This is a genomic window from Paenibacillus rhizophilus (assembly GCF_003854965.1).
GTDB lineage: Bacteria > Bacillota > Bacilli > Paenibacillales > Paenibacillaceae > Paenibacillus_AQ > Paenibacillus_AQ rhizophilus.
On record NZ_RQPI01000002.1, the window covers coordinates 172,772 to 288,114 of the forward strand.

Genomic DNA, 115,343 nt, shown 5'->3' on the forward strand with positions numbered 1-115,343 from the left:
CTTGATCGGCAGGAGACACTTCTTCGATTTTGACCGGAACATTATATTTTTGGGTAAATTCCTTGGCGATTTGCTCGGTGAACGCCCTTTCTTCTTTACTTTCCCACACCGTCAAAGAAGCTCCGTCTTCGGGAGTGATCTGAGAAGACGACGTTCCCGTGTTCGTCCCTCCAGAATTGGTTGCGCTTTCTGTAGGCGCACTCGTTTGAGCGGAGTTCGCTCCGTTATTTCCGGACCCGCAGGCCGTAATGGAAACAGCCATTGTGAAAGCGGCGGCGAGAGCGATAAACTTTTTCATCTTCAATTTCATTAACCCCTTCCGTGTTCAATTCCCTTAATTTTTGAGTTGAAGCGATTAAGTTCGGCAGTTTGCGCAAACGATTTCAAAAAAGCTGCCATAGGATCGTAATTCTTATCTTTTTCCGTCGAATTCGACAATCCCAAAACTTGGAAGCGCTTCATTTCGAACCAATCATACAATAGCGCATCATGTTTGTAAAAACGCTTTCACATAGGATTTTACGTCAGTTAGTCTAATTCAACCGGGTAAATCACCTATTCTCTTGTCAAATCAAACGATATCTGCAATATTCATTCATATTCAAGAAAAAAAGGAAAATCATACTATGCAGAGCAAGGCTGCAAAAAAATCTCTATTCTTCCCTGAGCCAGTTCAAAGCGAAAACAAATTTGTGCAAAGGTTTGAATTAACCATTGCCTGAAAACTTGGCCTCATGCTATACTCCTAATCATTCCGGAAGTAATCGCTTTCCCGGATACCAATTTAAAGGCAATGCTACTTGTTACAGGTACATCCTCGGTCGTTTCCCGGCTCTGGATGTGCCTTTTTTGCTTTGGTTTCCAACCCCTAATCTCCTGTTGTCGAGACCGGGATGGCTTAAATAACGAGGCGTCCTGAGCAAGAGAGTCCCGTTAATAAAAATATTTGGGAGGTTTTGTTCATGTTACTGGAAGCTGTCTATCATCGTCCTCGGGTCAACTGGTCCTATGCTTACGATGAAAACACGATTCATCTGCGGCTGCGCGCCAAAAAAGGCGATTTAACCGAAGTGTTCGCCTGGGTAGGGGATAAATATGCCTGGGATCAAACCAAGGAACTGATTCCAATGACTGTTTTTACCTCTGATGACATGTTCGACTATTGGGAATGCGAGTCCGTTCCGCCTTTCCGCCGGCTGAAATACGGCTTTCTGCTGCAAAAGGGCAAAGAGCGGATCTGGATGACGGAAAGCGAATTTCAAGCCGAACGCCCCTTGAGTCCATATCGGCTGTTTGAATTCCCTTATATCAACCGCGGCGACGTCTTCGCACCTCCGGCCTGGGTCAAGGATTCGGTCTTTTATCAGATTTTCCCCGAGCGTTTTGCGAGTGGCGACCCTAGTCTTAGTCCGGAAAACGTTGAGCCTTGGGGCGGCGTTCCGAAACAGGACAACTTTTTCGGCGGCGACCTGCAGGGTGTGATCGATCATCTGGACCACCTGACCGAACTCGGCATTACCGGTATTTACTTTACACCTGTCTTCGCCGCTGCCTCGAATCATAAATACGACACGGAAGACTACATGAGAATCGATCCGCATTTCGGCGACACCGAGACGTTAAAACGGCTTGTTGACGCCTGTCACGAAAGAGGCATTCGCGTGCTGCTCGACGCCGTGTTCAATCATTCAGGCAGTACCTTTGCCCCGTTTGTCGACATCGTCCAGAACGGGAAGAACTCTGTTTATAAGGACTGGTTTCACATCCGCAAATTTCCGGTTCACTCGGAGAATGGAGTTCCTACGTATGATGCCTTTGGCTTTGTTAGAGAAATGCCGAAGCTGAATACCGAACATCCGGACGTCAAGCGTTATCTGTTGGGTGTTGCCGAATACTGGATCAAGGAAGTAGGCATCGATGGCTGGCGCCTGGACGTGGCTAACGAGGTGGATCACGGTTTCTGGCGCGAATTCCGGAAGGTCGTCAAGCAGGCCAATCCCGAAGCGTATATTTTGGGCGAAATCTGGCATGAATCCTCCCCGTGGCTGGAGGGAGACAAATTTGACGCCGTCATGAACTATCCATTTACCGAGGCGGTACTCGATTTCTTCGTACGCGGCTCTTTGGATTCGGAAGGCTTTGCCCATGCGATCGGCAGACAGCTATCCCGTTACCCGCTTCAAGCCAGCGAAGTCGCCTTCAATCTTCTGGACAGCCACGATACCGCCCGTCTGCTGACGCTCGCCGGAGGCGACAAGCGTAAAATGAAACTGGCCGCGCTGTTCCAATTCACATTCATGGGCGCTCCCTGCATCTATTACGGCGATGAAATCGGCCTTGAAGGCGGTGAAGAGCCGGGCTGCCGGAAATGTATGGAGTGGGACAAGGCCAAGCAGGACCGCGAGCTGTTCGGCTTTTACCGCAAGCTGATCGAGATTCGGAAGAGTCATCCTTCGCTCCGCACCGGCACAATGGCTTTTCTTGAGGCCCAACGTCACGGCAGCAAGCTGGCCTACGAACGCCGGCTGGGAGACGAGTCGGTGATTGTGCTTCTTAATAATGAAGATACGGCGCAATCGTTCCGTCTTGAGTGTGAGAAAGAGCGCTGGAAAGACCTGTTCACCGGGGAAACGCTTCGCATAAGCCAGGGCGTACTGACTCTCAAGCTGCCTGCCTACGGCTTTGCGGTCCTGGGCGCAGCAGAGTTATAACAATTCTTCAGCCTTTATGGTACTCGGCTTGCAAGTTAAACTATTTACAACTGGTTTCACATCGATTAAGATATGCTTAAGCAAACGTTTCCATAAGGAGGCTTCTATGACGGTTACCATCAAGGATGTGGCCAGGAGAGCGGGCGTATCCCCTTCCACGGTCTCCCGGGTTTTGTCGGGCCATCCGAGAATCAGCGCGGAAACCTCCCGCAAGGTCAAGAGCATTATGGAAGAAATGGGCTATCATCCGAACATCATGGCCAAGAGTCTCGTATCGAAGACGACGAACAGTATTTGCATCATCCTGCCGAAGCCGGCTGAAGAATTGTTCTCTAATCTGTTCTTTATGGAATTGATTCGCGGCATTGTCACACAGGCAAGCCGTTCGGGCTACGATGTCCTGATCAGCTCCGGCGCGACGGAAAAGGAAGAACTGGAAGCGGTCTCACGGCTTCTGAAAGGCCGGCGCGTCGACGGCGCGATCCTGCTCTACTCGCGCAAAGACGACGCCGTGATCGATTTTTTGAAAGACAACGGTTACCCCTTCGTCCTGGTGGGACGCAGCGACAAGTATGACGACATATTGTCGGTAGATACCGACAATATGCTGGCGGCTTATGATGCCACGAGTCACCTTATCTCCATGGGACATGAGCGGATCGGCTTCGTCAGCGGACCTCCGAATCTGATCGTTTCCCGGGACCGGCTGGAGGGCTACCGGAAAGCTATGGAGCATAACGGTCTGGAACTGAAATCCGAATGGATTGTGGAAGGTGAGTTTCTGCAGGACAGCGGCTACCGCGCCATGTCATTCTTCATGAATCTTCCGAGCCGTCCGACGGCGCTTGTTGTTGTGGACGATATCGTTTCCTTCGGTGTTCTCCGCGGACTGAACGAATTGAATTACACTGTTCCCGCAGATCTGGCGCTGGTCAGCTTTAACAATATTCCGCTGTCCGAGCTGTCGACTCCGCCGATCAGCAGCATCGATATCGGAATTTACCATCTGGGCTACACCGCTTCCCAAATATTGATTCAAACGATTCAGAAGCAGGCTAACGAGCCGGGCTGCACGAACAGGTTTATCATTCCCCATCGTTTGATAGTCCGCGAGTCCTCTATGTATTCACCCGGCAAGAAGTAAGGCCGGGAACACGTAAATAAATGAAGCACTGAATGCTTCATTTGTTTTTTGAAAATTGTACAAACGTTTGCACTAAACCGCCAATAACTGACGATACTAATTTTGAGGAGGATTAAAATGAATGAAATCAAAGCTTGTCTCTTCGATCTCGACGGTGTGCTGGTCGACACTGCCAAGTACCATTACATCGCCTGGAAGGAGCTTGCGGATCAGCTCGGTTTCGAGTTCACAGAGAAGGATAACGAGCGGCTTAAAGGCGTGAGCCGCACTGCTTCGCTGAACATCCTGCTGGAGATAGGCGGACTGACTCTGGACGAGGCCGAAAAAGCCAAGCTGGCCGAGAGCAAAAATAACCGCTACGTCGAGTATATTTCGAAGATGGACAGCTCGGAGATTCTTCCCGGGGCGCTGGACTTCCTGAAGGAGTGCCGAAGCCAGGGAATACAAATCGCGCTCGGCTCCGCAAGCAAGAACGCGATGACGATTCTGAACAATACCGGACTCACTCCTTATTTTGACGCGATTATCGACGGAACCAAAACGTCCGCCGCAAAGCCTGATCCGGAGGTGTTCCTGCTGGGAGCCGAAGCACTCGGGGTTTCTCCCGCGGAATGCGTCGTCTTTGAAGACGCCGAGGCCGGGATTGAGGCGGCGCTCCGCGGGGGCATGGCCAGCGTAGGCATCGGTTCGCCGGAAACGCTCGGCGCCGCGAACATTGTCGTCCCTTCCCTGCAGGAGATGAGCGTCGCCCGGCTTAAGGAAGCTTTTGCCTCCGTTTAATTTCAAGCATAATAACGAAATCATTTTTAGATTAATCGTTAATAAAAGGAGACGATCCGCAATGAAACAGTACTTAAAAATCGATGAATGGTCCATTATTGAAGAATCGTTCGATCCCAAAACCCAAGAGATCTCTGAAAGCGTATTCAGCTTGGGCAACGGTTATATGGGCGGACGCGCCAATTTTGAAGAGCGGTACAGCGGGCCCAGCCTTCAAGGCAGCTACATGGCCGGCGTGTACTATCCCGACAAGACCCGGGTCGGCTGGTGGAAGAACGGCTATCCCGAGTATTTTGCCAAAGTATTGAACAGCACCAACTGGATCGGCATCGACATCGATATTGACGGCACTCCGCTGGATCTGGCCACTTCAACCGTATCGGAATTCCGGCGGGTGCTGAACATGAAGGAAGGCACGCTGTCCCGCAGCTTCACCGCCGCCCTAGAGGGCGGGAAGGAAGTCAAAGTGGAAAGCATCCGCATCGTCAGCATGGCTCGGCGGGAGATTGGAGCGATCCGCTATTCCGTTACACCGCTCAATTTTGCCGGAACGATCACCGTAACCCCTTATCTTGACGGGGACATCAAGAATAAGGATTCCAACTATGACGAGAAGTTCTGGAATGAGGTCGAGAAGAGCAGCTTCCCTGGCGGCGGCTATCTGACCCTGAAGACAAAAAAGCTCGATTTTCACGTGACCACCGCCATGGCGTATGATATTGTCGTTGCCGGAGTGAAGCTGGAAGCCGACGCCGAACCGGTTCAGCGGGACAAATATGTGGCCAACATCGTCCAGGTTCCGGTGCATCAGGGCGAGCAGGTCGTCATCTACAAATACGCCGCAAGTGTGACTTCCCGCAATTATGGTCTGGGACAGCTCGTAGAGGCGGCGCAAAGCGCTCTCCAGTCGGCAAGAGAAGCCGGTTTTGTGGCCCTGCTGACCGAGCATGCGGATGCCTGGAAGGGCAAATGGAAAGAAAGCGATATCATTATTGAAGGCGACCCTTCCGCCCAGCAGGCGATCCGCTTTAATATTTTTCAGCTGAACCAGACCTATACCGGCGAGGACGACCGGCTGAATATCGGACCCAAGGGCTTCACCGGTGAAAAATACGGCGGCAGCACCTACTGGGACACGGAAGCCTACTGCGTTCCATTTTATCTCAGCACCGCGGATTCCTCGATTGCCCGCAACCTGCTGATTTACCGCTACAAGCATCTGGAGAAGGCCAAGGAGAATGCCCGTAAGCTCGGCTTTGCCAAAGGCGCGCTGTATCCGATGGTGACGATGAACGGCGAGGAATGCCATAACGAATGGGAAATCACTTTTGAGGAAATTCACCGCAATGGGGCTATCGCCTACGCGATCTACAACTATGTGAACTATACCGGCGACTTGTCATATCTCGGGCAATACGGACTTGAGGTGTTGGCGGAAATCTCCCGTTTCTGGGAAGAGCGCGTGCACTACGTACATCATAAAGACAAATACGTCATGCTCGGCGTTACCGGACCGAACGAGTACGAGAACAATGTCAATAACAACTGGTACACGAACCGGATCGCCGCCTGGACGATGGAGTATACGCTGGAAGCGCTCGCCTATTTGCAGCAGAACGAAGAAACGCGCTATGCCGAACTGGTCGACAAGCTTGGCCTTCTGGAAAGCGAGACGGATAAATGGCGGGAGATTATCGACAAAATGCACTATCCGGCCGACGAGGAAAAAGGCATCTTCCTGCAGCAGGACGGCTTCCTCGATAAAGTGATTCTCCCGGTAAAGGAGCTGGCGCCCGAGCATCTGCCGCTGAACCAGAAATGGTCATGGGACCGCATTCTGCGCTCTTGCTATATCAAGCAGGCCGACGTGCTTCAAGGGCTGTATTTCCTGAACGACCGCTACGACCTGGAGACGAAAAAACGGAACTACGACTTCTACGAGCCGATCACCGTTCACGAGTCCTCCCTCTCTCCATGCATCCATTCGATTCTCGCCTGCGAGCTGGGATACAAGGAGAAGGCATACGAGATGTACTTGCGCACTTCCAGACTCGATCTGGACAATTACAACAACGACACCGAGGACGGCTGCCATACGACCAGCATGGCCGGCACCTGGATGTCCATTGTCCACGGCTTCGGCGGATTGCGTGTTCAAGGCGACCGTCTGATCCTGAAACCGTTCAACCCGGGCCATTGGAAATCGTATTCGTTCAAAATCATGTTCCGCGGTTCCCGGCTCAAGGTAGCCGTTACCGACCAAGGCGTTACGGTTTCCAACGAAACCGAAACTCCGGCTTCCATCATGATTTACGACAAGGAGTACACGGTGAACGGCCTTGGCGAAGTAACTGCGCACGGCGTACCCGTAATCATTTAATACACACCCCCCGCCCGGCTTTATGGCCTGGCGGGGTTTTTGCGATGCCGCAAGCAGGCAATTAACACTCACAGCTTCCGCATGTACGTTATACTGGTGTGGATGAAGTGACGGATTCTGTCCTAAGGGAGCACGGAAGAACAGGATTTGGGAAGAGCCTCGTGATAGGATAAATGCAAAGGAGATGGCAAGCGATGGAATGGCTGAACCGCATGAAGGACGCTTTGGATTATATGGAACGCCATATGACGGAACCGGTGAATATGGATGAGATCGCCAAAACGGCCTGCTCTTCGCCATTCCACTTTCAGCGGATGTTCAATATGCTGACCGGAGTAACCATCGCCGAGTACATCCGCAAGCGCCGGCTGACGCTGGCCGCGCAGGAGCTGGCGATGACGCCGGTCCGGGTGCTGGACGTTGCGCTCAAATACGGCTATGACTCGCCGGAGGCATTCGCCAAGGCATTCCGCAAGGCGCACGGGATCACGCCCTCCGCAGCGCGCGAGCCCGGGAACAGCCTGAAGGCGTTCCCCCGCCTCTCCTTCCACTTGTCCTTGAAGGGAGACAAAGAGATGGAATATCGAATCGTACAACAAGAAGGGTTTAGCGTAGTGGGCAAAAAAATGGAGACTTCCTGCCGCGAAGGAGAGAATTTGCGGCAAATCCCGCTATTTTGGAAAAAATGCAACGAGGACGGCACCTATGACAAACTTGTCGAGGTGGGCGGCGGCAAAGATATGTTGGGCATATGCGCCGAAGTGAATCACGAGCAGGAGACGCTCTCTTACTGGATCGCCGTGAAGAGCGAGGCTCCCGCCCCGGAAGGCTTCTCCTCCACCGTTATTCCGGCCGCGACCTGGGCCGTCTTCTCTTCCATCGGTCCCATGCCAAATGCGATCCAGAGTGTATGGGCGCGGATATTTCAGGAATGGTTCCCGGGAACCGGCTACGAGCATGCGGGCGGACCCGAATTCGAGCTGTACCCTCCCGGCGACCCATCGGGCGATGATTACCGCTGCGAGGTATGGATTCCGGTCATGAAGAAGTCATAACCTGATCTAGCGTATCGAGCATAAGAAGAAGGGGCCGGACACATGCAATTTGTGTGTTCGGCCGCTTTTGTTGAAATAGGGCAGCCCTGAGATTCATCAAGAACCGGGCAAAATGCATCCGGAACAGGGCTGGAATGGACCATCGCCAGCAGGAGCATAGAGATGTTATAATAAACAGATACGTGATACATGCTCAGACTCAAGGTGACCGATCATCGGTGAAGGAGAATTTCATGCCTAACGTCAAAATTTTTACCGACAGCACGTCCGATATGCCGCAAGGCTGGAAAGAAACCTATGATATCGGCGTTATCCCGCTGTATGTTGTGTTTGAGGACGCCACATACAGAGACGGCGTGGATATTACACCGGACCAGGTGTACCGGAAGGTGAGCGCAACCTCCGCGCTGCCCAAGACGGCAGCCCCTTCGCCTGCCGATTTTATGAATGCCTTTGCACCTGTGATTGAGAACGGCGATGACATTGTCTATCTCAGCCTCTCCGCCTCCCTGTCTTCCACCTATCAGAACGCGCGGCTTGCCGCAGAGGAATTTCCTTCCGGACGCGTGAAGGTAGTGGATTCAGGCACATTGTGCGGTGGAATCGCCCTGCTGGCCGTAAAGGCGGCCCGGGCCGCGCTCCATGGCAGCAGCTCCGCCGAGATTGTCTCGCTGCTGGAGCAGGAACGCAGCCGGCTCAGCACGGAATTCGTCATTGACACGCTTGATTATTTACATATGGGCGGCCGCTGTTCCGGCATGCAGAATTTTATCGGCAGCCTGCTCAAGATTCGGCCGGTGCTCCGAATGGTTGACGGAAGCATCGTTCCCGTAAGCAAAGTCCGCGGGAAGAAGGAAAAAGCGGTGGAACAGATGCTCTCTCACGCGCTTTCAGACATCGACCGGATGGACAGGGAACTGCTGATCGTCGCACATACGCAGGCCGAGGAAGACGCCAAGTATTTGCGTGACGCCTTGGAAGCTGCAGGCGTGCGGGAGATTGTCGTTATGGAAGCGGGCTGCGTTATCGGCAGCCACTGCGGACCGCAGACTGTGGGGCTGATGTACCTTAAGAACGAAGATCACGATCGGCACTGATTTCGCAGCGGTTTGATCCCTTCCTTATAGCACTCATGGCGAGAAGAAACGGCTATACCGTCCTCTATTAGGGGGTGTCCGTTTCCCGTATTCAAACGAAAAACCTCCTAAGCCTTCAACGAAAGGCTTAGGAGGTTTTTCGTTTATACTTGAACTTCCGCCTCTTCTTTGACAAAGGGCAGCATGAACCTGAAGATGGAACCGCGCCCTTCCTCGCTCTCCACAAAGATCGTTCCGCCCATGAGCTCGACCAGCTGCTTGCAGATCGCCAGCCCCAGCCCGGTACCGCCGTATTTGCGGTTAATCATCGGATGAAGCTGGGAGAACGACTGGAACAGCAGGCCCAGCTTGTCTTCGGCAATGCCGACCCCGGTATCCCTGACCGAGAATTCCAGCAGATAGTTCGGAGATTCCGGCAGCAGAATGTTCTTGACGGACAGCGTCACGCTTCCCTTCTCGGTGAATTTCAGCGCATTGCCGACCAGGTTGACGATGATCTGCCGAAGTCGGCTCGGGTCGGCCTTGATGGTCTCGGGCACGCTCGTATCCGCCCACCAGCGAAGAGCCAATCCCTTCTCCTCCGCCTTCGGAGTGAACAGGTCGATGATGACGCTAAGCATTTCTCTCAGACCGAACCGTTCGGGCTCCAGCGGCATTTTGCCGGCTTCAATTTTGCTGAAATCGAGAATGTCGTTCAAAATATTAAGCAGACTGTAACTGCTGCTGCGCAGGATCTCCGCATATGTCCGCTGCTCTTCCCCCAGCTCGCTGTCCAGCAGCAGATCGGCCATTCCGATCATGCCGTTCATCGGCGTCCGGATCTCGTGGCTGATCATGGCCAGAAACTCCGACTTTGCCCGCGAAGCCTGTTCCGCAGACTCCTTAGCCCTTCTTATTTCCCGCTCGTTCGTAATGTCGCTGAAGGCAACGACCGCTCCTTCGATATGACCGCGTTCCATGATGGGAGACACTCTGTAGTTTACCCAAAAGCTGGTGCCGTCCTTACGCCAGAAAATCTCCTCTTCCATGCTCCGGGAAGCCCCGTCCCCGACCGTCATAAGAATCGGGCACTCCTTCGGGCAGTAGCGTGAGCCGTCAGGCCGGGTATGATGAATATGCGAGAGACTGTGGACGCCGATAATCTCCTCGCTGGAGTACCCCAGCATGAACATCGCGGTTTTGTTGATGAAGATGATTTTTCCTTCCCTGTCGAGTCCGAAGATGCCTTCCGTTACCGAATCCAGGATTAGGCTCTGCGGATCTTTAAGCCCGTAGTCCAGTTCCGGATAGACGTTCACCGGCGCAGCCCCGCCGTTCTCCGCCACAATCTCGGCTGTGATATTCCGGACAATAGCGAATACGCCAACCACTTCTTCCATCTTTATAATCGGAACAAAAGTCACCTCGGCGGACGCGACGATGCCGGATCTTTGAATGAACTTTAAATGAAACGAAGTCGTATTGCCCGCGCAGGCCAGCACAAAATGACGCCCGGCTTCGGTCCGGCTTCCGAACAAAAGCGCCTTGCTCCAGATACCCCTTATTTCTTCGGGTGCAGCCAGCTGTTCAGCGGAGCGGTTCGCACCGATGGAGCGTCCTCCAAGATCCAGAACGTAGACGCAGTCCGGATGGTGCTCATACAGTGCCTTGTATATGCCGTCTTCGGCAATTAACCGCTTTAAAATGGCTATTTTATCCCTATGCACAGTCTACTTCCTCTCTAAAACTAAATGAATGCCTTCCTGCAAAGGCATTGCGACGGGCACTTTGCCATGAAACCGCTTTGCATTATTGAGATTGTAATTAATTAAAAAAGCACCGCCGGCCGATCCGGTAGGCGAAAATAGTCTATAGGTGTAGATTCGAGTAGAAGTTAAGATTATTATAGCAAAAATTTTGAAAGGTTTAACGTGATATTTTGTTAACTTTCGTGGTAAGGGAAACTCATAATTAAAGGCTTCTCTCCATATGCGCTTCTCCCAGTCGAACCGGAATATGGTGGAAAGCATGTCGGCCACGGCGGCCGGATCGGCGAGTATGCGATCAAGTACGGGACGGACACGGTTGAGAGCTTCATTGACGCCGTTCTGGCCATTCAGGAGCATATCCGACCCGAGTCTGATCCGCCAGGACCAGCCGGGCAACAGCCGTTTTGTCGAGGGGCGGCTGAAGGAGCGTCGGGAATCGGCGCAGGCTATCCTGGATGCCAGCCCTTACGAGGAACTTTGGCGGCTCGATAAGGACGCCGAAGCCTCCGCTCAGAATCCGGCGGCCGGATATAAACCCTTCCCTGCGGAGCCTGAGAAGGATGTCGACTGGTTCATTCAGCAGTACTCCGCCAGCCTGGAGGACTGGCAGCGCGATATTATGACCATGCTGCATGATGAGATGCTCTACTTCTGGCCGCAGATGGAGACGAAGATCATGAACGAAGGCTGGGCTTCGTATCTCCAAGGTGCTTACGCAAATAAGCTCTCCACGAACGATATGCATCGTTATGGAGAGCTTTTAATTGCTCATTATCTGATACAATAAAAGGATAAACCGAACTGGAGGTGCCAGCCGTGCAATGGGAAGAAGTTCGTAAGATATATCCCGATCAATACGTCAAGCTGCAAATCCTTGCATCCCATATTGAAGGAAACACCAAGTTTGTAGATGAAGTCGCACTGATTCGTGCCATTCAGGACCCGAAGGAAGCAACCAAAGAACTGCTTAAATCGAAGGACGGCGTGATCGTGTCCCACACTGCAAATGATGAACTGAAGGTCGAGATCCGTACGCTTCGAGGCTTGCGGGGTGTTGTGCAACATGAAAATTGAATACGTGATGGTTTGCTGCAAACGTCCCCTACCTTGAATTACAAAGGACAAGCTCTGACTATAGACAAACTAGTTATTGATACAGGGGCTTCTCATACCTTGCTATCTACTGATGCTGTAGCAAACATTGGCGTTTACTTTGAGACTGGAGATGAGATCGTTACTGCATTCGGCATTGGTGGTGAAGAAAGTTGCTTTCGCAAAACTATTGATTCGATCCAATTAGGCAGTTTCCAAATCTACGATTACAAGTTGGATATTGGATCGCTTCACGAGAAACTTCAGATCAATGGGCTACTTGGATTGGATGTGTTGATGGGGGCTAATATTGTGCTCGATTTGGCAGAGCTTGTTATGTATTCGACGACAAAATAAAAAGATTAGGTTTGGAGATACCTAATCTTCAGGCTGTCGAGAAAGTCTCGACACTGCTCAAGTTGAGCCCCCTTAATTTGTCTCATCAATCCGTCTAAGCCATGCATCGAAATAACTTCTGCTAAGCTCCTCCACCCAATGATTGCATAACAAATAATCTGTTCCGTTAATCTTATATGGATCGGCGTAGAATCTGGGACGACCGTTCACATTCCTCTGTTCCGTCATGGATATAGTAGAATCGACCTTTTTTAAAACAGGGTAAGTGATATTAAATGTTCTCTTGGCGTAGTCCAGCCGCTGCAACCGCTCAATCTCTTGCTCAGTTAATACATCATTTGAAATCAGACGCTCAAAACTAGATCTAACCAAAGCGCCAATCTTTATGACCTCAGACCCGTTAAAATCAGCAGGTAATTTCTTCGCCCTAATTGTGGTTTTCGGCAAGCCCATAGTCTGCTTATCATCCACGAAGAGATTGTACATTTGTATGCTTCGCATAAACAATTCCGAAGTGTCGGACACAGAATTGGATAAGGCTGTAACAACATTGAAAATCTTATCCTTGAAATCTTCATTGCACAGAAGCTCAAAACGAAATTTCAACCCTTTTTGGTGAAACAGCTCTTGTAGTTCAGTTATGTAGAGTTGCAGCGGTTCACGTATTGCAGCATATATTTTTGGAGCAGCAAATATGATATTTCCAGCATTGAGATTGAAATAGCCATGCATTGCCATTGCTGTACGGATCATTTTTTTCAATACTCTGGAAATCGTCTCTTCCTTCGAACCATAATTCAGGCCATTTTCATGGAAGGCCACATCAATGCCATATATGCTTTGAACCCCGTTCGCTCCTCCCACTTCCATACCCAATGCATCTATCTCAGCTTGTTGTAGCAGCTGCGAGTAAGAACTATTTTGCTTAAACAAGTCAAGGTTGTATTTCCCTTTAAAGTATTGGTCTGAATCTTTCATCATTCTTTCGACAATAGCCTCATTATGAATATCCCATGCCTTCACCGATGGCTTCCAGTTCAACTGGACAAGTTGGCAATTCTTTGCATGTCTCAGCCATGAGAGCATCAAGGATTCTCCGATTTCAATTTTCAACAGAGCTACACCTCGCTTATTTTTCTAAATACTATCTCTACTCCAAGCGTAACCGAATCCACTTCCCAACCTGCGAGAAGCCACGACTTGGCTTGTGAATTCGTCAGCGTATTAGCCCACCACGGACGATATTTATTTGCAGAAGGAGGCAGGGCGAAACCTAGTACCGTTTCAATTTGACCAATAGTCATGACCACTTGCTCTCCTTCGGTATGCAGTAAAGACTGATGAAGTGAAATATACTTTCCAACGTTATTCTCCGTACCATTCTTTGACTGAACTTCATGTTTTTTTAAAGGATGCTGTGTAATAACTTTAGACGGTGATTCCAAAGATTCTCCCGTTATCGTGTCCTGTTTTTCCAGCGCTCGGGTCAGCTTTTGCAGCATGTAGCCGATACCCGTACAATCACTCAGAGGAAATAACAACTCCTGTCCCTGAGTAAACACAGCTTTAGCTCGCTCTGTATAATGCTTGCCGCCCAGCACCGTAATTTCCTTATAAGCGGACACCCCCTTGCTCTCAGCTTGTTCTTTTAATTGATCGATATGAATGGTCTCATTGGAAGGTTTAATGAAAGACACGTTATAGTCCTCTGGAATTATATCCTCAGGAAATAGAAAACCATATTTCGCGGACAGAATTACCCAATGATCGAAGAAAGTCTGGGCATACTTTTGACAGGCCACCGCAAAGCACAACAAATGAAAAATGCTCTCGAATGTAATCACTTACCCTGCTCTCGATATTTGACTGATAAGCTTGATCTATTAAATGACCATTATAGAGTTTGGCTGCCCGCGTTGTAAAATCAAGCTCCCATACACTGGCATATAGATCTTTGTCTCGCTTCAGAAGGCACCTGCCTATGTTTTTGCGAAAAATGCTGCGATCCTTGTTCTCCTGTACAAAATGCTGCTTCAAGCGTGACCATAGTTGGTTAGGACCTGTATGAGTCCCTACCCGAACGATTCGATCTGCATCATGTCCGTACTCACCTGTTTCAAAGAGAAGATAGATTCCGTTTCTAGGGATTAAGTCATAACTTAACGATGCTTAAGTGTTAATTAGTGTAATCTTAACATAAGAAAACCATCTCGCTTATGTTATAGTGACAAAAAGGCAGGTGATCCGAATGTCCATTTCCAAAGAACAATTGGAGCACAGCTTTGATAAACAGCCTACATTTACAGAGGAACAAAAGAAAAGAATGACTTCAGTCATTTTTAAAGATGACGGCGTTCTATCCCAACTTCAGCAAGCTCAGAAGGATCGTAAGAATGGCATCTCCACATACAGTGACAGCGAAGAAGAGTTTGCAAAATTAGTGGATGAGGCCGGGTATGTAAATTGATCGTTACAAGGTTCTCTGGACCACCTATGCGCGGGTAGCTCTTGCACGAACGAAGGAATTTAAAGTAGACCCGATGAATGTCTTCAGGCGTTCTAAATCTGTTTTAGCTGATGAGCCGAAATACAAAGCTGATGGAGTTTCTGACTTTCCTGGCTTTGAATTTAACGGATATTACTGGACTATGATTGGCAATGTGGTCATTATTTATAGAATTGACGAAGATCTTCATGAGGTGTATGTCGATGCGTGGTACTTTGCAAATACAGGGTTGTCGCATTATCTTTTCTGGGGAATAGATCCTGACGAAGAATAACCTAACGATAAATGTGTGTTTTATCGTTAGGTTATTTTATTGCTTTGCTTTAATGTATTTTTTTCAATTCCAACAGCCTTTAACAGATCCTCATCTGCTCTTAGGGGGCATAACCCCCTTCCTCCAGCCATATACATCTTGTGAACGGCTCTGCCGCTGACAGGATTCACAGGTGGAAAGGAGATGGGTACATGCCCAGCGACGAGATACAGGCACTTGAGAAGGCTATAGCGGAGATAACGGAGATCGCCTCCGGCTTCGGCCTGGATTTCTATCCCATGCGCTACGAGATTTGCCCTGCCGATATTATCTATACATTCGGAGCTTACGGAATGCCGACGCGTTTCGGCCACTGGAGCTTCGGCAAGACGTTTCACAAGATGAAGTCTCAATATGATTTCGGTCTGAGCAAAATATACGAATTGGTCATCAATTCCAATCCGTGCTACGCCTTTCTTCTCGACGGCAACTCGCTGGTCCAGAACAAGCTGATCGTCGCCCACGTGCTCGCGCACTGCGACTTCTTCAAGAACAATATGCGCTTCTCCCAGTCGAACCGGAACATGGTGGAAAGCATGTCGGCCACGGCGGACCGGATCGGCGAGTATGCGATCAAGTACGGGACGGACACGGTTGAGAGCTTCATCGACGCCGTTCTGGCCATTCAGGAGCATATCGACCCGAGTCTGATCCGCCAGGACCAGCCGGGCAACAGCCGTTTGGTTGAGGGGCGGCTGAAGGAGCGCCGGGAATCGGCGCAGGATATCCTGGATGCCAGCCCTTACGAGGAACTTTGGCGGCTCGATAAGGACGCCGAAGCCTCCGCACAGAATCCGGCGGCCGGATATAAACCCTTCCCTGCGGAGCCTGAGAAGGATGTCGTCTGGTTCATTCAGCAGTACTCCGCCAGCCTGGAGGACTGGCAGCGCGATATTATGACCATGCTGCATGACGAAATGCTCTACTTCTGGCCGCAGATGGAGACGAAGATCATGAACGAAGGCTGGGCTTCGTACTGGCATCAGCGCATCATGCGGGAGCTGGACCTGACGCCGGAGGAGACGGTCGAGTACGCCAAGCTGAATTCTTCGGTCGTGCAGCCCTCCCGCCAGAGCCTGAATCCGTATTATTTGGGCCTGAAGATACTCGAAGATATTGAGCGCCGCTGGGACCGGGACAAAATCTTCGAGGTGCGCGAGCTCGACTCCGATATCTCCTTCATCCGCAGCTATCTGACCAAAGAATTGGTCGAGGATCTCGATCTGTACGTCTTCGAGAAGAAAGGGCCGGAATGGAAGATCACCGACAAGGCCTGGGAAAATGTCAGGGATCAGCTGGTGCAGGCCCGCATTAACGGTGGTTCGCCTTATCTGGTCGTGCAGGACGGCAACTTTGAGCGAAACGGCGAACTGTACATCGTCCACCGCTATGAGGGCATCGAGCTGGATCTGAAGTATCTGGAACGCACGCTGCCTCATATATACACTCTTTGGGGAAAGACCGTCCATCTGGAGACCGTCATCGAAGACAAGAAAGCGTGCTTCTCCTATGACGGCAAAAAGGTGCTGCGGAAGTTCGTCTGAGCCGATAGCGAAGGTGCCGTTGATATGCAGAGACGGCAGGATGCGCCGTCAAACCGAAAAGCCCGGGGACAATCGTCCGCGGGCTTTGCCTTTTTGAAGCATTTCTTTCGCCTACTCATTCCCTGCATCCATGTCGACGACCTCCACATGCTCCGGCCCGGAGCTGGCAGACGGCGTCGGACCTGCCGACATTCCGGCGCTTGCCGCCGGCGAAGGGCTGGCCGCCGAAACGGTCTTTGAAAATTCAACGGTAATCCTGTTGATTCGGATTGCCTTATCGGCGCCCGAATAATCATTGGAATGGAGGGCGGTCTTCAGATTGAAGGCGTACCCGTAGCCCACCTTTTCATTGTAGAACCGGAACGTTATTTTGCCGCTCCTGTTCTGCTTGTCGATCATTCGTACGCTTTTGTGGCCGCTGTAATCCTCAAACTTCAGAACGAGCCAATCTGCGGCGGCCATCGAGGAAGCATCATAGTCCACCTGGATGTCGACATACGATTCCGCAGGGAGCGTGATGAACTGTCCGTCGGTAACGACGGCTTCCCCTCCGTCCGTAAGAGGGATTTCCTTGTCTTTGGTGATGACGATTTTCTGATCCCCCGCCGAGGACTTGTCGATGTAATTTTTGTAAGTCAATATTTTCTTTTTCAGCGTGCTGTCCGACAGGGAAGTTCTCCCGTACTTGCTGCTGAACAGCTCCCCGTTCTCGGAAGTCAGGCTGTACAGCTGGCCGCTGTTATCCACCTGATACACGGTCCCCTTCTCAGTCGAGTAAAAAATATCGCCATTATAGTGGGAAGCGAACAGGATTGGCGAATCTTCGGTATATTTTCGGAACACGCTTCGGCCTGTGGTGTAAGCATCCAGATCGGGGTCAGCATAATCCAGGAGCGAAAGGAGAATATCCTTCTGTCCGTAAACGCCGTCGTTAATAATCTGGCCGTCAATATCGGGTGAATACGCCGCAAAAACCCCCCAGTTCGAGCCGTAAGGCTGGTCATTGACCCCATGCGATTCGTCGGACACGAACAGCACCAGAGTGTCTTTGGCAAAGCTTGAATGATCAATATAATCGATGAACCCGGACAGCGCCTCATTCAGATAAGCCACAGCCGCCGCCTTGCGGCTCGGATACTGCTTCGCGTAATCGTCCGTCACCGCGTAGGGATGATGCGTTCCGACCGTCAGCATGGCGGCAAACCACGGCTTGCCCTTGCCGTTCAGTTCGTCGATATATTTTTGCGATTGCTCGAAAAAAGCTTTGTCATCGGGTCCCCATCCGAAGGGAACGTAAGGATTCCTGAAGCTCTCCCCGCCGATTACTGTATCGAAGCCCGCCGCCGTCATGAAATCGCCCTTGGACATATACTCCAGCTCCGCCGCCTGGATAAACGCCGTATTATAGCCCCGGTTCTTCAGCAGCTTCGGCAGAAGCTCTTCGCGGTAGCTGGGGTCTTTTTGCAAATATTCGTACGCCTTCGGCGTGGACGCGTCCATCTTGGGATAGTCTCCGCTGACAAGCGAGTACATCCCTCTTATCGTCTGATTGTTATGGGTAATGTAGTTGGGAAGTATGAGGCTGTGATCCTTGATTTTATCCAGGCTGCTCATCTTGATATCGTTCGGTATATTCAGAAACTCCTGGTTGGCGGGCGAATAAGCGCCGGGAATGCCTTCCATGACGACCATCAGAATATTTTTCTTGCCCGTATGATTGTTAAGCAAATATTCGCCGTCTTTGAGCTGCTGCGAAGTGTTGATCTGCCGCTCGATATCCGGAGGGTAGTCCGTTAGCGCTTCCTCATTGAAAGTCAGCAGTGCGACGGAATTGCGGATCGAAGCCGAGACGAAATTGCCGTTCTTCCAATCCCCGCTAGATTGAACGGCGATGACCAGATAGAGAATCAGCAGCCCGGCGAATGCGAGCAGATTATACCGTTTGGTCTTTAGCTTGAACAACGGCAGCTTGCGCAGAAAAAAGATCGACGCCATAAGAGACGCCATCAGCAGGATGGAATAGACCGGGAAGCTGACGTGAAACAACGTGCCCGCAATAAATTCCTTGTCCGACGCCATGGTGATATCTTTCAGATTAACCACATGGTCCAGTGCGTAAATATATTCGACATTCGCCAAATGGAAAACGCCCAGTACCAGCGCCAGAACATACGAAGCGATAAGATTTGCCTTGGAAAGCGCATAACAAACGAGCAAAATCAAAATGCCGATTCCGATATCCTTTAAGGTTGGAGCATAGAGTGCGGTAAATCCCACATGGATATCCTTCTGCAGATATAAGAGGATACGCCCATAAGAAAAGAAGAACAAAAAAAGAATGGAGGGTAAAATGTAACATCGTTTTTTCATGTTCTCGCCCCTGTCAATAGTACATTGAAATCTATTATATATGATATTGCGCCCCCCGAGTCTGAATTTTTTCTGAGAAAAAAAGAGTAACCGAGTATGGAGCGACGCGGCCGCTCCTTGGCTGCTGATCACTATTGATGATTCTTCATATAGTGAAATGATTATATAATAGATGAAAAAAAGGACCGCTGCCGCCAGCGGTCCTTCTTATAGATTTGTCGCGTACTTGCCGTATGTGTTCTATACAATGCTTACCGGTTCAGCAGGCTCCCCACATACCGCAGCAGTTCGTTGGCGCAGATCGGGCAGTAGTTATGCTCATCGATCAGCCGGCGGGAAACCTCGTTGATCCGCTTCAGCTGGCTTTCATCCGGGGTTTTGGACGAAGTCGTGATCTTGACGATATCCTTGAGGTCCGTGAACAGCTTCTTCTCGATCGCTTCACGGAGACGGTCGTGGTTGCTGTACTCGAACTTTTTGCCCTTGCGGGAATACGCGGAAATCCGGATCAGAATCTCTTCGCGGAAAGCCTTCTTGGCATTCTCCGAGATGCCGATCTGTTCCTCGATGGAACGCATCAGCCGCTCATCCGGCTCCATCTCCTCGTCGGTCAGCGGATCGCGGATTTTGGTCCAGTTGCAGAACGCCTCGATATTATCGAGATAGTTCTCGAACAGCGTCTTGGCCGACTCCTCGAAAGAGTAGACGAACGCCTTCTGCACTTCGTTCTTGGCCAGCGTGTCGTATTCTTTCCGGGCGATGGAAATGAAGTTCAAATACCGCTCCCGCTCCTCCTTCGTAATCGAAGGATGCTGGTCCAGGCCGTCCTTAATCGCCCGCAGCACATCAAGCGCGTTCATGCATTCCAGATCGCCCTTGATCAGCGCGCTGGAGATGCGGTTGATAACATAACGGGGATCGATCCCGGACATGCCTTCGTCCAGATATTCGTTCTGCATCTCCTTCAGGTCGGCTTCCTTGTAGCCTTCGACCTCTTCGCCGTCGTACATCCGCAGCTTTTTGATGAGGTCCATGCCCTGCTTCTTGCTCTCCCTAAGCCTTGTCAAGACGGAGAAAATCGCGGCAGCACGCAGCGCGTGAGGCGCTATATGCACATGCTTCATGTCGCTCTGGGCGATCAGCTTGGCGTAAATCTTTTCCTCTTCCGAGACCTTCAGATTGTAAGGAACCGGCATAACGATCATCCGCGACTGAAGCGCCTCGTTCTTCTTATTCGAAATAAACGCCTTGTACTCCGTTTCGTTCGTGTGGGCGACAATAAGCTCGTCGGCGCTGATCAGCGCAAACCGTCCGGCCTTGAAATTGCCCTCCTGCGTCAGCGACAGCAGGTTCCACAGGAACTTCTCGTCGCATTTCAGCATTTCCTGGAACTCCATCAGTCCGCGGTTGGCCTTGTTCAGCTCGCCGTCGAAGCGGTAAGCCCGGGGATCGGATTCCGAACCGAATTCGGTTATAGTCGAAAAGTCGATGCTGCCTGTCAAGTCGGCGATATCCTGCGATTTCGGGTCGGACGGGCTGAATGTTCCGATGCCGATACGCTCTTCTTCCGACAGAAGCACCCGCACTACCTTCATTTTCTCAATGTCGCCGCTGAACTCATTTTTCAGCCGCATCTGGCAGGAAGGGCACAGGTTACCCTCGATGCGCACCCCCAGCTCCTTCTCAATCTCCGGACGCAGTTCACCCGGTATCAAATGCAGCGGCTCCTCGTGCATCGGGCATCCTTCGATCGCATATACCGCCCCCTGCATCGTGCGGGAGTACTGCTCCAGCCCGCGCTTCAGCAGCGTAACCAGCGTCGATTTGCCGCCGCTCACCGGACCCATCAGCAGCAGTATCCGTTTGCGCACATCCAGCCGCCGCGCGGCCGAATGGAAGTACTCCTCCACCAGCTTCTCGACGGCGCGGTCCAGTCCAAAAATTTCCTGCTCGAAAAATTTATAGCGTTTGCGGCCGTTGATTTCCTCCACACCATGCGATTTGATCATGTCATACACACGGGCATGGGCTGTTTTGGCGGGAGTGGGATCTTTTCTTAGCAGTTCTATATATTCCTTGAAGGTTCCGCTCCATGCCATACGTTCGTTCTCTGCCCGGTACGATGCTATACGTTCAAAAATATCCATTGCTCGCTGCCTCCTCACCTTGCGCTCTTGTGACCCTCGCGTGATGTCCATCGGGCTTCGCCCGGTTGCCCTCGCCAAATATCCGCCTGCCTGCCGCCGTCCCTTCCGACGCTTCCGCCGCCCAGCGGGTCTGCATTCGAAAAGTGTAATACATACCTATGCGGAAAACCCGAAATATTGACCTCTTTTTTGATGTGCTATAATAGAGAATCGGCTGTAAATGTGACAAAGGAGACAAACTATGGCGGTGAAGCGCGAGACAGAGCTGTATGCTCCTTTAAAAAAATTTTTTGAACGACAAGGCTATGTGATCAAGGGCGAGGTACGCTCCTGCGACTTGGTCGGCGTCCGGGAAGACGGAGAACCGCCGCTGATTGTTGAGATGAAGAAGACCTTCAATCTCTCCCTGCTGCTGCAAGGGATCGAGCGGCTGAAGCTGAGTCCGGTCGTCTATTTGGCGGTCGAGAGGTGCCGGGAGAAAAAAGGGGCCGCGAGCCAGCGCTGGGGCGAACTCAGCAGCCTGTGCCGCCGCCTGGGACTCGGGCTTGTCACGGTCGTCTTCTACAAGACGAAGGCCCCGCTGGTGGAGGTGCTGGCGGAGCCCGAAGCGCCTGCCGGCCCGGCCCGGGGCGGCGGACGGCGGCGGGAGCGGCTGCTCTGCGAGTTCCGGGAGCGCAGCGGTGACTACAACACGGGCGGCAGCGCGCGCGTGAAGCTCGTCACCGCCTACCGCGAGAAGGCACTGCGCGTAGCCGCCGCGCTGGAAGCGGCGGAGCGCGAGGCCGCCCTGGCTGCCGCCGTGGGCGAGCCGCGCTCTGCCGCGGGGGCCGGCGGCGGCACGGCTGCGGCGAAGGCCGTCGCTGTGCCCTGCAGCGCGGCGACGGGGAGCGCGCCGCCGAGGGGCGTGACACCGGCGGAGCTGCGTCGGCGCAGCGGGGTGCCCGCGGCGGCGGCTATCCTGCAGAACAACTACTACGGCTGGTTCAAGCGGGTCGTCCGCGGCCGGTATACGCTTGAGGCGGCGGGAAGCGCGGCGCTGCTGGAATATGCGGCCGTGTCGGTCTCCCAGTCGCTGGCGGACCGTATAAACGCCGGGGAAGATTAACATCAACTTCCTTGCGCAGCCGCGCGGAAAAAGAGCCCATTCTCCAGGACGGTCTGGAGAATGGGCTCTTTGGTTATGCCTGCGGAAGCAACTCCGCCGCGTATATTCTCATTAACTGCGGGCCGTAAATTCCGTTACGGCTTCGCTCATCAAATTCATCCCAAGCAGCAGCTCGTCGCGGCCGGGATGGCTAAAATTAAGACGGATATAACGGCTACCGCTGTCGTCGGCCGTACAGAGCGGCCCCGGCAGGAAGACGACGCCCTTGCGGAGGGCGTTTTTCAGCAAAATTCCGGCATCCAGTCCTTCCGGCAGCGAAACCCACAGGAACATTCCGCCGGAAGGAAGATCGTAAGTGCTGTCCTTCCAGGCGGCGCGCTTGAGCAGCTCTGCCATCAGCTTCAGCCTTGTGCCGTATTCGCGGTTCAGCAGCGCAATATGATCGCGCAGATCGAACGCGGACACATGCAGCAGATGGTACAGTAAACGCTGGTTCAGCGAACTGGACTGCCAATCCGCCATTCCCTTTGCGGCCGCCATTACATTGATCAGCTCACGGCTGCCCGCCGCCCAGCCCGTCCGAAGCGCTGGCGCCACCGTCTTGCTGAAAGAACCGATGTACAGCACATGTCCGCTCTCACTCGCGTCTTCCAGCGCATATAGAGAAGGATATTTACGACCGCTCCGATCCTGGCTCTTGAAATGCAGATCTCCATAAGAATCATCTTCCAAAATGAGCACATTATGAGAAATGCACAGCTCCAGCACTTCTTTACGGCGCTTCAGACTCCAGAGGATGCCGCTCGGATTCGTAAAACTCGGTGCGGCAAACAGCAATTTGGGATGGTTCCTAATAATCTTCTCCCGCAAATCCTCCGGCAGCAGTCCCTCGCGGTCGCCATTGACCGGAATAATGACCGCTCCCTGCATCCGCAGCGCCTGCAGGAAACCGGGAGAAGTGGGATTTTCCACAAGCACGCAGTCGCCCGGATCAATGTATACCCGGGACAGAAGATCTACCGCCTGCTGGCTGCCCGTTGTCAGCAGAACGCCGTCCCGGGAAATATGTACTCCTTTGCTCTTCAGCCAATCCTCTGCCAGCCATTCTCTCAGCGGCCCGTATCCTTCGGGATCTCCGTATTGAAGCGCCTGCGCATCGGCCGAAATAACGGTAGACGCCGCTTCGGCCAGCAATGGCAGCGGGAACAGTTCTTCCGCCGGCAGCTCTTCGGCCAGAGAAATCACGGAACCTCTGCGGGTCTGTGTCCGGATGCTCAGCAGCGGCGAAGACATCAGCGTATGCGCCCGGGCGGAAAAATCATATTTCATGCGGCGTCCCTCCCTTCATGCTCTCATGAATGAATATTCCGGAGGAAGCCGCGTTATGACGCCCCGCCGGATGCTATGCGTACACGTGTCGGACCTGACGCGAATACAGCGCATACTTCTCAATTGCCTGTGCCCGTGTGGAAACTTCGAGTTTAACATAAATCTTGCGCAGATAATTGTCAATGGATCGGCGGCTCACTTCAACCTCCGTCGCAATTTTATCGTAGGTGATTCCCTGGACGATCCGCTCCATAATAAATCTCTCGGTCGGGGTAAGCTTCAGCAGGACATCTCCTTCTTCGGACGTACTGATTGGCCAGATCCCCATCTCCAGCCAGTCGAGCGGCATAGACAGAAAGCCTTCCCTGAGTCCTTCGATCATCTGCAGCAGTTGGCTCGGCGACGCTCCTTTGGAAATAATGCCGCTCGCTCCCAATTTTAACAGCGGCAGAAGCAGTTCCCTGCCTTCTCTATCGGTCATAACGACAAAATGGGACGCCGAAGCCTCTTTTTTCATTCCGGGCAGTATCGTCTCGATCATGTCATCCGGCATACAATAGTCCAGAAGCACCAGCTCCGGCTGCTCCTCCCGGACCATGACGGCTCCTTCCTCCCAATCGGAATAGGTTCCGAGTACAATCAGATTTCCCGCCTCTTCCAGTATCAATTTCGTTCCCAGCATACTCGTGGGATGACAGCCCATAATCACTACCTGCCAAACCTTCCTCATTAAAGCCCAAACCTCCTGCTACTATGTAATTTACCCGACAAAGGCATGCATTTCGCGTTTCCCGGATGATGCGAATAAGAAGAAACGGCTGAGGGCCCCTCTGAAAGAGGAGGCATCCGTTTCTCGTAAAAAGATCAGAACAAGAATAAAAGCACAGGTCATGCGTTCTGATCTTTTAAGATTGATGCAATGATATTCCGCCTTTTTTCCTATGCCTTGGATACATTTATGCATTGAATAATCTAGTGAAATTGTAACGCACTGCTTTGAAAGGATGCAATTACTTTTTTCCTGAATCTTCCTCTAATCTTTTTGCGAAACTGGCGCAATTCTGGTAGAATAGGGTCTCACAAATAGGTTCGAGGTGATTAATTTATGCAGCCGTCAATGAAATCGCCGGACGCGTATCCTTCACGCGCCGCGACGAGAAACGGCTCCTCCGTCAAATGGTTCCTGCTGTTCTGGTTAATCGTGATCGCCGCAGGCGGCTATGCCGTGTACGGCTATACAAATCATTTGAAGGATCAGATGCTTAAGCAGCTTGCCGCGCAGAGCCAGCAGCAGTTGGCCGGGGTGCAAGCGGATTACGAGGAGAAACTGTCGGTTCTTTCACAAGAAGTAAGCGAATTGCAGGATAAAGTGCAGTCGTTCAATGAGCTTCTTACTTTTACCAAAGATAATGCAAGTACAAAGACGGACAACAGCAACAAGCTGTACACCCAGTTAAGCGAAGTCCGCAAGCAGCTGGACGCGTTGCAGAAAGAGATGGATCTGCTGAAATGATAACGCCGGTCAAAAGAGTAAACCGTTTCTTTATGCTCGTTACCGCCCCGTTCATCGGCCTGCTGCTGTGCCTGACGTTGTATCGGCCGTCACTTACGCTGAAGCTGGAAACGCAGCGGTTTGCGCCTTCTGCGGGTCCTGTGCAGCTGACGTCCGGAATCAAGGATCAGCTGGACAACGCCCAGGACACTGCCACCTACACTATCCACGCCGTAAGCTCCAGCGCGAAGCGGTACACGGAAACGACCGCCGCCATGAATGCGATTGTGGATAAGGCCAAGACACAGGCGGGCCGCCCGGAGTCGATATACAACCGGCGCATTACGGCCAAGCTCGGCTTTCCGTACGATACCATTAACAGCAGCCGGATTACGATAGAGTTATACCGGGTCAATCCCGGTAGTTATACAGGCTACGCGATGAAGATCAAGCTCAAGGATAAGACGGCGATGACCATGAGTCTCGGAGAGGGAGGTCCCGGCAACTCGGAAACAACGCTCCAGGCAGCCAACCGGTACGGGGCCGTCGCCGGCATTAACGCCGGAGGCTTTGCCGATCAGAACGGCAAAAGATACCCGCTCAGCACCACGATCGTGGGCGGTCAATATTTAACGGGCTTTGAACCCAGCTACAAGGATTTAAGCTTCGTTGGGCTGAACAAGAACGGGCGGCTGATCGGCGGGAAGTTTCACAGCCGAGAGCAGCTCGACGAGTTGAAGCCGGCGTTTGGAGCTTCCTTTGTGCCGGTGCTGCTGCAGAGCGGTTACAAAACGGAGATACCCGCGAAATGGGAGATGTCCCCGAGACGGGCGCCGCGCACCGCAATCGGCAAATACAAAGACGATCAGCTGCTAATTATCGTAGCCGAGGGCTACAATGAGAACGGCAGCTCGGGAGCTACGCTGGAGGAACTTCAGGACAAGCTGTACCGGATGGGCGTAAGCGATGCCTTTAATCTGGATGGCGGGGGTTCCACCTCGCTCGTATTTAACGGACGAGTCGTTAACAGGCCGTCGGACGGCGCTCTGCGGCCGGTGCCGACAAGCTTTTTATTTTTCAAATAAAAGTAGCGACAATAATGTCTATGCGGCATATCACAATAACATTTGTTTTTATTTACAGCCCGGTTATAATAATAGTGATGACAACATTTCCTTTCGGAGGTGCATTGAATGTCGTTCTCATTGACCTTTTGGATTGTCTTCCTTGTATTCCTGCTGTTTTTAGCCGGAATTCTTACCGCCTCTTATAATGATGATAAGACCAAGGGCCTATAAAGGCTGCGCTTCCTCCGGAATCAAGGAGGAGGCTTTTTTAGTTCAGGGAATTATAGAGAAAGAAAGGAAGGAGATTCTTATTGGGGCGGGAGATTCGCATCCGCTAAAAGAGAAAGCGCCGCATTCATGCGGCGCTCGGCTTCCGGCGAATACGCTTACGGCTTGAAGCGCTTCGGGAAGATTCTATTTTGCTTAAGCGTGTCTTTGCAGTTGGGTCATTTCACTCAGGCATTGGCCGCAAATGTAACGTTCCTTATATTCGCTAACCTCTTCCATCGAACCGCAAAATACGCATTTGGGACGATAACGTTCCAAAATGATATGGTCCCCCTGAACCAAAATTTCAACAGGGTCCCCCTCATTCATTTGATACCTTTTACGCAGGGATTTGGGCAGAACAATTCTGCCGAGCTGATCCACCTTGCGCACTACACCAGCAGGCTTCATCTAACGCACACCTTTCCTATTCAACTGATTAATAAATATGATTAAATTTCCATTACGTTGAATAATTCGATGCCGAAATGTCGAATCCTGCTGATAAAAAATAAATTTCTGTAACTTCTTTAGGTCAACCCCGGAAAGTTCAGCTGCCGGAGTGCCTCGTATACGATAATTGCCGCCGAATTGGACAAATTGAGCGATCTTACATCTCCGGTCATCGGCATACGCATCGTTGTTTCCCGTCCTGCATTCAGGATGCTCTCCGGTAATCCTTTCGTTTCTTTGCCGAATACAAAAAAGTCGCCGTCCCGAAAAGAATAATCGGTGTACCGCTTGTCAGCCTTGGTCGTTGCATAAAAGAAACGTCCTTCCGGATACATCTCCAGGACTTCTCCGAAAGAATCGTGATATTCAATGTGAACAGCGTGCCAATAATCCAGTCCGGCCCGCTTCAGGGTAGCATCGTCGGTACGGAAGCCGAGGGGACGCACCAAATGCAGATGGGTGCCGGTTGCCGCGCAGGTGCGGGAAATGTTCCCCGTGTTGGCCGGAATCTCCGGCTCTACCAGTACAATGTGAAGTGCCATGCAAGTCTCTCCTAACGGTTCCAAGATTTCCAGCGCAGGTAAATAACCTCTCAAAGCGGAGCTTGCGATCGAAGCCATGCCTCCGTTACTTTGCGGGGATTTTGAAAAAAGTATCCATTCGTTTAGAAGACCTTCCGCCAGCGGCGGAAGGTCTTCTGATTTCTCCTGAATGGTTGATTAGCCTTGAGTCTTCTGGAAGTGACTCATGAAATCGGTCAGCGCCTTGATGCTCTCATAAGGAACGGCGTTATAAATGGAAGCGCGAAGTCCTCCTACACTGCGGTGTCCTTTAAGACCGACGAAGCCTTCCTGCTCCGACGCCTTGATAAATTTCTTCTCCAGCTCTTCGGACTGCATCCGGAACGTAACGTTCATGATGGAGCGGCTTCCCAGCTCCGCTACGCCACGGTAGAACCCGCCGCTGCCGTCGATGGTGTTATACAGCAATCCGGCCTTATCGCGGTTCTTCGCTTCGACGCCGGCCAGGCCACCCTGCTCTTCGATCCATTTCAGGACTTGGTTAACCATGTAGATCGAATAGGATGGCGGCGTATTGTAGAGAGAGTTATTTTTGTAATGGGTGCTGTACCGCAAGATTGTCGGAATGTTGGAAGGAGATTCAGCAATGAGCTCTTCTTTCGCGATCACAACGGTTACACCCGAAGGTCCGAGATTTTTTTGCGCGCCGGCATAAATCAGTCCGAACTTGTTAACGTCAAACGCGCGGCTCAAGATATCGCTCGACATATCCGCAATCAGCGGAAGAGATCCGGTATCCGGGAACTCGCTATACTGGGTGCCTTCAATCGTTTCGTTGGAAGTAATGTGCAGGTAGGCTGCGTTGTCCGCAGGCTTGATCGAACCGAGATCCGGGATGGCAAGGAATTTCTTGTCTTCGGATGTAGCCGCAACATGAGCTCCACCCGCGATTTTGGCTTCCTTGAACGCTTTATCGGCCCAGCTTCCCGTCATTACGTAGCTGCCCACTTGGCCTTCGGAGAGGAAATTCATCGGAATCATGGCGAACTGCGTCGTGGCGCCGCCTTGAATGAATAATACTTTATAGCCCTGCGGATTGCCCAAAAGCGAAAGCAGACGTTCCTGCGCTTCGTTGTGAACGGATTCGTATACGGCTCCGCGGTGCGACATTTCCATAATCGACATTCCAGTCTCCCGGAAATCGACGAATTCCGCCTGCGCGCGCTCTAGTACCTCAAGAGGTAAAGCCGCCGGACCGGCGTTGAAATTATAAGCTCTCTTGCTCAAAATATTCCCACCCTTTCTCTTCTTTCAATATCGTAATGATAGCAATAATCTAACATGGCAGCAAGTATAATTATTCACATGAAAAATTGGAAAAAGGAAATATATGTATGGTTTTGGAGGTTTGCGCCGGCATTTGCGCAAAAGTACTGAATACTCTTAATGCATAAGCCGACTGTTTATACATTTTTTTCTCCTACCCATAGTTTGATAATCCGGCGTCGTTGCCAAGAAGGCCGGACAGGGGAATAAGTAAATCCCCCGCCCGACCTAAAAAATCAGCTGAATGGAATGACGACTTTCGACTGGTTGCCTTCGGCGGAAGCTGCATCTGTCTGGATAGCGGCTGTGTTGTTGCCAAGCGCATTCCAAACTTCAATTTTCACTTTTCCGTTGTTGAGGTTGGCAAAGCTTCCGGCAGCCGATTTCAGGCCTGCCGTTTGATTGTAGAGCTCGAAGCCTGCAACCGGATCGGTGGCGAAGTAGTTATACATTTCTACACGGTCGTACGTGCCGTCGCCCGTGAAGTCGTAAGAAACGCATACCTGGATTGCGTTGCCGACAGACGTGCCTGAATCTGCATAAACATTGAATGCGGTTGATTTGGTGCTGTCATATGTTCCGGTCAGCCCGGAGATTACATAGGTATTCGGCGTGTGAACCGTACCATCCCAGTTGCCGCCTGCGGAAGCGGTCGTATCCGTAGATGCCGCTGCTCCCGCTGCCGTGGAAAGCGTGCCCTCTACGGTTGAGGATGCGCCGTCGCGGACAAACAGCGTATTGGAGAACATACTCGCACTCGTCGTTACCGTTACAGCATTGCTTGCGGCGGACAGATTGCCTGCCTCATCTTTTGCTTTCACCGTAAAGGTATACTCCGTATTGGCCGAAAGCCCCGTCACCGTGAAGGTCGTGCCTGTCGGAGACCCGATCGGCGTCGCTCCCTTGTAAACTTCATACCCTGTTACGCCTATGTTATCCGTTGATGCCGTCCAGCTCAAGGATACAGAAGTCGACGTTTTGGACGGTGAAGTCAAGAATGTCGGCGCAGTCGGAGCTTGCGTATCGGCAGCGCCGATATGTGAATACGTAAAGTGCGTCGAATCTTTCGCAGGCTGGCCGGTTAAATTGTAGGTGTAGAAATAAGTGACATTCACACCGTTGCTTAGACCGCTGCCCGTATATTCATAGTTGCTACCGTTCTGAGTCATTGTGACGTTCTGCTGGGTTCCTCCACCCGGCGTATAGTGCAAAATAACCGAACTAGCCGATGGATTCGGCGTGAATACCCATTTAGCTGAAGTCGCGGATACGGACGTAACGCTGTCGGTAAAGTCTCCCGCCGCTGCCGGACTTGTAGTAACGCTAAACGCGGAACTCGCAGCCGATATATTGCCCGCCGCGTCCTTCGCCTTGACCGTGAAGCTGTAGGCAGTGTTCGCCGTCAAGCCGGCATCCGTGTAGGTCGTTGCGCCGGTTGTCGATCCAACCACAGCCCCGTCCCTGTAAATATCGTACCCCGTTACGCCTACGTTATCCGTAGACGCCGTCCAGCTTAAGGACACCGAGGTTGACGTTTTGGACGGAGCCGCAAGGCCTGTCGGCGTACTCGGCGCTTGCGTATCGGTTGCCGGACTTGTAGTAACGCTCAGCGCGGAGCTCGCAGCCGATACATTGCCCGCCGCATCCTTCGCCTTGACGGTGAAGCTGTAGGCAGTGTTCGCCGTCAGGCCCGTTTCCGTGTAGGTCATTGCGCCGGTTGTCGATCCAACCACAGCCCCGTCCCTGTAAATATCGTACCCCGTTACCCCCACGTTATCCGTCGATGCCATCCAGCTCAAGGACACCGAGGTTGACGTTTTGGACGGAGCGGCAAGACCCGTCGGCGCACTCGGTGCCTGCGTGTCAGCCGGAGGAGTGGAACCGCCCATTTTGTAGCTTAACCACTGGGAATCCTTGCCGACACCGCTTGTGATATACGTATAGAAATAATCGATCGTCGCTCCAGCCGGAACCGTCATCGTATATTCCCATGTCGAACCGCCGGTATTCACCAGATTGAATCCCTGTTGTCCCTGTCCGTTCACCTTCGCGTTCAGAATAGCCTGTGATGGATTACCCGAAAAAGTGACCGAGAACTTAGCCTGGGTTGCAGAAGGCTCCGTAATGTTTTGGTTGAAGTCGCCCGTCTGTATGAAATCCGATCTGGCTTGCAGCGGACTGCTCGCAGCGGATTTATTCCCGGCGGCGTCGACCGCCTTGACGGTGTACGTATAGGTTGTGACCGGTTGCAGCCCTTGATCCGTGAACGTCGTATCCTGTACCGTGGCTGCGAGCGAGCCGTTTCGGTAAACCTCGTAATCTGTCGTCAAAATGTTGTCGGCGGCCGTATTCCACGTAAGCGATATCGATGAAGAGGTTGCGCCCGTTTGACGAACATTGTCCGGTGCGGACGGCGCCGTCGTATCTACAGCCGTTGTGGTCACACTCAAGGCAGAGCTTGCGGCGGACAGCAGACCGTCCGAATCTTTCGCTTTCACCATATAGCTGTAAGCCGTGGAAGCCGACAAGCCGGCATCGTGGAACGCTGTCGCTGCCGATGTTCCCACTTTGGCGCCGTTCCTGTAAATTTCATAACCGGCGACTTGGCGGTTGTCCGTAGAAGCGCTCCAGGTCAAGTCAACATAATTGGAAGACTTCTTTGCAACCGCTAAGCTGGCTGGCGTGGACGGAGGAATGGTGTCTGTCAGATGCACGCCATTGCTTGTATTAAAGCTGTTCGGTTCAGCCGTTACGCGTTGGCCATCGGAGAAATCGACGGTCAGAGTCGTTGTGCCCGAGTTGTAAATGACGTACGTTTTGACTCCGTTCTTGTCGAAAACCGCATAATACGGGTAGTTGGCCGTAATCGTCGGATCAGGGCTTCCCATAGCATTCAGATTATGAATCCAATAGTACGTATTGGACCGGGAGTTGCCTTTTTCCGTGATGAAATTCGTGCCCAGTGAATCGATTTTGGCGGCTGCGGCCGCAGGATCATAGAGCGCGTAGTACATTTGGCTTAAATCGTCCCATTTTTCGTCCGCGTCAAATTGGGCCTGACCATACTTCTGGATATACTGAGGAACGCTTACATTTTTCAATTCATCATAATGCTTTTTCACATAGTCCGGATTGTAGCCCAGATAGAGCGATGCGGATGTAAAGGGCATCCAAAGAATTGGGTATTTCAAGTTGGGATTATCCGTCCACCAGGTGCCGTTGACCGTTTTGCCGCCGAATACCATCCATGCTGCCGTGTAATCGTAGTTCGGATCAAAGTTTTCATTGTAAATGTCGAACCAGTATTCGTTTCCGGCTGTTATCTCCGTTGTGTAAAGGTAAATGCCGAGCTGCAGCAGCTGTTGATCATTTGTCGCCTGCGCCCATTCAATGATGCCCGACCAGGCGTTTAGCGCCTCGGATACGGACTCCTGGTCGTTGCCGTCTCCTGTATGGCCCCGGCCGTTGGCCCAAGAATGGCCTTCGTAAGGATCAAAATTGCGAAGGAATGGAAACTTCGAATCGGTCCGGCTTGGATCAGCGATTTCATTGATAAGCATCTTGACCATGCCGCCCCACTGCGAGTCGCTGGCCCATGCTTTGTCTACCCGGGCGATATCGGCAGCCGCTTTGATGAAATAGCCGTAATGAAAATGATGGTCATTCAACGAAGGACCGCTGTAGAACCCTTCTTTGTAACCGATCAGCGAGCCCCAGTTGTTGTCATGATAGAAAAAGGCGCGATTGTCCTGGGTGCCGCCCTGTTTGCTGGCCTTAAGGTAATTTTCAAGCGTTGCCTTTACTTTGCCCCGGGCTACCGCCGCCGTTGCCGGGTCTACTTGATCTGCAATGGAAGCAATGGTGGACCAGCGTCCCAGTTCTTTGCCCGCCCAGTAGGTATCCGTGCTGGTGATGTCAGTATATTTGTCCTCAGCGGCGTCCTGCTCCAAATAGGTCTTCAGCTTGGAGATATCATAGGTGCCTTTGTTCGGCAGGGCGGGAAGAATGCCGCTATATTTGACGCTCGTGGTGAAGGAGTTGCCTTCGCCGACAATCATTTTGCCGCGAACGGATCGGTAGGTGTAGTTCAGCAGTGTCTTGCCGGTGTTTCGCCATTGATGCGGATAAAGCGCAAACAGAGTCCCGTTGGGGGCGCCGGATTCACGGGGAGTAATTGTATAGGAGAAGGTTGTCGTTACTGTGCTTGTCGCCTGATCGTAATTCCAGGATACCTGCGTATTCGTAACATGAGAGTAGGCGTACTGCTGGTACTTGCTGAGCGCCGCCGGCGCGGTGGCATCCGTAAGCCCGTCGGGTAGTACCGCGACGGAGAAGTGGTTTTTGCCGTTCAAATTATTGGTTAGCATTGTCGTGCCAAGACCTGACCACGTCGTTCCCGGAGCGCCGAAGAGGCCGTAATACTTGCCGTTTGTTTTGATCCCCAGCACCGGGGTGGAAGCATTTCCGGAGAACACCGTGGGCGCCCCGCTTTCAAATTTAACCGTCGGATTGCCGCCGGTGAACAGGCCATACACATACGGCGATCCGTGCCCATAGGTCAGCTTCATGGTATTGGAACCGCTTGCAAAAGAGGCCGTTACCATCCAATCGCTATATCCGTCAACGTTCGTTTCCGGATAAGTCGCCCCAGACTGGCCGATAATGAAATCCCTGGCGGGGCCGCCGTAGGGGACGGTTCCCTGCATTTCCCGGTCCCAACCGTAGGAATCGGTATATAAATTCATGTTCGGGCCCGGATAGTACACCTGCATGCCGGCGTCTTTCGGCCAGAATGCGAGCGGATGGGCGTATTCACGTTCCGAATAGGGGTCCCAAGCCAGATCAGACCACCAGTCATTGGTAGGTATTGGACCGTTCACATTGTTTGTCTTGTAGATTTTCCCTTGAGGCGTTGGATAAGCCATCTGGCCTTGGGCCAGGTTCCAGTCGGCGGGAGCCGAAGATTCCGGCGGAAGAACGGTCGTGTAACTGCCCGCGCCGACCGGCACCTCGCCGGTAAAGGCAAAAGCCGACAGCGGCAGAAGAATCATGAGCAATACCATCGCAAGACTCAGCAGCACCGTTAATTTTTTTCTCATCGTTTACCTCCGTGATTAGAGTAGAATCCAAGGTAAAACCCGATTTGCCTCATCAATTACAGAATCCTTTCGCCAATCTGCGTATCGGCGCTTATCCCCTTCGGTATGTATCCACCTCTCACCTCCTTCTCAATACAACGACATCAGGCTTTCACTGCTCCGGCCAGGGCGCCGTCCACAATATATTTTTGGATAAAGGTATAGAGCACGATCAGCGGCGTGGAGACGATCATAATGCCGCAGGCCAGCATCGGCCAGTTATTTCCGTATTGCCCGCGGAATTCCTTGAGCCCGAATGTAATCGGATAATTCGCCGGACTTGGCAGATACATAACCGGGCCGACAAAATCATTCCAAATGCCGATTGCGGTCAAAATGACGCCCGTGGCGATCACCGGCTTCATCAGCGGCAGCACGATCTGGAATAAATACCGGCTGTAGCCGCAGCCGTCCATTCCGGCAGCCTCATCCAGCTCTCGGCTGATCGATTTAATGTAGCCGGTAAACATCATGAACACGATGCCGGTGCCGCTTGTTTTCAGCAAAATATATCCCAGCCTCGTATCATAGCCCACAAAGCCGAATTCCTGTTTCATGGCGAGCATCAGCTTGAACTGGGCGACCATCGGATTGGGCAAAAACTGCGACAGCAAAAAGAAAAGATAGATCAGCCCGCTCCATCTCACATAGTTCCTGGCTACCGGAAAAGCGCCGAACAACGAGACGATCAGCGTCAATACCGTCGCCACACCCGTGTACAGCAGACTGTTCAAAAAATAATTGGAGAAATTCCCCTGCGTCCACGCGTCTTTATAGTTGTTCCACTGAATATCGGACACGAGACCGATAGGGTTAAGGAGATATTCCGTAAAGGATTTAAAAGAGACGTTAAATACAAGCAGCAGCGGCACGATATAAAGCACAAGCAGAAGAGCCACGACCGCATAAGAGAGAACTTTGGCGGATTTCGATTGCTTCATCAGTACTCCACCTCTCTCTTGCGCATTTGTTTGACGGCAACGATGACAAAGACAAGTATAATCAGAAACTGCACAACGGAAAGCGCGGAGGGCAACCCCATTTCCAAACTGCCGCGGAAGGTTTCCTTATAAACGTCGTAGGCCATCGTCCGGGTATTGAAGCGTCCGTCGGTTGTCGCCAATATAATATCGAAGGTGGACATCGCCCCGATAATCGAGAGAAGCATGTTGACCGTAAACGAGGGGGCAATCAGCGAAAACGTAATATGCCTGAAGGACTGCCATTTGGTAGTGCCGTCGATATAGCCCGCTTCATACAATTCTTTCGGCACCGATTGCAGACCGGCCAGAAAGATCAGCATCGAGTACCCCATATACATCCAGATTTGCACAAAAATAATATAGCCAAAGGCGTGCGAAAAGCTTCCAAAGAACATATCCTTGTAACCGAACAGCGCCTGATACAGCTGATTGACCGGACCGCTAAGCGGATCGAACATCATGCTCCAGACTAGAGCCACAACCGCTACCCCGAGAACAACCGGAAGAAAAAATACGGCCCGGAAAAAGTAATCTCCTTTGAGCTTCTGGTTGATGATTACGGCCACAAGCAGCGCGATGCCGTTCTGCACAACCGTTACGATGAACATGAAATAAAGCGTCCGAATGATTGAATCCACCCGCTCGCCTGAATTTCCGGAGAAAAAGACATCATGATAATTATCAAGACCTATAAATTTCATCCCGCTTCCGGGCAAATTCGTTATATTTGTAAAAGAGTAAATAACCGTCATCACCGAAGGTCCAAAATAGAACAAAACATACAGCGCCAAAGGGATTAGTAGCAGCAGAAACGGCACAAACCGCGATATGCCCTTCCCGAATGGATACATCTCTCTCACCCGCCCAATTTTTTTATAAAAGATTAGGGCCTGCTATGGGCAGACCCTAATTCCGTCCATTAGACTTTTTTATTTGGGAGCAGCGGCTTCCCATTCTTTTTGCTGAACATCAGCAAGTTCTTTTGCAGTTTTAAATTCTCCGCCAGGAGCAAGGTATTCGGTATGCACGCCTTCTGCAGCCAGATGCTCGCCGACATTATCGCGGTTAATCATCAGAATTTCATAGGCAAGCTCGAAACCGCCGGTCAGATAAGGAGAAAGTTCTTTATCGATAAATTCGCTGTTCGTTTGAATATTGTCTTGCGTCGGCAGGAAGCCTGCCGCTTGAACATACGCAGTGTAATTTTCCGGTTCGGAGAAGAATTCCAGCCACTTCATCGCTCCTTCTTTGTTCGGGCCTTTTTCAGCCGCATACCAGGTTACATCGTATTTGCCGACAAGCGACTTGTTCTTGGCCGCGTCTTCCGTAGCCGGAATCGGGAAGTAACCGAACTTCAAATCCGGATTGGCTGTTGCGATCGTCGGAGCATCCCAGGTTCCGTCTGCAATCATCGCGGCTTTGCCGGTTGCGAAGATGGAAGGCGCAGTCGCATAGTCGATACCCATAAAGCTGTCGATAATATAATTATCTTGAAGCGTTTTCATTTTGTCGAGCACTTCCACAGCTTCCTTGTCGTTGTACTTCGTTTCGCCCTTCCATACGCCCTCAATCCATTTCTCCTGGTCACCGCCGCCTAGAATTTTCGCCTGCAAGCCGAATACCGGCAGTTTCAGAGGCCATACATCTTTACCGGCCACTACAATTGGAATGATATTCTTGGCTTTTATTGTATCGAGAGCTTTGATAAATTCAGTCCATGTCGTTGGGACAGTCAGGCCGTTCTGTTCGAAAATTTCTTTGTTGTAAAAAAATCCGGACATTGCGACTTTGCCGGTCGGCAGCGCGTAAACTTTGCCGTTGTAAGTCCCTGCTTTAGAAATATCGTTCGCATTGTAATTTTTGACGAATGGCTGGTCCGAGAGATCAGCGATAAGACCGGAGTCAATCCATTGCTGCCAGTCCGGAACCTTGGCTCCCGGGGTCCAATCCTTCGGCGACAATCTCATGCCTGACAGATCGGCCAGGATATCCACATCGCCAGCGGTAATTCTTGCTCTTTGCGCTTGTTTGTACTCATCGTCTGGACCTGTTGTCGTGTATTCCACCTTATATTCGGGGTATTTCTCTTCAAATTTCTTGTTGATTTCCTCAATCGCTTTGTTGATATTTTCCTGCTTCCAATGCAAAATCTTAATCACTTTTTTCTCTCCAGATGCCGGTTTTGCGGTTGGGTCGCCGGCGGCTGCAGTGCTTGAAGCATTGGTCCCGTTCGCCGCACCGTTATTGCCGCTTCCGCATGCCGTTAGGGTGAACAGGAGCATACTGCTCAACATAACCACAGAAAGCTTCTTGAACATTTGGTTACCCCCCAAATTAAAATTAGATGAAATATAACGAAACTTTTTTCCGTTTTCGTAAATTTCATTTGCTCATGTCATCCTTGTTCGGAAAGCGGTTTCGTCGATTTCATTATTGCACTGTTGGGAAGGTTTGTAAACTGTTTTTTATTTTGATTTCGCCTCCTAAGTACTAGGGGTGTTTTTATAATAAATCGTTGATGTATCAGCATTTTTGTGTTCAATCTTCGTTTCATTATTGACTGAACGGAGCAACTTCTATAGAATTATCTACGAAACCATTTTCGTAAACTATCTTTTTTAATTTGAAAGTTTAAATAGTGTTTTCTGCGGCCTAAGTATCAGACATTTTTACAAAAGGAGACGTTACCATGTCCTTGAATATTAAAGATATTGCGAAAATTGCTGGTGTTTCTGTCTCTACAGTTTCTAAAATTATTAATAATTACAGCGAAATTTCGGAAGAAACCCGAAGCAAAGTACTGCAGATTATGCAGGAGACAGGCTATGTTCCTTCGAACTCCGCGAAAACATTGGCCACGAAAACCTCAAATCTCATTGGCGTTATTTTTGCGGGCAAGCTTAACGTCGATTTCACTCATCCTTTTTTTGTCGAGGTTCTAAATTCATTTAAGAAACAGATGGGCCTTCTCGGCTACGATCTTGTCTTCTTCTCCAATGAAAAATTTCAGAGCGGCGGCAACAACGATTATCTAGCCCGCTGCCGTCATTACCATGTAGATGGCTGTGTGCTTATCTCCGGACAGGAATTGGAACCTTCCATAAGCCAATTGGACAACAGCGACATTCCGTGTATAGGCGTGGATATGAAACTATCCGGGCGCAGCTCCGGCTACATTATGTCCGACAATTATAAAATCTCCTCCAAAGTTGTCGAGCATTTCTACCTGCTTGGATATCGGGAGTTGGGCTACATCGGCAGCACGCAGGAATCGGACATTTCTAATATGCGTGAGAGCGGCTACCGAAATACGATTGAAAGCTTCGGTCTGCCTGTGAACGAAAAGTGGTTTGTTAACGGGGGCAATTTCTATGAAGCCAGCGGCTACGAGGCCATGCGGCGTATGATCGCGTCAGGAAGCCTGCCAAGGGCCATATTCGCCGCCTCAGACCAACTGGCCATAGGAGCCATGCGGGCGCTCAAGGAATGCTCGCTGTCGGTCCCTGAGACTGTAGCCGTGATCGGGTGCGACGATATTGAGGCTTCCCGCTTCACGACACCCCAGCTAAGCACCATTCGGCAGAACAAGGAGAAAATCGGAAGGCTGGCGGCGCTTATGCTATACGATCTCATCAATAACCAGTCCGAGACGAGCGCCTTTGTGGTCGAGCCGGAACTCATCATAAGGGAGTCCTGCGGCAGCAAGCTGAAAGACCCACCCTATTATTAATTCTACCGGCGTCCCGGGTATGGAGGCATCCTTGCCCGGATTCACTCTAGGGGCTTCTTACCCACTCATATTTGCTCAAAAATAAAAGGGTGCCCCAGAAGCCATTTGCATGGCTTCTGGGGCACCCTTTCTTGAATTATTAATTCTTATACATCGAAGTACAGGGAGTATTCATGCGGATGAACACGAATGGCAACCGCTTGAGCCTCGCCGCGTTTCAGTTCGATATAGTTGTCGATGAAGTCTTTAGTGAAGACGCCGCCTTCTGTCAGGAACTCATAGTCAGCTTCCAGAGCGTCGAGCGCTTCGTTCAGGCTGCCCGGTACGCTGCGGATTTTCGCTTTTTCTTCATTTGGCAGTTCGTAAATGTTCTTGTCGAGCGGGCCATAGCCAAGCTCAACTGGGTTGATCTTCTTCTTGATGCCGTCCAGACCAGCCAGCAGCATTGCGGAGAAGGCCAGGTAAGGGTTAGCCGTGGTGTCCGGAGTACGGAACTCGATGCGGCAGCCTTTAGGTGTTACGGCAGCTACCGGGATACGAACTGCTGCGGAACGGTTACCTTTAGAGAATACCAGGTTAACCGGAGCTTCGTAGCCAGGAACCAGACGTTTGAAGGAGTTCGTGCTCGGGTTGGTCAGAGCGATCAGTGCCGGAGCATGATACAGGATACCGCCGATGTAGTTCAGAGCCATCTCGCTCAGGTTGGCATATCCGCCTTTTTCATAGAACAACGGGCTGTCGCCGTTAAAGATCGATTGGTGAACGTGCATACCGCTGCCATTGTCGCCAAAGATCGGTTTTGGCATGAAAGTTGCCACTTTGCCATATTGACGGGCAGTGTTTTGCACGATGTATTTGTAAGTCAACAGGTTGTCGGCAGTTTTCTTCAGTGTATCGAAGCGGAAGTTGATCTCAGCTTGTCCAGCTGTAGCAACTTCATGGTGATGACGCTCGATAACGAGTCCTGCTTCAGCCAGCAGTCGACACATTTCACTGCGGATGTCCTGTTGAGTATCAACCGGAGCAACCGGTACATAACCGCCTTTGATGCCTACTTTAAAGCCGAGGTTGCCGCCTTCATCCTTACGGTTCGAGTTCCAGACCGCTTCTTCGGAATCAACGAAGTAGGAAGAGCTGTTCATGCCGCTCTCGTAACGAACATCGTCAAAAATGAAGAACTCGGATTCAGGCGCGAAGAATGCCGCGGTGCCTACACCGCTCTTTTGCAGGTATTCTTCCGCTTTAACTGCGATACCGCGCGGGTCACGCTCATAACGCTCGCCGTCAGGAGTGAAAATGTCACACATAATGTTGAGCGTAGGGTGAGCAGTGAAAGGATCAACGTATGTAGTACTCGGATCCGGCATCATAACCATATCAGACTCTTCAATTCCGCGGAAACCGGCAATGGAAGAACCGTCAAAAGCTACGCCATTTACAAAGGTCTCCTCGTCAACAGCATCAGCCGGCAAAGCAATATGATGGGCCCGTCCACCCAAATCAACAAAGCGGAAATCTACCCATTCAATGTTGTTCTCTTTAATCGTTTGCAGCACTTTTTCAACCGACATGAAATTTTTTCCTCCTCAAGTTTGAACATTAAGCCGTACCCACTATGCAAATGTTCTTGTATTAATTTTAACTGTCGTCATTATAAAACTCAAACCTGACATCGTCAATGCTTATGTGAGGTATTTTTTAAGCCAATGTGAGATATTCTTACGCTTTAGTGAATTATTTATACACTGGCATTTTTACCTGGAAAAACGCGGCAAACAGCCATTTCGCTGCCTCATTTTTCTGAGGAGAAAAGGCTGTCTGCTTTTTATCATCAAAACCGGTTGTTTATCACTTATATTAAGTCCAGTTGTTCGGCCTGTACCCTGTTTCGATGAGCAACCGGGCCATATAAACCTTAAACGACCGGCACGGCCACTTGGCTGGAGAATTTCTTGCCGACCAGCGGAGCCAGCTTCTCCAGATCACGCAGCAGGTTGTCGAACTGGTCCGGGAACAGGGACTGAACGCCGTCACCCGTCATGGAGTTGTCCGGATCGGTATGCATTTCGATAATCAGACCGTTAGCGCCTGCGGCTACTGACGCTTTGGCCATAGGCTCCACCAGTTCGCGGCGTCCCGTGCCATGGCTCGGGTCGGAAATAACAGGCAGATGGCTCAGTCCTTGAAGGACAGGAATGGCCGAAAGATCCAGCGTATTGCGGGTGTAGGTCTCGAAGGTGCGGATGCCGCGTTCGCAGAGCATAACGTCACGGTTGCCGCCGGCCAAAATGTACTCGGCCGCATTCAGCAGCTCGTCGTATGTCGCGCTGAAACCGCGTTTCAGCAGCACGGGACGGCCGCAAGTGCCAAGCGCGCGCAGCAGATCAAAGTTCTGCATATTCCGCGTGCCCACTTGGAGAATATCGGCGTATTCCGCGCACACGTCAACATACTCCGGCGTCATAACCTCTGTGATGGTCAGCAGGCCGTGGCGTTCGCCAGCGTCCGCCATCATCTTCAGGCCTTCAACGCCGACTCCTTGGAAGCTGTAAGGTCCGGTGCGGGGCTTGAATGCTCCGCCGCGAAGCACCTGTGCTCCGGACGCTTTTACCAGTCTCGCGATTTCGTCGATCTGCTCGGGCGATTCCACTGCGCAAGGGCCGCCCATGATTGCCAGATGTTCTCCGCCGATCTTGACTCCCTTAACCTCGATGACCGTATCGTCCGGATGAAAGTCTCTGCTCGCCAGCTTGTAGGACTTGGAAATCTTGACGACATTCTCTACGCCCTTCATTTGGCGAAGATGCTCGGCAAGCTTCGGGCTCACACTGCCCACAAGGCCGATAACCGTACGGTCGGATCCTTTGGACAGGTGTGCCTGAAGGCCCTCCTTCTCGATCACTGCGATAATGTCGTTGACTTGTTCCTCCGGCGTTTGATTGGATGTAATAACGATCATCTGATTCCTTCCTTTCCGAACCTGTATAATTTAATGGTTGATTATTAACACTATTATGCTACGACGCTTTTAAGCTTTTATGCTTTTAATCACTAAAGTAATTTTATGATAGAATGCCAAATTCGTCAACCCTTTATTCAAAAATAATTATCCGGTGCGCTCCGGCGCCGGACAACGGCAGGCTTTCGGGGAACCGGCGCCAATTGTTTGCAGGAAAATACGGACAAAATCAAACCAAGAGGATGTGGGGCAGAACCAAGCGCCCTGTGCCTCGGCGGACACAGGGTGCTGAAACCTTCGCTATTTGAATCGATTATTAGGAGGACTGCCCGGCTTTGGCCTTGACCGACGGCAGCAGCTTTGCCATGTTGACCGTCCGTTTGAGTTCCCATGTATCGGGATCTCCCGGGTCGTACTGCTCCAGAAAGGCAATGACTTCCTTAGTGATCGGCGTCGGCGTAGACGCCCCCGAAGTGACGGCCACTTTCGATACGCCCTTCAGCCACTCAAGCTCCAGCTCCGAAACGTCGGCGATCCGGTGAGCCGGAACGCCGGCGATCTCCTCGGACACCTGGGCAAGCCGGTTGGAGTTGTTGCTGCGCGGGTCGCCCACTACGATGACGAGGTCGGCCTGTCCGGCCTGCTCCGCCACGGCTTCCTGCCGAACCTGTGTGGCCATGCAAATCTCGTTATGCACCTCGGCGCCGGGGAAGGTCTCCAGCAGCTTCTTCATAATATGCTTGATATCCCATTGGCTCATCGTCGTCTGGTTCGTAATGACAATCCGGGAGCCTGTCGGGAGGGAAAGCGAGGAAATCTCCTCTTCCTTTTCGATCAGATGCACATGTTCCGGAGCGATGCCCACGGCGCCTTCCGGCTCGGGATGGCCCTTCTTGCCGATATAGATGATTTCACAGCCTTCCGCAACCTTCTCTTGAATGAGATCATGCGTCTTCGTTACATCGGGGCAAGTTGCGTCGACTGTCGTCAAACCCTTGGCCCGCGCTTTCTTGCGAACCTCGGGCGAGACACCGTGCGCGGTGAAGATGACGGAGCCGCTGTCGATCTTGTCCAGAATGTCCAGACGATTGCTGCCGTCCAGTGTAATGATGCCCTCGTCCTCAAAAGAATGGGTAACATGACTGTTATGAACAATCATGCCGAGTATATAAATCGGCCGGGGAAGATCGAGATTTTTCGCGGCCTGACGCGCCATGACCATCGCATCGACCACTCCGTAGCAGTATCCCCGGGGAGAAATTTTGATCACTTCCATTGCTTCACCAGCTTTCTGCCGTCATTGAGTGTAATAGAATCGAGCCGGTTTCATTATACCCTATTCCAGAGGGGCGGCAAAGAGAAGGGGCAGCCAGATTACGAATGTTGTGCCTTCGCCCTGCCGGGTTACCACCTCGACCGAGCCGCCGTGCTCGTCAATGATCCATTTTGCAATGGACAGCCCGAGTCCGATGCCTTCGGTAATGCCGCGAGATTCATCCGCCCGGTAGAACCGGTCGAATATATGCGGGACCTCGTCTTTTTCCATACCGATGCCGGTATCCTTAACCCGCAAGCCGACCTGGAATTGATAAACGACTGCGTCGAAGCTCACCTCTCCGGACGGCGTATATTTGAAGGCATTGTCAATGAAAATGAACAGCATCTGCTGCAAATAATCCTTGTTGCCAAGCACATATTTGCCGTTGAGCACCGACAAATCGCCCGTCACCCACTCCGCGTCACGCGGGAGGAAAGCGGCGCGGCGGGCCACCTCATTCATCATCGGCTCCAGCGCTACCGGCTCTTTCTCGAAGGTCCGACCCGTATCTGCTCTGGCCAAAGACAGCATGTCGACGACAAGCCGGCTCATGCGCTTCGCCTCGTCCGCGATATCGCGCACCGATTCCACCGACATTTGCCGGATCGCCGCCTCATCCATCGCCGGTTTTTCTCCCGGCTCCAGCTCCCAGACCTTTTGGAGCAGCTCGATGTTCCCGCGGATCGTTGTCAGCGGGGTGCGAAGCTCATGCGAGGCGTCCGACACGAAGCGGCGCTGGGCCGCGTACGATTCCTCCAGATTCTTGTAGAACCCTTCCATCCGTCCAATCATGCTGTTCACCGTCCGGATCAGCCTTCCGATTTCGTCGGGCGGCCCGTCGTATTCGATCCGCACACTGAGGTCGTTGCCGGTCTGGATGCCCTCGGCAGCTTCGATCACCTTGCCGATCGGACTCATCGCCTTGCGGGCAAGGAACAGGCCGAAGGTAAAGGCGGCGATCAGGGTGGCGAAGGAGCCGGCGATCAGAATGGTCTTCAGCCGTTCGAGCAGCTTATCCTGTTCGCCGGTATATGCCGCCATCTGCAGAATAGCCGCCGGATTGTTATCGTAGCCTTGGACATTGACCACCTTTTGATAAATCAAAAAATGATAACCCTTGTAATAGGCATCTTTAAACCCATCACTCTTGAGGTTCTGCCGCGGAGGAATATCGAACCGCAGATCAATATTTGTCAAATTCAAGCTCTGGATAAGCTTGCCGCTGTCGTAGAAGTACATTTGCCCGTACAGATTCTGGGCATCCAGGCGGTTATCAAAGACTACGTCCAGCGATTCGCCTTTCGCCTGATCCCGGAGCCGGTCTTTTAAATCTCCGTAAGTATTAATATAAAAAAAACCGTAAATGGCGGCTGAAAAGGCCAGCAGCATGACGGCCAATATTCCCGAATACCACGCGGTCAGCCGCAGCTTGATCGACATCTTAGTTGTCACCTCTTAGGATATAGCCGGCTCCCCGGATCGTCTGAATCAGGCGTTTGCCTCCGTGTTCCTCCGTCTTCTGGCGAAGCATAGCGATATAAACCTCCAGCACGTTGGATTCCCCGCTGTAATCATAACCCCAGATTTTATCCATAATCAGATCCCGGGACAATACCCGTTTCGGATTTTGCATAAAAAGATGCAGCAGCTCAAATTCCTTCGCAGTCAGCTCCAGCCGCTTGCCCCCGCGTGTCACTTCCCGCGAGTCGACGTCCAGCATAAGATCCTCATAGACGACGGCCTGCTCGCCGCCTCCACTCTGTTCGCTCTTGCGGCGAAGCAGGGCTCTCACCCGCGCCAGCAGCTCTTCGAGCGCGAACGGCTTGACAAGATAATCATCCGCTCCAAGATCAAGCCCCTTCACCCGGTGCTCCACCTCATCCTTGGCCGTAAGCATCAATACGGGAACGGTGCTGCCACCCTCTCTGAGCCTGCGGCACACCTCAAAGCCGTCCACCTGCGGCATCATGACATCGAGAACAACGACATCCGGATCTCCGTTTAGTACGGCCCGCAGGCCGTCCGCCCCGTTAGAAGCCGTCTTGACGTCATACCCCTCGAAAGCGAGTCCTCTCCGCAGCATAGAAATGATTTTTTCATCATCGTCAATAATCAAAATATTCGGTCGCATAAGCCGCCCCTTTGTTCGATTCCTTTTTTCTCTATTGTAGCAGTGAACGCATTCGCGCGCACTTACACCGCAAAAGCGGAAGGGCTGCCCCTCCCGCTTCCTTGTTGACCCGATTACTGCTGTCCGGCCTGTGTCGTGTTAAAGTCGTTCTTGTTGCCAATCGTTACGGAGAGATCCAGATTCTTGCCGTCTCTGACGACGTTCAGCGTAATTTTATCGCCGACCTTCTTGGTCTTGATAAAGTCGATCAGTTCCTGGCTGGTCGCGTACTTCGTTCCATCAATGCCGGTAATGATATCGTACGGACGCAGGTCGGCAACGTAGGCCGGAGATTTGTAAATAATTTCTGCCACGACGGAGCCTTCCTTGATGTCAGTACCCATTTGCTTCGCCACTTCATCGGTAATCGTCATCAGCGAAGCGCCAATAAACGGAACCGGATCTTTCGGGATAGCCTGATTGGCTTCCAGCTTGTCGACGACTTCCTTGATTCTATTCACCGGAATCGCGAAGCCGATACCTTGCGAGTCCGTACTGACGGCAACGTTCATGCCGATAACCTGGCCACCGGCGTTAAGAAGCGGCCCGCCGGAATTGCCGGGGTTAATGGAAGCATCCGTTTGAAGCAGATCGGAATAATTGCGGGTGCCGCTTCCGTCCTCTTCATTAATATCGATGCTGCGGCCTTTCGCGCTGAGCACTCCTGCGGTAACCGTATGGTCGAATCCCTGCGGGTTGCCAATCGCCACAACCTCGGAGCCGACTTTGATGGTGTTCGAATCTCCAAGCGGCACGGTCGAAAAATTATTGTCGCCTTCGATCTTCAGCACCGCGAGGTCCAAATCCTTGCTGGAGCCGAGCAGCTTCGCTTCATAAGGCTTGGAGTTTCCGTCGACGGTCACCTGAATGACGTCGGCATTCTCGACAACGTGTTGATTGGTCAGAATGTAACCGGCTTTATCGTAAATAAATCCGGTGCCGATACCGTAAGGCGTCAGCTGCGAATTCGAACCGGAACCGTTGCCGCCGTTGTTTTGCTGCGAACCTCCCGAAGAATTGCCGCCGAACTGGTCTCCGAAAAAGAATTGATAGAACGGATCGTTGGCGTTCGGATTGCTCTGGCTGCCTCTGGAGCTCGTCTTGACCAGCGTCTCAATCTTGACGACTGCCGGACCCGCTTCATCGACGACACTGGACACGCCGTCCGAACCGGTCACAAGCTTTGTCGTTGTCGCCGCCGGCGCTACGGTTGCGCTCTCGTCAGCCGCCTGGCCCTGTGAGCTTAAGGCCGTTGCCGACGTTGCCTGATCCCCTGTAAACCAGTTTCCCCTATCGGCCATGAACATGGAGCCGGAGAGCACGAGCATGCCGGCAATGAAGGACAGGACTGCGGTTTTCACGGGTTTCTTCGGCTTGCGGTTATACTGCCAGCCATTTCCGCCGTCCGAACCGTTGCCGCCTCCATAGCCGCCGCCGTAACCCGAAGGGCGCGACAGCTGGTAAGGGACAGGCTTGACCGGCTGGGGAGGGGTAATTTCTACCCGTTCCGGCTCCCGCCGGTTATAATGCTCTACTCCGTCGCTGTTTCGCTCATTATGATTAAGAGATTTAAAAGGGCCGTATGAATAATAATAAGAAGAGTTCGATTCTGGAGATTGTCCGTCGCCGTTCTGTTCCTGATCCGGAGATTGTCTTTCGAAGCGGCCATCGCCTTCGCCGTTATATCTGTTTTTGTTGTCGTCCATTGTTTTACCCTCCCGCGCTCTGTCCTTCAAGGACAAGAATTCATTTTGCTTTCTTGGTTTTATTTTGTACTTTAAACCTTAAGCCGACATTAAAAACAATTTAAACGAAGATAAAACATTCGGCAGATCGCAAAAAAAGCCCTGCGCTTTTTCCGTACAGCGCCGGACTTCATTGGACAAGTTTGCTTTTTGTAAAAAACAAGATCCGAATAATAGAGTTTAAGATTGAGTCCGTTCACCCTGGAAAGCGCACCGGATGCCTAGCCCAGTGTAACCCATCCTTTGCGGTGCGCATAGATGGCGAGCTGCGTGCGGTCCTCCAATTCGCATTTCATCAGCAGATTGCTGACATGCGTCTTGACTGTCTTGATGCTGATATGCAGTTCCTCGCCGATATCCTTGTTGCTCTTGCCTTCCGCAATCAGCAGCAGAACCTCCCTCTCCCGTTCGGTCAGCCCGGATGTATCGTCCTGCACCGTGCGCTGGCGGATGCCGCGCGTCAATGCCTGGGATACGTCGCCGGTCATCACCGGCATGCCGCGGTATGCACCTTGAAGCGCATAAATCAGCTCCTCCGCAGACACCGTCTTCAGCACGTAGCTGACCGCTCCCGCCTCGATGGCGTCCACTACGAGATCATCTTCGAGGAAGCTTGTCAGTATAACAATCTTCATCCCCGGAAACTCGGACAGCACCGCCCGGGTCGTCTCCACACCATTCATCACCGGCATCATCAGATCCATCAGAACCAGATCGGGAAGCCCTTCCTCGCCGCCGGAACGCAGCAGTTCCAGCGCCTCCCGTCCGTTCGAGGCCTCGGCGACCACATCGAACATCGGCTCCAGCATCAGATATGTTTTGAGTCCCATCCGGACCATGTCATGGTCATCCACCAGCAGTATTTTGATCGCGCTCATTCGCCGCTTGCCTCCTCTTCCCCGTCTTCATTACTTGCCTTTTCGGCTCCTCCGGCAGGCATCCGGCCGCCGTTCCCCTGAACAAACTTGGGGATATGTACGCGGATCGTCGTCCCCGCTCCCTTGCGGCTGATGATTTCAACCTGCCCGCCGAGCTTCTCCGCGCGTTCCCGCATCGTTGTCAACCCGTACGATCCCTGCTTGCTGTGCGCAAGCTCAAATCCCTGCCCGTCATCGCTGATGCTGAGCGCAACCAGCCGCGGTCCCTCGCGCAGAGACAGACTGACCAGCCGCGCCCCCGAATGCTTCACGATATTGGCCATCGCTTCCTGGATAATCAGGAACAGCTGATGCTCGATCGCCTCGGACAGCTCGCCCTGAAGTTCAAGCTCCTTCATGCCCTTAAGCCCGTTCTGACGGCAGTAATCCGGAAACCATTTCTCCAGCGCCTCGAACAGGTTCCGGCCTTCAAGCTCCACTGGCCGAAGCTGGGCGATCAGCGCCCGCATTTGCTTTTGCGCCATTTGCGACATGGTAATCAGCTGGTCCATCACCGTCCGCCCCTGCGCTTCATTCCTTTCAAGCACCTTCGGAAGCGAAGAGGCGGACATGTGGATGGCGAACAGCTGCTGGCTCACCGTGTCGTGCAAATCGCGGGCCATCCGCCGCCGCTCCTCCAGCACGGCGCTCTCCGCCGCCTTTTCCTTCTCGATAACCTCCTGCTCGCCCAGACGCTGAAGCAGCTTCATTTTTTTCTCGACCGTATCCATCATTGTATTGAACTCATGATACACTCTTGCAAAAGAAGGATCGTCGCTGCCCGGCATCCTCACGGAAAGATTGCCCTTGGCGACCTGAAGCATATTCAGATCCAGGTGATCGATCCGCCGCTGTATACGCTGCACGGCCATATAGCCGATAACGGCGGTGAACAGCACAATGCTCAGGCACAGATACACCCACATCCGGTAGTCCACAACTTCAATATAGCCCAAACAGCTTCCGGCGTACATCAGCACGGCCGTTACACTTCCGCATAACAGAAAATAGAACAGCAGCACCCATTTCGTATTTTTAATAATCGTTCCCATCGGTCAACCCACCGTCTTAACCTTGATATCTCCGATAAAAGCGCTGACATTGATACGGATTTTTTTGCCGGCTTCTTTATAATAAGGCGTCTTGCACTGCACACTGCTCATAAACCCGCTTCGCGCCTGCTCCAGCACTTCCATATCGCCGATGAACGAGCTGCTGTTAACGGAAATGCCGAGATCCATATCGTCCGGAATGTAGACTTTGAGATCGCCGATAAATGCGGAAAGATTGATCTTTGTCTCGCCGTACGGAATTTGCGCGTTGGTCAGATCGAGCACCGTATCGCCGATAAACTGGGAAATATTCGTATTTTTGAGCTGAAAATGCTCGCGCCCCATATGGATATCGCCGATAAAAGTGGAACGGTTCGTCGTTTCCTTGTCGCTGCTATGGCTCCATTCATGCCCGTCATAATGTCCATGCTTGCGTTCATGCCGCTCCCAGCGCTCTTCTCTTCTGCGTTCGTGGCGTTCCTCCCGCTCCTGGCGTCTGCGCTGGTGGCCATCCCGGTTCTCCTGCCAGCCAGAAACAGTCTCGCCGGTCCGGTCCATATCTTCATCTTTGCGCAGATAACGATCCCAGTCAGTCATTCCGGCTTTGCCCGAAGAACTGCCGATGGAGCCGCTTTCCTCCTCGGTTCTGCCGAATTTCCGCTCAAATTCTTGGTCCAGTGTCGATTCCAGGGGGCGGGGAGGCGTGTCGTTCGCCGGCTTGTCCTCGGGATAGAATCTCGGCGGTGCTGGTGGAGGTATAGGCGGTCCAGAACGGTGCGGTCTGAAGATAACTATGAGCCCTCCGCCGATCAGAGCGACCGGAATGATCATAGTGAAGAAATCTCCCGCGGATAGGTCGAACCATTCCAGATTACGTCCCAGAAAAAATACGCCCATGGCAAGTATAAACAGCGCGCCGATAGAAGAAAAACCTCTGCCGCCGTTATGGCCTCCCGCCAGGAGCCGCTTACTTCCTATAATGATCAGCACAACCGGCCAGAAATTGGAGAACAGGTAACCGATATCAAATTTCGCATATCCCATCTGCCGGAGCAGAAACAGCACGCCGATTCCGATCAGAATCAGACCGCCGAATACTTGGCTGGCTATTCGTCTTCTCATCTGTCATTTCCCCTTTAGCTTAGAGTAGCTCTTTTGCCTTTTGAACTTAGTTTACAACAGGCTTTGTCTTGTTAACAGCGGCGGTGGAATGAAAACCTTCTCGGTCTTCGGACGGAGGCCATTTGCAATCGTGAAGCTTATGATGCTTATTTTTGGGCAAATAAAAATGCCCCGCCTCTTTCGAGAGCGGGACATCGTTTCGGCCAATAGCCGATAGTTATTTCTTATGGCATGGTTAGGCTTGCGGTTTTTGGACCGGTTTGGCGATGCCGCCTTGCTTCGTTGCTACGTCATTCTCGGCAGCGAACTCGCTGTTGAACTTTTCGTTCGGTGTCTTGTAGTTCTCTTGAACCTTAGGTTTTTTAGCCACGTTGGTCACCTCCCTTTGCTCCCTCACGCGATGCCGGGTTAGCGCCGCACAGAGGACGGATAGAGGCTAACTGCTGTGCCCCAGTCCGTATTATGGCTAGGCAGGGTGCCGATTATACAAGTTCATGTGAAATAAAGTTCATGGCTTGCCCTTTAAATAATTTCTTCAAGCATTTCCTGAGGCACGGTGTCGTAGGCCCGAATCGCTCTGCCGATATTTTTCAGCATGGCTTCCGTGCATTTGCCGCTGCCGCGTTTGATCAGTTGGACCTCGACCATTCTTTTGCCCCATTCTTTGTATACCTGCCTGGTAGTCGCAAAGTAAAGATCGACTTTATGCCCCTTGATCGCCGATCCGGTGTCCGCGACCACCGCATAACCATATCCCGGCACATACAATATGCTTCCCAGCGGCAGCACTTTCGGATCGGCGGCAATGGTTGAAACGGCATTCTTGTCTCTCCGCACTTTGACGCCGGAGTAGGTAATTCCGTATTCCGGATGATTCGGACGTTTGCCGGTCGATTCGAAGCCCGCGGTATAACCGGTGGCCGTCACTTTGAAGGTACGGATGATTTGTTCCGGCGCCGGAGCGGCAACGGGAATGGAAGATTTATTCCCGGGTGCCGGTATTTTGGCCCGGTATTTTAATACCTCGGAGCGTTCGGACGCAGTGTCGAACTCCGGTGATTGATGCGGAAATACCGTAGCGCGGATCAGCTTAATTCGCGGCCGGTGTCCGCCGCTGTCATAAGCCAGTGCCGCAGAAGCGGTATGCAAAATCGACGCGGCCGTAGCCTCCGGCTGAACCGCCGGAAATACCGACTCCCGGTCCGCTTCGCGACCCGCCTTCGTATATATGAAGGATAGTGCAACCAATAATGCAAAGGTAACAAGTATACACCAAGACCTCTGCCAAACACCCATTTTGTTCATCATGAAATCCTCCCCCTTATTAGCGAAGGTTTCCCGTTTCCAAAAATTTTATACATGAGGCGGATTTACCGCCTCACGGAAGTGTTGGCAGAGGTCTTAAGTCAGTAAATTAATTCTTTATTAAAAAATGGCCTTAGTCGAAACTTCGGCAGCGAGGCTCTCAATCACCTCAGCAAGGGGCTTCGCTCCGATATCGCCTTCGCCGCGTTTGCGGACGGAGACGCTGCTGCTGTTCTTCTCATTCTCGCCGACGATGAACATGTACGGCAGCTTCTCCAACTGGGCTTCGCGAATCTTGTAGCCCAGCTTCTCGTTCCGAAGATCGGCTTCGGCTCTCAGACCGTGGCAGCGAAGCTTGTCGACCACCTCGCCCGCATAGTCATCAAAAGCGCTCGATACCGGGATGACCTTCACCTGCTGCGGAGACAGCCAGAGCGGCAGCGAGCCCGCAAAGTTCTCCAGCAGGAAGGCGACGAAACGCTCCATAGTGCTCAGGACACCTCGGTGCAGCACGACTGGACGGTGTTTCTGCCCGTCGTCGCCGACATATTCCAGCTCAAAGCGTTCCGGCAGCAGGAAGTCGATCTGCACGGTTGACAGCGTCTCTTCCTTGCCAAGCGCGGTCTTAATCTGGACATCGAGCTTCGGACCGTAGAACGCGGCTTCTCCCTCCGCTTCGTAGAACGGCAGGCCCGCATCCTCGACTACCTCGCGCAACATTCGCTGAGCGGTCTCCCACATATTATCATCTTGGAAGTACTTCTCGGTATCGGCCGGGTCACGGTAGGACAGCCGGAAACGGTAATCATCAATGCCGAAGTCGCTGTACACCTGTTTCACCAGCTCCAGCACGCGGCTGAATTCGCTCTTAATCTGATCCAGACGGCAGAAGATATGCGAGTCGTTTAAAGTCATGGAACGGACGCGGTGCAGACCGGTCAGCGCGCCGGACATTTCGTAACGGTGCATGGTTCCAAGTTCGGCGATCCGGATCGGCAGATCGCGGTAGCTGTGCATGCTGCTCTTGTACACCATCATATGATGCGGACAGTTCATCGGGCGCAGCACAAATTCCTCGGTGTCGATGGTCATCTTCGGGAACATGTCTTCCTGATAATGCTCCCAGTGTCCGGAAGTCTTGTACAGATCGACGTTGCCCAGAACCGGAGTATAGACATGCTGATAGCCGAGGCTGGCTTCCAGATCGACGATATAGCGTTCCAGGATGCTGCGCAGCTTGGCGCCCTTCGGCAGCCAGATCGGCAGTCCCTGGCCGACCAGCTGACTGAATGTGAAAATTTCCAGTTCCTTGCCCAGCTTGCGGTGATCGCGCTTCTTCGCTTCCTCCAGCAGGCGGAGATGCTCGTCAAGCTGCGCTTTCTTGATCCAGGCGGTGCCGTACACACGCTGCAGCATTTTGTTCTTGGCGTCGCCGCGCCAGTACGCTCCCGCCACATTCATCAGCTTAAACACTTTGATTTTGCCGGTCGATGGGAGATGCGGTCCGCGGCACAGGTCGAAAAATTCGCCCTGCTCGTATATAGTGATTACACTGTCCTCGGGAAGCGCCTGAATAAGCTCGATTTTGTACGGATCGCCAAGCTCCCCGAATAGGTCCAGCGCCTCCTGGCGGCTCACTTCCTTGCGGACAATCGGCAGATTCTCCGACACGATGCGATCCATTTCCTTCTCAATCTTCTGCAGGTCCTCCGGATTCAGCGGATACTCCAGATCCATATCATAGTAGAACCCGTCCTCAATCGTCGGTCCGACTCCGAGCTTGACCTCTTTGGCGCCGAACAGCCGTTTGACCGCCTGGGCCATCAGATGGGCTGTGCTGTGCCGCATGACCTCCAGTCCTTCCGGGGAATCAAGCGTCACGATCTCCACCAGATCTCCATCACTAAGCTTGGCGGACAAATCGACGATTACCCCGTTCAGCTTGCCGGCGGCGGCGTTCTTGCGCAGTCCGCTGCTGATAGAAGACGCTACATCGTCGATGCTGCTTCCTTCCGCGTACTCCCGGACCGAGCCGTCCGGTAACTTGATGCTTACTGCCATTGTCATTTCCTCCTAAAAGTAGTGGTCAACTTATCGCAGCGGCCGTCAGCCGCTTAAAGGCCTTGCGGAACGGACATATCCACGCATACAAAAAACACCCGTCCCGCGCAGGGACGAGTGTTGCACCCGTGGTTCCACCCAAATTCAATTCTGCGTCATGTCCCCAGACTTCATAAAACGGTCAGACGACGGCAGAATCCTTGTTAAGCATGGGGATAACGGCCATGAACCGGCGGTTCTTACTGTTTCCGGGGCGTAATGGATCAACCGATGCGCCTGGGCGGAAAGTTCATAACCGCAGCTACAAAAGGGGTAAACCGAAAACCGGATTCCGGAGGAAATTGCAGCGCCAACGTTTCCTCTCTCTGTACGGGCCTGGAAGTCGATTCATGTCTTTGTCAATGCTGTTAGCGTGAATAATGTGTAATTATAATTCTGGCGGCAGATTTCGTCAAGCCGTGAGTTCAAAAAGAATCGACAGGTTCCGCTCAGGGCCGTTCTTCGCCTGTCTTTCGATCCGGCAAGCGGCCAGCGCGTTTCAGGCTCTCCCGCAGCAAAAACTCGATGTGTCCGTTCACACTGCGGAACTCCTCCCCCGCCCAACGCTCCAGCGCTTCGTACAGCCCGGGATCGATGCGCAGCGGAAAGTTCTTCTTGGCCGCCATGATGGACCGCCTTAATACAACGAGCCGGCGTTGATGACCGGGCTCGCTCCGCGCTCGGATACGATAGCCACCATCAGATTGTTGATCATGGCTGCCTTACGTTCTTCGTCCAGTTCCACCACGCCGCTCTCCTTAAGCTGCTTGATCGCCATATCCACCATGCCGACCGCGCCTTCCACGATGATCTGCCGCGCGGACAAAATGGCCGACGCCTGCTGGCGTTGAAGCATCGTGCTTGCGATTTCGGTGGAGTACGCCAGATGCGTCAGCCGGGCCTCCAGCACTTCAACCCCCGACAGAGACAGACGGTCCTGGAGCTCGCCTGCCAATTCCTTGGCAATTTCATCGGCGTTAGCGCGCAGGGACATGCCGGTTCCGCTGTAACCGTCATACGGGTATTTGCTGGCTACGTGCCGCAGCGCCGTCTCGCTCTGGATTTCGACAAATTCCATGTACTTGTCGACATCGAACAGCGCTTTTGCCGAGTTGATGACTTTGAACACGACGACGGCTGCGATTTCGATCGGATTGCCCTCGACATCGTTGACCTTCAGCTTGACGCTGTTGAAATTGCGGACCCGCAGGGAAACTGTCTTGCGCACACTGAACGGAATGACGGCCCACAGGCCGCTTGCCGATATGGTCCCGACGTACTGGCCGAAGAAAGTGACCACGACCGACTTGTTGGGCTGCACCACCGTAATGCTTGTCATCAGAACCGCCGCCGCCACGAACAAAATAACCGGCACGGCATCGTAGCCCTGAACCGCACCGTAAACTCCGCCGCCTGCACAAACAATGATCAAAGCAATAATCCAGAAACCGCTGACAGGCCGAAGCATTTTCTCTTTCATAAGGCACCCTCCAAAAGGATATGTATTTGATATTTTTATGATATCACTTTTGGATATTGCTGTAAATCATTGTTTTCAGGTATATTATCCTTCAGAAAAATATCACAGATGCGAAACCGGATCTTCCTATACTATGAATCTGTTAGACATGTAACTATGAACTGATAGACAAGCTTTTTATTAAGCGATTACAGACGAGGAGGTGGATGAAGCAATGAGTGTTAAGGAACAGGTATTGGAAACGATTAAATCCGCAGGCAAGCCTGTCAGCGCAGGCGAGGTGGAGAAGCTCTCCGGTCTGGACCGCAAGGAGATTGACAAGGCATTCAATGATCTTAAAAAAGAAAAAGCGATTGTCTCCCCGGTCCGCTGCAAATGGGAAGCCGCCGAATAGATTCTCGTTAAGATTCTGCCCTACAACATCGCACAGGGCAGCCTTCGCCGCTTATGGCCGAAAGCTGCCCTGTCCGAATTATCCAACCGAAGCTCCGCCTTTACCCGGCAATAGCTTCAGCGCAAACAGCCCGAAGGCCTCAGCGGCCTCGGGCTGTTTGCTTGCCCTATCAGTTCTGCATCACAAAATCGCTCTGCACTTTGGCGGAGACGTCTTCGAATACTTTCAGTATATCGTACTGTGTGTTGCGCTGCGCCGGGATTTTGCCGGCCTCGCGGATGATTTGCAGGATCGACTGGATGTTGACCTTGTACGTCGCCCCCGCCGAGGACACAACATTCTCCTCGATCATCGTGCTGCCGAAATCGTTGCAGCCGTATTGCAGCGACAGCTTGCCCACCTCCGGGCCCATTGTCACCCAGGAGGATTGGAAGTTCTTGATGTTGTCAAGCACAAGCCGGCTGACCGCAACGGTCTTGAGATATTCCTCAGGCGTCTGTCTGTCCAGCTTAAGGTTCGTATTATCCGGCTGAAATGTCCAGGAGATAAATGCCAGGAACCCTTCCGAGTTGTAGTTATGCTCAATGCACTCGTCCTGGGCTTCACGTACACGGAGAAGATGCAGCGCGCGTTCCTCCATGCTCTCGCCAAGGCCGATTACCATTGTTGCCGTCGTATTCATGCCGATCCGGTGCGCCGTCCGCATCACATCCATCCAGTCATGCCACGAGCCCTTCAGCCGGCTGATCTTGCGCCGCGTGCGGTTGTCCAGGATTTCCGCTCCGCCTCCCGGCAGCGAATCGAGACCTGCCGCATGAATCTGGCGCACCGTCTCCTCCAGGGACAGCCCCGAGATCTCCTTCATCTTCATGATCTCCGCAGGGGAGAAGGAATGCATCGTGATGCCGGGGAATCGCTCTTTGATGTTACGCAGCAGGTTCGTATAATAATCAAACGGCAAATTGGGATTCGTACCGCCCTGCATCAGGATCTCGGTTCCGTCCACGGCCACGGTTTCTCTGATTTTGTCAAAAATCGTCTCATCCGGCAGAACATAGCCTTCTTCCGAACCGGGTCTGCGGTAAAACGCGCAAAACCGGCAGTACACATCGCATATATTTGTATAATTTATGTTGCGGCCAATGACGAACGTCGTTATTGGCTCAGGATGCCATCTTTTCATAATAACATCCGCCGCAGCGCCCATTTTCTCAATTTCGTTGCTCTCAAACAGTCTGACCGTATCTTCAAGCCCAAGGCGTTCACCCTGGAGCGCTTTATTCAAAATGTGATCGATTGATCCCATTGTTCGCAGCCTCCTTATAAAACCATCCCTAATGAATCCATAAAATTTATATGACAAAGGAATATATTCGTTCATTCATCGTATCACAATCCGCCGTGCTTGAAAAACGTATTTTTATTCTCCCGTCCTTATAACTGCATATAACAGCCATAATATGTGGTATTCGTTGGTAATATTCTCTGTTATTTCGAGGAAATTCGTGAAATTGCACAAAAATTCAACATAAAAAAAGACGGCACCGCCGTCTTAAGGCGATGCCGTCTCTGTTCTTAACGCCGCTTCCGTTTCACGGATGTGCGGGTTTATGAAATGGGGCTAAAAAGTGCAGCCAGGACCGATTCCTTACAGCAAATCCGCCGCTTCCCGGACCGGCTGGCCAGCTTGGCCGTTATCCGCTTCAAGCTCGGCCTGCGCCGCCTCCAGCGCTTGATTCAAATCGGCAATCAGATCGTCGATATGCTCGATGCCGACCGAGAAACGCAGCAGCCTGTCGTCCACGCCGACCGCATCGCGGATTTCGACCGGAATATCGGCATGGGTCTGCACCGCGGGATAGGTCATCAGCGACTCGACACCGCCGAGGCTTTCCGCGAACGCAATCAGCTTGATATGGCGCAACACGGGCTCCACATATCTCGCATCCTTCACCTTAAAGGAAAAGATACCGGTGTTGCCGGTTGCCTGCCGCTGCTGAATTTCGAATCCGGGATGCTCCGGAAGACCCGGATGGAATACCTCCGCAATCGCCGGATGTCCTTTCAGAAACTGTGCAATCGCAAGCGAATTGCTCTCATGGCGTTCCATGCGCAGCGCCAGCGTCTTCATGCCTCTCATTAACTGGTAGCTGTCGCTTGGACTTAGCACGGCGCCTATCGAATTATGCAGGATGGCCATCTCATCAGACAGTTCCTTGCCCTTCGTGATAATCAGGCCTGCCAGCACGTCGTTATGCCCACCCAAATATTTGGTCGCGCTGTGGATGATAATATCCGCGCCCAGTTCGAGCGGCCGCTGGAAATACGGTGTCAGCAGCGTATTGTCCACGATCGTAAGCATTTCGTGACGGCGGGCCCAGGTACACACGGCCTGAATATCGGTGATCATCATCAGCGGATTGGTCGGTGTTTCAATGAAGACCGCCTTCGTGTTCTCTCTGCGGGCTGATTCCAGAGCGTCCATATCATTTGTATCCACATAGGAAGCGGAGACGCCAAATTTGGACATTATCCGTTCCAGCATCCGGTAAGTGCCGCCGTACAAGTCCAGCGACACGATCAGGTGATCCCCCTGCCCGAACAGGGTGAAAATCGTCTGCAGCGCGGCCATTCCGGAGCTGCAGGCAAAGCCTGCGTCACCGGATTCCAGTTCGGCTGCCGCCCGCTCCAGAACAGAGCGTGTAGGGTTTTTGGTACGAATGTAGTCGAAGCCTGTGCTCTGTCCAAGCCGGGGGTGACGGAATGCCGTCGACTGGTATATCGGATAATTCACTGCGCCCGTCGCCGGGTCCTCCTGCGAGCCGATTTGGGCCAGCCTGCTTTCAATCCTGAGTTTGTCGTCCATGATTAACCTCCAGAAAGTTAGTACGGGATTTTGCCTCCCCCGATACTCGGAGCTTAGCGATTCCCGTTGTATCTAAAAAGCTGATGCGGATAAAAGAACTTATATCTTCAACGTTAAGCTTGTCCAATCCGGAAAGCAATCATATCGTCGGTCCGATATCGTAGGGCGTTTCCTGGTAGACGTAATAGTTAAGCCAGTTGGAGAACAGCAGGTTCGCATGGGCGCGCCATACAGCCGGCGGCGTCCGGGTCGGATCGTCTTTCGGGAAGTAATGCTTCGGCAGCGCTATGTCCATTCCCTTCGCGGCATCGCGCTCATACTCCCATTTCAGGGAGAACGGATCGTACTCGGAGTGGCCCGTCACAAAAATCTGCCGGCCGTCCTCGGTGGCGACGAGATAAATGCCGGCCTCCTCCGACTCCGCCAATATTTGCAAATCCGGCGTATTCTCGATATCTTCGCGGGAGATGTCCGTATGCCGGGAATGGGGCACATAAAACAACTCGTCAAACCCCCTCAGCAGCTTCATATTCGGCGCAGCGGTGCTGTGCGGGAACACTCCAAAGCACTTCTCGGGCAGACCGACCTTACGGACCCCGTAATGATAATATAATCCCGCTTGCGCCGCCCAGCATATGTGCATCGTCGAAGTGACGTTGTCCTTGCTCCACTCAAAAATCTTTTTCATCTCATCCCAGTAATTCACATCCTCGAAATCCATCTGCTCCACCGGGGCGCCGGTCACGATAAGGCCGTCCAATCGGCGGTGGCTGATCTCGTCAAATGTCTTGTAAAAGCTCTTGAGATGCTCCGCGGACGTATTCTTCGACGTATGCGAGCTCGGATGAAGCAGCGTGACATCGACCTGCAGAGGCGAGTTGCCGATCAGACGCAGCAGCTGCGTTTCTGTAGTTTCTTTAGTCGGCATCAAGTTTAGGATGGCAATCCGCAAAGGGCGGATATCCTGGTGAAAGGCTTGGCTTTCATCCATAACGAAAATATTTTCCCCTGACAGAACCTCCTTGGCGGGCAAACTGTCGGGAATCTTGATCGGCATTGCGTACTCACTCCTTCATTAAAATGGAAACCGCTGGCTGCGGTTTAATAGAAACAAATAAAAACCTTTCCCGCAGCAAACGAGAAAGGTCATATTTATGCACATATGATACTCTCTCATCTGTCAGACAACGCGCCATAACTCATTCAAATGCGTTCGCGTCTCTGCAAGAATTAGCACCGTGCGCTTTCACGCCGGTTGCCGGGTTTCATCGGGCTAGTCCCTCCACCTGCTCTTGATAAGATTTGGTCATATTCAATTTTAAATTCTTATAGATCACTATAATCATGAACCTAACTTTCGTCAAGTCCATACACTGGTTTTAGAGTCCCGATTATGACAACAATTTAGCTTGAAAGAGCCAATACCCGGCGTTATACTAGACAAGGGTTTCAGAAGATCGTCCCACAAGCGGAGCCTTGGCTGTGAAGCCTATCGCAGGTGCTTTGAGGGGGACCCCCAATTATAAATTATTTAAATAAAGAGGTGAGAAGAAGAATGGAAGGCGACCCGAGTACGCAGTACAGTGCTGATCAGGAACAACCGTACAGGATTAACATCAGCTTGCCGGCGGCGGGAGCCCTTCTTCTTCATGCCTTCGGAATATAAAGCGGCCCATATCGTACTCAAACTCCGGCCAAGCTGATTTTTTCCCTGTGCTTTCATTAGCATATCCCCTGGGCAAGCTAGGGAGAGAAGGAGTGAATCAGATGAAAATCCGGCTGGTTAACGCAGGCATCTTTACGCCTGTCGACGATATTGAGCTGACCATTACCCCTCCGGCGGAAGGGTTCTACTGGATCGACGCCGACGTGGAGGATTTGGAGCTGCTGCAGCCTCTGTTTAACCTTCATGATTTGGCTGTGGAGGACTGTCTCAGCGACGAGGAGCAGCGTCCCAAAATTGAAATTTACGAGAGCCATTATTTTATTGTAGTTAACAGTATCCGCTTTGACGATGAGGAAATTTTCCTGCGGGCCCTTAATGTTTTTCTCGGGCGGCATTTTATTATTACCGTTACGAAGCAGAAGATTCACGAGCTGCGAGCACTGAAGCCCATTTTGTGGGAACAGGAAGTCAGCACGCCTGACCGGTTCCTTTACCTGCTGATCGACCTTGTCGTGGACAATTATTTCGCAGTCGGCGACCGGATCGAAGTAAGAATCGAGAAGCTGGAAGAAGATATTCTGATGCATACCAAGAAGTCGCATTTAAGCGAAATTATCGGTCTGCGAAGCGAAATTCTGTGGCTGAAGAAAATGCTCGGTCCGCAGAAGGAAGTCATCAACACCCTCAACAAAAGAGATCTCCGGCTGATCGACGACCAGCTGCAGAAATATTTCAGCGACATCTACGAAAACGCGGTCAAAATTTCCGAGACATTTGAGACGTACCGCGATCTGATGGGCAACTTGCGAGAAGCTTATCAATCCAGTATCGCCAACCGCGCCAATGAAATTATGCGGGTGTTTACGGCGATTACGACGATATTTATGCCGCTGACCGTGATTACAGGCATATACGGGATGAACTTTGACAATATTCCCGAAATTCATACGAAATACGGCTACTATGGCGTCATCGGCGTTATGGTAACGTTGGGATGCGGGATGTTGTATGTGTTCCGTAAAAAGGAATGGCTCTGACAGCCGGTCCCACGATTCCGTTAATCAGAAGGTCTCCTTAAGCGCTGCCCGGCGCCAGGAGACCTTCTTTTGGCTTAACCGGGCTTACACTTGCTCCTGTGGGTGAGTGGCCAATCCTTGCGCTCCCTCGCTCTCCCTGCGGAAGCGGAGCCGGATCAGCCGCAGTCGCTCGTAATGCAGATCCAGGCTTCCCGCGGACGCGATATCTTCACCGTAGACTTTGTGCAGCACCGGCTTTAAGAGCATATCCCCTATCTCTCTGTAAGCACTCCAAACCGCCTCCTGCTCCACGGAAGGCATACTTTCCAGTTCCCGATCGATCAGGGAATCGACAATATAACCATCCTTCTCCAGTTCCTCCACGGCCTCCAGGATCTCCCTGCGCGAAGAGGCGCTTCGCTCTTTAAGCTCCTCTATTCCGCAGCCATCCGCGATGCCCTGAAGAAGCAGCCGCCGCAAGCGCAAACGCTCCAGCTGCTTCTTGTATTTGATCTCCTTCTGCTTGTACAGCCAGGAGGTAAAGGACTCCTCATCGACCTCCCCGCCGACCCAGCTTAAGGGGAAGGAATGGCTGCGCTCCGCTGCGGAAGTAATGGCCAATATCTCCGGACCGTACTGCGAAGCCTTGGCTTCTCCCACACCCGGAATTTGCAAAAGTTCTTCCTCCGTATGAGGCAGGAAAGAGCTAAGCAGGCGCAGCAGGCGGTTGCTCGCCAGCAAATACGGCGCTTTGCGCTCAGATGAAGCTTTCTTCCGTCTCCATCCGCATAATTCTTCATATATGGACTCATTTACGTTCTGCTCGCTGTAATACTGGAGCTTCAACTGCTCCTGATTCCGTCCCGTCAGAGCCTCCTCTTCATGGAAGACACCGTCAATAAGCGGCCGGTAGCCCTCCCCCATTTTGACCGCCAGCTCATGCCTGTATACGCCCAACATTTCGTTCCAGGAGCTGCCCTCATACCATAAGGAATCAACGCTTTCCGGAATTTCGCCGAAATCGCGCCAGCCCAGACGCCATTCCCCCTCTTCCTCGCCAATCCACAGCTGGGCGAATCCTCCCGTGGAATCGCCTGAATTTTTGGACAACCGGTTCATAAATACGATTTGCATGTTCCTTCCCTGCCTTTGCTTTTTTAATGTTCAGTATGCGGCGGGCAAAGGACCGTTCACCATGAATCCTGCGCCCGCAGGCACGCCGTCTTTAGCTTCCAAGCTGAAGCAGCTGTTAGGTTTAACGCAAAAAAAGCGCCTCTCTCACGGCAATCGTGAAAGAGGCGCTTCCTCTGCTTAACGGCTATACTGTTAATTCATACAATACCATATATTTCCGAACAGTCAATCCCTTTTGCCCAAAAGACGTCCTAAAGACGAATAAGCCGTCTCTTACTCCTGGGCTAGGGCCATGCCGGCCAACCCGATCGCACCGGCCAGTCCGGCATTGTCCCCGAGCTGAGGCGGCACGACATAGCTGTCGATATCAGCGGTCAGCGAAGCATGCTGCACGTAGCCCTTCAGCAGCTCCTGGAGCTTGGCGCGGATCAGCGGAAAGAGATGGCTCTGCTTCATGACGCCGCCGCCCATGACAATTTTCTGCGGCGACAGAATCAGCACATAGCTCATCAGAGCGTGAGCCAGATAATGGGCCTCCATCTCCCAGGCGGGATGATCCGGGCCCAGTTCCGCACCCGGCACCTGCCAGCGTTGTCCAAGCGCGGGGCCTGCGGCCAGGCCTTCCAGGCAATCCCCATGATAAGGGCATGTGCCCGCAAAAGCGTCATCCGGATGGCGGCGGACATAAATATGCCCCATTTCCGGATGGGACAGCCCATGGATCAATCTGCCGTCCACAACGGCTCCCGCCCCGATGCCGGTTCCTACCGTAATGTAGAGGCAGCTGTCCAATCCCCGCGCCGCGCCCCATGTATATTCACCTAGCGCTGCGCCGTTGACATCGGTATCGAAGCCGATCGGCACGTCAATTTTTTCGCGGACTGCGCCGACCAGATTATATTGGCCCCAATACGGCTTCGGCGTCGTCGTAACATAGCCGTATGTCGGGCTGCCCGGAATCGGATCGATCGGCCCGAACGAGCCTATACCGATCGCTTCGACTTTTTTATCCTCGAAATATCGGTACACCTGCGCCATCGTTTCTTCCGGATGGGTTGTCGGAAAGCTTACCCGGTCGATAATGCTTCCGTCCTCATGTCCAATACCGCATACAAACTTTGTTCCTCCCGCTTCAATCGCGCCCAATACTCTCACTTGCCCGTCTCCCCTCTGTTCTTGCATACGCTTTCGCTCAGCAGCGCATATCCGTTATTTATTATACTTTGCGTACCAAAAGAATGACAAGCGCATAGCACAATCTGGATGCTTCTCGCTTCGGATGACGGTTCCTATATTACGGGGTAGACGATTCCGTCAACGGAGGGCAAATGACGACCAGTTGACCGGGCGGAATGAAGCTTTAGACGACTCGTGTATATGATCCGCCGGGCCCATACATCCGAAGAAATAACGGGAGGCCGCCGCGTTTGACCCTCATTAAAAAGACTGTTCACAGAGCGCCTGCCGCGCTATCTGGAACAGTCTTTTGCTTGCGTATACGATACCCGTTTAGGCAAACGGGTCGTTCTTTACGGAGCCGGCTCCGATTGAGCGGCTCTGCCAGTCCGGAAGCTCAATTTCAACGATTCCGTCTTCCTTCAGCTCTTCCTCCGCCGCCGCAATCAGATACATCAGGCTGCCGAATTCCAGCTCTTTAAACTTGCGTGCCGCCGATTCCCGCTGCACTTCCCACAGACACTCGGTCAGCGTGCAGACGAGCGGAACGTCGCAGCGGATCTCCGCCAGTTCCCGGGACAGATGAAGCATGTCCAGATCCGCTTCGATCTTGCTCCGCACCCCCTTGGGCAGCAGATGCAGATTTTCGATTACGCCCTCCACCGTTCGATATTCAGCCAGCAGCTTGAGCGCTGTCTTTTCGCCGATTCCCCGGACACCCGGATAATTGTCGCTCGTGTCGCCCATGAATCCCTTTAGGTCGACGACCTGGGAAGGGGACAGTCCTTTTTCTTCCAGCAGGGCCGCCGGATCATACACCTTGTAGTTGGACCGGCCCTTTTTCATAATAACGACACGGACCCGGTCATTAACCAACTGAAGCATGTCATGATCCCCGGTCAAAATGTACACCTCGGACTCGCCGCTGAAGCAGGAAGCCAGTGTGCCAATGCAGTCGTCCGCCTCAAATCCGGGGATGCCCACGTTCGGAACGCCAAGCTCGGCGACCACTTCTTTGACCAGATCAAACTGCGGAATCAGCTCCAGCGGAGGCTCCGCACGGTTCGATTTGTAGCTGCCAAATTTTTCGGTGCGGAACGTACTCTTGCCCAAATCCCAGCAGCATACGACGTGAGAGGGCTCAAAAGTTGACACGGCGTCGAAAAAATACTGCAAAAAGCCGTACACGGCATTGGTCGGCAAACCGGCGCTTGTCTTCCGTATATAGCCTCCGTAGGCGGTGGCGTAATAGGCCCGGAACAGCAGCGCCATGCCGTCCACGATCATCACGCGGCCTCTTCCTTCTCCACTCATGGCCGTTCTCCTCCTTTACTCATTTCCCCAGGCTTTGCGGTATTCCTCTTCCTTGAAACCTACCGTAACCTTGCTACCCGAGACGACAATCGGGCGTTTGATCAGCATTCCGTTCCCGGCCAGCAGCTCCAGCTGTTCGCGCTCGCCCAGGCCCGGCAGCTTCTCCTTCAGATTTTCCCGCTTGTAGACCTCGCCGCTTGTGTTGAAAATTTTTTTGAGCTCAAGGCCGCTTGCTGCGGCCAATCCGGCCAGTTCATCGACTCCCGGCGTCTGCTCTACGATATGGCGAAGCTCCAGCTCATGTCCCTGCTCTTTCAGCCATTTTACCGCCGCCCGGCAGGTGCCGCACTTCGGATAATGATATACGGTCAATTGACTCATTTGCACGATTCTCCTTACTCCAAATCAATTTCATTTACGTCTGTGTTGTCTCTTGTCCCAGTCTCAGCCGCGCTTCCAGTTCCTCCATGTCCGGAGGAAGCGGCGCTTCAAACGTCATGTCGCGGCGAAAAATCGGATGCGTGAAGGACAGCCTCGCCGCGTGCAGCGCTTGGCGGCCGATTGCAGCGTCCAGCGCCGCCACTCGGGCCAGCTCCGCAGCAAGCGCAGGCGCCGTCGAGCCGGAATCGGCCGCTTCGTATACCGGATGCCGATACATCCCGTCTCCGATCAGCGGATTGCCGATGGAGGTCATATGCACCCGGATTTGATGCGTGCGCCCGGTGAGCAGCTTCAGCTCGACCTTTGAAGCATAAGGATACCGCTCCTTCACCTCGTAGCGGGTCAACGACGGATAACCGTCCGGCGTCACAATCCGCCGATGAGGCTCGCCCGGATCGCGGTCGATCGGGCCGTCGATGTCTCCCCTCTCCGGCTCAGGCACACCGTGAACTAGCGCAATATAGCGTTTGTCCACGGTACCGGCCAGCATCTGCTCCGATATGTGCTGGTGGCTGTACGGATTCTTCGCGATGGCGAGCACCCCGGACGTCTCCTGATCCAGCCGGTGAACGGGACGAAAGCGATAGCGCTCGTTTTTTTGCGCCCAATAATGCACAACTCCATTGGCCAGCGTATCGGTATAATGGCCGTGGGTGGGATGCACAATCATCCCCGCGGGCTTGCTGACGACCAGCAGATGCTCGTCTTCGTAAAGGATAGGGAACGGGATCGGCTGCGGCAAAATATCCTCCGATATCTCCGTCTCCATCCTGATCTCCACGAGATCACCGGCGCGGACGTGCACGCTGATATAAACTCTCTCCCCGTTCAGGGTAATTCCCCGCTCGGTCAGTTTAAGACGGGACAGCAGCTTGCGCGAGACGTCCATCCGCTTTTGCAGAATGGTCTTGAGCAGTATGCCGTCCTCTTCGGCAGAAACGGTGTAGGCGATGGGCGGATAGTACGTTGTCATCTCAGTCCCGAAACACCTTGGCGCCGCGGATATATTCAACGTCCGTTACCCCGAGCCGCGTGTTGGCAGTCCGTGCAAGCGCAAAGAAATAATCCGACAGCCTGTTCAGATAAGCCACTGTCTCGCCGTTAATCTCCTTGCTGTGCCCGAGCGTAACGGTCCGGCGTTCGGCGCGGCGGCATACGGTCCGGCATACATGCAGGACAGAAGCGAGCCCGCTTCCTCCCGGCAAAATAAACCGTTCAATCGGCGGATTCTCCGCCTGAAGACGGTCGATCCACCGCTCCAGCCGCTCCGCCATGTCACGGGTTACTTTGTATTTCCCTTCGTCCAGGCTCACATACGCCAAATCAGATCCGCAGTCGAATAGCTCATGCTGAATTTCCAGCAGCTGCTGCCGAACATCGGCGAATATTTCGTCATCCATCATGCTGCGCGCCTGCCCGACAAAACCGTTCAGCTCGTCGATCGCACCATAAGCTTCGATCCGGATATCATCCTTGGAGACTCGGCCTCCAATGACCGAAGTCTCGCCCTGGTCACCCGTTCGCGTATAAATCGCCATTGTCCATCCCTCCTGCTTCATTTCATCATTCCCTAATGACAAACCGCCGTCCTCCCGGCATATAATCCGCATATTATTACTTTACCATATTAACTTCCGCTTGTGAGGCCATCTGTTCTTTCCAGCCGGTTTGTTAAAGCTGCAGCACAAACAAAAAGAGGGCCCAAGGGGACCCTCGCTGTCCATTCCCGTTATTTCTTGCGGGAACGCCTCTTCATATATTCGTTGATCTTCAAATCCAGCTTACTGCTGATTTCCACCACATTATCCGAGGTGAAAGATTTCTCCTGCAAAAATAACTGCTCCATTCGATTGCGGAGTATGCGGATCTCCTCTTCCAGGGAGTGGCTGCGCGAGGTCACATCATCCCTCGCGGAAGCTTTCCCGCTTTCCGGGAAACGGTTCCCGCCAAAGGACCGCAGGTAGTAATCGCTACAAAGCAACATCATCCCCCCTTAAAACTGTACGGAGCGTAACCCACTTATAGTATTGCTTTCTCCGAAACAAAGTTTATTTTATAAGGAGCCTTCCTCCCCAAAAACAGCAAAGCAATGTTTGAACAGGAGCTGTCCAGATTATCAATGTATAACTTCATAATAAATAATCTGTATTCAGAGTAAAATTATACCATATGACTGAGCTATTTGCTATACCTTTTTCGACATTTGCATCATTATCTGTGAATTTTATTGTTTTTTTTGCACAATTAAGCCTTATTTTCTCTCTCTTTCTTCAAAAGAGCAACAAACGCGCCAATCCGTTCCAGCGCTTCATTCAATTGGCTTACCGAAGTGGCGTAGGAGCAGCGCAAATAGCCTTCGCCGCCAAGCCCGAACACGCTGCCCGGAACGGCCGCTACCCGGAATTCGCGCAGCAGACGTTGGGCGAATTCATCCGAGGTCAGTCCGGTTCCGGCAATGCTCGGGAATGCGTAAAACGCCCCCTGGGGCTCATGGCATTCCAATCCGGCTTCGCGCAGCCCCTTGACGATCAGACGCCGACGCTGGTTGTATGAATCCACCATCCGGTCTTTCTCCTCCATGCCGTTCGTCAGCGCTTCTAGCGCCGCTACCTGGCCCATGGAAGGCGCGCACATTACGGTGTATTGGTGAATTTTGAGCATGGCCGAGATCAGATCGGGATGTCCGCAGGCATATCCCAGCCGCCAGCCCGTCATCGCGAACGCTTTGGAAAAGCCGCTGACGAGAATCGTCCGGTCCATCATTCCCGGCAGAGAGGCAAAGCTGGTATGATTGCCGCCGTAGGTAAGCTCCGCATAAATTTCGTCGGAAATGACGATCAGGTCATGCTTCTCCACCACTTTGGCGATGGGCTCCCAGTCTTCCCGGCTCATGATCGCTCCCGTCGGATTGCTGGGGTAGCATAAGATCAGAATTTTGGATCGCGGCGTAATTTTGGCTTCCAGCCCCTCGGCTGTCAGCTTGAACCGGTCCTTGCCGAATGTCTCGATGCCGACAGGAACCCCGCCGCCAATCGAGGTGATCGGTGAATAAGAAATATAGCACGGCTCCGGAATCAGAATCTCATCGCCCGGCGATATCAGCGCCCGAAGTGCCAAGTCGATCGCTTCACTGCCGCCTACGGTTGCGATAATTTGGTTCGCGGGATCGTAGTCCAGGTCAAAGCGGGTGTGCAGGTAGCTTGCAATCCCCTCGCGAAGCTCCGGCATCCCCGCATTGGAGGTATATCCGGTAAATCCCCGTTCCAGCGAATAGACGCAGGCTTCCCTGACATGCCACGGCGTCTTGAAATCCGGCTCTCCAACCCCCAGAGAGATGATGTCCTTGCTCCCGGCGGCCAGATCAAAAAATCTGCGGATGCCTGATGGCTGAATTTGCTGAACCAACGGGGCCAGATAAGATGTCATCGATTTGTTCTGTTCTCCGGCAGACTGCGTTTTATTTGTAATCATATAGGTTCATCTCTTCCTTTACGGGGAGATCATCAGACGGTTATCTTCTTCATGATCTTCAAAAATAATCCCGTCCTGCTTATATTTTTTAAGCGTGAAATTCGTTTTGGTCGACAGTACGGCATCGATGGGGGACAGCTTCTCGGAAACGAAGTTTGCGACCTCCCGCAAATTCCGGCCCTCCACTTCCACCAGCAAATCATAGGCGCCGGACATCAGATAGACCGATTTCACCTGCGGATACAGATAAATCCGTTCGGCAATGCCTTCAAATCCGCGTCCGCGCTCGGGCGTAATCTGAACCTCGATCAGCGCCGTCACACGCTCGTCGTCCACTTTATCCCAATTGACCACGGTCGCGTATTTCACGATAACGTGTTCCTGCTCCATCTGTGCGATCGCCGTCTTCACTTCTTCTTCTTCCGCTCCAAGCAGCGTTGCCATAAGCGCCGGGGTTCTTCTCGCATCTTCTTTCAGCAATTCCAGCACTTTTCTCTTCAACTCATCCATTTGTTCCATGACTTCCCTCCGGAATCTTCGCATGGGACGTATCGCCGCTGCCGGCGTCTCCCGCGAAAGAATTTGTTACATAAGAGTTTAATAATAATATGACATGAAAAGGTTGTATCTGCAAACAAAAATGGCCCGCCCAACCGGGAAATACATCATGCCTAGTCCCGAAATTGAAGCGGACCGCATGGAGAAGCGTCAGCTCCCTCATATCAGGAACGAGGAATAATCCTCTTGAAACTCCGAAAAAGCGTCCGCTCGTTCACGGATAACCGTGATGAACAGACGCTTCTTATGGTGCCGCCGGGAAGGCCAAAAAGGCCGCTGGCGCTGCTTCACCCGTACAAGACAGGGTTACATATAGTAAGGGTTATTCACGTTAGATTGATGCTGTGATACGTTCGGCGCCTGGGCATACGTTCCTTGGCCGCCGATTTTTTGCTGAACGAACTGCTGGCATTTTTGCTGAGTCTGATGTGCGCTCTGAATTTGTTTGTCCAGCTCCTGGCGCAGTGCCTTGGAAGGAGCCTGGTACATATTCAATTGCGACATCTGCGTGTATAGATCGCCCTGAATGCGGAGCGTATTCATGGTCAGATCATTAAAGGTGCGGCGAACGGACGGACAATTGGACTCGGTTGCGGCTGTCGTGTATTCGCGAACCGTCCGTTTCAAATCCGCCAAAATCGTGTTGAGCAAATCCTCGTCTTGCATAAATGCATTTCCGTTTTGTGCGTACACGTAAATTGACCTCCTAAAAGTTTTGTGGGGAACAACTTCTGCGAGAAACTTCAACAAAACTGGCTTCGGAAGCATTCACTTAAGTTTTGTGATGAACAACTTCTTGATTAGACTTCAACAAAACTGGCTTCGGAAGCACCAGCATCAACCGATCCGGGTCGGTTCTTTTATTGCGGCTGAGTCGGAGCGTACTGCTGATGCTGCTGAAGCAGTTGGATCAGCATTCCCATATGATGGTTGTGGTTTTGAATTTGCTGCTCGCAAATTTGGCGGACCGTTTGGTTTTGTGTCGTTCCTGCCGTGGCGGCATACTGCTTGATGAGCAAATCTTCGTTGGAAATGGAGTCGGAAATGTATTCCAGTTCTTTACCGCTAAGCGGCTGCATTTGGGTGGATTGCATCGTATTCATTCCTTTCTTGGGATGTTTCAACCACTCTTAGTATGCCGTTCCTTCCGCCGTTTATGTACTTAATTTCGCAAGCGGAGCGACTGTTTTATCCTTTATGCCGTACGCATAAATCGGGGCGTTCTCATTGATACTACTATATCGGATTCGAATAAAGGAGAGATTAAGATGAACCTGATCAGCGGACATACTCCATGGAAAATCACGATGCCCCACCCGCCTTCTTATCCGGTTCTTCAGCAGGATATTACCTGTGAATGCCTTATTGTCGGCGGCGGGATGAGCGGCGCGGCAGCCGCTTATCATCTCTCCACAGCTGGAGCGGAAACGGTGCTGATTGATAAAAGACCGGTTGGTTCGGGGAGCACACACGCCAATACCGGGCTGCTGCAAGTCTCCAATGATAAAACGCTGACCGCCTGCATGAATACATTCGGAGAAGCGGATGGAGTTTTGTTTTACCGGCTGTGCCGTGAAGCGTTGAACCGCATCCTCGCCCTGCCGGGAGAACTTGACATAGATCCTCAGATTTACTCCCGCGACAGCTTGTATTACGCCTCCACGGCGGAGGATACGAATGACCTTCGAATAGAATACGATAATCTGATCCGGCATGGATTCGAGTGCGAATGGTGGGAGAAAGAACGGATTGGCTCATCCTTTTCTTTTTCCAAACCGGCAGGGATTTATTCCCGGAATGACGCCGAGGCCAATCCGCTCCGTATGGTGCACAGCCTGATCGCCAAGGCCGTTTCGCGCGGAATCCGTGTCTTTGAGTGTACCGAAGCTGTGCATTACGAATTCAACCGGGACGGTGTCGTGTGCTTTACGCGAAACGGACGGATTTTTGCGAAGAACGTTATTTTTGCAATGGGCTATGAAACTCAGGAAATGAAAAAAGACCGTGCCGCCGAGCTGGTTAACACTTACGCGCTGATGACTCGCCCTCTGCCGGAGCCTCCGAAATGGCATAAACACGCCCTGCTGTGGGAGACGGCGAGGCCCTATCATTATTTCCGCCTGACTTCGGATAACCGGATTGTGGCGGGCGGCAAGGATGAACCCCTGACTGACCCCGAGCGGCGTGAAGTCCGGGTTCTCTCCCAGTGTAAAAGATTGCTGGAGGAAGTCGCAGCGCTGTTCCCTGAAACTAAGGGGATAGAGGCGGAGTTTACCTGGGGAGCCGTATTCGGCTCGACCCATGACGGGCTTCCTCTTATAGGCCCCCATCCCCGGTTCCCGCACTGCTGCTTTGTGGAAGGATACGGCGGCAACGGCACGGTCTACAGCATGATCGCGGCCGATCTGCTGGCCGACAAGCTGGCGGGGAAATCCCGTCCAGAGCTGGAGCTGTTCTCGCTGACGCGGTCGACCAAGCCATCTCCCGATAATCACAGTGACCGATAACACTTTTTTCGTGTTGCAGCATTTGTTCCTATTTGTGATAATGAATAGGGTATTAAACCGGGAAGGATGGATTTAGTATAATGTGGAAAGATTTCAAAAGCTTCGCGCTAAAAGGAAATGTGCTTGATCTCGCGTTCGCTGTCGTCATCGGGGCCGCCTTCGGCAAAATCGTATCCTCGCTGGTCGACGACATAGTCATGCCCGTGGTCGGACTGCTGATTGGCGGAATTGATCTGAAAGGTCTGCAATATACGTACGGTGACGCCGTCCTGAAATACGGTGTCTTTCTGCAGAGCGTGCTCGACTTCTTTATTATTGCCTTCTCCCTGTTTCTGCTGGTCCGGCTTGCCGGAAGGTTTAAACGGAAACGGGAGGAAGCGGCCAAAGCCGATCCCGTACCGACGCGCGAAGAAGTGCTGCTGACGGAAATCCGCGACCTGCTGAAGAACAAATAGAACTTATGTGTCCTTAACAAAGGAATGCCAAAAGCCGTCTCTCCTGCCGCATGAGCAAGGGAGACGGCTTTTTGACTGTACGTATGGGACGGCGCACCAGTTTGCCTTTATACATGTAAACGTTCCGATTACCGCTCAGGCACTATATTTTTGTGCAGCATCCGGCGCAGACAAAACCAGCTGCCCAGCGGCGCGGCTCCAAGGCCCAGCAGCAGCAGAGTAACGGTTCGCGGGGCGGCGCTGGCCGACAGGACACCGATAAAAATAAGCGTCCCCGCCAGCCGGCCGGTCATCAGGCACAGCTCGCGCAGCACGATCAACTCGACCCGCATGCCCGCGCTCTCCTTGCTCTCGCCCATCAGATCAAAGCTGCTCGAAACCATGGGCAGCATATACAGCGGAATAAATAACGATGTTCCGATACCCATAATCAGCAGGGTTCCGTAGTTAACCGTCCACAGCATGGGCACTATGACCGCTACCAGCAGCAGTGCGCCCCAGAACATCCCGGCTGACCGGTATTTGGGTTTTAACCATTTGCCGGCCGCCCAGTAACAGACAAGCGATACCGCCGAGGTAATAAGCGTAAACTGCCCCAGCTTGCTTTCCTCTTGAGCCGCTATGTATACGAGCAGGCCGATTAAGAAGGAAAATACACCTTCCCGAAGTCCTTGGAATACAAGCCCCGCTCCCATTACACGCCAATCTCTGTCTTCGGATTGAAGCTCATGCCAGGGCTCCAGCCATTGATACTCGCCGGGGGTTTTCCGCTTTTTCAGAAAGAAGCTCAGCACCGCCGCCACCCCGTAAATGCACAGAGAGATGATGAATACCACCCGGTACCCCCGGTTTCCGTGCATCGCGGATATCAGCCACCCGGACAGCCAGGGACCGACGATACCGGCCAAGGAGCCGAGGAGTCCAACCCAGCCGTTGAAAGCGTTCCGGTTGCCAGGACCCGTGGTCTCAAAAAAAACGATGTTGAAGGCGAGCCAGAATAGACCTAAAGCAACCCCCAGCAGAGCGCCGAGCGGCCAGACATAATCAACCACCCGGCTCTCCAGCCACAGCACCAATAGATAAAAAAGGCCCGAAACGGCGATGCCAAGCCGCAGGGCATTCATTTTATTGAACTCCTTCACCCATTTGCCGCCCAGCCAAAAGCTGAGACCCAGAGCGATTTGTTGAGCTACCGTAAACCAGCCGATCATAATGTAATCCTGGCGGCTCTTCCATAAGTATACATTTAAAAAGGTTCCCGCAAGCGCGCCTGACAGCACGAATAACCCGTTAACCGCCAGCAGCAGCCGCGGTTGTCCCCGCAGTGATTCATTCATGGTGCTCCCCCTTAGCCTTTGAGACATGCCTTTGATAGCATGCCCCAAAAGAAGGGATCTTAGCGGCGGGAATTTATTTCCGGAGGCCGCCGATATTCCGCACCCACTGCTCACGGTCTTCTTCGGTCAGGCTGTACTGAACCTGGAAGCATGACGGACACATATACATATTCAGTGAAAACGGCGCTTTAAGCAGCGGTGCGCCGACTGCGGCGGGCACGGCAGATTTGAAATCCTGCGCCTGAACCGTACCGGCCAGCAGCATATATTCATGACACTGCGGACATTCCGGTACTTCAGACTGTTCATCCAGAACGGCCGCCACGGCGCTGTCATAGCGTTCTAGATCGTAAGTGTCACGATAGCTGTCAAGCACGTTGAAGACAGGAACGATGCCTTCCTGTGCGTCTTCCCCCCATAAATCCTCTTCGCCATGTTCATGCTCATGCTCGTCGTCGTCTTCCTCGTCTTCCAGATCTTCATCCAGATCTTCCCTGCCGATGCTTACCGTACGGTAAGCGCTCAGATCGTTGCCGCAATGCGGGCAGGCTTCCTCCGGTCCGAGTTCTTCATCCCATACGATTTCCGTATGGCACCAAGGGCAAACGGTTGTATCCATCTCTCTAATCTCCTTTGTCAGTTCAGCATTAAATAAATAATTCCGGCCGCCAAAAACAAGACCGCCGAAACAAACAGCACGCGCACCAGAATTTTCATACCGCACTCAAATCTCCTTTTGCGCTGATCGTTCCTTACAGTATCGATGCTCCGATTACATAAGACAACGACACGGAAATCAACATCGCCGTCAAACCGACCGCCCGGTTATCCGCCGCAATCTCCTTGTCGATTGAAAAGACGGGCGTCAGAAATTCAAACATGAAGTAGGCGATCAGCAGCAGAACGAAACCGATCGCCGACCATTTCATTGTTTCGTAAATCGAGGCCTCCGCCTGGATGCTGAAGCGAAGCACGTTGCAGATGCCGAATATTTTGCCGCCCGTCGCCATCGAAGCCGCCACGTTGCCCTTTCGGATTTCTTCCCAGCAGTTGTATTTGGTCACCATTTCGAATATGGACAAAAAGACAACCAGCTCCAGAATCGCAACCGCGAAGTAGCCGAGCAAGCTTCCCAGCGGATGACTCAGCAAAGCATCGATTGTGTGTTCCATGGGTTCCTCCCTCTTTCCGCCGGAAACACCCGTTATTCCAGCTCCGCCACCGTTACGCCCGCGCCGCCTTCGTTGTAGTTGCCGAGACGGTAGCTCTTGACATGCTTGTGTTTGCGCAAGTAGTCTTGGATTCCCGAGCGCAGGACACCCGTACCTTTGCCGTGGATGATATAAATCTGACCGAGATTGCCTAGAAATGCTTCATCGATAAAACGGTCCGTCTCCATCAGCGCCTCTTCCAGATTCGCTCCCCGCAAATCCAGCTCGCTGCGGGTATTCTCGTCACGGGTCCGCTTCACGGTTGTGGCCTGGCGAATCGGCTGAGGCGCTGCCGGCTTCGCGGGCGACAGCAGCTCCAGATCGTCCAGCCGCACCTTCATTTTCATGATGCCGAGCTGTACGATGGCTTCTTTGCTTCCGCTCAGCTCGACTACATGGCCTTTCTGATTGAGGCTGTGCACAGCGACTTCATCTCCGGGGCCGATTTGGCGCGCCTGCTTGTTCTTCCCGACGCGCGCGGGCTCCTTCTTGCGGGGTGAAGGCTGCGCTTCATCGAGCCGCCGCCGGGCTTCGATCAGCTTGTGCTCCTTGACCGACGCTCCTTCTTCCAGAGCCAGACGCCGCAAATCGCCGATAATCTGTTCGGCTTCCTTGCGGGCCTTGTCGACAATCGCGGCGGCTTCCTTCTCCGCCTTGTCCAGCCACTTGTCCCGCTGGTTCTCCAGCTTCTCCAGTTCCTGGCGCTGCTTGCCGCGCAGTTCTTCCGCTTCGCGCCGCAGATTCTCCGCTCGCTCGCGTTCGTTCTCTGCGCCGAGCCGGTTCTCTTCCAGCGAAGCGATCATATGCTCGACGCGCAGGTCCTCTTCCTTGACCTCGCCCCGCGCGTGCTCGAGAATGGCAGCCGGAAGTCCCAGACGCTCGGCAATCGCGAAGGCGTTGCTTCGACCGGGAACGCCGATCAGCAGACGATACGTCGGCCGGAGGCTCTGCACATCAAATTCCATGCTGGCGTTGATGACGCCTTTGCGTTCGTAGGCGTAAGCTTTAAGCTCGCTGTAATGCGTCGTCGCCACCATCCGGCAGCCCGTCCGGTGAATATGCTCCAAAATGGCGATAGCCAGCGCCGAGCCTTCCGCCGGGTCCGTCCCCGCGCCGACTTCGTCGAGCAAAACCAGGCTTTTGGGAGTCATCCGCTTCAGGATGGATATAATATTGGTCATATGGCTGGAGAACGTACTCAGGCTCTGTTCGATGCTCTGTTCGTCTCCGATGTCGGCGTATATGGCGTCGAACACGCACATTTGGCTTCCTTCTTCAGCCGGAATAAAGAGGCCGGACATCGACATCAGGCTGAGCAGCCCGATGGTCTTCAGAGTAACGGTCTTGCCGCCCGTATTCGGGCCGGTCACGATAATGGAGCTGTACTGGTTGCCAAGCTCCGCATCCAGCGGAACAACGGACTCCGCTGAAATGAGCGGATGTCTGCCCTTGCGCAGCTTCAAGTAGCCCCGGTCATTCATTCGCGGACGCGAGGCTTTCATCTCCCTCGCCAGACGGGCTTTGGAGAATATAAAATCAAGCTGGCCGAGAATATCGACGTCATACGCCGTCTCCTCGGCAATTTCACCGACAAGTGCGGTCAGCTTCCGCAGGATGATTTCGATTTCCCGTTCTTCGCGCAGTCTCGTCTCCCGGAGCTTGTTGTTCATCGCGACAATCGATTCGGGCTCGATGAACAGCGTCGCTCCCGAACCCGACTGATCGTGAACGATGCCGCCAAAGTGGGACCGGTATTCCGCTTTTACCGGAATAACGAACCGGTCGCCGCGTATGGTAACCAGCTGATCCTGCAGCATCTTTGCCACAGAGGAAGAACGAATCATCGAATCCAGCTTCTCGCGGATTCTCGTCTCACCATTTCTCAGTTCCCTGCGGATGGTTGACAGCTCGGAGCTGGCGGAATCGAGCACCTCAGCATTCTCGTCGATGGCGGAGCGAATAGCGTCCTCCACAGGCTTCTGCTCCGAGATCAGATCACTTAGATCGAAGAGCATCTGGATTTTCTCTTCTTCGTGCATGGCTGCCAGAAAGCGCTTGACCCGGCGTCCGCCGCCGATAGTGTTTCCGACGGCCAGAAGCTCGTGCGTGCCCAGCGCTCCGCCGATGGCGGCCCGCTTCAGCGCCGGTTTAATATCGGTTATACCACCGAAGGATGGTATTCCCTTCAAGCGGTCGACCGTCGCTCCTTCGTCCGTCGCCTGCAGCAGCAGCTTAACGGCTTCAAAATCGCCGGACGGCTTGAGGGCTTCTGCCATCGCTTCTCCCATCGGGGTCTGCGTATATTGCACCAATTTATTTAAAATCTTTCGATATTCAAGCGTATGCAAAATCTTGTCGTCCAATTACGGTCACAGCTCCCTTCATATAGAAATCATTATACCGAATATGGAGCATTTCCGCTATTTGGGTGCTGTCTTCCAAACATAACGGAGAATGATTCTGTGTACAATAACCCTTGCACGTATCCTTAAGCTTGAAGCAAAGGAGGCTTGTACAGTGAGATTTTTAGGTCATGTTGTCCGCTTCATCGTGTCCGCGCTGGTTCTTCTCGTCGTTGGCTGGATTGTACCGAATTTCAGCGTCGGCGGATTCTGGAGCGCCCTTATGCTGGCTCTGGTAATCGCTTTGCTCGGGTGGATCGCCGAAGGCATTTTCGGCCGCAAAACAACGCCGTTCGGGCGCGGTATTGTAGGATTTCTGGTGAGCGCACTGGTTATCTGGCTGGCGCAGTTCATTGTCGCGGGAGTCAGCGTATCCATAATCGGCGCGATCCTCGCGGCTCTGGTCATCGGGATTATAGACCTGTTCCTGCCTGTCTCGACGCCGTTCGAAGCAGGCAAATAACAAAGGCCCGCGCAGCTCAAAAAGAAGCCGTCCCCGACACAATAAGTGAAGGGACGGCTTTCTTTTTATGGATCAGACGAGCACAAGCTGATTTTCACCGGCAGTGGTGACCCGGTTTTTGCCGCTGCGTTTGGCCTGGTAGAGAGCTTCGTCCGTTCGGCGGAACAGCAGTTCCTTGCCGTCCCCTGCACGGTAAGGGCACAGGCCGATGCTGACGGTAATCGGCTTGCCTCCCGCGTAAGGATGCACCATTCCAGCTATGCCGGACCGAAGCACTTCTGCTAGCGCATAAGCGTCCTCCAGGCTTTTATCCGTAAATATGATTGCGAACTCCTCGCCCCCGTACCTGGCGGCAAAATCGTTGAGGCTGATCGTGCCGCCAATCTTCGCCGCGACTTCCTTCAACACAATGTCTCCGATCCAATGCCCATAGGTATCGTTTACCTGCTTGAAATTGTCTATATCGAACAGTGCAAGCTGCAGCTGCAGCCCGTTCTTCTCGCCTTGCTCCAGCAGCGAATCCAGGTATTCGTGGAAGGTCTTGTGATTGTAAAGCCCCGTAAGCGCATCGATCTTCAGCAGCTTGTCGGAAACGGCCCGTTCGACCAAAAGTCCCTGCTCCGATTGGGTCAGCTGTTCCAAATATTCGTTCGTTTCGTACGCCCGACCGATAACTCCCCGCGCCATCACCACAAACACAATAAAAATGCATTCCACCATTAAAAATTCAGGCAGCGGTTTCTCCAGCAGTCTTCGCTCCAGCCCGAAATAAATGCCTGCATACAGAAAGAGGTTGAGCACCCCAAGCCCGTACAGCATCCTGAGGTCAAAATAAACAAGCGAAGCCATTACCGGTATCATCAGCGCCATCTGGGCGCCATCGACATACGGTTCAGCTAAAAAGTACAGCAGATAAGACACCAAAAATCCGCAGCCGATCACAACTTGCTTCTGAAATCTGAAATCTGCGCGGAGCCACACTTCCGCCACGATCATAATCAGCAGCAAAAACAAACTGCAAGGGAATATAAGATAACCCATCTGCTCCGGAACGGTGAAAGCGGGTGCTGGTTTCAAGCCGACGAGCACATAGATAACCTGCCCTATTAAAGTAATCGCTATCAGCGTCCAGTATAAATTCAATATTCTTCGGTGCCAGACTTCCGTATTCAGTAAAACAGCAGCTCCACTAATTAGAATCCCCTACTTTTAAGCTTTGTATTATAATATATACGTATAATGATTTTCATTATAATAAATTTGAATCGCTTTTGCATCCGTTTTTACAATTCCGGGTTGAGCTTTCGATTCCAGTTTTGCTGTAGTCTTGCCAGGAAGTTGATCATCGCAAAACTTTTAGGAGGTCAACATGAAAAAAACAGCTTTGTTTCTGTTATCCATCGCCCTTGTGCTCATTCTTTCCGCCTGCGGCGGGAAATCGAACGGCGGCGGGAACACTGCGGACAGCGCGACCGGAAGTACAGTCAGTCCGGCGGCGGCGCAGGAGGAAATCGTCATCAAGGCAACCAACTACAGCTTTGACCAAAAGGAGTACCATCTGAAAAAGGGGGTTCCCGTCAAAATCACATTTGAGAACCAGAGCGGCAATCACGGCATTCTTGTACCCGAGCTCAATCTTCAATTAGACGGCAAACAAAACTCACAGGTGATCGTTCCCGAACAAGCGGGCACGTTCAAGATGACCTGCTCGGTATTTTGCGGCTCCGGCCACAGCCAAATGAGCGCCGATATCATCGTGGAGTAATTCCGCATAATCAACCGTTTAAAAGGGCAGCCCCCGCTGAAATCTCCGGGGGCTGCCCTTTGTCTAATTGTTGCAATTTATTCTGCGAGAAACGTACCCGCAATCTGGATGGACGGTGTCAGGCGTTTCTTCTTGTGCGCCGTTATTCAGCTATCCTGTTCGATGAGTTGAATCCATTCATTATATTCAATTTGCAGCTTCGCATATTCGGCCTGTAGCTTCTGATGCTCCTGCGTAACGCGGTCCAGTTCGCTTTGCCGCATGTTGAATTCGGCTTGAAGCAGCCGAAGCTGTCCCTGGACAAGCTCGTAATTTCCACCGATCTCTTCAAGCTTCCGGAGTGCGTCGCTGCGCTCATGGCTCAGCGAATCGCGCACCCGTTCGCCCTCCAGGGCCTCCTGCTGCCAGACATCGATTTCCTCGCGCAGCTTCGACTCCGTCTCGGCCCACACCTGCTGCGCCTGCTTCAGCTCTTCGTAATTCGCTCTCCACGATTCGCCGTAGCTCTGCGATTCACTCAGCTGTTCGCGCTGCAGCTCGGCGGCAGCCGCGGCCTCTCTGCCCGCTTCGGACAATTCTTCCAGCCGAAGCGATGCTTCCTCGGCTTCCTCTTCAAGCAGGCGGCAGCGCTCCTGCAGCCGTTCTCCGTTCTGCAGCACTTCATCGTACTGCACGATCAGTTCCTCATGGCGCTCACGGAGGCCGGCCAGAGTGCTCTCCGTTTCCGCGCTGCGGACACGCAGCGTGTCTCGGGCGCTTTCGGCTTCCTTCCGGAGAGCCGCTTCCCGCTCCAGCGACTTCGACAGCTCCTCGGCCTCGCTCCGAAGTCTATAAAGCTCTCCCTGCACGGCTCCGAGCTTCTCCTCGGCCTCAAGCAGGCTGACCTCCAGCTCGCCGATCTCCTCCTGCCGCTTGCCTGCCGTCGCCTTCCACTCGCCGAGTTCGGCCGTTATCCGCGCAATCTCTTCCTCAGCGCGGAGAAGCCGTTCGGACGTCTCGCCCAGCGACTTCCGCAGCTCTTCCGCCTGGCTCTTCGACAGCTCATAGGCCTGCCGAAGCTCCACAAGCTCTTGCTGCAGCAACTCTCCGAGGCCGCTGGCTGCTTGCAGCTCATCACTGAGCTGCCGTTCGCGCAAAAGAGCCTCGTTATGCTGATTTTGCAGCGCGGACCGGGCTTCGCGTTCTGCCTTCAGGCCAGCCTCCTCGGCGCGCAGCTTCGACTGAAGTTGGCTTATCGTGCCGCGCAGCTCGCCGATCTGCTTCTCCATCTCCTGCGCGCTCTGCTTGTGCCGGTGCTCCTGGTTGCCCAAGGACTGCCGAAGCTCCTTGTTCTTCGCAAGCTCGCGCTGCAAAGATTCCTGCTCCCGGCTCAATTCCTTGCCCAGCGCCGATGTCGCCTCTTCCATTTCGCGGGTCATGGCGCTCTTCGTTTCCTCAAGCTCCCTGCCGAGAGCGGCCTTCGTCTCCGCAAGCTCCCGCTCCAGGCGTTCCTTGATCTCCGTCAGCTCCGACAATTGCGAAGCCCGAAGTTCCTCCAGCTCCGCCCGGTGCCCGGCGCTCAGCGCTTCCACTTGCTTCAGGCGCAGCGCCTCGGCCTGCTCAAGCTCCAGACGGTAGCTCTCACTGCTCTCTTCCCGTTCGCGTTGATGCGCTTCGCGCTGCTCCTGCTGCTCCAGGTCCCGCTGCTTGAGCTCTTCCTCAAGTCCCTGCCGAACCGCCGCAGCTGTCTCCTCCGCCTTCCGCAGAAGCTCAGCATGCGTTTTGCGCTCCTGCTCTCCGGCCTCCAGATGCCGCTTGAGTTCCTCCTGGGCCTCGGCAATCAGCCGACGCTTCTCCTGCTCAGCGGCTGCGGCCAGCCGTTCCTGCTCCTCCTGCTGTTCACCCTGGGCCTCCAGCAGACGGGCGACCTCGGCGCGCAGCAAGCTGCGCTCTCCGGTCAGCATATTCAATTCATTCTTGAGATCCTGCGCTTGTATCGCCTGTTCCGCCATGTGCACGGCGGCAAGAACCGCTATGCGCGGAGTATCCAGCCGACTATGAGATTTGGAAATCGCTCGCATATGCTCGTCTACATAATGGGCGATCTGTTTCATATATTCAGTACTGCTTCCAACTAGTTTATAGGAAGTACCGTAAATTTCCACGGCGACACGAGTCCGGTCCATTGCCACAGTTGTGCCCTCCTTTATGTGTATGCGGATTCTAAGCTGGTTTATCGTCTCTATTGTACTATTGTAACTTTATCCACAAGCATTTGGCAAAAAAGCTCTATTTCCTTTTTCCGCCACGAAATCCACCGCCATTAAAAGAGAAAAGCCGCAGCGAATCCGGGGTTCTAATTGGATTCGCTGCGGCTTTGCACAATTCCTGCTACTTTCTTAAGTTTGCGCCAAAACTTTGCTGAAGCGCGTCAAGCACCTTGGAGTGAACCTCCGAGACTTCCTCGTCGGTCAACGTATGCTCCGTATGGCGGTACAGCAGGGAAACGGCGATGCTCTTCTTGCCGCTTTCCATCTTTCCGCCCGTGTAGACGTCAAATACCTGCGCCGATTGCAGCAGGCTGCCTCCCTGTTCGCGGATGACATCCAGCAGCCGGCTCGCCGGAACTTCCGAATCAACGACGACCGCAATATCACGTTCCATGCCGGGGAACCGCGGAAGCTCCGTGTACTGCAGCGTTGTCCGGGCCGCTTCATAGAGCGGCGCAAGCAAAATCTCGGCCGTATACGTATCCTCCAGATCCTGCTTGCGCTGCAGATCGGGATGGATCTGTCCCATGGTGCCGAGCTTCACCCGTTCGCCCTTTACGTTCAGGTAGAGCGAAGCGGAGCGGCCGGGATGATAACCCTGCGGTGAATCGCCTTCGAAAACAACGGCGTTATCCAAACCAAGGTATGCGAACACCGATTCCAGCGCCCCCTTCAGATCGAAGAAGTCGACGGACTCGGGGGCCACATTCCATTGCTTCGCAGCCCGGCTTCCTGTCAGGAGCAGAGCCAGCGTCTGAAACTCCCGAGGCTGCCGGGTCAGCTGTTCCTCATCGGTAATAAAGACGCTGCCGATTTCGAACAGCGCCAGATCGCTCTGGCGGCGGTTCACGTTGTACTGCGCGATATCAAGCAGCTGCGGCAAAAGACTGGTCCGCAGCACGCTGCGGTCCTCGCTCATCGGCATGGCCAGCTTGACCGCCAGCCCCCCCTCGGTCAGTGCAGGGAACAGCGCGGTCCGCTCGGGCTGAATGAAGGAGTAACCGAGCACCTCCTGATAGCCGCCGTCCGCCAGCAGTCTTCGCAATGTGCGGCGCAGCGCCTGCGGTCCGGTCAATCCTCCCGGTGTAGTCGGCCCTTCAATAAGCGTAGTCGGAATGTTGTCATAACCGTACAGACGGGCAATCTCCTCGAAGAGATCCACATCCAGGCTGATATCGCCGCGTCTTGTGGGCACGCTGACTTCAATCGTACCCTCTTCCGCATCTCCGAATGAAAAATGCAGCCGTGCAAACAGTGTCTTCACTTCCAGCAGCGAAAGGTCCATGCCGAGACGGCGGTTTACCTTATCAAGCGACAGCTTGATTACTCTCTCCTCAACTTCGTCGGTTCCGGCCTGAACGATCCCTCCGTGTACGGAGCCGCCGGCGTAGCGGCTAAGCAGCGAAGCCGCTCGGTTCAGCGCAGGGATAACGGAGCGCGGGTCAACTTCCTTCTCGAACCGCAAGGAAGCCTCCGAGCGGAGACCGAGCTGGCGGGATGTCTTGCGGACCGTTCCGCCATCGAATCTGGCCGATTCCAGCACGATATTTACCGTCTGATCGGTTACTTCCGAATTCAGGCCGCCCATCACTCCTGCCAGCGCCACCGCTTTTGCGGCATCCGCGATCACCAGCATATGCGGCTCCAGCTTGCGCTCCTGTCCGTCCAGCGTGGTCAGGATCTCGCCTTCACGGGCAAGACGGACGCCAAGCGCGCCGCCCTCAAGCCGGTCGGCATCGAAAGCATGCAGCGGCTGTCCGTATTCCAGCATGACGTAATTCGTGATGTCTACAATATTGTTGATCGGACGGACACCCGCCGCCATCAGACGGTTCTGCATCCACAGCGGCGAGGGAGCGGGCTTCACGCCGGAGATATAACGGACCGCATAATGCTTGCAATGCTCCTCGTTCTCAACAGTAACGGCTATTTTGTCAGACGCGGGCGAGATGATCTCAATGACATCCCGGCCGGGATCCGGCAGAGACAGCTCGCGTCCGAGGATGGCGCTGGTTTCATAAGCCGCGCCAATCATGCTGAGACAATCCGACCGGTTCGGAGTCAGATCGAATTCAAGAATCTCGTCGTTCAGGCCGAGCACTGTCATAATGTCTTGTCCGATTTCCGTGTCTTCAGGCAGTACAAGAATACCTTCCTGAAGCTCTTTCGGCAGCAGCTTGTCATTCATGCCCAGTTCTTTGGCGGAACAAATCATGCCCTGGGATACGACGCCGCGAAGCTTGGCCTTTTTGATCTCAAGACCCGGAAGCTTCGCGCCGACCAGCGCCACGGGAACCTTTTGGCCCGCCGCCACGTTCTTCGCCCCGCAGACGATCTGCAGGTCCTCGTCCTGACCGGTGTCGACAATGCATACATTCAGCTTGTCGGCGTCGGGATGCTTTTCCTTGGATTTAACAAATCCGGTGACAATCCCGGACAGTCCTTTATTGCGGCGCTCCACGCTGTCGATTTCAATGCCCGCGTCCGTAATTTTATCTGCCAGTTCCTCGGCAGTTACGCCATCCAGCGATATATAATCAGCCAGCCAGCCGGTTGATACTTTCATGTCCGCTCACTTCCTTATATTATGTTGATTATCATACTTGCGGGGTATTTTCACACGCCCCTGAACTGTTTGACAAAGCCTATATCGTTGAAATAGAAATTGCGAATGTCGTCAATGCCGTATTTCAGCATCGCGATCCGCTCCGCGCCCATGCCAAAGGCGAATCCGCTGTATTTTTCAGGGTCGTAACCGCCCATTTCCAGCACCTTCGGATGCACCATGCCGGCGCCCAGGATTTCCAGCCAGCCCGTTTGCTTGCACAATCTGCAGCCATGTCCGCCGCATTTAAAGCAGCTTACGTCGACTTCCACGCTCGGTTCGGTGAAAGGGAAGAAGCTCGGACGAAGGCGAATACCCGTGTTCGGTCCGAACATTTCTTTAACGAACTGCTGAAGCGTCCCTTTCAGGTCGCTCATGCGGATATTCGGCCCGATGACCAGCCCTTCAATTTGATGGAACTGGAAAGAGTGGGTCGCATCGTCGTCGTCGCGCCGGAACACTTTGCCCGGGCAGATGATTTTAACCGGAACTTCGCCTTGCATCGCCTGCATGGTGCGAACCTGCACCGGAGACGTCTGGGTGCGCATGAGCAATTCCTCCGTCAAATAAAAGGAGTCCTGCATGTCGCGGGCCGGATGGTTCTTGGGCAGGTTCAGCGCCTCGAAATTGTAATAATCCGTCTCCACCTCGGGACCCTCAGCCACACGGTAGCCCATGCCAATGAAGATATCCTCAATTTCCTGAATCACCCGGTTCAGCGGATGAATACCTCCCTGGGGCAGACGGCGTCCCGGCAGCGTAACGTCCACCTTCTCTGCTTGCAGACGGTTCAGCGTCTCCTGCTCTTGAAAAGCCTCCTGCTTCGAGACGATAATCTCCTCTATGGCGCTCCGCACCGTATTCGCCACCTGTCCGATGACCGGACGCTCCTCTGAGCTCAGCGAACCCATGCCGCGCAGAACCTCCGTAAGCTCGCCCTTTTTGCCGAGATATTTTACCCGCAGGTCATTCAGCGTTTGAGGGTCCTGTACCTCCCGCAGCTTCTCCAGCGCTTCAACCTTTAATGCTTCCAGCTTTTCTTTCATGGCTTTAGCAGCCTCCTCTACTTCGATATTCGTGCACAAAAAAAGCCTTTTCTCCCGGTAAGGGACGAAAAGACCGTGGTACCACCCTTGTTAGGCAACTGCGGACATTTCCCGACGAACGGGAGAACTGCCGATTAAACGCTGCCTCACTTTATGCAGAAATAACGGTCTGCGGCCGGTATCCTCTACTTAATGATCACCCATTATTGGGGGTCATGTTCAAAGAACTGCTCCGGAGCGAACTTCGACAGCCCTGGTTCCCGGACACGCTCTCAATCTCCGGCGTTCCTCCCTGTGGGCTAGATGCTGTGTACTCTTCTCCATCGTCGCATTATTTTATTCCTTCTTACAGCATTCTTCATTATAGTGATTTCGAGCAATTTTGGCAAGCGGCGAGCATTGTATTGGCGAATCTTCATGCCTATTTATACATCTTTCGTTTCCGATCGGCTGGTTCGCTTCTTAGTCCCGCATGCCACGGCACGCCCAAAATGCCGGACCACCGCCCCGCTTCGGCAGACGGATGCGCATTCACCGCAAAGAATGCAGTCCGGATGATCCATTGTTTCATTCTTGACCATTTCGGTTACTTTCAAGCTCATACTGCATGCTCGGGTACAGCTTCCGCAGGATACGCATTTGGCGGCATCGGCACTAAGTCTTAGTCCGGGCAGCCCAAGAATCCGGCCGATTCGGGTTCCGATCGTATTCAAAATGGACATCGGGCATATATATAGACAAGTGGCCCTTTTTCCCAAAAGCAGAGGAGCAATAGACAGCAGCAGCACGATCACCGCCATGAAAACCGCTTTTGCCCAGTTGTCAACAGAAATATAATTTTCGGTCAGATAAAACGGCTGAACCTTGGGCCATTTTGCGCTGGCCACAAGCGGATAAACAATAAACCCAAGCCAGATTAGTCCAAGAACGTATCGAACGGGCTTTAGGTGGGTAATAAGTCTCAAGGGTTTTTTCCGCCATTCGTTTAATGCTGTCTGCAAGCCCCCGTAAGGGCATATATACCCGCAAGCAGCCCTGCCCGCAAATAATCCGCTAAGCAGAAAAGCAAGCCATACGAAAAAAGCGCCGGCCATTACGCCGTGAAATAATCCGTCAATAATCAAATACGGCGAAAAATAATTCAGCGTTACAGGAAGCAGCAAAAAAGAAGCTATGGAAACTGTCTTCTGAATATTTAGGCGTCGTGCGCGCCGTTTGGAGGTGCTGTTCACTCTGAATACCCCTTTTTATTCAATTCGTTTCACCCAGCGAGACATGCGCTGTTCCATTGTTAAACGCAGTATTCAATACATATTGAATAGCGGCCGTCTATTACGAAGTCATCCTGATATACTACGGACCGAAACAGTATTGTACATAACCCGTAATTCCGTGACGCAGAAACCGGCTCCATTTGTTCAAAGGACATTTGCGCCAGCTTCATAGGCTTGACCGGATCAATTCCGTCATCGCCGCTGCTGCCGCCATTGTCTCTGAGGCCAAGATGGATTTCAGGATTTCCTGCCGCTATCGCTCCTTTCTTTTTGATTCAGCATAGTTTACAAACGGATTATCCGTCTATGACAGATTCAACAACCTGTGCTGCCTGGATAGTCATACATGGATGACTTAATCTCAGCCGGTCCCGGGGCATGCGTATCGTCTGATTTTATTATGTCTTTGCGAGGAGAGGAAGACAGTGGCTGGGTTCACCGAAGTTAAAACAACCCGTAAATTAATCATTATGTTCGCTGCTATATCTGTTCTTTTAATTGTTGTCAGCATCGGCTCCTTGCTGTATCTGAACCATACCATCAGCCGTTTCACGGATACCCTTTATGAGGATATAAACCGGAATACGAATCTCATTCAGGACGCCGAGAGCGATTTGTATCAATCTTCGCAGGCTCTCCAGATGGTTCTCAGCCCTTCCTTGCCTGAAGCACAGCGATCTGAATTCCGGCAGGAATTCGAAGATAATCTGGCCCGGACCGAGCGGAATGTAGAAGCCATTGGACATAAGCTGGCCTCCATGGAGCCCTACCAGAACCACAAAGAAAGCGAAGCGCTGCTGGATGATATCCGGCATCAGCTTGCCGGTTTCGAAGGCCCTTTCGGGGAATGGCGGGTGAGCGCGAGGTCGCTGCTCTTAACCGGCACGCCGGAGGACGGGGGAGACCCGGAGAACCTCTCTCCAGCGCCGAACAGCGTACAGTTGAAGGAAGCTCTCCGGTACCTGGACCGGTCGGAAGAATTGCTCGGCAGTTATGCGAAACAGGTGATCGATGATTTTCGCAGCCAGAAAAGCTCGGTGTTCGCTCTCTATTCCCTTCTGCTGTTCATGCTTGTTCTCGTTATTATTTATCTGGGCCGCAGAATTCTCTCGCTCCAAATCGAGATGCGGGAGGAACAGGCACTGTACCAGCTTATCGGGGAGACGATGTCTGATTTTATCCTGCTTACGGATTCGAACGGCCTGATTTTATATGCGTCCCCGTCGCATTTCTCAGCTTTCGGTTATATCCCCCAAAAAGGCGATCCGCTCTCCCTCTACATCAGGGAACCGGAAATTGCCTGGGCCAAATTGAAGAGCGTTGTTCAGGCAACGCCGAAAATGGCTGAACTAAGAATGAGAAGCTCTGAAGGACACTGGATCTGGCTGGAAACGAGAGTATCTCCCGTAAAAAGCAGCCTGTCCATCCCGGCGAAATTCATGCTTGTTTCCCGGGAAATAACGCAGCGCAAGCAGTACGAGGAACGGCTGCACAAGCTGGCATTCTATGATCATCTGACATCGATCCCCAATCGGGCTCATTTTAAAATGTACATGGAAAACCTGATTTCCCACCCCGATGACCGCAGGCAAAAGCTTGCGCTCGCTCTGCTGGATTGCGACAGGTTCAAGCAGCTTAATGACACTTTGGGCCATCTGGCCGGAGATGAATTTTTGCAGCTGTTATCCAGCGAGCTTCAGCAAGCCGTAAAAGGCTTGGGGCAGGCATTCCGGATCGGAGGCGATGAATTCGCCGTCGTGCTTCACCTCGGCTCCGCTCCTGAAATGATGAATGAGATACTGGACCGGCTGCTCCAACTGTTTAACAAGTCATGGTCGGTGAATAATGGATCAAGTTTCCACACTTCGGCAAGCATCGGCGTCTCTCTGTACCCCCAGCATGGAAAAACGATTAACGAACTGCTGCGGGCAGCCGATCTGGCTATGTACCGTTCCAAAAGCCATGGGGGCAATGAAGCTAATCTATATGCCGAAGGAATGGACAAGGAGTACCCGGAACAAGAAAACACCAGACATTGAGATCGGCTTAAAAAAGGCTGCTACAGCGCCGGGAATAACGGCGGATCGTAGCAGCCTTTTGTATCCATCTATCTGTATCGTTCAACTGGTCATAGGAAGCTTCGTGTCAACGGAATTGCTGTTGTCGCTGATCAGCACCTTGATTTCCTGGTCGCTCTTCGAGCAATCAATGAACCGGTCTGTGCTTCCGTCCCTGGACTCCCAATCGTTTACTCGCAAAATATAACCAATGGAACGCGTCTCCGGAAGCACCTCGATCACGGCGACAGCCCGGCCGTCCTCCATATACCGGAAATCACATTGGCCGTCCTGTATTCCGGTTCCCCATACCCATAAATTCCAGCCCCGGTAATCGCCGTCGGAACGCTCATAATGAACCTCAACTCTTTTGGCCCGCGGGCGTGGTTCACCGCTCTCATCATAGAGTACCATCATCGATAGCCCCTCGATTTGAACTTCCGTACCTTCCACCTTCCGGAAAGATTCCAGTTCCGCGCGGGTATGATCGACAACCACATTCCATTGTTCCGAGCAGGAAGGCAGGCCTGTCGTGACCTCCCAGGGGTTGGCATTAAACAGTACGACGATATTTTTCCAGACGTCGCCGCCGGCGTGATTTTTCAGGATGTAGGATACGACGCCCCCATCGCAGCGGAAGAACTCAAGCGAACGTTCAATTTCCTGACGTCCGCGCAGACGAAAGGCCGGGTGATTTCTGCGCAGCGCGATTAGACCTTTATAGTATTCGAACACCGGCAAGAATCTGGCCTTGTTGCTCCAACGAATCGCATTGATGGCGTCGCCGCTCCGGTAGCTGTTATGGTCGCCGAATTTGCTGCGAAGCAGCTCGTCTCCAGCATGCAGGAACGGAATGCCCTGGGAGGTCAGTACAATCCCTCCGGCCAGCAAAGAACGGCGCACCGTCTCATTGTCCAGGAGGTTCTCTTCCGTAATGCCGATATACGGATCGGCGTTAGCCACCGCCTCTTCCAGACTGCCTCCATTCTTTAGCCTGCCGTTATCCAAATCGGGGAACCGGCAATCCTGGCGCATCCCCTGCGCCGCGAGCAGCTTATCCCACAGATTTAAGTTGTCATGCGCAGTCGTATAGTTGACCGTCTCTGCCGGAGAGTCCGCAAAGTCATGAACGGCGCCGATAATTCCGGCCGCGACCGCTCCCTCCTTGCCCATTTCTCCCGTAACATAGCCTCTTCCCCAACCGTCGCTGTCGCCCTTAAGCGCCGACCGGAAGTTATCGTTGAAGACGGCATAGCCCTTTCCGCGCTGCGCGCCTTTCAGCGTCTTGGAAGCCAGAGGAGAATCGCCGCCGGTCCAGGGCTCCCCGTAAACAATCAGGCTCGGATTGACCTCCAGACGCAGTTCCTCAACGATTTCACGCATAGTTGCCGTGTCGATAAGACCCATGAGGTCAAACCGGAACCCGTCGATATGATATTCCGCCGCCCAGTGGCGGAGAGAATCTTTGATGAACTTGCGCACCATCGGCCGCTCGGTGGCCAGTTCATTGCCGACACCCGATCCGTTGGAGAGACGGCCGGCATAGTCATGCCGATAGAAGTAACCAGGGGCGAATGCTTCAAAAGGTCCCTTTTCCACTGAATAGGTATGATTGTAAACCACATCCATTACGACAGAGATCCCCTGCCGGTGCAGCGCCTGTACCATCTCTTTAAACTCCCGGACGCGTACGGCGGGGTCGGAAGGATTCGTACTGTAAGAGCCTTCCGGCGAATTATAATGCTGCGGATCGTATCCCCAGTTATAATTGTTTTCTCCGGGAGCCGCATCTCTCTGCTGCAGTTCGTCCACCGTCTGAAAATCGAACACGGGAAGCAGATGAACATGCGTGATCCCTAGCTCGCTTAAATGATCAATTCCGAGCGTATGGCCTTTCGGATCGCGAAGACTTGTCTCAGTGAACGCTTTATATTTACCTTTTGCACTAATACCGGAGCTTTCATGAATCGAGAAATCGCGAACGTGCAGCTCGTAGAGCACCGCATCCACCGGATGCTCAAGGGGGCGAGGAACATCAAGCTCCCAGCCTTCTGGATCGGTTTCCCTTATATCGATAATGGCCGAACGAAGTCCGTTCGCCGAAACGGCATTTGAATAGGGGTCGGCCGCCTCCCGGATCGTTCCATCCGCATAAACGACGCGGTACATGTAAAATTTGCCCTTCAGATCACCTGCAATCCTCACCTGCCACACCCCGCTGTCCCGGCGAAGCATATAAGTTAAACGGGCGTCCTCCGACCACTCCGCACTTCCGCTTTCTTCCCCCCCGGAGTTGTACAGCACAAGCGACACGGCCGAAGCCGTTGGCGCCCATACCTTAAAAATACTGCTGTCCGGAGTGTAGCTTAAGCCCAAATCCCTGCCTTCATATATTTCAGCTGCGGATTCCGCATTCATATAATTGCTTTTCATTGCATCCACCATCCTATCGCTCCCGTGCATAAAAGCCGCCGGAAGTTTTTAAATCCATATATGCCCCAATCCCGGATGCCTTATACATGGCAAATGATGAAGAATAAAGGAATAAAGCTCATTGCCAATATATAATATGTAACAGTATGTTCACAGGTTTGGGTTTTTCGCTGCATCATGAAACCTCTTACTTTTATTATCGGTTGAAATAACTACTTCCTGTATATTAATAACCATATTACCTTCAATTTTTAATGATTATAACCTGCGCAAAAACGCAATTCACTAGAAAATATATGCAAATACCTAAAAAATATGGCATATTTCCGAACATCTTCGCCATTTTGCATGAACATCTCGCCGAAAACGAAAGAAAGCCCCTTCCAGGGAGTTTCCTTCTCATATAAAAAGGCCGGCCCTAACGGACCGGCTGGAATCATAATTGGAAAAGTGATCAATTGTAAAAACGAAGGATTGGTCCCGGGTAAGCGGGATTAGTTGCCGATGCCGCGCACCAGAGCAACTACCTCCTCCGCCGTGCCAAGATCCAAAGCTTTAGCTGCCAGTACCTTCATTTCGTCGACCGACAGCTTCGAAATTTGGCTGCGTGCCGGTAAAATGGAAGTTGCGCTCATACTGAACTCGTCCAGCCCAAGACCAAGCAGTAGCGGAATAGCTGTTGCGTCTCCGGCCATCTCGCCGCACATGCCCGTCCATTTGCCCTGGGCATGAGCCGCGTCAATGACGTTCTTGATCAGGCGCAGAATTGCCGGATTGTACGGTTGATACAGGTAGGACACCCGTTCGTTCATGCGGTCGGCAGCCATTGTATATTGAATAAGGTCGTTCGTACCGATACTGAAGAAATCGACTTCTTTGGCGAACTGATCCGCGAGCACAGCAGTGGACGGAATCTCCACCATAATGCCGAGCTGGATGCTGTCCGAAACTTCCTGGCCTTCCGCCTGCAGCTTGGCTTTTTCTTCAAGCAGCAGATCGCGGGCGGCGCGGAATTCCGTAAGCGTCGCGATCATCGGGAACATAATGCGCAGGTTGCCGTGAACGCTTGCTCTGAGCAGAGCGCGGAGCTGCGTGCGGAAAATATCCTGGCGTTCCAAACACAGACGAACCGCACGGAAGCCCAGGAACGGGTTCATTTCCTTCGGCAAGTCCAGATAAGGCAGCTCTTTGTCCCCGCCGATATCCAGCGTGCGGACGACAACCGGTTTGCCGTTCATATTTTCCAGAACGGTCCGGTAGGCATTGTACTGAATTTCCTCGGAAGGCAGCTTGTCTCGGCCCATATACAAGAATTCGGTACGGTACAGGCCTACGGCCTCGCCGCCGTTCTCAATCACGCCCGTCACATCATTAGGAGTGCCAATGTTGGCCGCCAGTTCCACTTGCTTGCCGTCGGCGGATACCGTCGGCTCGTCGCGAAGTTTTTTCCACTCCGCAATTTGCAGTGCATAGGCCTCCTGTTTCGCGCTGTATTCGGCCACCTCGGCGTCACTCGGGTTAATGAGCACATCGCCGCTCAGACCGTCGACAATGATGAGATCACCCGATTTCACTTGGGATAGCACGTTCTTGGTGCCGACAACCGCCGGAATTTCCAGGGAACGAGCCATAATTGCCGAGTGGGAGGTACGTCCGCCAATATTGGTTGTAAAACCTTTGACATATTGACGGTTCAGCTGAGCCGTGTCGGACGGCGTCAGGTCTTCCGCGATAACAATAACTTCTTCGCTGATTTCCGCAGGGCTTACATAATGAATGCCCAGCAGATGATTCATTACGCGTTTGGTCACGTCGCGCATATCGGCAGCACGTTCCTGAAGGTACGCGCTTTTCATGTTCTCGAACATGGCGATGAATTGAGCAGCCACTTCGTTCAATGCATAGTCTGCATTTACGGATTCCTCGCGGATCTTATCCTTCACAGGGCTAATCAGCTCAGGGTCATCCAGAATAAGCAGATGGGATTCGAAAATCTCCGCTTTCTTCTCGCCAAGTTCCGCCAAAGTGCGCTCTTTAATCTGCTGGAGCTCCGATCTCGATATTTCAAGCGCTTTGTCCAGCTTGGCAACTTCCGCCTCTACATCCGTTACTGCGGTCTTCTTGATGGTATAGTCGGGGTGTTCCAGGATAAAGGCTCTAGCTACCGCAATACCTGCCGAAGCCGCGATTCCTGAAATTTTAGTCATTCAGCTCTCCCAGCCCTTCTTTGATCATCACTTCCTGAAGCGCGCTAAGAGCTTCGGTTTCTTCACTGCCTTCGGTGATCAGCGTCAGGCTGTCGCCGGCTTCCAGTCCCAGGGACAGTACGCCGAGGATGGATTTCAAGGTTACTTTTTTACCTTTGGCTTCCGCAAATGCCTCAGTGCCTTTGAACTTTGTTGCGGTGTTTACCAGGGCAGTAGCCGGGCGTGCGTGAATTCCATCTTCATCGATGATTCTGAATGTTTTTTGCATAATTATCCAACTCGCTTTCTCTAATTTTTAGTATAAAAAGGTAATGGCTTGCGCTTCCATTATTATAAAGGAAGCGCAGCCGGTTTGCACTTTTACTGGATGGAGATGATGTCTTTGTCGCCGATGGACACTTTGCCCGGCTTCTTGAGCGTAACTGAAGAGCCTTCCGGCAGGTTCGAGAAAATTACCGGCGAAATGACCGAAGGAGCGTTCGCCTTGACATATTCCAGGTCGACTTCCATAATCGGCTGGCCTGCGGCGACAAGGTCGCCTTCTTCCACCAATACGGTAAAGCCTTGACCTTTCAGCTTCACTGTGTTGACGCCGATATGAACGAGCACTTCTTTACCGCCATCGGACATAATGCCGACCGCATGTTTGCTCGGGAATACATTGAACACTTTACCGTAGACCGGAGAAGCGATTTTGCCGTCGGAGGACAGGAACGCGAATCCGTCGCCCGTCATCTTCTGCGAGAACACGGCGTCCGGAACCTGAGTGATATCCAGCAGTTCACCGTTTACCGGCGAAACGATATCTTCAGGAATAATCGCCTTGCCCTCTTCGCCCGCCTGCTTCTCGGCTTCAGGCTCAGGAGGCGCAACTGCAGGAGCGGCCGCCGGAGTTCTGCCTGCGATGACATCCTGAATTTGCGACTTGATTGTATCGGAACGGGTGCCGAAAATGGCCTGTACGTTGTTGCCCACTTCCAGGACACCCGAAGCTCCCAGCTTTTTCAGGCGGTTCTTGTCGACATTCGCCCTTTCTTTAACTTCCACCCGGAGACGGGTAATACAGGCGTCCAAGTGAACGATGTTCTGCTGGCCGCCAAGAGCTGACAAAATGTTGCGCGGCAAGTCGTCGCCCGCGGTGGAAACCGAAGCCGCACCATCTGCACCATCGGCATCGTCGTCAACCACATCTTCCCGCCCCGGCGTCTTCAGATTGAACTTCCGGATAACGAAGCGGAATCCGAAGTAGTAGATGACGGCGATGACAAGACCGACAGGAATGACGAGCCACCAAGAAGTGCGATTTGGAATGATACCGAACAGCACATAGTCGATAAGGCCGCCGGAAAAGGTCATCCCGATCTTGACGCCAAGAATCTGCATCGTCATGAAGGAAAGGCCGGCAAATACTGCGTGAACCGCGAACAGCATTGGTGCTACGAACAGGAAGGAGAATTCCAACGGCTCGGTGATACCCGTAAGGAATGAGGTCAAGGCCGCGGATACCATCAGAGAGCCGACAACCTTTCTGTTCTCCGGTCTGGATTCATGAAAGATGGCCAGAGCAGCGGCTGGAAGTCCGAACATCATGAACGGATACTTACCGGTTGTAAAGGTACCCGCTGTGAACGGAACGCCGTCGCGAAGCTGCTGCATAAAGATCCGTTGGTCGCCGCGTACCAGATCGCCCGCCTTGTCGACATAGCTCCCGAACTCATACCAGAACGGAGCGTAGAAAATGTGATGCAATCCGAAAGGAACCAGCGAGCGTTCGATTAAACCAAAGATGAACGCCGACAGCGTCAAATTCGTATTGATCATGTTCTGGGACAAGAAGTTCAGTCCGTGCTGGATAGGAGGCCAGACGATTGTAAGGACGAGACCCAGGAGCAAAGAGGTTACGGCCGTCATAATTGGCACGAAGCGTTTTCCCGCAAAAAAACCAAGATACGAAGGCAGCTCGATTTTGAAGAACCGCTTGTACATAGCCGACGCCAATATACCAACGAGTATACCGCCGAACACCCCGGTCTGCAGCGTCGGAATACCCAATACGCTAGCATAAGCGAAATCCTGTTTGCTCAGTACGTAAGCGTTAATTCCGAGCACCGTTCCCATAGTCACATTCATGACAAGGAAACCAATGATAGCCGCCAGGCCCGCAACGCCCTCGCCTCCGGCCAGGCCGATGGCTACCCCTACAGCGAACAGCAGTGACAGGTTGCTGAATACAATCTGACCCGAGTTCATTAATACGTTGGCAATGGCCTGAACCGTATGGTTCTCGAGCGCCGGCACGTACTGCAGGAAGTCCGGGTTGACCAGCATGTTGCCGATCCCCAGCAACAAGCCTGCCGCCGGAAGAATGGCGACCGGAAGCATTAGCGCTTTACCTACTCTTTGTAAAACGCCGAAAAGCTTTTTGAACATGAAAGTGTCACTTCCTTTGGGCGAATTATGTACAGCAAGCAAAACAGAGAACAAAAAAGGCATGAGCGTATACAGCATACCGGTTGTTCCCTAACCCTAAAGTTAGATTACCCCGACAAGGGGGAATACAACCAAATCACTGTAAATCACTCATGCCTGATCGAATCAGTTACACGTTAAGTATTCTGTTTTGCAACTTATTAACATTGGTAATTGTAGCATCGATTGCGCTTTCTTGCAATACTCAACTTAAAAATACCGCATTCCTTCATTGGCTCAACAGGCTTGGCGCTAATTCGACTTGTTAATGTTGGCCTCATCCTCTTTTTTCTGTGCCATACGCTGCAAATGGACCGTCAAATAACTGACTTCCGCCGGATATACGGATAAGTGCACCCGCTGCTCCATCACCTTGGTCAGCTTCCAAGCGAGCGCATACATTTCCGGATACTCGCGTTTCATCAAGCCGTCAAGCGAGGACGTTTCCCTGACTGCCTCCCCGCGGCGCAGCCGCTCCAGCACGAATCTGAGGTGGGTCACCAATCTCGAGTAATCCAAAGAATCCCTGGGAATATGATATTCGAGACTGTTCTCGACAAGGCTTACCAAATCTCCGATCAGCATGGAGTGCTGCTTGAGCTCCGAAATATGTCTGTTGCTGAGCGCGCTGTGAATGTGCAAGGCGACAAAGCCAACCTCGTCGACGGGCATCGTCACGTTCATTGCCTTGTTTATTTTGTCGATGGCGTATTCGGCCATGGCATATTCCTCGGGGTAAATCTCTTTGGTCTCGTACAAAAAAGGATTATGAAAGGCGACATTTTGCTCATACCGCCGGATGGCGAAGGACAAGTGATCGGTCAGCGCAATATGGATATGTTCATTGACCGGCTTGTGGCTGTGCTGCATGATATACAGGACGATTTCCTGAATCGTTTCGATCAGCTTCTCTTCGACCTGTGGCACAAGCTGCTTATATTGTTCCTGCTCCTGTTGGTTTCGGAGAATGAACATCTTCTCTACGGCGGACAGGTTGATCTGATCGCGGATTTTGCGATTGAAACCGATTCCTTTTCCAATCACGACAACTTCCGCGTACTGGGGATGATCTGCAATGATAACATTGTTATTCAACACCTTGGCCACAGTAATGCTGCTCACACGTACACCTCTTTTATTTCCGAATACCTTATCTTTTTGGCAGCAGCTTAAATGGAAGCGGCACGGTTAAATTATACTATTGGCAGGCTCGCAACATCAAGGAATCTGTAAAAAAGAGAGCCGTTTTTCAAGCAAATGTGTCCAGAAATATTACCTCCGCCGTAGCGGGGTCATAAAGACTTTGCTTGCGAAACGGCTCTGAACATAAATCGCTCCGTACAAGTTCTTTATTCTGTTAGAGAAGTTTGCGCCGGAACAGCCGTCGGCGCCTCATCCTTGTTCCGGACGCCGGTCTTTGCCAGTCCCTTGATCAATTCTTCCACATCAATACCCGAGACACTCTTCAGCATTTCCGGCGCGGTCGCCATCAGTCCTGTGACATAATTGCTCACCCGGGCGGCTCCCTCTCCGCTGCCTGTATCGACCACTGTCAGTTTATCGATAGACGACAGCGGCTCAGCGATACGGCCGGCCAGCTCGGGCAGCATTTTCACGATGATGTCCAGCACCGCGGCCTCGCCGAATTTCTGGAACGCCTCGGCCAGCTTCTCTTTCGCTTCCGCTTCGGCCAGGCCGCGCAGACGGATAACTTCGGCATCCGCCGTACCTTTGGCGCGCTCGGCGTCAGCGACGGCCTGCCCCTCCAGCCGCTTCTGCTCGGCGGTCGCTCTTGCCTGCGTCTCGATGCTGTATTGCAGCGCGTCGGCCTCCCTCATCTTCCGGGCCTTGTCGGCTTCTGCCGCCTGCTCAACCGCGTAGCGGTCCGCTTCGGCCTTCTTCTTCACTTCGGCATCATACTGCTTCTCGCGGATTTGGATTTCCTTCTCCTGAAGGTCGATCTCCCGCATTTTGCGGACCAGCTCTACCTTCATCTGCTCCTCCACCGCAGTCTGCTTGGCGCGGGCCTCCTGGATATGGTAGGCCTGGTCGGCGTCCGCTTTGGCCGTATCCTGATCCCGCTTAAACGAAGCGATCTGCAGCTGATTGTCGCGGGATGCCTCCGCGATATTCGTGTCCCGCAGCAGTTCGGCCTTCTGGCCCTGCTCCTCCGCGTTGGCCTTCTGGATTCTTGCATCGCGCAGCGCTTCCGCTTCGGCGACCTCCGCATCCCGCTTGACGGCGGCGATCCGCGGCTTGCCGAGCGCTTCCAGATAGCCGTGCTTGTCACGCACGTCCTTGATGGTGAAAGAAACGATCTGCAGCCCCATTTTCTTAAGGTCCCGCGCAGCCACACCCTGCACCTCCTGGGCGAACCGGTCGCGGTTGCGGTACACTTCTTCAACCGTCATCGTCCCCAGAATGGCCCGCAGATGTCCTTCCAGCACCTCCTGAGCCTCTGCCTTGAGCGATTCGATGGGCTTGCCCATGAACTGCTCGGCCGCCGTAGAGACATCCTCCACCGAACTGCCCACCTTGATGATGGCCACACCGTCTGCGATTACGGGAACACCTTGCTCGGTATAAACTTCCGGAGTGGTTACATCAAGCTTGTGGGACAGCAGCGACATAAATTCCGCCTTTTGAAACACCGGCAAAATAAACGCTCCGCCGCCGCGCACGATTTTGATTTTCCTGCCGGAGCCATCATCGGAGATATGGTTGTTGCCCAGAAAAGAACCGGTTACGATCATTGCTTTATCGGGACCCACCGTTTTGTAACGCGCCCAAAAAGCCAATCCAAGAACAATCAAAACGGCGACAATGACTACGGGGATCAACAAAAAATCAGGCAACCCAAACATTATGAATCCTCTCCTCTTCTCAATGTAATTCTAGTTCGGACACAAGCGCTACACCTTCACTGACTTCCACAATAACGACTCTCGTCCCGGCGGGCAGCGTCCGGTGGTCAAAGCTCGCGGCGGTATGCAGCGTATTAGCAGGGCCAAATCTCACCATCACTTCGCCAAAACCCTGCGCGGGAACAGGAACGATGATTTCGCCGATTTTTCCGGGAAGCTCGCTCATGGAGAAGCCGGTCGACATTTCGCTTTTGTTCATCGGCTTCACAAAACCGAGGTACAGCAGCACGCTCAAAAAAACGGAGATCAGCAAAGACAGGACGAGAATGGCGTCATTCGTAAGCCCGCTGTACTCCGTCAGCAAAATCCCCGCGCCTCCGAACACGGTAATTCCCCCGGCCAGAACCGAGGGATTTAGAGCATCAAAGGACAGGAAATCAAGCATTCCCCCTAGCGCATGCCCGATCAAATCCCCGGCCAGCAAGCTGACCAGGGCAAATAACACCCCCAGAAACAAGCAGCCTATGTACAACGTGTGCATTGTTTCTCCTCCGATCTAGGTTCCCGACTCTATACCCAATATTAACGCAGAACGCATGACACAGGTTTCACAAATTGTGAATTTTTACCTAAAAAGACTCGCTTTCAGACATCCAGCGGTTCAGGAACGCAAAAAACCGGAAGCGGCTGCTTCCGGCAAGTACTGTCATTCTAAAAGCTAAAGAACTTACAAGGACATTTTGTAAATCTCAACCACATCTTCCCGCTGAAGCTTGCGGAAATTTCCGAACGGTCCGAAACGGACCGCCTTGTCGGCCATATCATCGATATGGCTGCCGTCAATCTCGTAATCCGCAAGGCGCGCAGGAGCGCCAATGGAATTCCAGAAGCCGCGAAGAGCCTCGATGCCCTCCAGGCCGGCTTCGCGGTCGGTTTTGCCCGACGGATCTACGCCGAACACATTCACCGCTAGCTTGCGGAACCGCTCGGGGCCGGCGTCCAGGTTGTACTTCATCCACTGCGGGAACAGAATCGCAAGGCCCCCGCCATGCGGGATATCGTAAACGGCCGAGACGGAATGCTCAATATTGTGCGTTGCCCAGTCTCCGGCAAAGCCCATGCTCACCATGCCGTTCAGGGCCATCGTGCCGCAGTACAGAATCGTCTCGCGCAGCTCGTAGTTCTCAAGGTCGTTCACCAGCTTGGAGCCGGCGTCCATCATCGTTCGGAGCAGCGCTTCGCAGAAACCATCCTGAACAGGAGTATTCCCGTCCGTGTGGAAATAATGCTCCAATACATGCGTCATCATATCCACAACGCCGTACACGGTCTGGTCGCGGGGTACGGAGAAGGTGTGCTCGGGATCGAGAATGGAAAAGACCGGGAACGTATGCGGGCTGCCCCAGCCCATTTTTTCCTGGGTCGCCTCATTCGTAATCACCGAGCCGTTATTCATCTCCGAGCCCGTCGCCGCCATTGTCAGAACAGTGCCGAGCGGCAGAGCTCCCTGCGGAGCCGCCTTGCGCTCCACGAAATCCCACATATCGCCTTCGTATTTCGCGCCCACGGCGATCGCTTTGCCGCAGTCCAGCACGCTGCCGCCCCCAACGGCCAGAATCAGCTCAATGCCGTTGCTCCGGCACAGGTCCACGCCTTTATGTACGGTGGACAGGCGGGGGTTTGGCTCAACTCCGGCCAGTTCAGTTACGTTCGCGCCGATGCTTTGAAGCAGCGAGGTTACTTTGTCATATAAGCCGCTCCGTTTAATACTGCCTCCTCCATAGAGAAGGAGCACATTTTTTCCGTATTTGGGCACTTCGGCCGATAATGCATCCAGCGAGCCTTTGCCAAAAATGAGCTTCGTCGGATTATAGAATTGGAAATTACGCATAGATAGACCTCCGCATATTAGATTAGTCCTGCATCCCTTTATTATATCCCTCAGATTTTTGCCGTTCAAACGGGCGGAAGTTCATGTAATGGATCAAAGCAAACCGGATCAGAGCAAAAAACCGGCTTCTCCGCATAGAGAAACCGGCCTTACCATTCGTACCCTACTTATTCCACCGCGCCAAAGCTCTTCACGAAACGCCGGAAAGCTTCGCGGCCTTCAGACGTGCGTTTGTATACGCCCGCATGCTCCAAAATCTGTGCGAACTTGATGCCGACTTCATTCCGGACCGTCCGCACGGCCTCTTCGCGATCCATTGCCGTGCCGAAGCGTCCGGCCAGCTCCGCGATCCAATCCGCATGCTGGGCCAGAGGATGGTCCGCGCCGCTTCGCACCGCTTGCAGCTCCGCCGTATTGCCGGCCAGAATGTCAGCGATGTCGTCCAGTTCCTTCTTGAGCCTTCCCGGCAAAATCGCCAGTCCCATGACCTCGATGAGGCCGATGTTTTCCTTCTTAATATGGTGCATCTCCCGGTGCGGATGGAAAATGCCCTCGGGATGCTCTTCACTGGTCCGGTTGTTGCGAAGCACCAGATCGATCTCATAGCCGCCGCTTTCGCTGCGCCGGACAATGGGAGTGACCGTGTTATGAGGCTGCCGCTCGCCCTCAAATTCGGTGAAGGCCAGAACATCGGCCTCGGGGTCGCTGTAGCTTTTCCATGCTTCGTAAAGGTCGTTTGCGCATTCCAGCAGGATGCCCGGCTCATCGCCTTGCAGGCGGATCACCGACATCGGCCAGTTAACAAGCCCAAGGCCCACTCCCGGATACTTCGGATGCTCGAAGGCTTGGTCAATCGGCGCTTTTTGGAGCGCAAAGGTATGGCGGCCTCCCTGAAAGTGGTCATGCGTCAATATGGAGCCGCCCACAATCGGAAGATCCGCATTCGATCCGATAAAATAGTGCGGGAACTCGCCAACAAATCCGAGCAGCCGTTTCAGCGTATCCTTCGTCAGCTTCATCGGAACATGATCATGATGGAACACGATGCAGTGCTCGTTGTAATACACATAAGGCGAGTATTGAAAAAACCATTTCTCGTGATTGAGCTCTATCGGAATGGCGCGCAGATTCTGGCGGGCCGGGTGGTTAAGCCGCCCGGCATATCCGATATTTTCACGGCAGAGCAAACATTTCGGATACACTGGAGGCGGTAGCAGCCGCGCTGCAGCGATTTCCTTCGGATTTTTTTCAGGCTTGGACAGATTGATCGTCATTTCAAGATCGCCGTATGCCGAAGGCTGCAGCCAATAGACGTTCTTGGAAATGCGGTCCATGCGGATATAGTTGGAATCGATGCTGAGCTGATAGAAACGGTCCGTCGCGGCGGCAACGCCCTGTTCAGCGCCCAGGCGGTAAAATTCCGCGTTCACTTCCGACGGACGCGCCATTAGCAGTCCCATGATCTTGGCGTCCAGCAGATCCCTGTACGTGTCGCTGTTCTCCGGAATCAATCCGATTTCGAAGCCGTAATCGATCAGGACATCGAGCGGACCCTGCGGGCCGCTCAAGTCCGTTTCGTCGACTTCGCCGGTATACGGTTCGCTGAAGCGGAACTGCTCCAGCAGCAGATTGCGGCTGTAATCGGTGTCGGCGGGCTCGATCAGGCGCCGTCTGGCGGCGAACAGCACCAGCTGCTCGATGGCGTGCAGGGCCCGGCCAGCCGCGGAGGCCGAAATGTTATCGCTAACCATTGCGTTATACTCCTTCATTGCAGATACCGTATCAAGGGAACTCATCAGGCTTCTCCGTACCCTTGCGGATGGGACGAATGCCAATTCCAAGCGCTGCGGATAATTTCCTTCAGATCGGCGCGGGAAGGATTCCAGCCCAGCACGCTGCGGGCCTTGTCCGAAGAAGCCACAAGCACGGCGGGATCGCCCGCGCGGCGCTCCTGGATGGCAACCGGGATGTCAAGACCGGTCACTTCTTTGGCCGTTTCGATCACTTCTTTGACGGAGAAGCCGAGGCCGTTGCCGAGATTGAACACATTGCTTCCGCTTCCGCTGCGCAGGTAGGTTACGGCCCGGATATGGGCGTCCGCCAGATCGCTGACATGGATGTAGTCGCGGATGCACGTGCCGTCTTCGGTCGGGTAGTCGTCGCCGAATACGGCGATGCTTTCGCGCTGCTTCAGCGCGGTCTGAAGAACGAGCGGGATCAGATGGCTTTCCGGACGGTGATCCTCGCCGATTTTTCCGCTTGCGTGGGCCCCGGCGGCATTGAAATAGCGCAGCGCCACGTATTTGATTCCAAGCACCTTATCGAACCACGACATCATCCGCTCCATCGTCAGCTTCGTTTCTCCATAGACATTGGACGGCTGGGTGCGGTCCGTCTCTTCGATCGGCACCTTTTCCGGCTCTCCGTAGGTTGCAGCGGTGGAGGAAAATACGATTTTGTCTACTCCCGCCTTCTGCATGCCTTCCAGCAGACACTGCGTGCCGTAGACGTTGTTGTCGTAATATTTTACCGGGTCCTTCATGCTCTCTCCGACGAGGGAGCTTGCGGCAAAGTGAATGACCGCTTCAATGTCGTTCTCGGCAAACAGCTTGGCGAGTATCTCCTTGTCCCGCAAATCACCTACGTACAGCTTGCCGCCCAGAAGGGATTCCCGATGCCCCGTCACCAGACTATCGAGTACCACTACCTCTTCGCCGCGATCCAGTAGTTCCGCCACCGTATGGGAACCGATATACCCCGCTCCGCCTGTTACCAAAATTGCCATCTTACTTCACTCCTTCCAGTTGATTAACACCGTTTCCGATGCCGCATACGTAAAATTCGCCCTTAAGGCCCGTTCTTTCCTCATACGCTTTGCCAACTTCCGAAATAAAACGGTCGATGTCGTCTTCATGCACCAGCGATACGGTACAGCCGCCAAAGCCCGCTCCCGTCATACGAGAGCCGAGCGTGCCGGGAATGCGCTGAGCTTCTTCGACCATAACATCCAGCTCCTTGCAGCTGACCTCGTACAGATCGCGGAGCGAAGCGTGCGAGTCGTTCATAAACCGGCCGAACTGCTTCAAATCATTGTTCTTCAGCACTTGGACGGAATCCAGCACACGCTGGTTCTCTTCGACCACATGGCGCGCCCGCCGTCTTACGGTCTCATCCTGGATCTTGTCCGCATGCCGCCCGAACTCGTCCGGTTTGAGCTGCGCCAGGAATCCGAGCGAAGGAATCTCTTCTCTAAGCGCGGCGAGCGCCTCGTCGCACTGCCGGCGGCGTTCGTTGTATTTCGAATCCACCAGCCCTCTGCGCTTGTTCGTATTGCCGATAATCAGTTTATAAGCTCCGGTAATAAAAGGTACCATATCATATTCAAGCGTGTCGCACATCAGCAGAATGGCATGATCCCGTCTGCCAACTGCGACGGCGAACTGGTCCATGATACCTGAATTTACGCCGACGTAACGATTCTCCGCCCGCTGGGACAGCAGCGCAATTTCTACCGTATCCAAGTCCCCGCCCTCAAGCGTCAGGAAGGCGTACGCCGTAACAACCTCGATGGAAGCCGAAGACGACAAACCTGCACCGTTCGGAATATCGCCATGGAAGAACAGGTCGTACCCCTGCGACACGGGATGCCCTTTTTCCTTAAGCTCCACCATGACGCCGATCGGATAATCCACCCATTCTCCGGTCTTCTCTTTGCCGACATCGGTATAATCGATGGATAATGAATATGGAAAATTAGTTGAAGCGAACGTCAGCTTTCCGTCCATGCGCGGCCGTACGATCAGCGTAGTGCCGAATTCCAGCGCCGCCGGCAGCACGTATCCCCCGTTATAGTCAAGGTGCTCACCGATCAGATTGACCCGGCCCGGAGCGTAAAACACTTTCTCCTCCAAGTCGCTTTTCCCGTATTTGTCAATAAATGCTGCTCTGAGTTCCTGCACGCTCATAAATAAGTTCCACCCTTTCGCCGCTTATCCTTCCAGACTGAATATTCAGTTTCTTTATGCTTATAGTATAATAAAAGAGTTCTACGGCTGTAATGCAATCATGTGTGTAATGTATGGATAAATGTGACTTTACCCGAGCATAGAAAGAAAGGGATCCGTGGATGGAACAATCCTACTCCGTCGCTTCCAACCCCGTGTATTACGAGAAGCAGAATCTTCATGTACTGTTCGCAGGCGAAAGCCAGACACCCCCGACACACCAGGTCGGACCAAAAATTTACGATTATTTCCTGCTTCACTGCATAGAAACGGGAGCAGGCGTCTTCCGTACGGAGCAGCGCACGTATGAGCTTGGACCCGGGGACTGCTTTCTCATTCATCCCGGCCAGCTGGTCAGCTACGTCTCCGATTCCGAACATCCGTGGAGATACCGTTGGGCGGCCTTTTCCGGTAAAGAGGCGGAAATGACCGTCCGCGAGGCCGGCTTCTCTCCCGAGCAGCCGGTCGCGGCTTGCGGCCAAGGAAGCACCATTCCGGGAGCGCTGGCCGGCATTATGGAAACGTTCTTCGCAGGCCGGGAAAGCGGTCATTTAACCTCGCTTGGACTGCTGTATCTGACGCTGGGCGAGGCGGCCGGAATGCTTAAGGCCGAGTCGGGCCTGCAGGGAAAGGACTCGCAGGTGAAACGGACCGTCAAGCAGATGATTCACTACATGTCCTCGCAATACGCCCATCCCGTCTCCATTGAACAAATGTGCGCGAGTCTCGGCTACAACCGGGCTTATCTGTCGCGCATTTTTAAGGAGGAGACGGGCCTGTCGCCCGTTACCTATCTGCTCAAGCTGCGGATTGACAAGTCGCGCCAGCTGCTGCGCGAACGGCCGGAGCTGTCGGTCGAGCAGGTGGCGGCCTCGGTCGGCCTGACGGACGCCCTGTATTTCTCGCGCCAGTTCAAACGCTTCTGCGGCCAGTCGCCGACAGCTTACCGAACAGTCACGGCACGGCAGCAGGACCACTAAGCCGCATCCTGCCGGTTAACCGCCGTTTTCAGCTCCCAGAATGACCTCGATTCTTTCCAGCTCCTCCTGCGAGAATTCCAGATTGGACAAAGCGGCGACATTATCTTCGATTTGGCTGACCCGGCTCGCGCCGATCAGCGCGGAGGTGACTCTGCCGCTGCGCAGCACCCAGGCTAGTGCGAACTGCGCTAGGCTCTGGCCGCGCGCCGAGGCCATCTGATTCAGCAGCCGCACTTTGCGCAGCGCCTCCGGCGTAATCTGGCTTTCGTTCAGCGCGGTTGAAGGCTTGGCCGCCCGGGAATCGCCGGGAATACCGTTCAAGTATTTATTCGTCAGCATTCCCTGCGCCAGCGGCGTAAAGGCGATGCTGCCGACGCCATGGCGTTCCAGCACATCCTGCAGCCCGTTCTCGATCCAGCGGTCCAGGAGGGAATATCGGGGCTGGTGGATCAGCAGCGGAGTGCCAAGATCCCGCAGGATGGCGATTGCGGCTTCCGTCTGTTCGGCGGAATAATTGGACAATCCGACATATAAGGCCTTGCCGGAGCGGACCGCTTGATCCAGTGCCCCCATCGTTTCTTCCAGCGGCGTCTCCGGATCGGGACGATGGGAATAAAAAATATCCACATAATCCAGCCCGAGCCGCTTAAGGCTTTGGTCCAGGCTCGACAGCACATATTTACGGGAGCCCCACTCTCCGTACGGTCCCGGCCACATATAGAAGCCGGCTTTGGTTGAGATCACCATTTCGTCGCGGTAAGGCGCCAGATCTCTGGCGAGCACCCTGCCGAACAGATCCTCCGCGGAACCCGGGGGAGGACCGTAATTGTTGGCTAAATCGAAATGGGTGATGCCCAGATCGAAAGCCCGGGTAATCATGTCCCTGCCGTTCTCGTAAGTATCGATTCCGCCGAAGTTATGCCACAGTCCAAGCGAGACGGCCGGGAGCTTTAGTCCGGATTTTCCGCAGCGGTTGTACCTCATTGCCTCATAGCGCTCGTCGCTTGCCACATATACCATGCGTATCCCTGCCTCTCGGTCTAGTGTCTACCCTGTTCTTAAACTGCCGCAGGCCATCATAATCTCCGTTACCTGAGCGCAGCACGAACTGTCAGGACAACAGCTCTCCTATTCTGTCCATCGCCTGGCCGATTCGATCGGTAATAATCAGATCTGCGCGGGAATCGTAAGGCGTCGATTCTCCGTTGAGCAGCACCGTATGCTTGCCGTGAAAGTATTGGATCAGACTTGCGGCAGGCTGAACCGTCAGCGAAGTCCCGCCGATGAGAAGCAGATCTGCGTTTGCAATCGCATGGACGGAATCATTAAGCACCTGGTGGTCCAATTCCTCCTCATAGAGCACGACATCCGGCTTAATGATGCCGCCGCAGTCCGGACAGCGGGGGACGGTTTCAGTGCTGCTTGTAACGGCGTCCAATCCGTAATAGCGGGAGCAGCTCATGCAGTGGTTGCGGTGCACGGACCCGTGAAGCTCCAGCACGCGCCGGCTGCCCGCCTTCTGGTGAAGCCCGTCGATATTCTGCGTCACGACCGCGCTCAGCCGACCTTCGCTTTCCAGCCGGGCCAGCAGACGGTGTGCGCCGTTCGGCTCCGCATCGGGATGGAGCATCTTGGTACGGTAAAAATCAAAAAAGACATCAGGCTTGGACATGAAAAAGCTGTGGCTGAGCATTTGCTCGGGCGGATACGGCGAATGCTTCTCCGTCAGGTACAGCCCCGCCGCGGAACGAAAATCGGGAATGCCGCTTTCCGTGGACGTTCCCGCCCCTCCGAAGAAGACGATGCTGCCGCTTTCCTGTATCCAGGAAGCCAAGGTCTGCAAAGAATCCATAGCTTGCAACCATCCTTTCTATCTGTTCTTTTAAGTTATACCGAAACGGATAACTGGGTAAAATCGCGGACGACGATATCCGCGTCCATCAAATACTCCGCCGTCCCAGCCGCCGATGATATGCCAATAGCCAGGCGAAGTCCCGCTCCCCTGCCCATCTGCATGTCGGCGTTGCTGTCGCCGATGACGACCGTCTCCTCGGGCAGGGCGCCCAGCTCCCGGCAGGCGGTTTCCGCCATTTCCGGGGCCGGCTTTCCCTTGCGCACTCTGTCCCTCGTCACCACCGAGCCAAAATAGCCGGATATTCCGAGCCACTCCAGATGCTCGGCCGTGGTCTGCGATTCATCCGACGTGACCACGCCCATCCGCAGTGAAACCTCTTGACATTGCCTTAGAAAGGGAAGCAGCCCGGGCAGAGGCCTTGCAGAACGGCGCTCGCGCAGCCCGTTCATCGCATCCTTGGCGATGCCCATTACCCGCGTTACCGCATCATTCCAGGGAACGCCCGCGGCATAGAGTTGCCAGGCAAGAATCCCGTAGGTCTGCTCCACCGTCGCCATCGGGAGTGGCCCGCCGGGATCGTAGCCGGTGATCCGGCCTTTAGCATCCTGAATGGTGCCGAGCAGCAGGCTTTTGTCGCCCGTAAAGCCCGAACCGGCCAGGGCCAGATGGGTTTCCATATCGCGAAGCACCGATTCGGCCCATGTCCCCCACATCTCCATCAGATCCAGCAGCGTGCCGTCCTTGTCGAACAGGATGGCTTTGCAGGGCACAGAAATGCCGTTTACGTGCAATAGAGGCACTTTCGTTTCTCCCTTCGTCCGTATGTACTGCGGCCCCGCGTCCCGGATGCCGCAGCCGAAGCCGGCGGATAAATCCGGGATTACCGTAAATTGCTCATCCAATCAAGCAGTGCCTGAACCGTCTGCCCCTGCTGTTCACTCTCTGAAATCGTCGCCTCTCCGTCTCCTTTTTGAGGGCCGTAGCTGCCGAACTGGGCGTGGTTGCCGCCTTCCAGCGAGTAGTACACGGTGCTGTCCGGCAGGTAGGCCCTGCCCTCACGGTACTTTTTCCGGTCCAGCACCTTGTCCTCCGTGCCAAGCACCGACAGCACAGCAAGCGTCGTCGACTTCAGGCTCCCTTTTTCGTCGGGATAGGAAGCCAGAAGGAACACACCGGCCAATTCGTCCGGATGCTTGGCGGCAAACCGCGCAGCCATAACGCCACCCAGCGAATGCCCGCCCAGCACAAAAGACAGATTGGGATGCACGCGGATAATCTCCTCCGCCGCATCGCTACGGGTCAACGCAAGATTGAGCGGCATGCGGGCGATGTAGACCGGATGACCGGCTGCGGCCAATCCTCTGGCAAGCGGCGCATAAGATTCGGCCTTCACCAGACCGCCGGGATAGAAAATGACGCCTGTACCACTCGCGGCTGAAGGCTCAAGGGAAATCCAGTTGTCGTTCAGCTCCACAGTGATTCCCTTGCCGGAGACGAGAGCTGTTTCGGCCTGGCCTATCGGGGCGTAAGGTTTCAAATAGACCCAGAGAGCCAACGCCACAGCCGCAATGAAGGCCAATACCAATAGTGCAAAACCGCGCTTCGTACGAGTTTCAATCAATTTGTCCACTCCCGGATATACCGCATACGACGCTTTTATTCTTAAGGAAAATTATAGAGGAATCGCCACAAGCAAACAACCTTCAACAATTTGCCACAATCGGACTTGCCGATAGATTTACAATAGTGAACAAAGTCACAACCGTTTGAGGAGAAAATACGTATTTTAAAATTAAAATAATGGAATGAGAGCCGGTGGGGGAATGATGGGCCAATCGTTGGAGGAGCGGGGAGAAACCTTTTTTCTGAATCTTCGGTTAATGCTGATTGTTACCGTTTTTGTCGGCAACGCCATAGAGCCGCTGACCGCTGAGATGGGTGGTCTGCACAGCCTGTATCTGTGGATTTTCAGCTTCCATATGCCGTTGTTCGTACTGGTTACCGGATATTTTGCCAAAAACAGCCTGACAGGCTCTGCGGGACGGAAGTTGCTGCTGCAGATCGGCATGCAATACCTTTTTTTTCAGAGCCTTTACTCCCTGCTTGATGCAACCGTTTTCCGTGTAGGCGGCATTCACCATTCCTTCTTTGCGCCCTATCTTCTGCTCTGGTTTCTGGCGAGCCACGCCATGTGGCGGCTGCTGCTTCTCGGTATGCGCAGATGGAAGGCGCCCTGCCAGTTGGCCTTCGCCGCCTTAGCGGGCATAACCGTCGGTTATTTGCCGGTGGACGGCATTTGGTTCAGCATCAGCCGCACCTTTGTATATCTACCCTTCTTTATTGTTGGCTATCATCTTTCGTTTGCCACCGTCGCCCGTCTGTTTGTACCCGGAGTAAAAATCGCCGCCGCCCTGTTCTCCGCTGCGCTGCTGGCTATCCTGTCGACTGGCACATCCGGGAATTTGCCTGCCGGATGGCTGTACGGCAGCATGACTTACACCCAGCTTGGGGCCGAGCATTGGTACGCCGGACTGTACCGGCTTGCGCTCTACGGCCTCCAACTCACGTCCTCCCTCGCTTTTCGGTCTGGTGCCGCTTAGGGAGGGCCGGATGACCGGCTTGGGGCGGCGCACGCTGTACGTCTTCCTGCTGCACGGATTGATCGTCCGCTTCGCCGCGGCTTCCGGCATCTATTCTTATCTGAACAACCCTGCCGGCGCTGTTCTCGTTCCTGCCGCCGCCGTTCTGCTCACCCTGCTGCTCGCCCAGCCCTTCGTCAAGAGCGCGCTGCATCCCCTTGTGGAGCCTGGAATCGAGCCGGTTCTTTCCCTTCACCGCTTTTTTTACCGCCTGCTTCGCCGGCCTGCGTCCAAACCGGCAGCGAACGATCAATGGTCCTAAAGGTCTTTGGCCCGCAGCGCGGGCTTTTTTGATATATCCAGAAGGATCAGCTGCGTCCTTATCCTTGAAGGCCAATGCTCCGCAATGAGTGGAAAATTTTTTACGCAGCTGTTTGCGGCATACTTAACATCGCCCGGTAGAAAAAAACGGCCCTTTATGATAGACTCTACTAATAAATAAGCAAAGCCTGTCCTTCAGGCTGACTGCAGCCTTTATATTTTTATAGAAACAGCGTCGACCACCCTCTTCTATAGAGCTGGACCCTGTTCATTCTATAAACCGCGGATTCGCGGCTCTTCAGAGAGCAGCGCGTTAATGCGGCAAAATACGGAATTGCAAATGATTAAAAGGGGGAACTGTTTAAAATGGCAGCCAAGAAAATGCGTTCAGACATGATCACGAAGGGCTTCGACCGGGCTCCGCACCGCAGTCTGCTGCGGGCGGCCGGCGTGAAAGAAGAGGATTTCGGCAAACCGTTTATCGCGGTCTGCAACTCCTATATCGACATCGTGCCGGGTCATGTGCATCTCCAGGAATTTGGTAAAATCGTCAAGGAAGCGATCCGCGAAGCGGGCGGCGTTCCTTTTGAATTCAATACGATCGGCGTTGACGACGGTATCGCCATGGGACATATCGGCATGCGCTATTCTCTGCCCAGCCGGGAGATTATCGCCGACTCTCTGGAAACGGTCGTATCCGCGCACTGGTTCGACGGCATGGTCTGCATTCCGAACTGCGACAAGATTACACCGGGCATGATGATGGGCGCCCTGCGGGTCAACATCCCGACCATCTTTGTCAGCGGCGGACCAATGAAGGCCGGCGTTGACAGCAAGGGCCGCAAGCTATCGCTGACCTCCGTATTTGAAGGCGTAGGCGCGTACCAGGTCGGCAAGATCAACGACGCGGAACTGACGGAGCTTGAACAATACGGTTGTCCGACCTGCGGTTCCTGTTCGGGCATGTTCACTGCCAATTCCATGAACTGTCTTGCTGAAGCTCTGGGCCTCGCGCTGCCGGGCAACGGAACGATTCTTGCCGTGGCGGAAGAACGCAAGGATTTTGTACGGAAGTCCGCCAAACAGCTGATGGAGCTGATCAAGCTGGACCTGAAGCCGCGCGATATCGTGACCAGAGAATCGATCGACAACGCATTTGCCCTGGACATGGCGATGGGCGGCTCCACCAACACGGTGCTGCACACCCTCGCGCTGGCGCAGGAAGCCGACATCGAATACCCGCTGGAGCGGATCAACGAAGTTGCCAACCGCACGCCGTACCTGGCCAAGCTGGCTCCTGCTTCGGACATCTTCATCGAGGACGTGGACCGTGCGGGCGGCGTCAGCGCCGTACTGAACGAACTGTTGAAGAAGCCGGGCACGCTGTTCGGCGACTGCATGACCGTTACCGGAAAGACGCTGGCCGAGAATGTCATCGGACATGAAATTCAGGATACGAGCGTTATCCATCCGCTTGACGACCCGTACTCCCAGGTGGGCGGATTGTCCGTGCTGTACGGCAACCTCGCTCCGGAGGGGTCCATCATCAAGGTCGGAGCGGTGGACCCGTCCGTGGGCGGCTACCACAAAGGTCCGGCCATCTGCTTTGACTCCCAGGAGGAAGCGCTGGAAGGCATCGCGGGCGGCAAGGTCAAAGAAGGCCACGTCGTCGTTATCCGCTACGAAGGTCCGAAAGGCGGACCGGGTATGCCCGAAATGCTTGCCCCGACCTCGCAGATCGTCGGCATGGGACTCGGCGCCAAGGTCGGTCTGATTACGGACGGCCGCTTCTCGGGCGCTTCCCGCGGCATCAGTATCGGCCATATCTCGCCGGAGGCGGCGGAAGGCGGACCGATCGCATTTGTACGGGACGGCGACATCATCGAGCTGGATCTGAACAACCGCAAAATCGAGCTGCTCGTCAGCGATGAGGAACTGGCGGTACGCCGTGAAGACTGGAAAGAGTTCGAGCCGAAGGTGAAGACGGGCTATCTCGCCCGGTACTCCAAGCTTGTTACCAACGCCAGCAAAGGCGGCGTACTGAAAATTTAATTCCCGCGCAGCCAGCGGCACAGACTGCCACAATTCAAGCAGCAATAAGCCCGGAAGGCGTTCGTCGATTGACGATGCCTTCCGGGCTTTTTTTTGCCGATTCCCTCATACCGGCAGCCTCCGTTCACATTTCGCGGTCCACACGATCCATGAAATGCGCCTTTCAGCCTTAAACCTCGCCGGTTGTGATTACATCCTGATACCAGTAAAAGCTGTCCTTGGGCGTACGGGCAAGCGTATCGTAATCCACATGAACCAGACCGAACCGCATGCTGTATCCGTAAGACCATTCAAAATTATCGAGCAGCGACCAGGCAAAATAACCTTTGACCGGAATGCCGTTTGCAATACTGCGGTGAAGCTGAAGCAGATGCTTGTACAGATAATCGATCCGCTTCTGATCCGCCACGATCCCCTTGTCCGGTCCGTCGTTGTAGCAGGCCCCATTCTCGGTAATGTAGATCGGTATATCGCCGTAACGGCCGTTAATATAGCTCAGCACCTTGTAAAAGGCTTCCGGATAAATCGGCCAGCCGATATCCGTCCGTTCATAGCCCATGTCCACCGGTTCGCATGCCATAAGACCTGCGCTTTCTCCGTATTTCGCCACGGATCCGGTGTAATAATTGATGCCGAGGATATCAATTTTCTCATGGATAATTTCCATATCGCCTTCCAGTACGGGAACCTTCGCACCCTTCTCCCGGAACCATTTAACCAGGAAAGACGGATACTCGCCTTTAAACACCGGGTCCATGAACCATTCCACAAACCAGCCATTCTCCCGTTTACAGGCTTCCATATCCTTTTTCCGGCTGCTGTATGGCTCCATCCATGTTACGTTCGGTGCATAGCCGATCTCTCCGGGGATTCCCAATTCCCGAAATGTTCGAACGGCGCGTCCGTGGGCCAGCAGCAGATGATGGGAGACGGTAACAGCTAGCTGCAAATCCTTGTTGCCGGGCGCTTGTTGTCCAAGGTAATTGGACAGAAACGACACGCACCATGGCTCGTTTACCGTTAACCATTTCTTGATCTTGCCTCCAAGGCTGCGGAACAGCGTTTCGGCGTAAGCGGCAAACGCATCAACCGTGTCCCGGTTCTCCCATCCCCCCGCATCCTGAAGCGATTGCGGCAGGTCCCAGTGGTACAGCGTGCATACAGGTTCAATTCCGTTCTCCAGCAGAGTGTCAACCAAAGTCTCATAGAACGCGAGCCCCTTCTGGTTGAGCTCTCCCGTGCCTTCCGGAAAAATCCGCGGCCAGGCAATGGAGAAGCGGTAAGCTTTAAGACCGAGGTCCTTCATCAAGGCGATATCCTCGCGGAACCGGTGATAGCTGTCGCAGGCGACATCTCCGTTGTCCATATTCGCGACTTTGCCGGGAATGCGGACGAACGTATCCCAAATGGACATTCCCCTGCCGTCTTCATCGTATGCGCCTTCGATCTGATACGAAGCGGTGGCTGCGCCCCAGGCAAAATCCTGTGGAAACTGTACGGGTCTCATTATCATGAACCTCCTGTTATCGTTAGGCTGACAAAAATGAATACTTTCACACTTCTATATTACCTTTTAAAGGAGTCTATGAGAATGGAATAATAAATCAAAATTACCTTTTAAAGGAGTCTATGAGAATGGAATAATAAATCAAAGCGCTGCCGGCGCCTTTCCATCCGAAACTAAATAAAAACCCTTTCGGTCAGGCGCCGTCAAATCCCGCCAAAGCAGGTCTGTTCACGTCTTCAAGAAAGGGATCGGTTATTTCGCCGGATGATTGCTAAATCAATGCGCATGAGCGCCGGGGAACTCGGCTTCCGCTATATCGGCTTCAAGTTCCGTTCCGGCATCCTGCCGCCTCCGGAGTTTCGCTCCGGTACACTTTTGTCCATTGGCATCAAGCAGCTGAGATACCGGCATCACGATAATCTTGGGAACAAGCGCCTCGCTTCGTTCCTTCAGCCGCGCTCCGCCTGCCGGATGAATCACGCTCATAAGAATGCTGAGATAAAATTTCGTAAGGCTCGCAAAGAGCCCCTTCGGCAAATCCTTGACGGTAAAGCCGAATTTCTCCGGCCCCCGGTTGATCATGGTGACTCCGTACAAAGCCTTCGCTTCTGAAAGAGTGTCGTCGCCGGCGATGATTTCCGCAAGAAACGGCATATCCTTATCCATTCGGCGAATCATCCGGATCGCGAGCTGAGCCGCCGAACGCGACAGCATGCCGAGCTCGAACAGCTGCCGGTTGTCGATATGAAGCTCAATGACTTGGTCGCCCTTGTTCAGCGTCGTTCCGTCATCCATCGAAACCGTATGCCCCTGGTAGGGGCGCAGGCGGTAATGCAAAAACGGCAGATCCGGCGTAACGGTCCGCAGCCGGAACAAGAAGTGAAAGCACCGTTCCCAAAGGAGCCACAGTCCGACAATCAGACGCTTGCCGAAGGACATCCGGGCCAGCGGGGATTTCTCGACCGCCCTGATCATATCGTCGATCCGGATACTGCTGAGCCCCCGGGCCTTGGCTTCTTCCAAAGTGCGTTCCAGTGCCGCCAGCATTTGCTCCGGCGCCTCGGGATCGGCCCCCAGCGTCAAGCCGCAGTCATGCAGCAGCATCACTTCGCCGGGATTCAGACGGGCCAGCATTTTTTCCGTCAGCCGCTCCACTCCGAGCTTCTTGCGCCAATCGCCGAACATGGCCGACCACAGCACGATTTTGACATGACGGCGCTTCGAGAAATCGAACAGATTGACGATGCCCCAAGGCGGACGGTAGTACGTGCTGCGCTCGCCGGTAATTCCGTAAATAATGTCGTCGGTGAGCTGAATCTGCTTGCGGACGGTAGCGGGGCGCATTAGCCAGTTGCTCTTGTGAACATAATTGTGAATACCGACCAGGTGGCCCTCCGTATGCATGCGGCGGATCAATTCAGGGCAGCGCTCCGCGTGGGAGCCGACTACAAAAAAGGTAGCCTTGGCATTATACTTGTTCAGCAAATCAAGCAGCCTTGGCGTGTATTGCGGGTCGGGCCCGTCATCGAACGTAAGGGCAAAATCCCGCACTCCGATTCCTTTTCGAAAGACGCGGTAACCGAAGATCCGGCTGATTATGCCGGGAATAAAAGCATAAAATGATGAGATGTAGAATAACCAGAGCAGCAAAGTCTGCATTTTTCTTCCCCGCTTTTCTCTAAAGTTGACTTGAGAGCCGCTCTTTCGTCTGCTAGCTGACAGGCGGGAGACGGCCAAGTAGAGATGACTGCCGCGTTAAGCGGCGATATGGCAAGAAGAAGCGGCGGTGCCGTTCTTTAAAAACCGTTACCCCTTATGTTACCACAGCTGTTAAAGAAAAAGACGGTTTTTTGGTAAAATCGTGTACAATGGAAATCAGGTCTATGAAAGAATGCCATCCCAATCGCAAAGGAGTCGTTAAATCCATGCTGCCGCTTTACAAAAAATATTG

99 protein-coding genes, 1 riboswitch and 1 other annotated feature (2 of these 101 running past the window's edge) are annotated in these 115,343 nt (G+C 53.2%); of the genes, 28 read left to right on the top strand and 71 right to left on the bottom strand.

All coding sequences use genetic code 11. The features are described 5' to 3' along the window. A protein-coding gene (locus EH198_RS06230; RefSeq protein WP_124694689.1) for a sugar ABC transporter substrate-binding protein crosses the window boundary here: on the bottom strand, window positions 1-304 show its start. 1,016 nt of this gene lie to the left of the window's left edge; 304 of the gene's 1,320 nt are visible here — the first part of the coding sequence; the start codon lies at window positions 302-304; its stop codon lies off the left edge, out of view. 658 nt (window positions 305-962) lie between these two features. Between EH198_RS06230 and EH198_RS06235 the strand changes: the two genes are divergently transcribed. The 6 genes from EH198_RS06235 to EH198_RS06260 all read left to right on the top strand — a co-directional run bounded on the left by EH198_RS06235 (window position 963) and on the right by EH198_RS06260 (window position 9,167). Continuing rightward, on the top strand, window positions 963-2,711 hold the full coding sequence (locus EH198_RS06235; protein WP_124694690.1) for an alpha-glycosidase: 1,749 nt from the start codon (window positions 963-965) through the stop codon (window positions 2,709-2,711). Window positions 2,712-2,817: 106 nt separating this feature from the next. Further along, entirely contained in the window at window positions 2,818-3,855 is a 1,038-nt protein-coding gene (locus EH198_RS06240) for a LacI family DNA-binding transcriptional regulator (protein WP_124694691.1), read from the top strand. A 117-nt stretch (window positions 3,856-3,972) separates the two neighbouring features. After that, complete coding sequence (gene pgmB, locus EH198_RS06245) at window positions 3,973-4,635, top strand: beta-phosphoglucomutase (protein ID WP_124694692.1); 663 nt, start codon at window positions 3,973-3,975, stop codon at window positions 4,633-4,635. 61 nt (window positions 4,636-4,696) lie between these two features. Beyond that, on the top strand, window positions 4,697-7,015 hold the full coding sequence (locus EH198_RS06250) for a glycoside hydrolase family 65 protein (RefSeq protein WP_124694693.1): 2,319 nt from the start codon (window positions 4,697-4,699) through the stop codon (window positions 7,013-7,015). A gap of 194 nt (window positions 7,016-7,209) precedes the next feature. Then, window positions 7,210-8,070 carry an AraC family transcriptional regulator gene (locus EH198_RS06255; protein WP_124694694.1) on the top strand — a complete coding sequence of 287 codons (861 nt, stop codon included), beginning with the start codon at window positions 7,210-7,212 and terminating at the stop codon, window positions 8,068-8,070. Window positions 8,071-8,303: 233 nt separating this feature from the next. Then, window positions 8,304-9,167 carry a DegV family protein gene (locus EH198_RS06260; protein WP_124694695.1) on the top strand — a complete coding sequence of 288 codons (864 nt, stop codon included), beginning with the start codon at window positions 8,304-8,306 and terminating at the stop codon, window positions 9,165-9,167. A 143-nt stretch (window positions 9,168-9,310) separates the two neighbouring features. Here EH198_RS06260 and EH198_RS06265 read toward each other — a convergent pair whose 3' ends face one another. After that, the gene (locus EH198_RS06265; RefSeq protein WP_124694696.1) at window positions 9,311-10,873 is read right to left on the bottom strand and encodes an ATP-binding protein; all 1,563 of its coding nucleotides are present in this window, start codon (window positions 10,871-10,873) and stop codon (window positions 9,311-9,313) included. 301 nt (window positions 10,874-11,174) lie between these two features. Here EH198_RS06265 and EH198_RS06270 point away from each other — a divergent pair, with 301 nt between their 5' ends. Genes EH198_RS06270 through EH198_RS06280 form a run of 3 tightly spaced genes read left to right on the top strand, consistent with a single transcriptional unit; the run spans window position 11,175 to window position 12,364 of the window. Further along, window positions 11,175-11,702, top strand: a complete 528-nt coding sequence (locus tag EH198_RS06270) for a SpoVR family protein (RefSeq protein WP_379309421.1) — start codon at window positions 11,175-11,177, stop codon at window positions 11,700-11,702. A gap of 29 nt (window positions 11,703-11,731) precedes the next feature. Further along, window positions 11,732-11,989 carry a hypothetical protein gene (locus EH198_RS06275; RefSeq protein ID WP_124694697.1) on the top strand — a complete coding sequence of 86 codons (258 nt, stop codon included), beginning with the start codon at window positions 11,732-11,734 and terminating at the stop codon, window positions 11,987-11,989. Window positions 11,990-12,022: 33 nt separating this feature from the next. Next, the gene (locus tag EH198_RS06280) at window positions 12,023-12,364 is read left to right on the top strand and encodes a retropepsin-like aspartic protease (RefSeq protein ID WP_246014117.1); all 342 of its coding nucleotides are present in this window, start codon (window positions 12,023-12,025) and stop codon (window positions 12,362-12,364) included. A gap of 72 nt (window positions 12,365-12,436) precedes the next feature. Here EH198_RS06280 and EH198_RS24510 read toward each other — a convergent pair whose 3' ends face one another. Genes EH198_RS24510 through EH198_RS25530 form a run of 3 tightly spaced genes read right to left on the bottom strand, consistent with a single transcriptional unit; the run spans window position 12,437 to window position 14,512 of the window. Further along, window positions 12,437-13,477: a hypothetical protein gene (locus EH198_RS24510; RefSeq protein WP_185702777.1), complete on the bottom strand. Its 1,041-nt coding sequence runs from the start codon at window positions 13,475-13,477 to the stop codon at window positions 12,437-12,439. 5 nt (window positions 13,478-13,482) lie between these two features. Then, entirely contained in the window at window positions 13,483-14,205 is a 723-nt protein-coding gene (locus EH198_RS06290) for a DUF7662 domain-containing protein (RefSeq protein WP_465264410.1), read from the bottom strand. Next, the gene (locus tag EH198_RS25530) at window positions 14,087-14,512 is read right to left on the bottom strand and encodes a GIY-YIG domain-containing protein (RefSeq protein ID WP_465264411.1); all 426 of its coding nucleotides are present in this window, start codon (window positions 14,510-14,512) and stop codon (window positions 14,087-14,089) included. Before EH198_RS25530 ends, EH198_RS06290 begins: the two co-directional genes overlap by 119 nt. A 100-nt stretch (window positions 14,513-14,612) precedes the next feature. On the opposite strand from EH198_RS25530, the gene EH198_RS06295 reads away from it, so the two are divergent. From EH198_RS06295 to EH198_RS06305, 3 genes are all read left to right on the top strand, one after another. Then, complete coding sequence (locus EH198_RS06295) at window positions 14,613-14,831, top strand: hypothetical protein (RefSeq protein WP_124694700.1); 219 nt, start codon at window positions 14,613-14,615, stop codon at window positions 14,829-14,831. Window positions 14,832-14,904: 73 nt separating this feature from the next. Beyond that, on the top strand, window positions 14,905-15,144 hold the full coding sequence (locus EH198_RS06300; RefSeq protein WP_124694701.1) for a hypothetical protein: 240 nt from the start codon (window positions 14,905-14,907) through the stop codon (window positions 15,142-15,144). A gap of 191 nt (window positions 15,145-15,335) precedes the next feature. Then, a complete protein-coding gene (locus EH198_RS06305) occupies window positions 15,336-16,727 on the top strand; it encodes a SpoVR family protein (protein WP_124694702.1) in 1,392 nt (463 codons plus the stop codon). Window positions 16,728-16,838: 111 nt separating this feature from the next. Here EH198_RS06305 and EH198_RS06310 read toward each other — a convergent pair whose 3' ends face one another. The 3 genes from EH198_RS06310 to EH198_RS24515 form a co-directional block, all read right to left on the bottom strand. Next, a complete protein-coding gene (locus EH198_RS06310; protein WP_185702778.1) occupies window positions 16,839-19,004 on the bottom strand; it encodes an LTA synthase family protein in 2,166 nt (721 codons plus the stop codon). Between the two features lie 344 nt (window positions 19,005-19,348). Beyond that, window positions 19,349-21,244, bottom strand: a complete 1,896-nt coding sequence (locus EH198_RS06315; protein WP_124694704.1) for a PrkA family serine protein kinase — start codon at window positions 21,242-21,244, stop codon at window positions 19,349-19,351. Next, the gene (locus EH198_RS24515) at window positions 21,231-21,398 is read right to left on the bottom strand and encodes a hypothetical protein (RefSeq protein ID WP_185702779.1); all 168 of its coding nucleotides are present in this window, start codon (window positions 21,396-21,398) and stop codon (window positions 21,231-21,233) included. Before EH198_RS24515 ends, EH198_RS06315 begins: the two co-directional genes overlap by 14 nt. Before the next feature lie 87 nt (window positions 21,399-21,485). On the opposite strand from EH198_RS24515, the gene EH198_RS06320 reads away from it, so the two are divergent. Then, window positions 21,486-22,349 (top strand): DUF2161 family putative PD-(D/E)XK-type phosphodiesterase, encoded by an 864-nt coding sequence (locus tag EH198_RS06320; RefSeq protein WP_124694705.1) that lies wholly within the window; start codon window positions 21,486-21,488, stop codon window positions 22,347-22,349. Window positions 22,350-22,460: 111 nt separating this feature from the next. Here the strand turns inward: EH198_RS06320 and EH198_RS06325 are convergent, their stop codons facing one another. Together EH198_RS06325 and EH198_RS06330 are read right to left on the bottom strand one after the other, a co-directional pair. Next, window positions 22,461-23,678 (bottom strand): aminotransferase-like domain-containing protein, encoded by a 1,218-nt coding sequence (locus EH198_RS06325; RefSeq protein ID WP_124694706.1) that lies wholly within the window; start codon window positions 23,676-23,678, stop codon window positions 22,461-22,463. Between the two features lie 73 nt (window positions 23,679-23,751). After that, complete coding sequence (locus EH198_RS06330) at window positions 23,752-24,408, bottom strand: response regulator (protein WP_124694707.1); 657 nt, start codon at window positions 24,406-24,408, stop codon at window positions 23,752-23,754. A gap of 375 nt (window positions 24,409-24,783) precedes the next feature. Here EH198_RS06330 and EH198_RS06335 point away from each other — a divergent pair, with 375 nt between their 5' ends. Further along, entirely contained in the window at window positions 24,784-25,191 is a 408-nt protein-coding gene (locus tag EH198_RS06335; RefSeq protein ID WP_124694708.1) for a hypothetical protein, read from the top strand. Further along, window positions 25,188-26,255, top strand: a complete 1,068-nt coding sequence (locus tag EH198_RS06340) for a phosphodiester glycosidase family protein (protein ID WP_124694709.1) — start codon at window positions 25,188-25,190, stop codon at window positions 26,253-26,255. Before EH198_RS06335 ends, EH198_RS06340 begins: the two co-directional genes overlap by 4 nt. A gap of 405 nt (window positions 26,256-26,660) precedes the next feature. Here EH198_RS06340 and EH198_RS06345 read toward each other — a convergent pair whose 3' ends face one another. The 7 genes from EH198_RS06345 to EH198_RS06380 form a co-directional block, all read right to left on the bottom strand. Next, a complete protein-coding gene (locus EH198_RS06345) occupies window positions 26,661-26,915 on the bottom strand; it encodes an AbrB/MazE/SpoVT family DNA-binding domain-containing protein (RefSeq protein WP_124694710.1) in 255 nt (84 codons plus the stop codon). 119 nt (window positions 26,916-27,034) lie between these two features. Continuing rightward, window positions 27,035-27,499: a tRNA (uridine(34)/cytosine(34)/5-carboxymethylaminomethyluridine(34)-2'-O)-methyltransferase TrmL gene (trmL, locus tag EH198_RS06350; protein ID WP_124694711.1), complete on the bottom strand. Its 465-nt coding sequence runs from the start codon at window positions 27,497-27,499 to the stop codon at window positions 27,035-27,037. 177 nt (window positions 27,500-27,676) lie between these two features. Then, window positions 27,677-28,768: a 3-phosphoserine/phosphohydroxythreonine transaminase gene (gene serC / locus EH198_RS06355; RefSeq protein WP_185702788.1), complete on the bottom strand. Its 1,092-nt coding sequence runs from the start codon at window positions 28,766-28,768 to the stop codon at window positions 27,677-27,679. A 272-nt stretch (window positions 28,769-29,040) separates the two neighbouring features. Further along, window positions 29,041-33,903 (bottom strand): glycosyl hydrolase, encoded by a 4,863-nt coding sequence (locus EH198_RS25035; RefSeq protein ID WP_246014118.1) that lies wholly within the window; start codon window positions 33,901-33,903, stop codon window positions 29,041-29,043. 143 nt (window positions 33,904-34,046) lie between these two features. Beyond that, on the bottom strand, window positions 34,047-34,883 hold the full coding sequence (locus EH198_RS06370; protein WP_124694713.1) for a carbohydrate ABC transporter permease: 837 nt from the start codon (window positions 34,881-34,883) through the stop codon (window positions 34,047-34,049). Next, window positions 34,883-35,776 (bottom strand): carbohydrate ABC transporter permease, encoded by an 894-nt coding sequence (locus EH198_RS06375; protein ID WP_124694714.1) that lies wholly within the window; start codon window positions 35,774-35,776, stop codon window positions 34,883-34,885. Before EH198_RS06375 ends, EH198_RS06370 begins: the two co-directional genes overlap by 1 nt. Before the next feature lie 78 nt (window positions 35,777-35,854). Continuing rightward, window positions 35,855-37,243: an ABC transporter substrate-binding protein gene (locus EH198_RS06380; protein ID WP_124694715.1), complete on the bottom strand. Its 1,389-nt coding sequence runs from the start codon at window positions 37,241-37,243 to the stop codon at window positions 35,855-35,857. 377 nt (window positions 37,244-37,620) lie between these two features. Here EH198_RS06380 and EH198_RS06385 point away from each other — a divergent pair, with 377 nt between their 5' ends. Further along, the gene (locus tag EH198_RS06385) at window positions 37,621-38,655 is read left to right on the top strand and encodes a LacI family DNA-binding transcriptional regulator (RefSeq protein WP_124694875.1); all 1,035 of its coding nucleotides are present in this window, start codon (window positions 37,621-37,623) and stop codon (window positions 38,653-38,655) included. 146 nt (window positions 38,656-38,801) lie between these two features. On the opposite strand, the gene glnA is transcribed toward EH198_RS06385, so the two are convergent. From glnA to EH198_RS06450, 14 genes are all read right to left on the bottom strand, one after another. Next, window positions 38,802-40,226, bottom strand: a complete 1,425-nt coding sequence (gene glnA, locus EH198_RS06390) for a type I glutamate--ammonia ligase (RefSeq protein WP_124694716.1) — start codon at window positions 40,224-40,226, stop codon at window positions 38,802-38,804. Window positions 40,227-40,570: 344 nt separating this feature from the next. After that, the gene (gene aroF, locus EH198_RS06395; protein ID WP_124694717.1) at window positions 40,571-41,614 is read right to left on the bottom strand and encodes a 3-deoxy-7-phosphoheptulonate synthase; all 1,044 of its coding nucleotides are present in this window, start codon (window positions 41,612-41,614) and stop codon (window positions 40,571-40,573) included. Window positions 41,615-41,930: 316 nt separating this feature from the next. Continuing rightward, entirely contained in the window at window positions 41,931-42,890 is a 960-nt protein-coding gene (locus EH198_RS06400; protein ID WP_124694718.1) for a 4-hydroxy-3-methylbut-2-enyl diphosphate reductase, read from the bottom strand. A gap of 60 nt (window positions 42,891-42,950) precedes the next feature. Then, window positions 42,951-44,372, bottom strand: coding sequence for a sensor histidine kinase (locus tag EH198_RS06405; protein ID WP_124694719.1), 1,422 nt, complete (start codon window positions 44,370-44,372; stop codon window positions 42,951-42,953). Between the two features lies 1 nt (window position 44,373). Continuing rightward, window positions 44,374-45,063: a response regulator transcription factor gene (locus tag EH198_RS06410; RefSeq protein WP_124694720.1), complete on the bottom strand. Its 690-nt coding sequence runs from the start codon at window positions 45,061-45,063 to the stop codon at window positions 44,374-44,376. Between the two features lie 113 nt (window positions 45,064-45,176). After that, the gene (locus EH198_RS06415) at window positions 45,177-46,808 is read right to left on the bottom strand and encodes a S1C family serine protease (RefSeq protein ID WP_124694721.1); all 1,632 of its coding nucleotides are present in this window, start codon (window positions 46,806-46,808) and stop codon (window positions 45,177-45,179) included. A gap of 260 nt (window positions 46,809-47,068) precedes the next feature. Continuing rightward, on the bottom strand, window positions 47,069-47,725 hold the full coding sequence (locus EH198_RS06420; protein WP_124694722.1) for a response regulator: 657 nt from the start codon (window positions 47,723-47,725) through the stop codon (window positions 47,069-47,071). Continuing rightward, window positions 47,722-48,816: a HAMP domain-containing sensor histidine kinase gene (locus EH198_RS06425; RefSeq protein WP_246014119.1), complete on the bottom strand. Its 1,095-nt coding sequence runs from the start codon at window positions 48,814-48,816 to the stop codon at window positions 47,722-47,724. Before EH198_RS06425 ends, EH198_RS06420 begins: the two co-directional genes overlap by 4 nt. 3 nt (window positions 48,817-48,819) lie before the next feature. Then, window positions 48,820-49,938 (bottom strand): cell wall-active antibiotics response protein LiaF, encoded by a 1,119-nt coding sequence (liaF, locus tag EH198_RS06430; protein WP_124694723.1) that lies wholly within the window; start codon window positions 49,936-49,938, stop codon window positions 48,820-48,822. A gap of 235 nt (window positions 49,939-50,173) precedes the next feature. Beyond that, complete coding sequence (locus tag EH198_RS25310; RefSeq protein ID WP_281277994.1) at window positions 50,174-50,308, bottom strand: hypothetical protein; 135 nt, start codon at window positions 50,306-50,308, stop codon at window positions 50,174-50,176. Between the two features lie 152 nt (window positions 50,309-50,460). Next, on the bottom strand, window positions 50,461-51,033 hold the full coding sequence (locus EH198_RS06435; protein ID WP_379309498.1) for a 3D domain-containing protein: 573 nt from the start codon (window positions 51,031-51,033) through the stop codon (window positions 50,461-50,463). A 330-nt stretch (window positions 51,034-51,363) separates the two neighbouring features. Then, the gene (gene thrS, locus EH198_RS06440) at window positions 51,364-53,304 is read right to left on the bottom strand and encodes a threonine--tRNA ligase (RefSeq protein WP_124694724.1); all 1,941 of its coding nucleotides are present in this window, start codon (window positions 53,302-53,304) and stop codon (window positions 51,364-51,366) included. A gap of 488 nt (window positions 53,305-53,792) precedes the next feature. Next, on the bottom strand, window positions 53,793-53,969 hold the full coding sequence (locus tag EH198_RS06445) for a type II toxin-antitoxin system antitoxin (RefSeq protein ID WP_124694725.1): 177 nt from the start codon (window positions 53,967-53,969) through the stop codon (window positions 53,793-53,795). 11 nt (window positions 53,970-53,980) lie between these two features. Then, complete coding sequence (locus EH198_RS06450; RefSeq protein WP_124694726.1) at window positions 53,981-54,823, bottom strand: SPFH domain-containing protein; 843 nt, start codon at window positions 54,821-54,823, stop codon at window positions 53,981-53,983. Window positions 54,824-55,037: 214 nt separating this feature from the next. On the opposite strand from EH198_RS06450, the gene EH198_RS06455 reads away from it, so the two are divergent. Continuing rightward, complete coding sequence (locus EH198_RS06455; RefSeq protein WP_124694727.1) at window positions 55,038-55,217, top strand: transcriptional regulator; 180 nt, start codon at window positions 55,038-55,040, stop codon at window positions 55,215-55,217. A gap of 169 nt (window positions 55,218-55,386) precedes the next feature. On the opposite strand, the gene mqnC is transcribed toward EH198_RS06455, so the two are convergent. The 3 genes from mqnC to metA all read right to left on the bottom strand — a co-directional run bounded on the left by mqnC (window position 55,387) and on the right by metA (window position 59,140). Further along, window positions 55,387-56,523: a cyclic dehypoxanthinyl futalosine synthase gene (gene mqnC / locus EH198_RS06460; protein WP_124694728.1), complete on the bottom strand. Its 1,137-nt coding sequence runs from the start codon at window positions 56,521-56,523 to the stop codon at window positions 55,387-55,389. 342 nt (window positions 56,524-56,865) lie between these two features. Then, entirely contained in the window at window positions 56,866-58,083 is a 1,218-nt protein-coding gene (locus EH198_RS06465; protein WP_124694729.1) for an aminotransferase class I/II-fold pyridoxal phosphate-dependent enzyme, read from the bottom strand. A gap of 139 nt (window positions 58,084-58,222) precedes the next feature. Further along, complete coding sequence (gene metA / locus EH198_RS06470; protein WP_124694730.1) at window positions 58,223-59,140, bottom strand: homoserine O-acetyltransferase MetA; 918 nt, start codon at window positions 59,138-59,140, stop codon at window positions 58,223-58,225. A gap of 113 nt (window positions 59,141-59,253) precedes the next feature. Continuing rightward, window positions 59,254-59,385: riboswitch (SAM riboswitch) on the bottom strand. A gap of 465 nt (window positions 59,386-59,850) precedes the next feature. On the opposite strand from metA, the gene corA reads away from it, so the two are divergent. Beyond that, the gene (gene corA / locus EH198_RS06475) at window positions 59,851-60,786 is read left to right on the top strand and encodes a magnesium/cobalt transporter CorA (protein WP_124694877.1); all 936 of its coding nucleotides are present in this window, start codon (window positions 59,851-59,853) and stop codon (window positions 60,784-60,786) included. A gap of 84 nt (window positions 60,787-60,870) precedes the next feature. Here the strand turns inward: corA and EH198_RS06480 are convergent, their stop codons facing one another. The 11 genes from EH198_RS06480 to EH198_RS06530 all read right to left on the bottom strand — a co-directional run bounded on the left by EH198_RS06480 (window position 60,871) and on the right by EH198_RS06530 (window position 69,953). Next, complete coding sequence (locus EH198_RS06480; RefSeq protein ID WP_124694731.1) at window positions 60,871-61,899, bottom strand: HRDC domain-containing protein; 1,029 nt, start codon at window positions 61,897-61,899, stop codon at window positions 60,871-60,873. Between the two features lie 273 nt (window positions 61,900-62,172). Continuing rightward, a complete protein-coding gene (locus EH198_RS06485) occupies window positions 62,173-63,054 on the bottom strand; it encodes an ROK family protein (protein WP_281277995.1) in 882 nt (293 codons plus the stop codon). 354 nt (window positions 63,055-63,408) lie between these two features. Next, entirely contained in the window at window positions 63,409-64,389 is a 981-nt protein-coding gene (locus EH198_RS06490) for a 5'-3' exonuclease (protein WP_124694733.1), read from the bottom strand. A gap of 15 nt (window positions 64,390-64,404) precedes the next feature. After that, complete coding sequence (locus tag EH198_RS06495; RefSeq protein WP_185702780.1) at window positions 64,405-64,770, bottom strand: arsenate reductase family protein; 366 nt, start codon at window positions 64,768-64,770, stop codon at window positions 64,405-64,407. 34 nt (window positions 64,771-64,804) lie between these two features. After that, window positions 64,805-65,803 carry an RluA family pseudouridine synthase gene (locus tag EH198_RS06500; protein ID WP_124694735.1) on the bottom strand — a complete coding sequence of 333 codons (999 nt, stop codon included), beginning with the start codon at window positions 65,801-65,803 and terminating at the stop codon, window positions 64,805-64,807. A gap of 1 nt (window position 65,804) precedes the next feature. Next, entirely contained in the window at window positions 65,805-66,368 is a 564-nt protein-coding gene (locus tag EH198_RS06505; RefSeq protein ID WP_124694736.1) for a cob(I)yrinic acid a,c-diamide adenosyltransferase, read from the bottom strand. A gap of 191 nt (window positions 66,369-66,559) precedes the next feature. Further along, window positions 66,560-66,730, bottom strand: coding sequence for an aspartyl-phosphate phosphatase Spo0E family protein (locus EH198_RS06510; protein WP_379309501.1), 171 nt, complete (start codon window positions 66,728-66,730; stop codon window positions 66,560-66,562). Between the two features lie 344 nt (window positions 66,731-67,074). Beyond that, on the bottom strand, window positions 67,075-68,301 hold the full coding sequence (locus EH198_RS06515) for an aminotransferase class I/II-fold pyridoxal phosphate-dependent enzyme (RefSeq protein ID WP_124694738.1): 1,227 nt from the start codon (window positions 68,299-68,301) through the stop codon (window positions 67,075-67,077). Between the two features lie 18 nt (window positions 68,302-68,319). Then, entirely contained in the window at window positions 68,320-68,820 is a 501-nt protein-coding gene (locus EH198_RS06520; RefSeq protein WP_124694739.1) for an Lrp/AsnC family transcriptional regulator, read from the bottom strand. A gap of 345 nt (window positions 68,821-69,165) precedes the next feature. After that, entirely contained in the window at window positions 69,166-69,552 is a 387-nt protein-coding gene (locus EH198_RS06525) for a spore coat protein (RefSeq protein WP_124694740.1), read from the bottom strand. Between the two features lie 167 nt (window positions 69,553-69,719). Next, window positions 69,720-69,953, bottom strand: coding sequence for a hypothetical protein (locus tag EH198_RS06530; RefSeq protein WP_124694741.1), 234 nt, complete (start codon window positions 69,951-69,953; stop codon window positions 69,720-69,722). A gap of 174 nt (window positions 69,954-70,127) precedes the next feature. Here EH198_RS06530 and EH198_RS06535 point away from each other — a divergent pair, with 174 nt between their 5' ends. Then, a complete protein-coding gene (locus EH198_RS06535; RefSeq protein ID WP_124694742.1) occupies window positions 70,128-71,366 on the top strand; it encodes an NAD(P)/FAD-dependent oxidoreductase in 1,239 nt (412 codons plus the stop codon). 80 nt (window positions 71,367-71,446) lie between these two features. Beyond that, window positions 71,447-71,821, top strand: a complete 375-nt coding sequence (gene mscL / locus EH198_RS06540) for a large-conductance mechanosensitive channel protein MscL (protein WP_124694743.1) — start codon at window positions 71,447-71,449, stop codon at window positions 71,819-71,821. Between the two features lie 128 nt (window positions 71,822-71,949). Here the strand turns inward: mscL and EH198_RS06545 are convergent, their stop codons facing one another. From EH198_RS06545 to EH198_RS06560, 4 genes are all read right to left on the bottom strand, one after another. After that, entirely contained in the window at window positions 71,950-73,158 is a 1,209-nt protein-coding gene (locus EH198_RS06545) for an MFS transporter (RefSeq protein WP_124694744.1), read from the bottom strand. Between the two features lie 73 nt (window positions 73,159-73,231). After that, on the bottom strand, window positions 73,232-73,777 hold the full coding sequence (locus EH198_RS06550; RefSeq protein ID WP_124694745.1) for a hypothetical protein: 546 nt from the start codon (window positions 73,775-73,777) through the stop codon (window positions 73,232-73,234). A 133-nt stretch (window positions 73,778-73,910) separates the two neighbouring features. Further along, window positions 73,911-74,330, bottom strand: a complete 420-nt coding sequence (locus EH198_RS06555) for a DUF350 domain-containing protein (protein ID WP_124694746.1) — start codon at window positions 74,328-74,330, stop codon at window positions 73,911-73,913. A gap of 32 nt (window positions 74,331-74,362) precedes the next feature. Continuing rightward, on the bottom strand, window positions 74,363-76,732 hold the full coding sequence (locus EH198_RS06560) for an endonuclease MutS2 (RefSeq protein WP_124694747.1): 2,370 nt from the start codon (window positions 76,730-76,732) through the stop codon (window positions 74,363-74,365). 154 nt (window positions 76,733-76,886) lie between these two features. Between EH198_RS06560 and EH198_RS06565 the strand changes: the two genes are divergently transcribed. Beyond that, window positions 76,887-77,234 (top strand): phage holin family protein, encoded by a 348-nt coding sequence (locus EH198_RS06565; RefSeq protein WP_124694748.1) that lies wholly within the window; start codon window positions 76,887-76,889, stop codon window positions 77,232-77,234. Between the two features lie 72 nt (window positions 77,235-77,306). Here EH198_RS06565 and EH198_RS06570 read toward each other — a convergent pair whose 3' ends face one another. Beyond that, window positions 77,307-78,377, bottom strand: coding sequence for a GGDEF domain-containing protein (locus tag EH198_RS06570; protein ID WP_124694749.1), 1,071 nt, complete (start codon window positions 78,375-78,377; stop codon window positions 77,307-77,309). A gap of 226 nt (window positions 78,378-78,603) precedes the next feature. On the opposite strand from EH198_RS06570, the gene EH198_RS06575 reads away from it, so the two are divergent. Continuing rightward, the gene (locus EH198_RS06575) at window positions 78,604-78,999 is read left to right on the top strand and encodes a cupredoxin domain-containing protein (protein ID WP_124694750.1); all 396 of its coding nucleotides are present in this window, start codon (window positions 78,604-78,606) and stop codon (window positions 78,997-78,999) included. 146 nt (window positions 79,000-79,145) lie between these two features. Here EH198_RS06575 and EH198_RS06580 read toward each other — a convergent pair whose 3' ends face one another. The 4 genes from EH198_RS06580 to EH198_RS06595 form a co-directional block, all read right to left on the bottom strand. Further along, the gene (locus EH198_RS06580) at window positions 79,146-81,170 is read right to left on the bottom strand and encodes a hypothetical protein (RefSeq protein ID WP_124694751.1); all 2,025 of its coding nucleotides are present in this window, start codon (window positions 81,168-81,170) and stop codon (window positions 79,146-79,148) included. Window positions 81,171-81,369: 199 nt separating this feature from the next. After that, window positions 81,370-83,814 carry a phenylalanine--tRNA ligase subunit beta gene (gene pheT / locus EH198_RS06585; RefSeq protein WP_124694752.1) on the bottom strand — a complete coding sequence of 815 codons (2,445 nt, stop codon included), beginning with the start codon at window positions 83,812-83,814 and terminating at the stop codon, window positions 81,370-81,372. 50 nt (window positions 83,815-83,864) lie between these two features. After that, window positions 83,865-84,899, bottom strand: coding sequence for a phenylalanine--tRNA ligase subunit alpha (gene pheS, locus EH198_RS06590; protein ID WP_124694753.1), 1,035 nt, complete (start codon window positions 84,897-84,899; stop codon window positions 83,865-83,867). A gap of 57 nt (window positions 84,900-84,956) precedes the next feature. After that, window positions 84,957-85,235, bottom strand: a binding site (T-box leader). Window positions 85,236-85,324: 89 nt separating this feature from the next. After that, window positions 85,325-86,131, bottom strand: a complete 807-nt coding sequence (locus tag EH198_RS06595) for a 4Fe-4S binding protein (RefSeq protein WP_124694754.1) — start codon at window positions 86,129-86,131, stop codon at window positions 85,325-85,327. 467 nt (window positions 86,132-86,598) lie between these two features. Here EH198_RS06595 and EH198_RS06600 point away from each other — a divergent pair, with 467 nt between their 5' ends. Then, window positions 86,599-88,212, top strand: coding sequence for a diguanylate cyclase domain-containing protein (locus EH198_RS06600; RefSeq protein ID WP_124694755.1), 1,614 nt, complete (start codon window positions 86,599-86,601; stop codon window positions 88,210-88,212). An 81-nt stretch (window positions 88,213-88,293) separates the two neighbouring features. On the opposite strand, the gene pulA is transcribed toward EH198_RS06600, so the two are convergent. The 11 genes from pulA to EH198_RS06655 form a co-directional block, all read right to left on the bottom strand. Further along, complete coding sequence (pulA, locus tag EH198_RS06605) at window positions 88,294-90,663, bottom strand: type I pullulanase (RefSeq protein ID WP_124694756.1); 2,370 nt, start codon at window positions 90,661-90,663, stop codon at window positions 88,294-88,296. A gap of 494 nt (window positions 90,664-91,157) precedes the next feature. After that, entirely contained in the window at window positions 91,158-92,870 is a 1,713-nt protein-coding gene (gene ptsP / locus EH198_RS06610; protein WP_124694757.1) for a phosphoenolpyruvate--protein phosphotransferase, read from the bottom strand. After that, window positions 92,863-93,138, bottom strand: a complete 276-nt coding sequence (locus EH198_RS06615) for an HPr family phosphocarrier protein (RefSeq protein ID WP_124694758.1) — start codon at window positions 93,136-93,138, stop codon at window positions 92,863-92,865. The genes ptsP and EH198_RS06615 overlap by 8 nt, the downstream gene beginning before the upstream one ends. Window positions 93,139-93,230: 92 nt before the next feature. Further along, window positions 93,231-95,300, bottom strand: coding sequence for a glucose-specific PTS transporter subunit IIBC (gene ptsG / locus EH198_RS06620; RefSeq protein WP_124694759.1), 2,070 nt, complete (start codon window positions 95,298-95,300; stop codon window positions 93,231-93,233). A gap of 291 nt (window positions 95,301-95,591) precedes the next feature. Further along, a complete protein-coding gene (glcT, locus tag EH198_RS06625; protein WP_124694760.1) occupies window positions 95,592-96,461 on the bottom strand; it encodes a glucose PTS transporter transcription antiterminator GlcT in 870 nt (289 codons plus the stop codon). A 227-nt stretch (window positions 96,462-96,688) separates the two neighbouring features. After that, the gene (locus EH198_RS06630) at window positions 96,689-98,203 is read right to left on the bottom strand and encodes a flotillin lipid rafts scaffold protein FloT (protein WP_246014122.1); all 1,515 of its coding nucleotides are present in this window, start codon (window positions 98,201-98,203) and stop codon (window positions 96,689-96,691) included. A gap of 19 nt (window positions 98,204-98,222) precedes the next feature. Then, window positions 98,223-98,744 carry an NfeD family protein gene (locus tag EH198_RS06635; protein ID WP_124694761.1) on the bottom strand — a complete coding sequence of 174 codons (522 nt, stop codon included), beginning with the start codon at window positions 98,742-98,744 and terminating at the stop codon, window positions 98,223-98,225. Between the two features lie 186 nt (window positions 98,745-98,930). Next, a complete protein-coding gene (locus tag EH198_RS06640; protein ID WP_124694762.1) occupies window positions 98,931-100,094 on the bottom strand; it encodes an iron-containing alcohol dehydrogenase in 1,164 nt (387 codons plus the stop codon). Between the two features lie 167 nt (window positions 100,095-100,261). Beyond that, entirely contained in the window at window positions 100,262-101,845 is a 1,584-nt protein-coding gene (locus tag EH198_RS06645; RefSeq protein ID WP_124694763.1) for a UDP-glucose--hexose-1-phosphate uridylyltransferase, read from the bottom strand. 44 nt (window positions 101,846-101,889) lie between these two features. Further along, a complete protein-coding gene (gene galE, locus EH198_RS06650; protein WP_124694764.1) occupies window positions 101,890-102,879 on the bottom strand; it encodes a UDP-glucose 4-epimerase GalE in 990 nt (329 codons plus the stop codon). Between the two features lies 1 nt (window position 102,880). Next, the gene (locus tag EH198_RS06655; RefSeq protein WP_124694765.1) at window positions 102,881-104,059 is read right to left on the bottom strand and encodes a galactokinase; all 1,179 of its coding nucleotides are present in this window, start codon (window positions 104,057-104,059) and stop codon (window positions 102,881-102,883) included. A gap of 161 nt (window positions 104,060-104,220) precedes the next feature. Here EH198_RS06655 and EH198_RS06660 point away from each other — a divergent pair, with 161 nt between their 5' ends. Then, the gene (locus tag EH198_RS06660) at window positions 104,221-105,078 is read left to right on the top strand and encodes an AraC family transcriptional regulator (protein ID WP_124694766.1); all 858 of its coding nucleotides are present in this window, start codon (window positions 104,221-104,223) and stop codon (window positions 105,076-105,078) included. Window positions 105,079-105,093: 15 nt separating this feature from the next. Here the strand turns inward: EH198_RS06660 and mgrA are convergent, their stop codons facing one another. The 4 genes from mgrA to EH198_RS06680 all read right to left on the bottom strand — a co-directional run bounded on the left by mgrA (window position 105,094) and on the right by EH198_RS06680 (window position 108,551). Beyond that, on the bottom strand, window positions 105,094-106,098 hold the full coding sequence (mgrA, locus tag EH198_RS06665) for an L-glyceraldehyde 3-phosphate reductase (RefSeq protein WP_124694767.1): 1,005 nt from the start codon (window positions 106,096-106,098) through the stop codon (window positions 105,094-105,096). A 91-nt stretch (window positions 106,099-106,189) separates the two neighbouring features. Beyond that, complete coding sequence (locus tag EH198_RS06670; protein WP_124694768.1) at window positions 106,190-106,930, bottom strand: NAD-dependent protein deacylase; 741 nt, start codon at window positions 106,928-106,930, stop codon at window positions 106,190-106,192. A 35-nt stretch (window positions 106,931-106,965) separates the two neighbouring features. Then, on the bottom strand, window positions 106,966-107,733 hold the full coding sequence (locus EH198_RS06675; RefSeq protein WP_124694878.1) for an HAD family hydrolase: 768 nt from the start codon (window positions 107,731-107,733) through the stop codon (window positions 106,966-106,968). Window positions 107,734-107,813: 80 nt separating this feature from the next. Then, complete coding sequence (locus tag EH198_RS06680; RefSeq protein WP_124694879.1) at window positions 107,814-108,551, bottom strand: alpha/beta hydrolase; 738 nt, start codon at window positions 108,549-108,551, stop codon at window positions 107,814-107,816. Window positions 108,552-108,759: 208 nt separating this feature from the next. Between EH198_RS06680 and EH198_RS06685 the strand changes: the two genes are divergently transcribed. The 3 genes from EH198_RS06685 to ilvD all read left to right on the top strand — a co-directional run bounded on the left by EH198_RS06685 (window position 108,760) and on the right by ilvD (window position 111,885). Continuing rightward, a complete protein-coding gene (locus EH198_RS06685; protein ID WP_246014123.1) occupies window positions 108,760-109,533 on the top strand; it encodes an acyltransferase family protein in 774 nt (257 codons plus the stop codon). Window positions 109,534-109,543: 10 nt separating this feature from the next. Next, window positions 109,544-109,834, top strand: a complete 291-nt coding sequence (locus tag EH198_RS25040) for a hypothetical protein (RefSeq protein ID WP_246014124.1) — start codon at window positions 109,544-109,546, stop codon at window positions 109,832-109,834. Window positions 109,835-110,199: 365 nt separating this feature from the next. Further along, window positions 110,200-111,885, top strand: coding sequence for a dihydroxy-acid dehydratase (gene ilvD, locus EH198_RS06690; protein WP_124694769.1), 1,686 nt, complete (start codon window positions 110,200-110,202; stop codon window positions 111,883-111,885). A 169-nt stretch (window positions 111,886-112,054) separates the two neighbouring features. On the opposite strand, the gene EH198_RS06695 is transcribed toward ilvD, so the two are convergent. Further along, window positions 112,055-113,392, bottom strand: coding sequence for a GH1 family beta-glucosidase (locus EH198_RS06695; RefSeq protein WP_124694770.1), 1,338 nt, complete (start codon window positions 113,390-113,392; stop codon window positions 112,055-112,057). A 276-nt stretch (window positions 113,393-113,668) separates the two neighbouring features. Next, window positions 113,669-115,051: a polysaccharide deacetylase family protein gene (locus EH198_RS06700; RefSeq protein WP_124694771.1), complete on the bottom strand. Its 1,383-nt coding sequence runs from the start codon at window positions 115,049-115,051 to the stop codon at window positions 113,669-113,671. Window positions 115,052-115,317: 266 nt separating this feature from the next. Here EH198_RS06700 and EH198_RS06705 point away from each other — a divergent pair, with 266 nt between their 5' ends. Continuing rightward, window positions 115,318-115,343: the beginning of an AI-2E family transporter gene (locus EH198_RS06705; protein WP_124694772.1), read on the top strand. The gene runs 1,168 nt beyond the window's last position; only the first 26 of its 1,194 coding nucleotides appear in the window; its start codon is at window positions 115,318-115,320; the stop codon falls past the right edge of the window.

Excerpts from the sequence above, each read along its gene's own strand:
- EH198_RS06640 (WP_124694762.1), bottom strand. The coding sequence starts at position 100,094 with ATGCGTAATTTCCAATTCTATAATCCGACGAAGCTCATTTTTGGCAAA.
- ptsG (WP_124694759.1), bottom strand. The coding sequence starts at position 95,300 with ATGTTCAAAAAGCTTTTCGGCGTTTTACAAAGAGTAGGTAAAGCGCTA.
- EH198_RS06325 (WP_124694706.1), bottom strand. The coding sequence starts at position 23,678 with ATGAAATATGATTTTTCCGCCCGGGCGCATACGCTGATGTCTTCGCCG.
- EH198_RS06635 (WP_124694761.1), bottom strand. The coding sequence starts at position 98,744 with ATGCACACGTTGTACATAGGCTGCTTGTTTCTGGGGGTGTTATTTGCC.
- galE (WP_124694764.1), bottom strand. The coding sequence starts at position 102,879 with ATGGCAATTTTGGTAACAGGCGGAGCGGGGTATATCGGTTCCCATACG.
- EH198_RS25040 (WP_246014124.1), top strand. The coding sequence starts at position 109,544 with ATGACCGGCTTGGGGCGGCGCACGCTGTACGTCTTCCTGCTGCACGGA.
- EH198_RS06655 (WP_124694765.1), bottom strand. The coding sequence starts at position 104,059 with ATGAGCGTGCAGGAACTCAGAGCAGCATTTATTGACAAATACGGGAAA.
- liaF (WP_124694723.1), bottom strand. The coding sequence starts at position 49,938 with ATGAGAAGACGAATAGCCAGCCAAGTATTCGGCGGTCTGATTCTGATC.
- EH198_RS06340 (WP_124694709.1), top strand. The coding sequence starts at position 25,188 with ATGATAACGCCGGTCAAAAGAGTAAACCGTTTCTTTATGCTCGTTACC.
- EH198_RS06465 (WP_124694729.1), bottom strand. The coding sequence starts at position 58,083 with ATGGACGACAAACTCAGGATTGAAAGCAGGCTGGCCCAAATCGGCTCG.
- metA (WP_124694730.1), bottom strand. The coding sequence starts at position 59,140 with ATGCCGATCAAGATTCCCGACAGTTTGCCCGCCAAGGAGGTTCTGTCA.
- EH198_RS06645 (WP_124694763.1), bottom strand. The coding sequence starts at position 101,845 with ATGGTTAGCGATAACATTTCGGCCTCCGCGGCTGGCCGGGCCCTGCAC.
- EH198_RS06345 (WP_124694710.1), bottom strand. The coding sequence starts at position 26,915 with ATGAAGCCTGCTGGTGTAGTGCGCAAGGTGGATCAGCTCGGCAGAATT.
- EH198_RS06685 (WP_246014123.1), top strand. The coding sequence starts at position 108,760 with ATGGGCCAATCGTTGGAGGAGCGGGGAGAAACCTTTTTTCTGAATCTT.
- EH198_RS06420 (WP_124694722.1), bottom strand. The coding sequence starts at position 47,725 with ATGAGCGCGATCAAAATACTGCTGGTGGATGACCATGACATGGTCCGG.
- EH198_RS06235 (WP_124694690.1), top strand. The coding sequence starts at position 963 with ATGTTACTGGAAGCTGTCTATCATCGTCCTCGGGTCAACTGGTCCTAT.
- pulA (WP_124694756.1), bottom strand. The coding sequence starts at position 90,663 with ATGAAAAGCAATTATATGAATGCGGAATCCGCAGCTGAAATATATGAA.
- EH198_RS06240 (WP_124694691.1), top strand. The coding sequence starts at position 2,818 with ATGACGGTTACCATCAAGGATGTGGCCAGGAGAGCGGGCGTATCCCCT.
- EH198_RS06255 (WP_124694694.1), top strand. The coding sequence starts at position 7,210 with ATGGAATGGCTGAACCGCATGAAGGACGCTTTGGATTATATGGAACGC.
- EH198_RS06415 (WP_124694721.1), bottom strand. The coding sequence starts at position 46,808 with ATGGACGACAACAAAAACAGATATAACGGCGAAGGCGATGGCCGCTTC.
- EH198_RS06320 (WP_124694705.1), top strand. The coding sequence starts at position 21,486 with ATGGCGGTGAAGCGCGAGACAGAGCTGTATGCTCCTTTAAAAAAATTT.
- EH198_RS06300 (WP_124694701.1), top strand. The coding sequence starts at position 14,905 with ATGAATGTCTTCAGGCGTTCTAAATCTGTTTTAGCTGATGAGCCGAAA.
- EH198_RS06380 (WP_124694715.1), bottom strand. The coding sequence starts at position 37,243 with ATGTTCAAGAAGCTTTCTGTGGTTATGTTGAGCAGTATGCTCCTGTTC.
- glnA (WP_124694716.1), bottom strand. The coding sequence starts at position 40,226 with ATGTCGGTTGAAAAAGTGCTGCAAACGATTAAAGAGAACAACATTGAA.
- EH198_RS06480 (WP_124694731.1), bottom strand. The coding sequence starts at position 61,899 with ATGCAAATCGTATTTATGAACCGGTTGTCCAAAAATTCAGGCGATTCC.
- EH198_RS06550 (WP_124694745.1), bottom strand. The coding sequence starts at position 73,777 with ATGGATACAACCGTTTGCCCTTGGTGCCATACGGAAATCGTATGGGAT.
- EH198_RS06405 (WP_124694719.1), bottom strand. The coding sequence starts at position 44,372 with ATGTCGATCAAGCTGCGGCTGACCGCGTGGTATTCGGGAATATTGGCC.
- aroF (WP_124694717.1), bottom strand. The coding sequence starts at position 41,614 with ATGATCGTTATTACATCCAATCAAACGCCGGAGGAACAAGTCAACGAC.
- ptsP (WP_124694757.1), bottom strand. The coding sequence starts at position 92,870 with ATGACTAAAATTTCAGGAATCGCGGCTTCGGCAGGTATTGCGGTAGCT.
- mscL (WP_124694743.1), top strand. The coding sequence starts at position 71,447 with ATGTGGAAAGATTTCAAAAGCTTCGCGCTAAAAGGAAATGTGCTTGAT.
- EH198_RS06425 (WP_246014119.1), bottom strand. The coding sequence starts at position 48,816 with ATGGGAACGATTATTAAAAATACGAAATGGGTGCTGCTGTTCTATTTT.
- pheT (WP_124694752.1), bottom strand. The coding sequence starts at position 83,814 with ATGAAAGTATCAACCGGCTGGCTGGCTGATTATATATCGCTGGATGGC.
- EH198_RS06575 (WP_124694750.1), top strand. The coding sequence starts at position 78,604 with ATGAAAAAAACAGCTTTGTTTCTGTTATCCATCGCCCTTGTGCTCATT.
- mqnC (WP_124694728.1), bottom strand. The coding sequence starts at position 56,523 with ATGGGATCAATCGATCACATTTTGAATAAAGCGCTCCAGGGTGAACGC.
- EH198_RS06305 (WP_124694702.1), top strand. The coding sequence starts at position 15,336 with ATGCCCAGCGACGAGATACAGGCACTTGAGAAGGCTATAGCGGAGATA.
- EH198_RS06400 (WP_124694718.1), bottom strand. The coding sequence starts at position 42,890 with ATGGAAGTGATCAAAATTTCTCCCCGGGGATACTGCTACGGAGTGGTC.
- EH198_RS06270 (WP_379309421.1), top strand. The coding sequence starts at position 11,175 with ATGTCGGCCACGGCGGCCGGATCGGCGAGTATGCGATCAAGTACGGGA.
- EH198_RS06335 (WP_124694708.1), top strand. The coding sequence starts at position 24,784 with ATGCAGCCGTCAATGAAATCGCCGGACGCGTATCCTTCACGCGCCGCG.
- EH198_RS24515 (WP_185702779.1), bottom strand. The coding sequence starts at position 21,398 with ATGTATTACACTTTTCGAATGCAGACCCGCTGGGCGGCGGAAGCGTCG.
- pgmB (WP_124694692.1), top strand. The coding sequence starts at position 3,973 with ATGAATGAAATCAAAGCTTGTCTCTTCGATCTCGACGGTGTGCTGGTC.
- EH198_RS06505 (WP_124694736.1), bottom strand. The coding sequence starts at position 66,368 with ATGGCGATTTATACGCGAACGGGTGACCAGGGCGAGACTTCGGTCATT.
- EH198_RS06410 (WP_124694720.1), bottom strand. The coding sequence starts at position 45,063 with ATGCGACCGAATATTTTGATTATTGACGATGATGAAAAAATCATTTCT.
- EH198_RS06660 (WP_124694766.1), top strand. The coding sequence starts at position 104,221 with ATGGAACAATCCTACTCCGTCGCTTCCAACCCCGTGTATTACGAGAAG.
- EH198_RS25035 (WP_246014118.1), bottom strand. The coding sequence starts at position 33,903 with ATGAGAAAAAAATTAACGGTGCTGCTGAGTCTTGCGATGGTATTGCTC.
- EH198_RS06615 (WP_124694758.1), bottom strand. The coding sequence starts at position 93,138 with ATGCAAAAAACATTCAGAATCATCGATGAAGATGGAATTCACGCACGC.
- mgrA (WP_124694767.1), bottom strand. The coding sequence starts at position 106,098 with ATGGTATATGTGGCAAGCGACGAGCGCTATGAGGCAATGAGGTACAAC.
- EH198_RS06520 (WP_124694739.1), bottom strand. The coding sequence starts at position 68,820 with ATGGAACAAATGGATGAGTTGAAGAGAAAAGTGCTGGAATTGCTGAAA.
- EH198_RS06695 (WP_124694770.1), bottom strand. The coding sequence starts at position 113,392 with ATGAGACCCGTACAGTTTCCACAGGATTTTGCCTGGGGCGCAGCCACC.
- EH198_RS06555 (WP_124694746.1), bottom strand. The coding sequence starts at position 74,330 with ATGGAACACACAATCGATGCTTTGCTGAGTCATCCGCTGGGAAGCTTG.
- EH198_RS06315 (WP_124694704.1), bottom strand. The coding sequence starts at position 21,244 with ATGGATATTTTTGAACGTATAGCATCGTACCGGGCAGAGAACGAACGT.
- EH198_RS06530 (WP_124694741.1), bottom strand. The coding sequence starts at position 69,953 with ATGCAATCCACCCAAATGCAGCCGCTTAGCGGTAAAGAACTGGAATAC.
- thrS (WP_124694724.1), bottom strand. The coding sequence starts at position 53,304 with ATGGCAGTAAGCATCAAGTTACCGGACGGCTCGGTCCGGGAGTACGCG.
- EH198_RS06495 (WP_185702780.1), bottom strand. The coding sequence starts at position 64,770 with ATGAGTCAATTGACCGTATATCATTATCCGAAGTGCGGCACCTGCCGG.
- EH198_RS06295 (WP_124694700.1), top strand. The coding sequence starts at position 14,613 with ATGTCCATTTCCAAAGAACAATTGGAGCACAGCTTTGATAAACAGCCT.
- EH198_RS06455 (WP_124694727.1), top strand. The coding sequence starts at position 55,038 with ATGAGTGTTAAGGAACAGGTATTGGAAACGATTAAATCCGCAGGCAAG.
- pheS (WP_124694753.1), bottom strand. The coding sequence starts at position 84,899 with ATGAAAGAAAAGCTGGAAGCATTAAAGGTTGAAGCGCTGGAGAAGCTG.
- EH198_RS06375 (WP_124694714.1), bottom strand. The coding sequence starts at position 35,776 with ATGTATCCATTCGGGAAGGGCATATCGCGGTTTGTGCCGTTTCTGCTG.
- EH198_RS06535 (WP_124694742.1), top strand. The coding sequence starts at position 70,128 with ATGAACCTGATCAGCGGACATACTCCATGGAAAATCACGATGCCCCAC.
- EH198_RS06330 (WP_124694707.1), bottom strand. The coding sequence starts at position 24,408 with ATGAGGAAGGTTTGGCAGGTAGTGATTATGGGCTGTCATCCCACGAGT.
- EH198_RS06370 (WP_124694713.1), bottom strand. The coding sequence starts at position 34,883 with ATGAAGCAATCGAAATCCGCCAAAGTTCTCTCTTATGCGGTCGTGGCT.
- EH198_RS06545 (WP_124694744.1), bottom strand. The coding sequence starts at position 73,158 with ATGAATGAATCACTGCGGGGACAACCGCGGCTGCTGCTGGCGGTTAAC.
- EH198_RS06445 (WP_124694725.1), bottom strand. The coding sequence starts at position 53,969 with ATGGCGGCCAAGAAGAACTTTCCGCTGCGCATCGATCCCGGGCTGTAC.
- EH198_RS06700 (WP_124694771.1), bottom strand. The coding sequence starts at position 115,051 with ATGCAGACTTTGCTGCTCTGGTTATTCTACATCTCATCATTTTATGCT.
- EH198_RS06260 (WP_124694695.1), top strand. The coding sequence starts at position 8,304 with ATGCCTAACGTCAAAATTTTTACCGACAGCACGTCCGATATGCCGCAA.
- EH198_RS06630 (WP_246014122.1), bottom strand. The coding sequence starts at position 98,203 with ATGTTTGGGTTGCCTGATTTTTTGTTGATCCCCGTAGTCATTGTCGCC.
- EH198_RS06250 (WP_124694693.1), top strand. The coding sequence starts at position 4,697 with ATGAAACAGTACTTAAAAATCGATGAATGGTCCATTATTGAAGAATCG.
- EH198_RS06670 (WP_124694768.1), bottom strand. The coding sequence starts at position 106,930 with ATGGATTCTTTGCAGACCTTGGCTTCCTGGATACAGGAAAGCGGCAGC.
- EH198_RS06450 (WP_124694726.1), bottom strand. The coding sequence starts at position 54,823 with ATGAAAGAGAAAATGCTTCGGCCTGTCAGCGGTTTCTGGATTATTGCT.
- EH198_RS06515 (WP_124694738.1), bottom strand. The coding sequence starts at position 68,301 with ATGATTACAAATAAAACGCAGTCTGCCGGAGAACAGAACAAATCGATG.
- corA (WP_124694877.1), top strand. The coding sequence starts at position 59,851 with ATGAAAATCCGGCTGGTTAACGCAGGCATCTTTACGCCTGTCGACGAT.
- trmL (WP_124694711.1), bottom strand. The coding sequence starts at position 27,499 with ATGGCACTTCACATTGTACTGGTAGAGCCGGAGATTCCGGCCAACACG.
- EH198_RS06490 (WP_124694733.1), bottom strand. The coding sequence starts at position 64,389 with ATGAGTGGAGAAGGAAGAGGCCGCGTGATGATCGTGGACGGCATGGCG.
- EH198_RS06500 (WP_124694735.1), bottom strand. The coding sequence starts at position 65,803 with ATGACAACGTACTATCCGCCCATCGCCTACACCGTTTCTGCCGAAGAG.
- ilvD (WP_124694769.1), top strand. The coding sequence starts at position 110,200 with ATGGCAGCCAAGAAAATGCGTTCAGACATGATCACGAAGGGCTTCGAC.